This window comes from Kistimonas ophiarachnellae (assembly GCF_057552235.1).
This window is the reverse complement of the sequence record NZ_BAAJPA010000007.1, coordinates 1-115343: the sequence shown is the minus strand read 5'-3', so window position 1 is coordinate 115343 and position 115343 is coordinate 1. Positions and strand designations below refer to the sequence as shown.

Below are 115343 nucleotides of genomic sequence, written 5' to 3'. Positions count from 1 at the left end.
TTGTCATCATAGGTGTAAGAAACGCCTTCATATTTCTTGAAACCACTTTGGGTTTTGGTTGATGCTTTGTCTGAACTGAAGCCGTAAATCATGACGCCATCCATCATATTGATATCGGCATAAACGGCTTGTGTTGTTGAAGGCGTTACCCGGGAATCGCTGTCATTGAGTAGCGGGGTGTCCATGAACATCCGACCGGCCTTGATGTTGGCGTTCAGGTCGTCATCGCCAAACCGGGCTTTGAGGAAAGCCTGGCCGAGTTTATCGTAGCTTTTTTGTTTGCGTTCAATGTAGGTGTACTCACCTCTTTTTTTCGAATCGTGTTCCGAGGCGACCCTTAAGGCGTCTGAACCCCATTTGTCATCTTTGCCCTGTATTTTGAAAGAGCCGTACCATGCAGCGTCCAGACCAATCATGTCCATGAAGTAGCCGGATTCAAAATTGAGGCGAGCGCCCTGCGCCCAGGATTCACGGATGTCAGGATAGCGGCACGTCTCTCCCTTTTTGGGGCAGTCCTCTTCTGTCTGCTTATTCCGAAAATCCCGATTGAAATAAAAGTTGCGCAGTTCCAGTTCAATACCCGTGTTTTCCATCATGTCAGCGAAGTGATCGCCGACGCGCTCTTCTGCCCGGACGTCTGCTGGAATCATGAATCCTGAGGAAATCGCCATGGATATGGCGGCTGCCAGTGAAGATCTGTGTAATGCCATTACTCCGCTGCTCCAGTCAGTGTCTGGTCCGGTGCCCGTGTCAGTGCCTCTTGTTCAGGCTGGGGTGATGGGGCCGGGGGTCAAGCCTCCTTTCCTGAAATCACAGACCGGCCTCCGCCGGTTTTGCCACGATTGGCTGTCAGTACCAGTTACAAATCTGTGTAATGAATTAGTCAAGAAATCGTGATTATGCAAATTGGAGGCGGGGGATTTGCGATGAGTGGCGGGAATTACTGTGAGCAGTGAATAAAAAACGCCACCCGGAGGTGGCGTTTCGTGCGTTGACTGACCGCGAGGGTATTAGAATACGCTCAGGGTGTAGTCTACGTAGACACGCAGGTTGTTGGTGCGTTCGTCAGCTTTAGTCTCATAGCCATACTTTTTGTGATAGCCATTTTGAACTTTTACGCTCAGGCCTTTCAGGGCTTCCTGCTGGAATGCGTAGCCAACTTCAACGTCCAGTTCGGTTTCTTTGTCGAACTTATGTAAAACTGCATCGCTGTCGCCTACTGTACCACGAGTGTAGGTAACGGCAGTGTAGAAGCCTGGCATGTCTAAGCCAGTGAAGTCGTACTCAGCGCCAATCTGCCAAACTTTTTCACCATCGTAGAAGAAGTCAGATACTTGGCGAGAAGTCCAGAAGTTGCCGCCGCCGTAATCGTTGCCAGCCATCCAGTATTCAAATGAACCGCCTACACCGTCTTCGCCCTTGGCATCAACAGTTGTGTAAGACAGACTCAGAGTCAGGTGGTCAATGGTCAGCGCAGCGTTCAAGTTGGTCAGATTTGCATCGTCTTTGAATGCGCCATGTTGCTTAGGGTCAAGGTTAAGATCGTTGGAGCCGCCATCCCATGCATCACCATCTTTTTTGGCTTTGTAATACTGACCGTCAAGCAGCAGGCTCATGTTGTCTGCCAGTTCAAAGGTGTAGTTGGCGTTGTAGTATTGAATTTTGACGTAGTCTTCGCCGCGGGCGTATTCAGCGTTAAGATCCACACCCATTAGGTTGTAGGTTGCGCCAATGGAGTAAATGCTATCGACCTTGATGACATTTCCATCTTTGTCTTTTTTGCCTTCAAAATCGTCGTAGCTTTGAGAAGTACGATCAGAGATTTGGTCAGCATAAGCACCGTACAGGCCCAGACCATAGATGTTGGAGTCGAATCCATAACCACGGAATGAGCTGGGGGTCAAGCGAGAACCGGAGCTGGCAACCAGAATGGTGTTATGCTTCATGTAGCCAGCTTTCGCATTAATATTCAGGTCTTCGCCGCCGAACTTGGCTTTCAGGTAAGCCTGACCCAGCTTGCCCATGCCAGTGGTGTCACCATTGGTTTTTTCACGGAGAAGCTGGTCGCCAGCACCCTGGGAACCTTCTGCTTCGTTGGAGCTATCAAGCTTCATGGAGCCGTAGAAGGAAGCGTCGAAACCAATCATGTCAAATGCATAACCTGAGGTGTAGTTGACTTCTACACCCTGCGCCCATTCGTGCCAGTCGTTTTTGACTCCTTCACCACTTTCTTTGAAGTCGTTATCAAAGTATGCATTACGCAGTTTGATTTCCAGTGTGCTGTCATCAACAAACTGATCAAAGCTGGCCTGGGCCGCAGTAGCCGCGGTTGCAGCGATAACAGCCGCGCCCAGCGCGGACAGTTTAAATGCTCGCATGGTGTTACCTACTCCACATGGTGTTGTGTTGCTTAATTTCAAACCCGCCGGATATGCCCCTATCCGACGGAAAAAAAGCAGAATCTGCACAGGTCGCCTGTCGTTCGCCGGGTGATGTACGGCATCTGGCGGAGAATGCGTTCGCCAGCGCCATGACCCCCGGCGTTTATGTCGTCAAGACGGACCCGGATACAGGTTGGCCGCAGTATATCGGTACGGGTTGTCGGTAAACCTTGCCGTGTGTCAAGGTTTTGCCTGTCCCGGTAAGGGGATAGTGACATTTGTTAACCCGTTGATGCGTTTTTGCGCCAGACACTGTATGGAACGGAAGTCTATCAACGGTGCAGTTTTTACGTATGTAGGGGTAAGTACCTATCACGGGCATTTTCCTGCCGATGGCTGGCCCTGAACCTGTGGCGAGGCAGGCAGTCAAAGAATAGTGGTCCTGCGCATGGCTGTTTTGCCCGGCATTACGTTATAATCCCGCGTTTCGTTCCGTTTTGAGTTCGGAGTTCGCGCCGTATATGCCGATCTATGAATACCTTTGCCAATCCTGTGGCGATACCCATGAGGCTATTCAGAAATTCAGCGACAGCCCGCTGACCGATTGCCCCGCCTGCGGGGAGTCTGCCCTGAAGAAGCTGTTGTCCGCCCCGTCGTTCCGTCTGAAAGGCGGCGGCTGGTACGAGACGGACTTCAAGGGCAAAAAGGCAAAGAATGTCGCGACCAGCGACAACCATTGCCCGGGCAAGGACACCAGGAGCGGCTGCGGCGGTTGTTCTGCCACCAGCGACTGAGTGTTCGGGGGCAATGGTTTGTCCATTGTCGGTGAGAGCATTGCACACCTGTCCGCCACGGACAGGCCAGATAACGATTTGAAGACTGAGGTTAGAGTATGCGCAGCCATTATTGCGGCGATCTGAACGCCTCCCATGAGGGGCAGGAAGTCACACTGTGTGGATGGGTCCATCGCCGCCGTGACCATGGCGGTGTCATTTTCCTGGATCTGCGTGACCGGGAAGGGATTGCCCAGGTGGTGTTTGACCCCGATACCGTGGACGCCTTTGCCCTGGCAGACCGCGCCCGCAGCGAGTTTGTTCTGAAGGTGACCGGCAAGGTACGTTTGCGTCCGGAAGGCACTGTCAACCCGAACATGAAGACCGGTGAGATTGAAGTGCTGGGCAAGCAGCTGGAAATCCTGAACAGCGCGGTGACCCCGCCGTTCCAGCTGGACGAGTACACCGATGTGGGTGAAGACATCCGCCTGAAGTACCGTTATGTGGACCTGCGTCGTCCGGATATGCAGCAGAAGCTGATCTTCCGCTCCAGGGTGACCAGCGCTATCCGTAACTACCTGGACAGCAATGGTTTCCTGGATATCGAAACCCCGATCCTGACCCGTGCGACGCCTGAAGGCGCCCGTGACTACCTGGTACCCAGCCGTACCCACCAGGGTTCTTTCTTTGCCCTGCCGCAGTCGCCCCAGCTGTTCAAGCAGTTGCTGATGGTGTCTGGCTTTGACCGTTACTACCAGGTAGCGAAGTGCTTCCGTGACGAAGACCTGCGCGCCGACCGCCAGCCGGAATTTACCCAGATCGATATCGAAACCTCCTTCCTGGAAGAAGAACAGATCATGGGCCTGACCGAAGGCATGGTACGCAAGCTGTTCAGCGACCTGATGAATGTGGAATTCGATGCCTTCCCGCGCATGACCTATGCCGACGCTATGCGTCGCTTTGGTTCTGACAAGCCTGACCTGCGTATTCCGCTGGAGCTTGTCGATATCGCTGACCTGATGGAAACCATTGACTTCAAGGTCTTCAAGGGACCTGCCAGCGATCCGAAAGGCCGTGTGACCGCGCTGAAAGTGCCGGGTGGCGCCACCCTGAGCCGTAAGCAGATTGACGAATACACCAAGTATGTGGGCATCTATGGTGCGAAGGGTCTGGCCTGGATCAAGGTCAATGCCATTGAGAAAGGTGTCGAGGAAGGCCTGCAGTCACCGATCATCAAGTTCCTGGGTGATGACGTGACCATGAAGATCATGGAGCGTCTGGATGCGCAGAATGGCGATATCGTCTTCTTCGGCGCGGACAAGGCGACCGTGGTCAGCGAAGCACTGGGCGCGCTGCGCTGCAAGCTGGGTGAAGACCTGAACCTGTATACCAGTGAATGGGCGCCCCTGTGGATCGTGGACTTCCCGATGTTCGAGGAAGATGGCAAGGGCGGCCTGACCGCGCTGCACCACCCCTTCACCGCGCCAAGCTGCACACCGGCAGAGCTGGAAACCGCGCCGGCTGACGCCCTGTCCCGCGCCTACGACATGGTGCTGAACGGTGTCGAGCTCGGTGGTGGTTCTGTCCGTATTCACAATGAAGCGATGCAGCAGGTGGTCTTCCGTGTGCTGGGTATCGGCGAAGAAGAACAGCGCGAGAAGTTTGGCTTCCTGCTGGACGCCCTGAAGTTCGGTGCGCCGCCTCACGGTGGTCTGGCCTTTGGTCTGGATCGCCTGGTGATGCTGATGACCGGTGCGGATTCTATCCGTGAAGTCATTGCCTTCCCGAAAACCCAGTCAGCAGCCTGTCAGATGACCCAGGCGCCGGGTACCGTGGAAGAGCAGCAGCTGCGTGACCTGAATATCCGTATCCGCAGGGATCCTGCTTCCGCCACCAGTCACTGATGTGGCTGGTTTCGGCTGCCTGCTTTCAGGCAGGCAGCCGGCCATCGATTGATACGACAAGTCGTTTTTAGTAATTCATTAAAGGGTGAGGTTTCGACCTATGGCAGGTCATAGTAAATGGGCCAACATCAAGCACCGCAAGGCGGCGCAGGATGCCAAGCGTGGCAAGATCTTTACCAAGCTGATCCGCGAACTGACCGTGGCCGCCAAGGCCGGCGGTCCCAACCCGGAAGATAACCCGCGTCTGCGTGCGGCGGTCGACAAGGCGCTGGGCGCCAACATGACCCGTGATACCGTTGACCGTGCGATCGCCCGTGGCGCCGGCAGTGCCGACAACGACAACATGGAAGAGATCACCTATGAGGGTTACGGCCCGGGTGGCGTTGCGATCCTGGTTGAATGTATGACGGATAACCGTAACCGGACCGTATCTGAAGTGCGGCATGCATTCTCCAAGCATGGCGGCAATCTCGGGACTGACGGTTCCGTTGCTTACCTGTTTGAGCGTAAAGGACAGATATTCTTCGAGCCAGGCGTGGATGAAGATGCGCTGATGGAAGCGGCGCTGGAAGCCGGTGCGGAAGATGTTATTGCCAATGATGACGGATCCGTGGAAGTCACCACCGAGTGGACGGAATTCATGCAGGTCAAGGATGCGCTGGAGGCTGCAGGCATGACGCCGGCCGATGGTGAAGTCGCCATGGTGCCGACGACCCAGTCGCCGCTGGATGCTGACGGTGCAGCAAAAATCATGAAGCTGATTGATCGCCTGGAAGATCTGGATGATGTCCAGAACGTCTACAGTAATGCCGATATTCCGGATGATGTGATGGAATCACTGGGCTAAGCATTGCGCCGTCTGGTGTGGGCGCTGGCTGAAAGGCCTGCGCCCTGAAGTTTGTTCAAAGATTGGCGCCAAGCGTTAACAGGAATAGAACGAAAACCACGGCTGTCACAGTCAGCAGTGGTGCGAGCAGCTCTTTCATTATTGATACTCGTTCGATGGCTTGTGGCAAGCATACCTGTCCTTTCGAGGCTTTCCCGTTGTATTTAGTAACTTAGATTAATGCTTTGTAAACTTGTACGGTCTGGTGGGCTTTTTAATTGGATGGTTGCAGGGGGATTTTGCAGCCTTATTAGGCGTGTGAGTATGCTATTGAATGTGTGTGTTTTAAGTTGTGTTGATTTTTCGGGTTGAATTGTAGCTCTCGTTGTCAGTTTTTGTTGGTTGTGTGTTTGTTCATGATATTAAAGTTTCGCTGATATTAGTGTCTGACCCATTCTCTTTTGAAATGTCAGGTGATGTCATGCAACTAGTGGGTATTGATGCTGTCTAACTGGTTATGGGTATGGACTTTCTGGTTCGAATAAAAAATGGATTTAATATAATTTGGAGTGATTTATGAGTTCTGAAAAGTTTTGTGTTGGAGCTGCCTGTTCTTATAGCTGGGACAGTAATGCACAAATTTGCCCATTGTTCAGGGTGTTAAATGTTATTGGTGCTTTCTTTGCCGGGCTTTTGGGGGGCTATAGTGTCAAGGTTGCTGATGTCAGAACTCTGTTGTCAGAGCATCCAGAATATTCAAATGCATTGTATGTGAAAGAATTAAGAAAACGTGGCATAGATGTTATGCCCGACGAAGAAGCGAATCCGATGATGCAGGGTTCAATGCCTGAAACTCCGGCAGCTACGGTGTCAGAAGTGTTAACGGGTAGGCAGGAGAATGGCTCCGCTATTGTTTCAGCAGGCGCGAGAACTACTGTATCAACAGGTGTTACTCCAGGCGTGGCAGTTGGCTCTTCTTGTGGTCTGGCTGAGACCATAACTACCACCAGTACGCATACAAGGCCTAGTGTTATACCTTTGGTGCCGGTGTCAGGCGGAACGGAAAGTAACACTGTACCTGTAATGGCGGGAGCTGGTGAAGCTGTCAGTAATCCAGCGGTGGTTGGTGCGGGTGAGGGGGTCATAACTGAAGTGGCACAAAGTTCCAGTCGTGATGATATATTTTTTGATCTGGTGATGGAGCGTTTGGGGCGGTATAAAAAAAATATGCGAGCTTTCAAAAGATCGCTAAAAATTGAAAATGCCAGAGATCCACGTGATGTAAGTGATAATTTTGATGATAGTGCTTTGAGTTATGTTACCAGTCATTTGTGGGATCATTTGGCTGAGCAGTTTGTCAGTGACTTTGGTGTAAGTAAGGAAGAGGTAAGTGCGATATTTAACACAGAAGTAGAGGTCGCGTATGCCGGTCGTCGGCAACATGATAGTTTGAGGCAGGCTACAATATCTGAATTTTCAGCGCTTCGATATGACACTACACTGGCTGATGACGCTAAAAATTTCATGGTGGTTTTGTATCATGTGGGAGCGCCGGACTGCGAAAATTCTCAGGATAATGTATATGCACGTCTTTATAGAGAGATTCAGAAGATTCCTGAGTTTAAGCTTAATATGCGTCAGCGTGATGAAAGGCTTGCAAGGTGGGGGGGGATTCTTGCGAGGTTTTCTGATCTGTTAAAGCTGTGAGAAAGGTAGATTGTTAGGAGCAGGCTAGGCTGTTTTCTTGTTTTTGATGTGGATGAAGTGCTTTTCTTATTTGTCCGGGGGGGGTGAGAAATGTGTTGGAGTGATTTTGCTGTGTATTTTTTTCTGTTGATTCTTGGGTTGTTTTTTTTGTAAGCGTAATGGTTTTTTTATGCTTTTAGTTGCAGGAGGTGTTTGATGCTTTTTAATGATCCAGCGCGTAGTGTTGTATACCCTTTTACAGTGTCATGACTTGGAAGTATTTTTACAGGTTGTTCTGTATTTCTTTCTTTCATAATTTCATCGTAAAGTAATGTGTATAAATTGATTGGCGTTTTCAGTATCTGATGTCCGATATAATAAATCAGAATGACGAAGTTTTTGATATCATTTTTTAGTGTTCCTCTAAAGCCTTCGCGCTCAATGATTGTTTTTATTCTGAATGGGTTGTTTTCGTCATCAAGCATTTTTTCAATTTTTTCTTTGTCTGTGTCGAAATCATCTGTAAGTTTTGTCACTAATGTTTTCCAGAGTGTTTTGGTGGTGGTGTCAATTGCTTCGCCAGAATGCTCTGGGGCAACAGTAGTATAAGGCGTGTCAGGATTTAATTCATATTCAGTATGTTGTGCGATTCTTTCTTTGTATTTCTGGATGTTTTCTTTCACCGTGTGAATAAAATTTTCATCCTCTGGACTGGGTGCCGGTTCAGAAACCCCGCTTATACTGGGTGTCTCTATGTCGGTAGCATTATTGCTGATGCGTACTCTGCCTTTCGGGTGGGAATTCGGTGATGCGTTTTCTGATTCTGAGGATTTTCTATTGGGTGGAGTGTTGTTTGTTAACATCGGTTGTGTCTCAACCGGTTTTGTATCGAATGACTGTAGTTTCTTAAAAGTGGCATAGTCTCTGGCAAAGTATCGGTCGTCACGCTGAATAGCATTTTCAAATCCTTCATTGGTATTGGTATTGCTTTTAAGTAATAACCGTTCGACATCGGCTGTTTTTACTTCGTAAATGCAAAAAAAACCGGCCACCATTGCGACAAATGCTGATAAAAATTTAAGTGGGCAGCATCTTTTACTGCTATGCCAGCTGTATGAAAAGGCACCTGTAGCTGATAATGGCATTTGACTCATTGATCTATTCCTGTCTGGAATGAAAGTAGCTGGCTTAAATGATTGGTGAATAGAATTTGCATTCTGCTTCAGTTAGATTGCAAATAAGGAAAAGAGTTCCATGGTTTGTTTGGTTTTTGGTGGCAAATGTTTTTTAAAAAGAGCTGTTTTTTTGGGGAGAGGGTATGGTTATGGAAACTTTTCTTTCAATAGCCTGCGATTCAATTCTCGACCGCCATGTCTTTTTTGAGCTGTAACGGCCTCTCCCGTTGATGTGCTTTCGTGAGCAGCTTTTGGTCGAGTGTCTCTGCCTGAGTTATCACTTCACAAAAAGGGTGTATAAAAGTACAGTATATTGAGTATGGTTAACGAGAGTATCCAGGTAGGGATATGGCAATTATTCTGGGAATTGATCCGGGTTCCCGCATTACCGGCTACGGTGTGATAAACCAGGTGGGTTCACGGATTGAGTACATTGACTCTGGTTGTATCCGAATCCAGCCGGGTGAGCTACCGGAAAGACTGCTGCAGGTATATGAAGGTATCTATCGCGTGATAGAAGTTCACCAGCCACAGGCGGTGGGCATTGAGCAGGTGTTTATGTCACGCAATGCCGACTCTGCCCTGAAACTGGGGCAAGCCAGGGGGGCGGCAATTGTTGCGGCGGTCAACCAGGGACTTCCTGTTGCAGAGTATTCTGCCCGCCAGGTGAAGCAGTCCGTTGTGGGTAAAGGCTCTGCAGATAAGGCGCAGGTCCAGCATATGGTGACGGCTTTGTTGAAGCTCAATAAAGTGCCCCAGGCCGATGCCGCTGATGCCCTGGCCGTAGCGTTGTGTCATGCGCACACCCAGCAAAGTCTGATTCGTATGGCGACCAGTAAAGGCTCCGTTCGCATGGGGAATGGTCGGCTACGTTAACCGATCGTCTGAATTGAAACATTGTACAGGTGGGATGTGACATGATTGGTCGTCTCAGGGGCGTTGTTGTAGAAAAGCGTCCGCCACAGTTATTGCTGGATGTGAATGGGGTCGGTTATGAGGTCGAAGCGCCCATGACGACTTTTTACCGACTGCCGGAAGAGGGGCAGGAAGCGACGTTGTATACGCACTTTGTCGTTCGTGAGGATGCGCAGTTGCTGTATGGCTTTGCTGACCGCAAGGAGCGACAGTTGTTTCGTACACTGATTCGTGTCAACGGTGTAGGGCCCAAGTTGGGGTTGGCGATTCTGTCGGGTATGGAATCCGATATGTTTGTGCGTTGTGTCCACGATGATGACAGTGCCACGCTGACGCGCCTGCCGGGTATCGGCAAGAAAACTGCTGAGCGACTGATCGTTGATATGCGTGACCGGCTGGATGACTGGGCGCCCGAATTGGGTGACGCTGGCGCAGCTTCACCGTCCCTGGTGGTATCAAATACGCCATCGGATCGTGTGGCGGTACAGGATGCTATCAGTGCCCTGGTGTCATTGGGATATCGCCAGCAGGATGCCAGCAAAGCCATTGGTGCAGTGAAAGAGGATGGTCTGGCCAGTGAAGAACTGATTCGTCGTGCCCTGAAGGCGATGGTGTAAGTGGTCACCAATACCGCTGTTAGCATTGCGGGCTCTCTGGATTTACAGTCAAAATCAGATAACACACAATCAACTGATCTATATCAGAGCCATTGAATTAGCAGGTGCTGGATGATTGAAAGTGACCGATTGATATCGGGCCATGGAACTCCCCAGGAAGAACGTCTGGATCGTGCCATACGGCCAACCCGGTTGACAGATTATACCGGGCAGCCAACAGTGCGTGAGCAGATGGAGATCTTTATCCGCGCCGCAAGGCAGCGCAATGAGGCGCTGGATCACACGTTGATTTTTGGTCCGCCAGGGTTGGGGAAAACGACGCTGGCTAATATTTTGGCCAATGAAATGGGTGTTCAGCTTCGTACGACTTCAGGTCCGGTTCTGGAAAAGGCCGGAGACCTGGCTGCCATGCTGACCAATCTCGAGCCTAACGACATCCTCTTTGTCGATGAGATTCATCGCCTGAGTCCGGTGGTGGAAGAGGTGCTTTATCCGGCCATGGAAGATTACCAGCTGGATATTATGATTGGTGAAGGGCCGGCCGCGCGCTCCATCAAGCTGGATCTGCCGCCATTTACTCTCGTGGGTGCCACGACACGTGCAGGCTTGCTGACATCGCCGTTGCGTGATCGCTTTGGAATTGTCCAGCGTCTTGAGTTCTATAGTGTTGAAGACCTGACCAAAATTGTGAGTCGCTCTGCCGCCATTCTTGGTATGACTATGGATGAGGACGGTGCACGTGAAGTGGCGGCGCGCTCACGTGGGACGCCTCGGATTGCCAACCGTCTATTGCGACGGGTAAGGGATTATGCCGAAGTACGTGGCAGCGGACACGTAGATCAGGCAGTGGCAGATGCTGCCCTGGTCATGTTGGATGTGGATGGCGCTGGCTTTGATCATATGGATCGCCGTCTTCTCCAGGCCATGGTTGAAAAGTTTGATGGTGGGCCGGTAGGTGTTGATAGTCTGGCGGCGGCGATCAGTGAAGAGCGGGACACCATTGAAGATGTACTGGAGCCCTACCTGATCCAGCAGGGCTATATCATGCGAACGCCGCGGGGGCGTGTGCTGACCCGTCGGGCGTATGAACATTTTGGTCTTTCCGTCAATCCGTCGGAATAATAGTGGTTAAGTTCCTGTTCAGGTTTGAGGCGGCACAATAGCTGATACTTTGAATGCAGGAAGCTGGTTAAGGTTACAGGTGGTGCAAATGTGCGACAAAGTTAAGTTGGTTATGGCTGGAATCATGGCGCTGTTGCTCGTCGGTTGTGCCAGCGACTTGACCTCTACCACGTATTCCCGTGGTGAAGCCCGGCAGATGCAGACGGTTCAGTTTGGTACGATCGTCGGTATTGAGAATGTGAAGCTTGAAGGGACTGATACCGGAATTGGTGCCATTGCCGGTGGTGCCGTGGGTGGTATCGCTGCGTCTGATATCGGTGGTGGCAAGGGTAGTGCGATAGCCAGTATTGGAGGTGCTCTGCTTGGTGGTTACCTGGGCGGAAAGGCTGAAGATGAGCTGACCAAGGCAGCGGGTGTGAATCTGACTATCCGGTTAGCAAATGGCAACTACGTCGCTGTGGTTCAGCAAGTTGATCCTGCCATGGTGTTCCGGGTAGGTGACAAGGTCACCATTTATGGCCAGGGAAGCACCACTCGTGTAGTGAAAGATACTAGCCAGTATCAATAACGTGTAACGTTAAAAAAGAAAACGACTCACTGGAGTCGTTTTCTTTTTTTTGTGTTTGATCACTGTACCGCTTGTCGTAGCGTGATAGCAGGGATCATGATGTCGTGATATAAACATCGCTTGCAGACAGGTTGTTTTGGTAAGCGCGATGTCCGGTAATGAATCCGAATTTTCCCTACCTGTTCGTATCTTTTATGAAGATACGGATGCCGGTGGCATTGTTTATTATGTCAATTACCTGAAGTTTATGGAGCGGGCCCGCACGGAGCGGCTTCGAAGCCTGGGTTTTGGTCAACGGGCGCTGCTGGAGCAGGGGTTCATGTTTGTTGTGCGGGATGCCCAGGTCAATTACCGGCGCTCTGCAAGACTGGATGATCTTGTTGAGGTGACGGCTAATGTCATCAAGGCGGGGCGAGCCAGCCTGGTGTTCCAGCAGTCGGTGCGGCTGGAGGGTGTCGAGTTGTGTTCGGGGCGTTTTACCATCGCCTGTGTTGATTCCGCAAGTATGAAGCCAATGGCACTGCCGGATACCTGCAGGCAGTATCTGGATGGCCGTGTTGTCCCTGAGGATTGATTGTGACAGAAAGTATTTCGATGTGGTCCCTGATATGGAATGCCAGCTGGGTTGTACAGTTGGTGATGGTGATCCTGATTGGGGCTTCTATTTTAAGCTGGGTGTTTATTATCCAGCGTGCCATCTTACTGCGTAATACCCGCCAGGCCGTACGCCAGTTCGAGGACCGCTTCTGGTCTGGCATGGATCTGAGCCAGCTGTACCGGGAAGTGCATGATAATCCGGATCCGGATAATGGAGCAGAGCGCATCTTTCGCAGTGGTTTCCGCGAATTCACCCGCCTGCGTGGGCAGACCAGTGATCCGGATGCGGTGATGGAAGGTGTGCAGCGCGCCATGCGGGTGGCGCTGTCGAAAGAGCAGGAACGCCTTGAGACGAATTTGCCGTTTCTGGCCACAGTGGGTTCAACCGGCCCTTACGTAGGTTTGTTTGGTACGGTTGTCGGTGTTATGAATTCGTTCCGTGGTCTGGCGAATGTGCATCAGACTACATTAGCGGCAGTAGCGCCTGGCATTGCGGAAGCCTTGGTAACTACGGCGGTTGGTCTGGTGGCTGCTATTCCAGCTGTAGTGGCTTATAACCGTTTCTCGGCCAAAGTTGATCATCTGTTGGCTGGGTATGAAACCTTTGCTGACGAGTTTTCCAGCATTCTGCACCGTAAAGTGCATGCGCATCAGCAGGATGCTGCATCATGAGGATCCGTGCCCGGCGCAAGCCGATGTCCGAGATCAATATGGTGCCGTTTATCGATATCATGATGGTGATGCTGGTGGCTTTTATGGTGGCTGCGCCCATGATGTCGCAGGGCATCAAGGTGCAATTGCCAAAGACAGACAGCGCGCCAATGGAAGTCCCCAAGGACAAGGAACCTCTGATTGTTTCGGTTAAGGCGGATGGCAGTTATTACCTGAATCTGGAGTCTACCGGCAAAAAAGCCTTATCGCTTAAGGTGATCAGTGAACGGGTCGCCAAGATCAAGCGGGCTCGCCCTGATACGCTGGTGCTGATTGAAGGTGATGAGCGGGTAAGTTACGGCAAGGTGGTGGCGGCCATGGCCAGTCTTCAGGACGCCGGTGTCAGTGATGTGGGATTGATGACCGATCCCCGGGAGCTGAAGTGACGCCGTGAATGTTTTATCAAGACTTCGTAGTCGTGGCGCCAGTGATGGTTATACAATCCCGGTTCTGACATCGCTGGTGCTTCATGGATTGGCGGTTATAGCGATGGTGGTCGTCTGGCCGGGCAAGACGGATGAGCGGGCAAGGCCGGTACCGGCGCATATCATGGCGAAGGTATATGTGCCAACGCCAGAGCCAGTCGCCCCGAAGCCTAAACCAGCGAAGAAACCTGCCACAAAACCCAAGCAAAAGCCCGTTAAAAAGCCGGGAAAGAAAAAGCCGGTGAAAGTGCCAGAGAAGAAAGTGCCGGTGAAGCCGGTCAAGACGGAGGCTGAACGTCAAAGAGCGCTGGCGGAACAGCAGCGGCGTGAGCGCGAGGTGGAGCAGCAACGCAAGGCTGAGGCGGACCGAAGGGCGGAAGCGGTTCGGCGCCTGCAGGAGCAGGAGATGCTGGCGGCACTGGAGCGGGACCAGGCAGAGCAGCAGCGGATTGCCGAACAGCTGAAAACTGATGCCAATGTTGTTAATGGTTATGTGGTGCTGATTGAACAGCTGGTGCGTCAGAACTGGAGTCGTCCCCCCAGCGCGCGCAAAGGGATGACGACCAAACTCCGGGTCAGGCTGACACCGACCGGAGAAATTGTCAGTATTGAGACATTAAAGGGTAGCGGCAACGCGGCTTTCGATGATTCAGCCATTCGGGCTGTCCAGAAGGCGGCGCCGTTCCGGGAGCTGGGTCAGCTGGAAAGCCGGCTGTTTGAGAGTCACTTCCGGGAATTTAATTTCTATTTCGATCCGCAGGATTTGCTGGAATGAAAATGGCTCAAGTTGTGATGGACAGGTTGCGTTCGGGTGTGATTCAGGTGGTGCTGTTGCTGGTCTTGTGCCTGCAGCAGGCGCAGGCGGATCTCACCATTGAGATTACCCGTGGGAATGATCAGGCGGTGCCGGTTGCGGTCGTCCCTTTTGCCTGGAACGGCAAGGGCATATTGCCGGAAGATATTTCCGGCATTATCACGAATGACCTCAAGCTCAGCGGCCAGTTCATGCCGGTGGATCGCAATAATTTCCTGAGTTTTCCCGCCACGGCAGACGAAGTCTATTTCCGCGACTGGAATATGCTCGGGGTAACCTACCTGGTGATCGGGCGGGTGTCGGAGCTTCCGGCTGACCGCTACCGGGTGAATTACCAGCTTTTTGATATCGTGCGCCAGATGCCGGTATTGAAGGGTGAGGTTGAAGGTTCGAAAACACAGCTGCGTTCGGTAGCGCACAATATCAGCGATGCGGTGTATGAAAAGATCGCCGGTATTCCCGGGGTGTTCTCTACCAAGATCCTTTATGTGATCGCCAACCGTTTTTCGACTGAACGTACCGATTATCAGCTGGTCTATGCCGATATGGATGGTCGCCGTGCGGTGACGGTGTTGCGTTCCGGTGAGCCGATCCTGGCGCCCAGCTGGTCGCCGGATGGCAAAAAAATTGCCTATGTTTCCTTTGAAACCGGACGTCCGGCGATTTATATCCAGGAACTTGCTACCGGTGAGCGGAAGAAGATGACCAGCTTCAAAGGCCTGAACAGTGCACCGGTCTGGTCGCCGGATGGCACGAAGTTGGCGTTGGTGTTGTCCCGCTCAGGCAATCCGGATATCTACACGCTGGATGTGGCAACGAAAAAGCTGGTCCAGGTAACTCGTCACTTTGCCATAGACAACGAGCCTGCCTGGATGCCGGATGGTAAAAGTCTGGTATTCACCTCGAATCGCGGTGGTTCCGCCCAGATTTACCAGATCCCTGCAACTGGTGGTGATGCGCGCAGGCTGACATTTGAGGGGCGTTTCAATGCCCGGGCCAAGGTGTTCCCGGATGGTCAGTCCATCGCGATGGTGCATAAAGGCAAAGGACAGTCGGATTACAACATCGCGGTGCTTGATCTGGAAACCGGCAGAACGCGTACGCTGACCTCCATGCCGTTTGAGGATTCGCCTGCTGTTGCACCGAATGGCAAGATGCTGATTTATTCAGCACAGGACGGGCAGCAGGGTGTGTTGGGCATTATTTCTGCGGATGGGCAGGTAAGCTACCGACTTCCATCCAAAGAAGGGGATGTCAGGGAGCCGGCCTGGTCTCCCTACATGCGCTAGTGTGATACCCGTTTCGGGCGCTGTGAGTGAAGTGTTCGTCAGTGGTTTGAAAAGGTTTCGTGCTCTGGCCTGAAGTTACGTAGCAATACGGGTTTACGGAATGCTGCGCTGACTGGTCTGTGCAGGCTAACTCTGTTACCTTAGTTCAACTTTTTTATTCATTGCATATCGAAAATACGATCAGGAGTTCAGGATGGAATTAGCCAAAATCGGCAAAGGGCTTGTTGCGGCTCTGATGGCAACCTACCTCGTTGGCTGTGCTTCTACAGGTGGCAGTACTTCCGGCCAGGAAATGGCGGGTGAGACCGATCAGTCTGTGACTGAAGTGGTGACCACGCCTATCGTTGATCCTGCTGTTCAGGCTGTTATCGACAGTGGCAAGGTGCAGGCTACCCCTGAGCAGATCACCGAGATGCTCAGCCGTGACGTGTACAATTTCGGTTTTGACAGCGATCGCCTGAGCCCGGAAGATTACCTGGCGCTGGACGTGCAGGCGGCTTACCTGACTTCCGAAGCAGGCAAGAACGTTAACCTGATCATCCGTGGCCATACCGATGAGCGTGGCACTCGCACTTACAACCTGGCGCTGGGTGAGCGTCGTGCCAATGCGGTCAAGAACTACCTGATGCTGAAGGGTATCACCTCTGACCGTATTGAAGTGATCAGCTACGGTTTCGAAAAGCCGCTGGATCCTGCGCACACTGATACAGCCTGGTCCAAGAATCGTCGTGCTGAAATCGATTCAGCCAACGGCACACTCTGATAGTTGCCATGTCATTGGTCAAATTGCGTCTTGCAGTGATCATGACCGGTCTGTGCAGCTTGCCCGTGCTGGCTGCACCCGTACCGGTTGTTGAATCGAATCCTTCATCGTTGACGCTGCCTGCGGCGAATGCGCAAAGCAATATGCTCGGGGCCAGTGCCCCTGTGGGGCAGGCCGGTGCGTTGCTCGAGCAGATCAGTTCGCTTCAGCAGGAAGTGCTGCAGCTGCGCGGTCTGGTTGAAGAGCAGGCGAATGCGCTTCAGCGTCTCAGTCAGGAAAATCGGGATCGTTACCTGGATCTGGATCGCCGTATTGGGATGCTGTCGAAATCCGGCTCAGCCGCTGAAGCGCCAGTTGCCTCACGCACGTCGGATACAGGCAACACCTCCGGTGCTGTCAGTACGGGTGGTGGTGTGACGGAATCCGTGTCAGAACAGGCTGTTTATCAGGACGCCTTTCAGCTGATCCGTACACGCAAATTCGATGAAGCGATCGTTGCATTGAATGATTATATTCGGCGATTCCCTACGGGAACCTACGCGGATAATGCCCAGTACTGGCTCGGTGAGGTGTACCTGGCGCAAGGTAAGTTGGAGCAGTCCAAAGGTGCGTTTGAAACGGTGCTGAAGGATTACCCCAAAAGCGGCAAGTCGCCGGATGCCATGTACAAACTGGGTCGTGTATTTGACCAGTTGGGTGACAAGGCGCAGTCCGAGAAGTACCTTAAGTCTGTGATCAGTCAGTATTCACAGAGTTCGGCAGCCAAGCTGGCAGATGTGTATCTGCGTAGTCTGCAAAGCAGGCCGATGTGAGTCAGTAAAAACGCATCATGCATCTATGCTGATGCGTTTTTATCCAAAAAAACGGCATATGGTGGAAATTAACACTTGTAGTCGTCGATGTAATCCGTAAGATTGCGTCCTGTTCCGGGTCGTTAGCTCAGTTGGTAGAGCAGTTGGCTTTTAACCAATTGGTCGTAGGTTCGAATCCTACACGACCCACCATTTTCTTATCAGGGTAATGTTTATTACTCGCCTCCCTGTTGGGTCGTTAGCTCAGTCGGTAGAGCAGTTGGCTTTTAACCAATTGGTCGTAGGTTCGAATCCTACACGACCCACCATATCCCTCTCATGACAGTTCTGTCAGCATGAAATTTCCGCTCTCTCTGTGCTAACATGCGTTCCCCAATGCTGCCTGTTTTTCGGCGTTCGTATCCCTGACAGTATGCAGGAATAGGATCGTTTGTCGGGTCAGCGATGACAGATATGAAAGTGCCACAGGCCATATAAGCGGATGACACAAACAAGAGACAGACTATTTGTGAGCCAGTACCTGTCAGAAGCGCCTGCTTCGGGTCAGGGTGCGGTTGATGGGGGAGCGTTGAAAGCGCGAATCAAGGCCTTACTGAAGCAGAAAGACGCTGTTCTGGTTGCGCACTATTACACTGATGACCTTGTGCAGGAGCTGGCGGAAGAAACCGGTGGCTGCATCGCGGATTCCCTGGAAATGGCCCGCTTTGGCACCCGGCATTCGGCATCGACGCTGGTGGTTGCCGGTGTTCGCTTCATGGGGGAAACCGCAAAAATTCTGAATCCTGAGAAACGGGTACTGATGCCGACGTTGGAAGCGACGTGTTCACTCGATCTGGGGTGTCCGGCGGATGAATTTACCCGTTTTTGTGATCAGCACCCTGACCGAAAGGTTGTGGTTTACGCTAATACTTCAGCGGCGGTAAAGGCCCGTGCTGATTGGGTGGTCACTTCGAGCTGTGCCATTGATATTGTTGAACATCTTGCTGGTGAGGGTGAGAAGCTGATCTGGGCGCCTGATCGTTATCTTGGTCGTTATGTCGAAAAGGCAACAGGTGCGGATATGTTGCTGTGGGATGGTGCCTGCATTGTACACGAGGAGTTCAAGGCGAAGGGGATTCTTGATCTCAAGCAGGTCTACCCCGATGCCGCGGTGTTGGTGCATCCGGAATCGCCTGAATCGGTCGTTGAGTTGGCTGATGCTGTGGGTTCGACCACGCAATTGATCAAGGCGGCGCAAGCCATGAATAACCCGGTTTTCATCGTGGCGACTGATCGCGGCATTTTCTACAAAATGAAGCAGTTGGCCGGTGAAGGGAAAGAATTTATAGAGGCGCCCACTGCGGGTAATGGGGCTACCTGTCGCAGTTGCGCGCACTGTCCGTGGATGGCGATGAACAGTCTTGAGCTGATTGCGGATGCACTGGAGCATGGCGGCAGTGAGATCCATGTTGATCCGCTTATCAGGGAAAAAGCGTTGCTGCCTCTTGATCGAATGTTGGCCTTTACAACATCGTGATGGCTTTATCCTATTGAACAAAAAAACCGGCAAGCATTGCCGGTTTTTTTAATGTTCTGTTATTCCCTGTCTAGAGTTTCATCCGCTTTTTGTATTCCTGAATTTCTGTGACGCGCTCTTTCAGGGCAGTTTTGGTACTGAATGGTGTGCCGGGTAGTTCTGCGGCATATTCCAGGTGTTTGATGGCATCATCAAAGTTGCCTGTCAGGAAAAAGAACTCAGCCCTTGCCTTGTGAACTTCCTCAATATCGCCGGCTTTACCCGCAGCTTCAGCAAGCTGATACCAGACTTCCGGATCATCTGGACGTGTGCGGGAAAACGTTTTAAGAACCCGCGTGGCTGCTGTGTACTGTTCATCCTGAAACAGCATGTCCGCATAGGTCATGGTGAGTGGCAGATTGTCGGGTGTGAAGCTCAGCATATCCTTAATGTTGGCAAGGGCTTCCTTTTGCTGGCCTTGGGCAAAGCGAATGCGGTTGTTCAGGATGCGGTAATAGACGTTGTCTGGTGTGCTGGTTAACAGCGGTTTGAGCGTGTTGGCGGCTTTTGATGTGTCGCCACTTTCCAGTTGTGCCAGTGCTAACCCGTAGCGCGTTGCGAAGGGATAGCTGGTATGGCCTGTTTCAAGATCGGTGGCAAGGCGTCGCGCTGTGTTTTCCGGCGAACTGGATGATTCGACAATCACGCGCATACGCATCAGGTGGTAAGACGGGTTGTCCTGGTAATTGCGAACCGGGTATTGCTCTGCGCGACCAAGGGAGTCGGCGACACGATTTCTGGAGACCGGGTGGGTACGCAGGAATTCCATCTGTGGGCCGCTGCCTTCCATGCGGCTCATCCGTTCAAACAGCCTGGGCATGGCGCGGGGATCGAAACCGGCGCGGGCCATGTTGCGGATACCGACCCGGTCAGCTTCCTGTTCATTGTATCGGCTGAATCGCAGTTGTTCGCTTTGCATGCCGGCGATGGTCGAACTCAATGCCGCGGCGCCAAGGTCGCCGCCACCGGCAGCGGCCAGAATAATGCTGCCCAGCAGGGCAGCCATGGAAGGTATGCGCTGGCGTTGTGCCGCTTCGACCTGGCGGGCGTAGTGCCGCTGGCTCAAGTGGGCAAGTTCGTGTGCGACAACCGAGGCAAATTCCTGTTCAGTTTCTGCATACAGGAACAGGCCGGCATTAATGCCGATAATGCCGCCCGGTGCGGCGAATGCGTTTAGCTGTGGGCTGTCTATGATGACCAGCGAGATACGCCGGTCCTGCAGTTCGCTGGTTTCCGCCAGGCGATAGATCAGTGCTTCGGTATAGCTGGTGAGCTCCGGATCATTCAGGGTCTTGACCTGGCTGTTGATCATCTTCAGGAAAACCTGGCCCAACTCATGCTCTTGCTGGGTTGAGACAACGCCGGAAGTCGCATCTCCCAGGGTTGGCAATTCTGAAGCGCCCTGTGCGGTTTGAGTCAGCATCATCAGCAGGCTGATGGTGGAGAGAAAATGGGCGATTTTTCGCATTAGCAAACAGCTTATTGGTTTGTGGTGAATGGCGAGGGCATTTTCTTTGCCCATAAGATACTATGATGAATTGGGTCTTTCATTAATAATTCCGTGATTTTTACCGTTCATGGCGGGTTTGCCGAAATGTATCAGTAACCGGTGATGTTCGGGCATGGAGTTTGCCGTTGTTTTCAGGGTTGTGCGGGTGGTATGTCAGACATAGATGTTGAATTGGATGTCAGGGGGATGGCCTGTCCGATGCCGTTGCTAAAAGCCAAGCAGGCATTGAACCGGATGGCCTCAGGTCAGGTGCTCAGGGTGTTGGCAACAGACCCGGGTTCAGTCAGGGATTTTCGCAGTTATGCTGAACTGGCAGGGCATAGCCTTCTTGCGAGCGATGAGTGTGAGGGTGTGTTTGTCCACACACTGAAAAAACATGGATAAAACGGCAATGTTCAGACTTTTTCGCGGCTGGATGCAGCGTTATTTTTCCGATGATGAAGCAGTGATGCTGTTTGTGCTGCTGCTCTTGGCCATGGGCATTATCATGGCCTTCGGCAGTATGCTGGCTCCCGTGTTTGCCGGTATGGTGCTGGCGTTTGTGTTGCAGGGTATGGTCGCCTGGCTGGAGCGGCGTAGCGTGCCTCATATGGTGTCGGTGTCGCTGGTGTTTGCCCTGTTTGTGGCCATGCTGATGGTTGTGCTGTTGCTGATGTTGCCACTGGTCTGGGATCAGGGGGCCAATCTACTCAATGAATTGCCGCGCATGGTGACGCGGGGGCATTTGTTGTTGAGTGAGTTGCCGGAACAATTCCCGGGCTTTATCTCGGAGGCCCAGGTCAATGCCTGGATGGAAACGGCCAGCAGTCAGGTGGCCAACCTGGGGCAGTGGATTGTTTCGTTTTCCCTGTCACGGATATCCGGGGTAGTGGGTCTGTTGATTTACCTGGTGCTGGTGCCGATCCTGGTCTTTTTCTTCCTTAAGGATCGCAAAGAGCTGCTGGCGTGGTGCTCATCCATGCTGCCGAAAGAGCGCAGGATGCTCAAGCAGGTGTCAGAGGAGATGAGTCAGCAGATTGCCAATTATATCCGGGGCAAGGTAATTGAAATCGTCATTGTTGGCCTGGTGACCTTTGTCTCGTTTATTTTCCTTGGTCTTAACTATGCGGCTTTGCTGGGGTTGCTGGTGGGGCTCTCCGTACTTATTCCTTACATAGGTGCAGCGATTGTCACTATACCTGTCGCTGCTGTTGGGCTTTTCCAGTGGGGTATGGGGCATGATTTTATTATCCTGATGGTCGTCTATGGTGTGATTCAGGCGCTGGATGGGAATGTGCTGGTGCCTTTGTTGTTCAGTGAGGCAGTCAATCTGCATCCCATTGCGATTATTGTGGCGGTGTTATTATTTGGCGGGCTCTGGGGTTTCTGGGGAGTGTTCTTTGCGATTCCGCTGGCAACCTTGGTCAAGGCGGTGATCAATGCCTGGCCGGGGGGGGAAGAGACAGCCGCTGTGGATGTTTGAGAGCACCGGGAAGCGAGGTGATCTTGCTTCCCGGAATTCGGTAGGACTTTTGTTTATTCCTCTTTAGTGTCCGGTCTGACGACAGGTTGAATCATATCGGACAATGCCTGTGCGGCCTGCAGTACGTCTTCAACATGTTGCTTGATATGTACGCGACGCCATTCGTGCTGAAGGATGCCTTCCCGATCGATCAAAAAAGTGCTGCGTTCAATCAGAGGTTTCTCCTGTTCCGCTCTGCGTGCACGTAGCACGTCGAACAATTCGCATAGCTGGCCTTCGGTATCGGCAATAAGGTCGAACGGCAGCTGATACTGGTTTTTAAAGAGTTCGTGGGATTCGAGGCTGTCCCTGGAAATCCCAAACACCTGTGTATTCGCTGCCTCAAACTGGGCGTGGAGCGCCTTGAAAGATTGGCCTTCGCTGGTGCAGCCCGGAGTGTTATCTTTGGGGTAAAAATAGAGAACGATGTTCTGGCCCTTGAGTGCGGAAAGATCGACCTGGATGCCACTGGTGGCCTGGGCGGTGAAATCGGGAGTGGGTTTGCCGATGTTCGCCTTCATGCTATGTCCTTACCTGCGTTAATCTGATTCTGGTTTATGGGGCCAGAAGTATGGACCACGGTTTCAGGGTTGGCCTCCCGGTTTTGGCCTGATGTCCGTGTCCTGATCTATGCTTTTTATCGGCAGGGGCGCGCAGCAGTGAATATCGTTGCGGATTTCTGTCTGTAAGAGTGGTTACGCAGCTTGTGATATACCGGCATGGCCGGTAACATTTGCGCTTATTTTTTATGGCTACTGGAGTGTATCGATGATAACCGGCAGTCTTGTTGCGCTGGTCACCCCCATGTTGTCCGGTGGGGAAGTGGACTGGCAGCGCCTGCACGATCTGGTCGACTTCCATCTGGAAAATGGCACCGATGCCATTGTGGCCGTAGGCACCACTGGCGAGTCGGCGACGCTGACGGTGGAAGAGCACTGTCAGGTCATTCGTGATGTTGTTGCGCAGGTAAAGGGACGTATTCCCGTGATTGCCGGTACCGGCGCGAACTCAACCCAGGAAGCGGTACACCTGACCGCGGAAGCCAAGGCGCTGGGCGCCGATGCCTGCCTGCTGGTGACGCCTTACTACAACAAGCCCACCCAGGAAGGCCTCTACCGACATTTCCGTACCGTGGCGGAGTCGGTTGCGATTCCCCAGATTCTCTATAACGTACCAGGCCGTACCGCTGTGGATATGCTGCCTGATACCGTTGAACGTCTGTCTGATCTAACCAGTATTGTTGCCATCAAGGAAGCCACCGGTGACCTGGAGCGGGCGCGTGAAGTGATTACCCGTTGCGGTGATCGTATCGCGGTCTACTCCGGGGATGATGGCACCGCCGTGGAGCTCATGCTGCTGGGCGGCAAGGGCAATATTTCTGTTACAGCGAATGTCGTACCGGCAGACATGCATGAATTGTGTGCCCTGGCCATTGCCGGTAAAGCCGATGAAGCACGCGCTATTCACCAGCGTCTGTTACCGCTGCACAAGGCACTGTTTCTGGAGTCAAACCCGATTCCGGTCAAATGGGCATTGCAGGCAATGGGGCTAATGGAGGGAGGCATCCGCCTGCCGCTAACGCCATTATCAGAACAGCACCATGAAGCCGTTGTCCGGGCCATGCAGGCAGCGGGTGTTAATGTTGTATCCAAGGAGAGTGCATGCACAGTGTAAGGATGTTGCCTATGGTGGCAGCAGTCTCTCTCGTGTTGGGTGGCTGCAGCTACCTGACCGGTAAGGATGGCTATTTCCGTGATAAATCCGAAGATTACGCGGCTGAGCAAACCTATGGCCGCCTGACGCTTCCGGAAGGTTTGAATCCCCGTGATATGCCGGAATATCTGCGCGTGCCCGAGCAGGCTGAGACATCAGGAGAAATCGGGGGTGAGGTTCCGCGTCCCGACCAGCGCATTATGCGGACTGCGGATGAAGGGTATTCTGTGCAGCGCAGTGGTGATCAACGCTGGCTGCTGGCTGAGAAGAGTCCTGAAAAAATCTGGCCGCAACTGTTACGTTTCTGGAGTGTGAGTAATATTCCGCTTTCCGCGTCTGATGCAAAACAGGGCGTTATGGAAACCCAGTGGGTTGTGATGCGTGATGAAACCAGCAAGGACCTGGTTCGTCGCCTGTTCGGACGTGTCGTCGGCATGGACAGCACCGAACCCCGGGAAGACCGTTTCCGTTTGACGGTTCAGCAGGGCGTGCGTGCGGGTACCAGCGAGATAAAACTGGAGCATGCCAGCCGTGCACTGGATAGTGAAGAAAAAGCTGTTTGGCGAGACGGAGAATCCGGCACGAGCACCAGTCTTGAGGCGGGCCTGCTGAATGAAATGCTGGTCTTCCTGGTGCAAAATGCCGATGACCAATCCGTTTCACTGGTGGCGCAGACGCTCAGTATTGGTGACCAGAGTGCGTTGATCTATGACGGTAACGGAAATCCTGTGCTGAAAATCAGTCAGCCATTTGCCCGTAGTTGGCAGGCGGTTTCTGTTGCGTTGAGTGAAGCGAAAATTCAGGTGGTTGACCAGAACCGCTCTGCCGGCGTTTTCTATATTGAGCTGGGCGATGAGAAAACGGATAAGGACGACGAGAAAGGCTTCTTTAGCGGCCTCTTTGGCAGCAGTGCTGATGACCGTGAACAAGCGCCCAAAACCGCTTATCGCGTCAGGGTTTCTCCGCTCGGGGAAGAAGTCCAGGTCACCCTGGAGAAAGATATCAACACCCTGCCACCTGCCGATGTTTCTGAGAAAGTGCTGCAGTCCATCAAGTCGCATCTGAGTTAATCGTGGGTTCGACACGCTGTCAGCGTTAATGGTTGTGCTTATATTACCGGTTCAGTCTGTTTGATGAACCGGTTCATTGTCTCCTTGTTCCCTGAATCTGCTGATTTTATTCACCTGTGTGGAGATTATGATGGAAAAGCGTGAGGAGCTTTACTCCGGCAAGGCCAAGTCTGTTTACACGACAGATGATCCCAATCGGATGGTGCTGCTGTTCAGAAATGACACGTCTGCGTTTGACGGCGTCAAGGTCGAGCAGCTGGAACGCAAGGGTATGGTCAACAACCTCTTTAATGCATTCATTATGCAGAAGCTGGAAGATGCCGGTATAGCCACCCATTTTGAGAAGGTGTTGTCTTCTCAGGAATCACTGGTCAAGCGCCTGGAGATGATTCCGGTTGAGTGTGTCGTGCGTAACATTGCCGCGGGCAGTATCTGCAGGCGCCTGGGTGTGGAAGAAGGTATTGACCTGAATCCCCCGACCTTTGAGTTCTTCCTGAAAAACGATGCACTGCATGACCCCATGGTCAATGAGTTCCATATCCGTTCTTTCGGCTGGGCGGAACCGCAGCATGTGGAAACCATGAAGGAGCTGACATTCAAGGTTAATGATATCCTGAAGCAGCTGTTCCTGGATGCGGGTATGCTGCTGGTTGACTACAAGCTGGAGTTTGGCCTGTTTGATGGCCAGGTGGTGCTGGGAGATGAATTCAGTCCGGATGGCTGCCGTATCTGGGATAAGGAAACCCGCAATAAGCTGGATAAGGATCGTTTCCGTCAGGGACTGGGCGGCGTGGTTGAAGCTTATGAAGAAGTCGGCCACCGTCTCGGAATAACCTTCGATTAAGATCTTCTCATTGAGCTGCTTTTGTGGCAGCTCAATGGCTTCATTTTTTCATCAATTTTCTCAAATTTTTGCTTGCATTTTCTAAAGCGCCTCTGAGTCGAGGTCTCGGACGGGCTTTCTCTCTTGTCAATAATTATGCACAAATTTTGATCGCCGTTTGCAAAGGTCAATGATTTGGCGCTAAGTCTTTGATTTTCCGTAAAACAAATCATAACCTATTGAAAAATAAAGAAAAAATAATTGATCAAAAAATGATCAATTTAACGGTTCGTAAGGTTCAATGGGGGATTTCGGCGCTTTTCTCCAGCTCATCCACAAAGATATCCACAGAAAATGTGGGTAACCTGGATGCACACATTCGGGGCATTTTCGGGTGAATTTTTTTAGGGTTGTCATGGTGCTTCGATGGTCTGCTGATCCACGCAATTTGCGTGCATGTTGACCCTTGAATTCACCCTCACGTGACGCCATTGTGTGAGTATCGCTAAATCACAATCACACGGGTCTGTCATGAATCCAACAGCCAATGTCATCGAGGTCACTGCTGACAACTTACACAGTGAAGTACTGGAACGCTCCAAATCGGTTCCGGTGTTGCTGGATATCTGGGCAGACTGGTGCCAGCCCTGCAAAATGCTGATGCCTGTCCTGATGAAACTGGTTGAGTCGTATCAGGGGAAGTTTGTCCTGGCCAAGCTGAATGCTGAGGATCCTGATCCGCAGGTGCAGCAGATTGCCCAGAGCCTGATGATGCAGTTAGGCGTTCGCAGTATTCCCGCACTGATTTTTTTGCATGAAGGAAAGCCTGTCCAGGTACTAACCGGTATGCAGCAGGAAGGCGACTTGCGCGCCATTCTTGATCAGTTGACCATGAGTCCGGCGGAACGGGTACAGGCGCAGGTTGAAGCGCTGGTTGCGGATGGGCAGCCTGAGCAGGCGTTGCAGTTATTGCAGCAATTGCTGCAGGAAGAACCGGAAAATATGGGTTTGCAGGTGTTGCAGGCCAACCTGTTGCTGCAGCTCGGGCGTGTGGCTGATGCTTCACAGCTCCTGGATGCACTGCCTGATGATGCGCCGGGCATTGCGCAACCTAAAGCACGCCTTGCTCTGCTGGGGCTGGCCGGGGATATTGCGGATCGCGCTTCGGTGGACGCTCAGATTGCGGCCAATGAAAAAGACCATGAAGCCCGTTATCAGCTGGCGATTCATCAGTTGTTGGCCGATGAAGCGGAACTGGCGTTGGAAAACCTGCTGTTCATTATTCGTCATGACCGGGAATTCCGCGAAGACGGCGCCCGTACCCTGATGTTGAAGTTCTTTGAACAGCAGGGGAGTGCGGATCCCCTGGTGCGTCGTTTCCGCAGCCGTTTGTTTGCCCTGATGCATTAATCTTCATGACGGTGGCGCCTTCACCAAAGGCGCCCGACTCTTCCCGCTAAGCGTTATTTCAGCGTCTGTAAGGCCAAAACCCTGGTGAAAAGTGGTTTTATGTCGTTGTATTGCCAGCGATGCTTGTCGGATAATAGCGCTCCCTTTTAGTCTTTGTCCTGCTTCCTCTCGCTGTCTTTTTTGTTCAGGTTGTCCTGTCCGGAGTCTCTCCCTCAAGGTGATCCTGTCTCATCCTCCTTTCAGCATATGGTCTGCCGGGATAACGGTTTTTCTGTTCATTGAATGTGAGAGAGTGGCATGATCCAGACCGAGTCGATACAGGTCGCCCAGGCTGTCGCCCATTACGGTAGTTTCACGGTGGCTGCCCAGCACCTGCACAAGGTGCCGTCAGCCATCAGTTATACCGTGCGAAAACTGGAGGAACAGCTGGATGTTCAGCTCTTTGTCCGCGACAGCAAGCGGGTGGCGCTGACGCCGGCCGGTGAGCATTTTCTCAAGCATGCCGGTCGTCTGCTGGATAAGGTTCGGCAGCTGGAAGACAGTACCCGCCAGGTTGCCCAGGGCTATGAACGTGAGTTGCGCATTGCCATCGACAATGTCGTAAACCAGGGGGTGATGTACGACCTGATTCGTGATTTCAATGCCGCTTTTCCCACCACGCGGCTTGTGGTGAATGGGGAAATTTATATCGGCTGCTGGGATGCCCTGTTTCACCAGCGTTGCCAGCTGGCAATCGGTGCGCCTCAGACAGTACCCGAAATCATACCGGGTCAGAGTCGGTTTGATTTCCGTTCCATGGGCTTGCTGGAGTGGGAGCTGGTCATGTCGCCAGATCACCCGTTAACCCAGGCAGAAGCGCCTTTGACCGCCGAGCAGCTGCGGGATTATCTGACCATCACGATAGAAGACAGTGCCCGTTATTTCAGGCCGGGAGAAAACTGGCTGGATGATAATCCTTCCGTACTGGTTGTCCCCAATTTCCGTAATGCCATTGAGTGCGTTATGCAGGGCATTGGTGTGACAACACTGCCTAGACATTTTGCCAGGTATTATCTGGACAATGGTCTTTTGGTGGGACGAGCCATTCACGGCGTGCCCTGGAACACAACTTGCCATGTTGCCTGGAATGATGAAGTGCGTGGGCCTGCGCTGGAATGGTGTCTTGACTGGTTGGGCGACAGTGAAAGGCTGAATCAGTGTTGGTTGACTCATGATTGTGATGCAAAACCGGAGTTTCATATTCCCTGAATGCCACGTGCAAAGCTGATACTGCATGTACCAGTCAGAGAGATACAAGCGGCACATGCCGCTTGAGGATATAGGTCAGTTCGGTCAGGCGTAATCCGGTTTTTTCATGCTGACAGAACGCCATTGCTGAAGGCGATCAATTTCTGCCAGCAGTCGTTTAATGGCCTGGTTGAGGGATTCTTCCGTTAAATCATTGCTGCTTTGCTTGAGCAGGGATTCGGCTTCCAGACAGGTTTCCTGCAGCAGGGGCACACCGCAGTAACGGGTCGCACCATGCAGCTTGTGAATAATTTCCAGTAGTTGATCAAGGTTGTGATCCTGCCAGAGATCAATAATGGCGTTTCGATCATCGGGCAGTTCATCCAGCAGCATGGTCAACAACTCATCTGCCAGTTCTTTTTTGCCGCCGGCAAGGTGTAATCCTTGCGAGTGATCCACCACCGGAATGCCATTTTTGCTGCTGAAAGCGGGGTGGGCGGTTTCGCCGGTTTCCTGCTGGGAGGCGAGTAGCCTCAAGCCGGTCCACTTTTGAATGACATGGCGTAGCTGGGATTCACTGATCGGTTTGCTGAGGTAGTCATCCATGCCTGCCAGCAGCAACTGCTTTTTCTCTTCGGCCAGGGCGTGGGCGGTCAGGGCGATAATCGGCATGCGACTTTCCGAGACTTCCTGTTCCCGAAGGCGACGGGTGGTTTCCATACCGTCCATGACGGGCATCTGAACATCCATAAATACCAGGTCAAAGTGGCGGTTGCGTGCAATATCAATCGCTGCCTGTCCGTTATTGACGGCGGTGGTCTCTACGCCCAGATCGTCCAGCAAGGCGCAGAGGAGCTTCAGGTTGGCCTCGTTGTCATCAACCGCCAGGATGTGGGGCTGTCTTGGCAGGCTCTGCTTGATCTGGATTTGTTCCTCTGAGGGTAAGTGCGTTTCCAGTCGGCTACTTAAAGCATGCATGATGGTGCGGGATAGGCGGTTACGGCACGGTGGTTTGGCCAATGTCAGTACCGTATGGGATGCTTTTGCTGCCATAGTGCTGATGCTATCCAGGTAGCCGGTCATGGCGGTGACCAGGAAGAGAGTGTCATCGGGCGTCTGGTCAATTAACTGGAATATCCGGTCACTGTCCAGGCTGGCGGGATCATGACCGATTACGACGAGGTCAAATATTTCCCGATTCTGCTCAGTCAGGGCTTCTTCAAAATGGGCCAGCTGGTCACAGCCGCGGACCATCATGTCAAACTCTTCCAGTAGCTGCTCGAACGCATAGCGTGTGTAACGGCGTGGTTCAAACAGCAAAACCTTCTTGCCCGGCAGTCGGCAATTGAGTTGGCTGAGCTGGCCTTCGGCGGCGAAGGGCGCCTTGAAAGTAAACCAGAACGTACTGCCTTCCCCGATATGGCTTTCCAGGCCAATATCACCTTGCATTTGTTCGACCAGGTTTTTGCAGATCACCAGTCCAAGACCGGTACCACCGATCTTTCGGGTACGGGAGTTATCTACCTGTGAAAAGGCCTGGAACAGGTGTTTTTGCTGGGTTTCCGAAATGCCGACACCCGTATCAGTGACACTGATTTTCAGGATGGCATGCCCGTCTTCCTGGTGATCCAGCATGACGCGGACGACGACAGAGCCGTCACTGGTAAATTTGATGGCGTTATTGACCAGGTTGGTCAAGACCTGTCGGAGTCGGAGTCGGAGTGGGTCGCCGATGATGTCCAGCGGAACATCCCGGTAGATCAGGCAGGCGATTTCCAGTGATTTGTCGTGGGCTGTGGGCGCCGCGATAGCGAGGACTTCATCTACCAGTTCCCGCAGGTTCAAGGGCGTGCTTTCCAGTACCAGCTTACCCGCTTCTATCTTGGAAAAATCGAGGATGTCATTGATCATCGCCAGCAGACCCTCTGCAGAGTTCTGCAGGGTGGTCAGGTATTCGCGCTGGGTTTCGTTCAGGTTGGATTTCAGTAGCAGGTTGGTGAAACCAATAATACCGTTGAGGGGCGTTCGGATTTCGTGGCTCATGTTAGCCAGGAATTCGGATTTAACCCGGCTGCCTTCCTGGGCCCGTTTTCTGGCCATATCCAATTCAGCATTTTTGACTTCCAGGGTTTCCATGGTTTCGTGTAGGTCTTCGGTTGCCTGGTCAATGGTCTGCTGCATTTCCTGGTAAGCATCCTGCAGCGAGGTCACCATCTGGTTGATGCCATTTTCCAGTTGCGCGAGCTCTGCCCCTGCACCGGTATGAATACGGGTATCCAGTTTACCGCGGCTGATGGCTGAGACAGCATCGCTGATGTGTTGGATAGGACGGGTAATACTGCCAGCCAGTCGCAGGCCCGCAATGATGGTGAGTAACAGGGAGCTCAGTAAAAGCAGGCTGCTGAGCAGAATTAATTGGTATTGGTGAATGTCTGTGCTGTCGCGGGAAAAACGAATTTTGATCCATCCCGTGGGTTTTACGGATGGTGTCAGGTTGATGGCTGATAGATTGCCCCCGGCATAGATGGGCGTGATGACGCATAACCCAGTGTCCAAACGGGTCAACTGACTGGTTTCAGGCAGGGATTTCAGTGTTTGTTGTCGTGCAAAACGGGAGCCGGAATGAATGATTTCCTGACCTGCGCCGTCGTAAACACTGACGGCCCGGATGTCCTGACGGCTCAGAGAGGTGTCAGCAAGGCTCTGCAATAAATCGCTGTCGTTCGCCTGAAGTGCATGCCCGTTGAGCAGGCTTAACTGTTCCGCCGTACGTATTGCCTGTTGTTCCAGACGCTGGTTGATGTCATTCAGATAGAGCCATGTCAGACCGAACCCCAGCAGTATAGCGGCGGCCAGACCGGGGAGAAGGGCAAGCAGCAAAACACGATGCTTGATGCTGGTCAGTTTCTTTTTCATGTTCTTATCAAACTGGCTGAGTCGTGTTGTTATTGATTTTTTCTGGCTGTGTGTTGCAGCCATGCTCGAGCATTGTCGCATAAAATAGCGAGCATTTTGTGTGTTTCTGTTACCGGTCGATACCGTTTTCTTGTGCTGGAGGAAAAGCTTTAAATACGGGGATCAAAACCGTTAAGATGCAGCCCGGTTCATCGTGTCAATGGCAGCAGTAAGCAATAAAAAGGGTTGCTGTTGTCGAACGTTGCAGGAGCGTTTATGGCCGTCGCTGAAGTGGGTTCCAAACAGGCATTCTTCGACAGGAAACGTTTAACCTTTCTTGCTGACTGCATACTGTTTGCCGTGTTGCTCAATACCCTGCCTTTTGAGCAGGAGGTGGTGACCGGCCTGAGCATCCTCGCATTTATCGCCATCCTCTGGCTGACGGAAGCGGTACATGTCAGTATCACGGCCATACTGGTGCCGGTACTGGCGGTCGCGTTTGATGTCTTTGAAACACCTCAGGCGCTGAGTAGTTTTGCCAATCCCATCATCTTTCTGTTCCTGGGTGGTTTTGCCCTGGCGGCGGCGCTGCATAAACAGAAACTGGATCAATTGATTGCCGATAAGGTGCTGGTGCTGGCCCGTGGTCGTATGTCGGTAGCAGTCATCATGCTGTTTGCGGTGACGGCAGGGCTCTCGATGTGGATCAGTAATACTGCGACTGCTGCAATGATGCTTCCGCTGGTCATGGGCGTTTTGGCCAAAGTGGATACCGAGAACGAGCGCAATACTTTAGTTTTTGTTTTGCTCGGGATTGCCTACTGCGCCAGCATCGGCGGTATTGCCACGATTGTTGGCAGCCCACCCAATGCCATTGCGGCGGCTGAAGTCGGCATTGGCTTTACAGAGTGGATGGCGTTTGGCTTGCCGGTGACACTAGTGCTCCTGCCAGTGGCTGTGGGTGTTCTTTATCTGCTGCTCAAGCCAAACCTGAATCATACCTTTGAATTGGATCACAAGGTGATCGAGTGGAATCGTCAACGGCTGATGACACTGGCCATATTCGCCCTGACGGTCACCCTGTGGATATTCAGTAAACCGATCAACGTCTGGCTCGGTGGTTTCAGCAAGTTTGACACGCTGGTGGCTTTGCTGGCGATTGTATTGCTGGGTGTGTCGCGAGTTGTCGAATGGAAAGATATTGATAAATCCACCGAGTGGGGCGTATTAATTCTTTTTGGTGGTGGCATCTGCCTGAGTAATGTCCTGAAGGCGACCGGTACCAGTGTCTTCCTGGCCCATGAAATTGGTGGATTTCTGGAGCAGGCGGGACTGCTGGTGACGTTGCTGACCGTAGCGGTTTTCGTGGTATTTCTTACTGAGTTTGCCAGCAATACCGCTAGCGCTGCCTTGCTGGTGCCGGTGTTTGCGACCATCGCGGAAGCATTAGGCATTTCTCCGTTAATTCTGTCGGTGTTGATTGCCATAGCAGCATCCTGCGCCTTTATGCTGCCGGTGGCGACACCGCCCAATGCCATTGTGTTCAGTTCAGGCCATATCAAGCAGCGGGAGATGATGCGGGCGGGTGTTTATCTCAACCTGGTGTGCATTGTTATACTGACCGCCTTTGCCTGGCTGGTCTGGTAAGCGATAAAACGGACAGACAATCTGCCTGACAAAGGTGGGGACGTGGCAGTGTGATGTCATGGTTTTGGAGTGAGAGTGAAACGGACGCGTATGGATTATCCAACAATTGAAGACCTTGTCGGTGAGACGCCGCTGATCAGGTTACAGCGACTGCCTGCGTCAGGGCGCAATACCGTATTGGTCAAGCTGGAAGGTAATAATCCGGCGGGTTCTGTGAAAGACCGTCCGGCACTCTCCATGATTCAGGAAGCTGAACGGCGTGGCGACATTCGCCCCGGTGATACCCTGATCGAAGCCACCAGTGGTAATACCGGTATAGCGCTCGCAATGGTAGCGGCCATGAAAGGTTACCGGATGGTACTGATCATGCCCGACCATATGAGCGAAGAGCGCAAGGCCGCCATGACGGCCTATGGGGCTGAACTGATTGAAGTTTCTAAGCAGGAGGGTATGGAAGGCGCCCGTGATCTCGCGCTGAAAATGCAACAGGAAGGCCGTGGGCGGGTACTGGATCAATTTAATAATGCTGACAACCCACTGGCCCATTACCGGGGAACGGGGCCGGAGCTCTGGCGGCAGACGGATGGGGAAATCACCCATTTCATCAGCTCCATGGGAACTACTGGAACCATCATGGGGACTTCGGCCTATCTCAAGGAAGTCAATCCCGATATTCAGATCATCGGTCTGCAGCCAGCGGAAAATGCCTCAATCCCCGGTATACGTCGTTGGCCGGAAGCTTACCGTCCTGGCATCTTCAACGCTGCTCAAGTGGATCAGGTCATGGATATTGGTCAGAAAGAGGCGGAAGACACCATGCGTCGACTGGCCCGGGAAGAAGGTATTTTCTGCGGCGTATCGTCCGGTGGGGCTGTTGCAGCGGCGTTGAAAGTGGATCGCGAGGTATCTGGAGCGACCATTGTTGCCATCATCTGCGACCGTGGCGACCGTTACCTGTCAACCGGCGTTTTTACTGACACGACCGGTGTATGTTCCCCGTAAAGGCGCTGGCGGTTCCTGTCAGCAGGCGTACAATACGCCCTTGTTTTACTGACAGGAATTCTGCCGATGCAACCGCGCACGCGTCACGCGCGAGCGACTGCTCCCTTCGATCTTTCCATTGACTCCCTGACTCACGACGGCCGCGGTGTCGGCAGGTATAAGGGGAGAGCTGTATTTGTTAACCAGGCGGTACCCGGCGATACGGTCACTGCACGGGTGGTCAAGCAAAAGACATCGCTGTGGGAAGCTGAAATTGATCGTATTCTGGTGCCATCTCCTCAGCGCCAGCAACCGGAGTGTCCCAGGTATGGGACATGTGGCGGTTGTAGCCTCCAGCATCTCGACCATGACGGTCAGCTTGCCGCGCATACCGATGTCGTTCTTGGACAGTTAAAGCGCTTTGCGGGCCTTGAGCCTGATCTTCTGGCTGACCCGTTACGCAGCCCGGCCTGGGGATACCGCCACCGTGCCCGACTGGCCGTAAGGTGGGTGGACCGCAAGGTGTTAATGGGTTTTCGGGCAATGGGTAGCAATACCATTATTCCGATTGATGCCTGCCCTGTGCTGGCGCCTGAGCTTGATGCTCTGTTGCCCGCGCTGGAAGCCACACTGAAGGCGGCAACTGACCCCAGGGCTATTTCCCATATCGAGCTGGCTGCAGGCGATAACTGCCGGGGCATTCTGCTGCGCCATATTCATCCGCTATCGACGCAGGACCAGGCGCGATGGGAGGCGATGGCCCGTGAATTCAGCGCCCATCTCTGGTATCAGCCCAATGAGCCGCAGCCACTTGAGTGTGCCTATTCACCGGACGGCCAAGAATCACTAACATACCGGTTACCTGAATTTGCTTTAAAACTCCGTTTTTTGCCGGTAGATTTTATTCAGGTGAATCCGTTTATTAACCGTCAGATGGTCAGTCAGGCGGTTGACTGGTTGGCGCTCTCCCCGACAGACACCGTATTGGATCTATTCTGTGGATTGGGTAACTTTACCCTGCCGCTGGCAAGCCGGGCAGGTCAGGTTGTCGGAGTGGAGGTGGTGGAGTCGCTGGTGGCCAAGGGGCGTGATAATGCGAGCCTCAATGGTATAAATAATGCCATCTTCAGTCGGGCCGACCTGAGTGAAGATATCGCACATCAGGCATGGAGTCAGACCGCTTATGACGCCTGTTTGCTGGATCCGCCCAGGACCGGTGCCCGGGAAGTGCTGGAAAGGCTGGTAGATCGGTTGCCTGGACGTGTGCTGTATGTGTCCTGTAATCCGGCCACCCTGGCGCGGGATGCCGGTATTCTGAAACAGTCTGGCTATCGTCTGGCCCGTTTGTCGGTCATGGATATGTTCCCCCAGACGGTGCATGTGGAGACCATGGCGTTATTCCTGCGGGATTAAGAGCATCCACAGAGATGCCGAAGCATGCGATGTTGTGTGGCTGCCGTCAGGCAGCCTCTGTTAATAAAAAGTGAGATGACAAGTAGATGGTTAAGGTCCGAGAAGATCACCCGGTGGGTTCCGATGGAAGTGTCGATCTTCAGTCCTGGCTCGGACGACTGAAGCGTGATGTGAATCTTGCGGATGAGCAGATGCTGCTGGCAGCCTGTGATATGGCGGCGGGGGCAGAGGTCAATCCGGGCAAGCCCAGCAGCTGGTCGCAGATGAGCGGCAGCAGCACGCTGAAGATCGGCATGGAGATGACGGATATCCTTGCTGAACTGAAACTGGATCAGGCCTCGCTGATCGCGGCGCTGCTGTATCGCTCGGTGAGGGAGCACAAGCTGGCGCTCAGTGATGTCCGCGAGCGTTTCGGGAGTGAAGTCGCCCGTTTGATCAAAGGCGTTCTGGGCATGGCGGTTATCAGTGCTATCCAGAATCCGGCCCGGGCCCAGGTGCTGGGGCAGCAGCAGGATCAGCTGGAAAAAGTCCGGAAGATGCTGGTCTCTATTGTGGATGATGTTCGCGTTGCCCTGATCAAGCTGGCGGAGCGGACCTGTGCGATTCGGGCAGTCAAGAATGCGGATCGGGAGCGGCGTCAGCGGGTGGCCCGGGAAGTCTTCGAGATTTATGCGCCACTGGCCCACCGCCTGGGAATCGGTTACATCAAGTGGGAGCTGGAAGACCTCGCATTCCGCTATCTCAAGCCCCAGGACTACAAGAAAATCGCCAAGCTGCTGGACGAAAAGCGGCTGGATCGTGAGCAGTATATCCATGATGCCATTGAACACCTGCAGAGCGAGTTGAAAGCCAGCGGTATCGAGGCGGATGTCAACGGCCGGGTCAAGCATATCTACAGCATCTGGCGGAAGATGCGTCGCAAGGGGCTGGAATTCCGGGATCTCTATGATATTCGTGCCCTGCGTATTCTTGTGCATGAGGTGCGTGATTGTTACGCAGCGCTGGGTGTCGTGCATTCCATCTGGAACCATATCCCCAAAGAATTCGATGATTACATTGCCACTCCCAAGGAGAATGGTTACCAGTCCCTGCATACCGCAGTTATAGGGCCAGCGGGTAAGACGCTGGAAGTCCAGATCCGTACCCATGCCATGCATGATGAAGCGGAGCTGGGTGTCTGTGCGCACTGGAAATACAAGGGGACCGATACCAAGAACAGCGCTGACAGTTATGAGGAAAAACTCAACTGGCTGCGTCAGGTGCTCGAATGGCAGGAAGAGATTGGTGACGGTGTGGAAGGTCTGGCAGACCAGTGGAGGCTGGACGTTGAGCCGGACCGGGTTTATGTCTTCACCAAGGATGGCCATGTGGTTGACCTGCCGGTGGGCGCCACCCCGGTTGACTTTGCCTATCGCGTTCACACAGAAGTGGGTAATCGCTGCCGTGGTGCCAAAGTGGGCGGCCGGATTGTTCCCTTGAACTACACCCTGCATACCGGTGATCAGGTAGAAATCCTGACGGCGTCCAATGCCGTGCCAAGCCGTGACTGGCTTAACCAAAATCTGGGTTACGTCAAGACCAGCCGTGCCCGCGCCAAGATCGTCAACTGGTTCCGCAAACAGAATCGGGATTCCAACATTGAAGCGGGCCGTCACTTTATTGAGGCCGAACTCAAGCGTCTGGATATCAAGGGCGTGGACTTCCGTGCGTTGGCGGAAGCCATGAATTTCAACGCCGAGGATGATCTGTTTGCCGCTTGCGGCGCCGGTGATGTGCGCACCATGCAGGTGGTGAATGCCGCACAGCGGCAGGTGGAGCCGGAAGAAGAATCGGTCTTTGAGTTGCGGACCCGGCCAAAATCCACTCGCAACGACGGCGATATTACCATTCACGGTGTCGGCAACCTGCTGACGCAGATGGCGGGTTGCTGTCATCCGCTGCCAGGGGATCCGATCATTGGTTATATTACTTTGGGGCGCGGTGTCACTATTCACCGGTCCGACTGCGCCAATGCGTTACAGCTCCAGGAGCAGGAATCGGATCGTCTCATTGAAGTGAACTGGGGTGATGGCAAGGAGCAGACGTATCCGGTTGAAATTCAGATCGTGGCCTATGACCGTTCTGGTCTGCTGCGAGATGTCACCGTGGTGCTGGCCAATGAGAAGGTCAACGTGCTTGACCTGAACACGCATACGTCGAAGGAAGACAATATTGCCACTATGCTGTTGACCATCGAGATTGCGACACTGGATGACCTTGGTCGTATATTGGCCAAAATCAGTCAGCTGTCCAATGTCATTGAGGCACGCAGGCACCGCAAGGGACGATAAATGACCCGGTACACCCTGGAAGATCTTCTGAATCTGATGGCCCGGCTCCGTGATCCGGAGGCGGGTTGTCCCTGGGATATCCGGCAGGATTTCGCCAGCATTGCCCCCTATACCGTGGAAGAAGCCCACGAGGTGGCGGATGCGATTGCCAGTGAAGATTATCCCCATCTTGAAGAAGAGCTGGGGGATCTGCTGTTCCAGGTGGTCTATCACGCCAGGATGGCTGAAGAGCAATCGTTGTTTGATTTTTCTTCGGTGCTTAACAGATTGGTTGAAAAATTAATTCGTCGCCATCCGCATGTGTTTCCTGACGGTACGCTGGCTTCTAGCCGATCTGATGGTGAGTTGGTCGACGAAGCGGATGTCAAGCGACGTTGGCAGGAAATCAAGCAGGCTGAAAAGCAGGCATCATCCGGCAAGAAACCATCGGGTTTGCTGGATGATTTGCCTGCATCACTTCCGGCCCTGAAAAGTGCGCAGGCCATTCAGGCTAAAGCAGCTGGGCAGGGATTTGACTGGTCTGATTCCGGCCCGGTATTTGACAAGCTGCGTGAAGAAATTGATGAGCTTGAGCAGGCCTGGCGCAGCAATAATAGTGCGTCCGTACGTGATGAAACTGGCGACTTGCTGTTCAGCTGCGTCAACCTGGCGCGGCATGTTGGGGCGGACGCCGAACAATCCCTGTTGGGCTGTAACCACAAATTCAGACGTCGATTTTCGTATATAGAACAACGCCTTCAGGAGCAGGATAAAAGCTTACAGGATTGCTCTCTGGAAGAGCTGGATGCGCTATGGGATGACGCCAAAGCATCCGGTTTATAAATACCCTGAACCTTAACTTTTCTAAAACTACTGCCTTATAAAAACTTTTTCCCGGCAGATGCCATGGTTTTTCATGGTGTCTGATTCAGCTCGCTGAGCGTTGATTTTCGTCAAAATATCCCCTCGTCGATCGTATACACTGCGAACCTTAAGCACAACATATAGTGCTTTTGCTATCCAGTAATAACAATATATAAGTGAAGCGAAATGGTTCTGGCAACGTCTGACAGTAATTGTGAAATTCCGGCCATGATTATCAAGCGCGATGGGCAGCGTGTGTCGTTTGATAATGACAAGGTGTTCCGTGCCATTCTCCATGCGGGTCAGGTAACGGGTGAATATGATCAGGATGAAGCCCGGGTATTAACAGAGAAAGTCTTACGGCTGGTCAGTTACCGTTTCTGGGGCAACAAGGCACCTGACGTTGAACAGATCCAGGATATGGTAGAGCAGTGCCTGGCTGCCAGTGGCTACTTTGATACTGCCAAGGCTTACATTCTTTACCGGGAACGTCACAAGAATCTGCGTGATACGCGGAAAACCCTTCTGGATGTGGAAGCCTCCGTGGACGAATATCTGGAGAAACTGGACTGGCGGGTACGCGCCAATGCCAACCAGGGGTATTCGCTGGGGGGGATGATTCTGAATGTTTCCGGTAAGGTCACGGCCAATTACTGGTTGAACCATGTCTATGATGCTGCGATTGGTGATGCGCATCGGCAGGGCGATCTTCACATCCATGATCTGGACATGTTGTCCGGTTACTGCGCCGGCTGGTCGCTGAGAACGCTGCTTCATGAAGGGTTCAATGGAGTACCCGGCAAGATAGAATCTGCGCCACCCAAACACCTGTCCAGTGCCGTCGGTCAGATGGTGAATTTCCTGGGTACCCTGCAAAACGAGTGGGCAGGCGCCCAGGCTTTCAGTTCTTTTGATACCTATCTTGCGCCGTTTGTGCGCAAAGATAATCTTGCCTATGCAGACGTAAAACAGTGCATTCAGGAGTTTATTTACAATCTGAACGTACCCTCTCGCTGGGGTACCCAGACGCCGTTTACCAATGTGACGTTTGACTGGGTTTGTCCGGATGATCTTAAAGAGCAGATCCCCATCATTGCCGGTGAAGAGATGCCATTCAGCTATGGCGAACTCCAGCCTGAAATGGCCATGATCAACCGCGCCTATATCGAGGTAATGATGGCTGGGGATGCGATGGGGCGGGTTTTCACGTTTCCTATCCCTACCTACAACATCACGCCGGATTTTGACTGGGATTGCGAAAATGCCGATCTGTTGTTCGGTATGACAGCAAAATACGGGCTGCCTTATTTCCAGAACTTCCTGAATTCCGAACTGACGCCAAATATGGTGCGCTCCATGTGCTGCCGGTTACAGCTGGATTTACGGGAGTTGCTTAAGCGAGGTAATGGCCTGTTTGGTTCGGCAGAACAGACCGGTTCCATTGGTGTCGTTACGCTTAATTGCGCCAGACTGGGCTATCTGGCTAAAGGGAACCGGGAAGACTTGTATCGTCGTACAGATGAACTGATGCGTTTGGCAAAAGACAGTCTGGAAGTGAAGCGGAAAGTCATCCAGCACTATATGAATAGCGGTCTCTTCCCGTATACCAAGCGTTACCTTGGCACATTGCGCAACCATTTTGCCACGATCGGGGTTAATGGCATTAACGAGATGATCCGGAACTATTCGGATGATGCCCATGATCTTACGACAGAAGAAGGGCAGGCATTTGCGCAGGCATTCCTGGATCATATCCGTGCGCAGATGCAGGATTTTCAGGAAGAGACAGGCCACCTCTATAACCTTGAGGCAACGCCTGCGGAAGGGACGACTTATCGCTTTGCCAGGGAAGATCGAAAACGTTATCCGGATATTTTCCAGGCAGGGACGATCGAACGGCCCTATTACACGAACTCATCGCAATTGCCGGTGGGGTATACCGATGATCCGTTCCATGCTCTCGAGATGCAGGACGACCTGCAATGCAAATATACCGGTGGCACGGTGCTGCATCTGTATATGGGAGAACAGGTATCTTCTGTTGCTGCCTGCAAGAAGTTGGTGCGTCGAACACTGACACATTTCAGGCTGCCCTATATCACGGTGACACCGACGTTCTCCATTTGCCCAACCCATGGTTACCTTGCGGGTGAGCACGAGTTTTGCCCACGCTGTGATGAAGAGCGGCTTGCGGCAAAACAGGCAAGGTTACAGCTCGTGAGTTAAGCCGATCACACGGGTACAGAAGATCTATAGCAGGAAAGAAATTATGAAAACAAATGAAACTGTGAAACTGGAAGAACATGAGCGTCAACGCTGTGAAATCTGGACCCGGGTTATGGGCTACCACCGACCTGTCTCAGCGTTTAATCCCGGTAAACAACAGGAGCAGCAGGAGCGTCTGCACTTTCGGGAAAATCGTAGCGAATGATGAAGGCTGTCTCGGGAAAGGCGTTGCGACCGGGGTATCGGTTGAACATAGCGGGTATTACACCGCTATCGACAGTGGATTACCCCGAGAACCTGTCTGCTGTCGTTTTTACCCGTGGCTGTAATCTGCGCTGTCAGTATTGCCATAACCCGGCATTAATGAGCATCACGCCAGACGCTAATGACCCGCAATGGGAGGATGTGCTGGCATTGTTGGACCACCGATCCGGGTTACTGGATGCTGTCGTATTCAGCGGTGGTGAACCGATACTCCAGCAAGCCTTGTTGCCCGCCGTTCAAGCCGTTAAGCAACGAGGCTTCAAAGTCGGACTGCATACGGCAGGGCATTCGCCATCCCGATTGGAATCCTTGATTCCCTGGCTGGATTGGGTTGGTCTTGATATCAAGGGATTGCCGGAGGATTACCCCCTGATTACGGGGGCGACAGCGGGTGATAAAGCCTGGTGTAGTCTGAAGATGCTTCAGGAGCAGAATGTTAATTTTGAGGTCAGAACGACTGTGAACTGGAGTCTCTTGTCGCCAGAGCGATTGCTGCAACTGGCGAAGCGGTTATCGGAAGCAGGCGTCACTGATTTTGTCGTCCAGCGTTGTCGAGATCAGCAATGCTTCAATGGCGCGCTACCTCATCCGGCTTTACCCTCATCCGTTACCCGTCGTTTATGGGATGAACTCTCCGGCTGGTTTCCACGTTTCACTGTCCGATAGCACCTTATGACAGTCGATTGTTGACCTGTTCCCGGGCCAGCAGGCCGATGATAATGCTGGCAGAGAAGGCAAACAGGTCGGACATATGCTCTTTCAGCGCTTCATTGATAATACCAATCTGGCGCTCATCCAGGTTGACATCCGCCGGAATTTCCATCGGTGATTCGAACTTCTCTGTTAGTGAGGGATGGACAGAACGGTAACTGCTGGTGACAGCGGCGATCTCTTCTTCCGAGAGACCGATTTTTTCGCCGACCTTTCGGATAAAGTTATCAATAACATCATCTTCCCTGGCTTTGTCTGGATGCGGAAAATCAAGAATCACGCCCATGCAGCTCCTCCTCCATTTTGATGCTGGCTTTCAGTATGTGTGCAAGCACATGGCTCTGGCAAGTGACGTGTTTTTTAGGTGATGTTACCGGAAAGCAGGGCGGGGATTATCCATCCGCCCTGTGTTTGGGGTCAGGCTGCTGTTTGTGCTGAAGCCGGGGTGGGTTGTGGGTTCTTCAATGTCCGGAGATCCATCCAGAGTACCCAGGCAACCGGAATCGCAAGAATAACATTGGATACCGGCAGGGCTATTAAGACACCGGTGATGCCAAACAGGGGCGGCAGGGCTATCAGCAGGGGAATCTGAACCAGCATATTGCCTGCCGTGATCCAGCTGGCCACGCGGGATTTGGCCATGGACTGGAACCAGGCCGCGGTTAGCACAATAAAGCCATCCAGAAACATGGAGAACAGATGCAAATGTAGTGCCGTTACGGTCATCTCTTGCAGGGCGATATCGTCCTTATTGAAGATGAAGGCAATCGCTTCCGGAAACAGGTTGATCAACAGTACGCTGCCAATGCCTATGCTGAGAACGGTGCCCAAACCGATCCGCAGGGTAGTGAGCAATCGCTGGTGACTGCCGGCGCCATGGTTATAACTGACCAGTGGCTGAATACCTGTCGCTACACCTTCAGAGAACATGTAGTAGACCCCCTGCACATAGCCAACGATGGTGAATGCGCCGACTGCCAGCACGCCACCGTAATCCATCAGTAGTCGATTATGGATTGCCAGTACAAAGCCGTAGTAGAAAAACATGAACAGGCTCGGTAGTCCCGCGCTCAATGTTCTGACGGTATAAACCCAGGAAAAACAGATGTCAGTGAGGGCGATACGGGTATTCGCCTTGCGGCTGAGGAAGTAGGCAATACCCCATAGTCCAACCGCAGCCTGAGCCATAACGGTGGCTATGGCGGCGCCAGCAGCTTCGAGCCCCATGACCACAATAAAGAGCCAGTCCAGCACAATGTTCAGGACAGCGCCGGTTGCCATGATGATCGTGGTCAGGTGTGGTCGTTCATCATTCCGGATCATCAAGGGTAATGCAGCGCCCGCCAGTGCTGCGATACTGCCGGTGATGAGGATGGTAAGGTAATCCCCGGCCAGTTCATACGCATGACCCGTAGCGCCAAGCAATGTCAGCATCTGGTTTTCCAGCGGCAGGAATACCAGTGGGAAAAGGAGGCCAAAGACAGCCAGTAACAGCAATGCGTTACCAATATAAAGGCGCGGCTTACGATGGTCGTTTTGTCCCCGGCTGATGGACATCCAGGTACCGGTACCCATACCGATCATAATGCCAACACCGATGATGATGCCGGCAACCGGCCAGGCAAAATTCAGGGCGGCAAGACCTTCTGCACCGACAACCCGACCGATGAATATGCCATCAATCAGGACATAAATGCCGTTAACGATCATGGCGGCAACGGCCGGGATGGCGTAGCGCCAGAACAGCCGGAGAATAGGTTGTGTCCCCAAATCTGAAGAAGGGGTATTTGTCTGTGTTGGTTCCATATTTTGTTAGGCTAACTAATTATTAATTGAATCGTGGCATGAATATGTCGGCAGTTTTCCTTTAATCTGGTGTCGATTTCACCCGTGTATTGTCTTGCAGACAGCGACAGGCTTTGTCCAGCAGGGTTTCCAGTATCTGGTACTCTTCCTCACTCATGGCCGTGCAGATTTTGCGGGTCATATCACCGAACAGTTTGTCCTCCAGCGCCATGAGCGCTTCCCCCTGGCGTGTAAGGCTGACTCGCGTTGATCGTCTGTCATCCGCGCATGGTGTCCGTGTGAGCAGATCACGGCGTTCCAGTTTGGCGACCATTGTGCTGGCAGATGATTTCTGAACCCGCATTTCGGCGGCAAGGTCAGACAGTCGAGGTTGCACAAGGTGCTGTACGGCTTTCAGATAGTCGTACTCATTGAACGTGACGTGTTCGTACTGTCTGCCCACTTCATCGCTGCGCCAGAGTTTGGCCAGGTAGCGTTCTATGTAATCAAAGGATTGAGAAAGATGCATTGTGATAAATGGTTAGGGTGGCTAACTAATGGGAGTCTACCACCGGGCCATTGATAAAGGAATTGGGTGAATTTCAGTGGTGATTAGAGCGTATCAGGCAGGGAAAGTCGAAACAGAGACTGTACGAATGTTCGTTGGTAGCGGGTTATGGCCCGCTACCTTCAGGGGCACACTTAGTTATGTGCGTGCAATTCTTCGTTAAGGGCAATGGCGGACTTGTTAGTCAGGCACTCAATGGCACCGTTAATGGAGTTCCGGCGAAACAGCAGGTCAGACTTGCCGGCCAGGCTAGCTGCTTTGACAGTCTCTACTACCTGGCGATTTTCATCCAGCAGCTGAACTTTGGAGCCTCCTGTCAGGTAAAGACCCGCTTCCACGGTGCAGCGGTCACCCAACGGAATGCCGATACCGGCATTGGCGCCGATCAGGCAGTTTTCACCAACTGAGATGACCACATTATTGCCGCCGGACAAGGTGCCCATGGTGCTGCAACCACCACCCAGGTCAGAACCTTTGCCGACAAACACGCCAGCGGAAATACGGCCTTCAATCATGCCCGGCCCTTCGGTGCCGGCATTAAAGTTGATGAAGCCTTCATGCATGACGGTTGTGCCTTCACCCACGTAGGCGCCAAGGCGGACGCGGGCGGTATGCGCAATACGGACACCGGCAGGTACAACGTAGTTGGTCATCTTGGGGAATTTATCGACACAAGAGACTTCCAGAGTCCGGCCGGCGGCACGAGCCTGCAGCTGACGGCGGGGGAGTTCTTCCAGATCGATGGCGCCTTCGTTGGTCCAGGCGACATTGGGCAGCAGCGGGAAAATGCCCGTGAGATTGATGCCGTGTGGTTTGACGCAGCGATGAGAAATCAGGTGAAGCTTGAGATAGGCTTCCGGTGTGGTGATTGGCGCCAGGTCATTTTCCAGCAGTGTCAGGATTTTCGGGCTTTCTGAATCCTCCAGGGTGGCCATAATGGCGGCCTGCTCGGTCAACCCGTGCTGAGAGAAGATGCTTTCCAGCGCGTGGCAGGTGGGATTGTCCAGTTCAACCACGACATTGCCGCCTACATAGCCCACCACCGGGCCAATTTTTTCAATCAGCTTGAAAGACGGCTGGAACAGAGGGGCAGGGTAGTAAACATCCAGCCACTCACCTTTGCTGTTCTTGGTGCCAATGCCGGCAGCGAGGGAAAAAAACGTGCTCATGTGCTCTTCTCTTTGATCCTTGTGCGGGTGAGATGGGGGCGTGTTGCCTTATTATCAAGCTTGCTGGTGATAATTGTCAGTCTGCCAGGAGCGTTTGCCATTGGGCTGGTTGAAACCCCAGCTGGTAGTGGTCGCCGGCCACCAGTAAGGGTCGCTTAATAATGGCCGGGTTTTCCAGCATGATGGCAATGGCTGAGGCCTGATTGATCGTGTCACGGGTGGCTTCAGGGAGCTTGCGCCAGGTCGTGCCTCGCCGATTCAGCAGAGCCTCCCATCCCAGTTGTTCAGCCCATTGGGTCAATTGGGCTTCTGTCAGGCCGTCCTTGCGATAATCGTGAAAGTGATAGTCAATATTATTCTCATCCAGCCAGCGACGGGCTTTTTTGATGGTGTCACAGTTGCTGATGCCATACATCGTAATCATGGGTGTTCCTGTGTATGTCCCTGTTGCTCCGGGCATTTATCATACGCGTATTGTTCCGGCTTTTCCCCTGGTGTTATCGATATTTCCTATTAAACGATAATGGTTTTATTGGTATGTGCTTGCAGTGTTATCAAAGCGGACTAGACTGCCATGAATTCTTATTTCATGGACATGGTGATATTGATCACTGTTATGTTTCATGGCAGGAAGTGGTTTTTTGGTCAACGTTATTTCTTCGGCAGGTTGGCAAATATGTATGTATCCTCCTGTTTGCGTTTTTATTTTATGTGTTTATTGGCTCCAATAACTTTATATATACCCTCAATAAGTTATTGTAGTGATTATTATTTGAAGGGTGGGGTGGGCTATTCTCATGTTGAGTCCAAGCTTAAAAAAGATCTGAATGTCATTAATGATAAAAAAATGGTTATGGTTGATTCTTACGAGAATCATGATAAATCAGATAACGCTGTTTTAGTGGGGCTTGGTGCTGGTGTTAATTTTAATCGTAGCTCTTATCGTTTGTCTGTAGGCGCTGGCTGGTACTGGCAAAATGAGATTGAAAATAAAGGCTACATTGATCTTCATGGTGAGGGGCAATTTCGAGATTATAGTTACAAATATAAAACTCAGCACCAGAGGTTAATGATTGAGGGGAGTGTTTATTGGGTTATGGCTGAGCCAGATTTACAGCCATATATTTCGGCTGGATTGGGGTATGCGCACAATCGTTTTACTGGATACAGTGAAAAAGATATATATCCGGATAATGATACCAAAAAAGAAAGTCCCGGTCCTATTACACCATTCAAAAGTGCAACACGTAATGAGCCGGCCTGGCAGATGGGTATTGGCATTCTGATTCCCTTATCGGATGAGCTGTTGCTGGATATGGGATATCAGTACGCGAATCTCGGGAAAGTGGAATCAGGGCGAGACAAGCCGGGGCGTTACAGTGGTAAGTTGAAAACAGATGATCTGACGAGTCAGCAATTACTGCTGGGACTGATCTGGCATTTCTGAGAAGCGTATTATGAAAGCGTTGTTTATCGGAGTCTTCCTGTTGTTGAGCGGTTTCTCCTGCGCGGTCTTAGCTGAGGCAATGTTTCATATTCAGGTCGAAACGGAAGGAGATCTGGTTAAAGGTGATAAAGGTTTGTTGAAACTGGCAATCACCAATCGTTCGGTAGAAGCGGCTGATATCGTATTGCGCATTACTCAGACGGATGGCCAGATTTTGCTGGACAAGCAATCATGTCCGTTGGTACGCCCAAGGGAGACATGTCGGGCAACGATTGCTGTCACGCCAGCCAAAGCCGGTGATCAACGCTTTGTTGTCGAAGCGCTGGGATTTGATGCCAAATATCTGTGTGGCAAAACGGTGCAGTTGTTTACGGTCTATGAGACTGATCGTTATAAATCCGTTTATCTCTCTGATCAGAAGAGTGAGTTTGCTCAGGCTTGGGCACTGGTACATGGTTTAGGTAATACAGAAGACGCCACTTTGTATATTAATCGGCATTCCGGAGACCCGCTGATAGATGATCGGGGTGGTCGCACGGTGATGTTGTCACAGGCCATTGATCAATCTGTGGATCTTAGTCAGCAAATTAATACACTTCTGGCGCGTGAGCTGGAAGGGTTTAGTGGAAAAATACACTTATATATCCAGTCGTCCATGATTGTTGATGCTAGTCAGGTGGTGATTGATCCCGATTTGGCAATACGCCTGGCTTCAGTGACAGTCTTCCCGGTTGATGCTGCAATACTGCATTATGATGCTGCTAAAATTCAAAAGCTGGCCGCATTTGCCAGTGATTTGCATGGGAAAGGTACAGAAACAATAAAAATCATGCTGTGGGATACGATTGATCAAAACACATTGGTCAATGGCTCATTATCAAGTCTTGGACGTTTGCGTGAGCAAGGTGTCGTATTTGATAGCTTTAGTTTTATCAATAAAGGGTACAATATTGCTGCGTTGGGCGTGAAGGATTTATTGCTGGCGGGAGGGCTTTACGCGCAGCTGATTCCGGAGTTATCAATAATTAACGATGGCGCATTCGTACCTTCAGCCGATTTCAAGGCAGATAATACGAATCTCCTTTATTTGGGTTATCACGGGTATACTGATCCTCATAGTAAAGCCTGGTTTGAAGTACTCACCGATCATCACATTGATGCACTGACAGCAATCCAGAATAAATATAGTGACAGTCACTTTAACCCCCTCTATCAAAGCGATTCAAATGATGCAGAAACCCAACAGTGGGTAAGTATAAATGGATCAATCAGCTATTTTAAACCGACGTTTCCATTGCTGTTGTGGCTTGCGCTTAATGAGGGTGCTGTGACCTATCAGCACAATGATCAACAGCAGACAGCCTATTTTCCGGCACTGCCTGCAAGCGTTCTTTCAGCGGATAATGACCTGTTGTATAGCATGGAACTTGATCGTATTGAGGGGATTCTGAGCTATAGCCCTGTAAACTCTCAGGATTATGAACAGGATTATCAGGCATACACTGATTTTCTTCAGCTTGTAGGGCGAACGCCGAAACAGATTCCTTTCATTAGCTTATCGCAATGGCTTTCTGATCTGTCAGGTGACATTAAGGGCGAGGTCCGGGAGGAAAGCCCTGACGATGTTTTACCCGTTACCGAACAACAGGATTCTGAATCTGCTGGCGACAAAGAAAGTAATATTGCCGTCAGTGAAAGTGATGTCGATGTGGAAGGAGAGACTGTTATAGAAGATGGTCAACACCAGGCAGGGGATAAAGAGCAGCCTGTTGAAGAAGATTCTGAGGCAGTGGCGCTAAATTCCAGTGAGAGTGGTTCTGCTGAATCGGCTGAGAGTATTGCTACTCAGGAAGAAAATGGTGACCTTCTTTCAGGGGCAGAGAGTATTCAGGATCAGGTAGTCATCGAGCAGGGCAGTGAAGCTGGAAATGGTGCTGCTGATTCAGCAGTCGGTAGTGAAGATGATTCTACAGGTAGACCTGGGCATGAATCCTTGGATGTTCCGGAAAATGCGTCTGCAGGCGAAGATGATTCTGTCAGTGATGACACGCCTTTGTACTATGTGGAAAACCTCGTTGCTGGTTTTACCCAGGAAGGGTTGGCTGCAGTTCAGGCGTCAGGAGGGAAGGTTATTCTGTGTGTGAAAGGAAAGCCTGATTGTATTGGTGGGGCGGAGCAGGGATGTCAACTGATTTTGCTGTTTGCCTGCTGTAATGGTGTTTGTCTCTGTCCAGATGATGTGTCACAAAAGGATGGCAATCAAAACCCTTGTATTTTGTCCATGCCACTGACGCTCAAGGCTGCTGATAATCAAGGTTAATGCGCCTGTTTGCAGTGCTGACTTCTGTTTCAATGTCAGCACTGCATGACGATTCAAGGTTTTAATGCATCTTGATTGGCGTAATCTTGCAGACGCATGCAGAGTGTTTGTTTCAGCTGGTCGCACAAGTGCTGATCACTGATCGCATTGCCTGAGTGGTCGGTGATGAAGAAGACATCCTCCACTTTCTCGCCAAGTGTAGCGATTTTGGCGTTTTGTATCCGAATCTCCAGCTCTGTGAACGTTTTCCCCATCATGGCAAGCAGCCCGGGGCGATCCGTTGCATAGACTTCAACGACGGTACGATTGTTCAGCAGGTCATTGCTGATGATGACCTCTGGCGCTTTGGCAAAATGTTTCAACTGTCTGGGGGTGCGTCGATGAATGATGTCCTGAAAAGAGTCGGGATTGCTCAAAATTTTGCTCAATCGATTGCACAGGCGTTCGATGCGTCCGGGGTTGTCGCCAATGGGTGAGCCGTTGCTTTCCAGGACAATAAAAGTGTCCAGGCTAAAGCCACCGGTTGATGTGATAATCCGTGCATCGTGGATACTGAGGTTTTGTTGATCCAGAGCTGCCGCTGTGGCTGCAAACAGGTTGGAGCTGTCTTTGGCATAAATAAAGACAGCCGTACCGCCTTCAAAATGGCGTTCGGTCGTTTCCCTGATCAGTACCAGCGGACTGTCACTGTCTGCGTGGTGCAGAATGCCTGAGGTGTGCCAGGCGATTTCTTCGGGAGTGTGGCGAAGGAAATAGTCATCGCCCAATGTATCCCAAAGGGTTTGCACCGACGTATCGTTAACGCTGTTTTCACGGAGAAATTCACGGGCAATATGCTGGGTTTCTGCGATCAGTTCTTTTTTGTCGATGGGGTTTTCCAGACCGCGCAGCAGTGCCCTGCTGGTTTCCCGGTAGAGTTGGCGTAGAAGACTGGCGCGCCAGCCATTCCAGAGGGTCGGGTTAGTGGCGTTGATGTCAGCGACGGTTAGACAGTAAAGATAATCGAGATGGCGGCGATCACCGACCAGTCGCGCGAAGTTGTTGATGGTTTCCGGATCAGAGAGATCCTTCCGTTGGGCGGTGGTCGACATGATTAGGTGGTATTTTACCAGCCAGGCAATCAGGGCGCTGTCTGCTTCGCTGAGTCCATGGCGTCGACCAAATGCCAGGGCATCTTCGGCGCCCAGTTCAGAATGGTCGCCGCCCCGGCCTTTCGCGATGTCATGGTAAAGGCCGGCGATATACAGTAATTCGGGCCGGTTGATGCGGCGCTTCGCTTCGCAAGCTACCGGGAAAGGCTCTTCGCTTTCCTGATAATTGAAACGGCGCAGGTGCTTGATCAGCAATAATGTGTGGGCATCGACGGTATAGATGTGAAACAGGTCATGCTGCATCTGACCGATAATTCGCCTGAACTCCGGCAGGTAACTGCCCAGAATGCCGTAGCGGATCATTCGTCGCAGATTGGCGGTCAGGGCATAAGGGGCGCGCATCAGTTCAATAAAGAGCTGATTCACTTCAGGATTATTCCGGAAATTCTCGTTGATCAGGTTTCTGTGGGTTCGCAGCAGGCGAATGGTTGAGGCGCGCGGACCCAGGATAAACGGGTTGCGTGTCATTAACACGAACAGTTCCAGCATGGCTGGCGGATGCTCGGAAAACACCTGGTCGCTGGTGACCTCTATATAATTGTTGCGTACCTGGAAGTGTTCATTCAGCGGGATGATTTCTTCCTTCTGGCCGGAGGTGAGAATTTCATCATCAAAATGCTGGAGCAGAAGGTCCTTAAGTTCCCCCAGAATCATGACTGCGCGGAAGTATTTCTGCATGAACTGCTCAATGGCAAGCGTGCCATTGGTGTCCCTGTAACCAAAATGTGCCGCTAATCCGCGTTGGTAATCAAACAGCAGACGATCTTCCGCCCGGCCGCTTAGCCGATGCAATCCCCAGCGCACCTGCCAGAGAAAATCACGTGAGCGAAGCAGCATGTCATATTCGGTGTTGGTGAGAAAACCGACCTTGACCAGGTCTTCGGGCTGATCTGTGCCGTAATGGCGTCGGGTGATCCAGCCCAGCATGTGAAGATCCCGCAGACCGCCCGGTGAGCTCTTGATATTGGGTTCCAGGTTGTATTCGGTCTGGTTGAACTTCCGGTGGCGGGTGCGCTGTTCCTCGTACTTGGCCTGCAGATAGGTTTTGCTGGGCCACATTTTGTCGGTGTTGATCAGGGACATCATCCGGCTACGGAGATTTTCAGGGCCGGTGATGGTGCGGGATTCCATCAGGTTGGTAATGATGGTCAGATCGCTACCGGCCTGTCGGGCGCACTCTTCAACCGAGCGGACACTGGAGCCGACCTGCAGATTGATATCCCACAGCAGGGTCAGGAATTGTTCAATGTTTTCGCGGTGGGGTTCCGGGTCATCCCGGGAGAGCAGGATCAGGATATCGATATCAGAAAACGGGTGCAGTTCACCGCGACCGTAACCACCAACAGCCAGCAACGCAATATCGTCACGACCGCCAAACAGGTGTTCCCATGCCAGCGACAAGACCTGATCGATCAGCCAGGCTCGCCCACGAACCAGTGCCTGAATGGCGACGCCCTCGTCGAACCATTGGTTCATGGTCGTCTCGGCTTGTTTGAGGCACTTTTTGTAGGCCGGAATGGCGGTGCTGGAGAGAGTGAGTTCGGCCCGGAACTGGCCGCGGTCAAAGAGTTCTGACTGCTGTTGATCGGTGAGTACAGCGTTCATTCTGGTTATCCTGGTCACCGTTGGATCTGATATCAGGCAGCGATGCTGCCAGCAGCAGGGCCTCTTTGATGAGACCCTGTATGTGTTATTGCATTATTGTGGTGAAGATTAAGCGGTAAAGGTGCTGGTGGTAAAGGGGATCTGCTCATCATTGCGCAGTGTGAGGATTTCCACGCCATCCCGGGTGACCAGTATGGTGTGTTCCCACTGGGCGGAGAGGCGGCGATCTTTGGTGACCGCAGTCCAGCCGTCGGGCTTGAGCTTGGTTTGCTTTTTGCCGGCATTGATCATGGGTTCGATGGTGAACGTCATGCCTGCCACCAGTTCAAGACCTGTACCCTGCTGACCATAGTGCAGAACTTGAGGCTCTTCGTGGAAGCCCTTGCCAATCCCGTGGCCACAATACTCTTCAACCACTGAATAATGATTGCCATGGGCGTGACGGGCGATGGCAAACCCGATATCGCCAAGGCGGGTGCCGGGGCGAACCAGCTCAATGCCCTTGTACATGCATTCCTGGGTAACAGTCACCAGGCGCTGTGCATGCTCGGCCACATCGCCAACCAGGAACATCTTGCTGGTATCGCCATGGTAGCCATCCTTGATGACAGTGACATCAATGTTGATGATATCGCCGCTTTTCAGGGGTTTCTTGTCGGTAGGGATGCCATGGCAGACAACTTCGTTGACAGAAGTGCAGATGGATTTCGGGAAACCCTTGTAGTTCAGTGGTGCAGGAATCGCGCCCTGCTTGTTGACGATATGATCGTGACAGATGCGATCCAGTTCCTCGGTAGTGACGCCGGGAACAACATATTCACCGATCATTTCCAGCACTTCGGCGGCCAGACGGCCGGCAATGCGCATTTTCTCGATGTCTTCCAGGGTTTTGATGATGACAGTCATGATTACCGTGTGATTACTTATCGTTCGCCTTTCTGTGCAGGCCTGTTGCGCAATTCTAGCAAAGGGCTGCCAGCGAGCGATAGTCTGAAGCGCTACCAGTCTGTCGCACGGTGGCGGGATTCTGGTATTATTCCCGCCTTTGCAATCCTGTGGTGTGGGCAGAGGTTTCCTCTGGCGCAGAGACCCTGGAGTGCGTAACAGGACTGTTTTCAGGATACCAGCCGGTTATATATGTCAGATAACAAGATTCAACAGGCGCCGGTTCCCATGCGGCTCGTGGGACCGGTGACGATTATTGGTGATGTTGTCAATGACAGCGTCATGCTGCCCCTGGCTACCTATGAGACGCCGCTGTGGCCTTCCGTGGGTCGTGGCGCGCGGGTGGCCAGTTTGGCCGGTGGTATCCGGGCGACTGTGATTGATGAACGGATGACCCGTTCGATCCTGCTTGAAGCTGAGGATGCATCGAAGGCTCTGGCAGCCTGGCACAGTCTTCAGGGTCGCAAGGACGAGATGAACATGGTGGTGCGTGAATCCAGCCGTTATGCGCGGTTGATCGATATGCACAGCCAGATCGTCGGCAACCTGCTGTATATCCGCCTTGAGTACCTGACCGGTGATGCATCGGGTCATAACATGGTGACGCTGGCTTCTGAAAAACTGCAGGACTGGATTCTGGGTGAATACCCGGAACTACGGTATTGCTCAATTTCCGCCAACTATTGCACGGATAAAAAAGCAACCGCCATCAACGGTATCCTGGGCCGGGGCAAGAATGTGGTGGCGGAACTGTTGATTCCCCGGGAGCTTTGCGAGCGTCGGTTAAAGACGACACCCGAAAAAATTGTCGATCTGAATATCAAGAAAAACCTGCTGGGCACCATGCTGGCCGGTGGTATTCGCAGCGCCAATGCGCACTTTGCCAATATGTTGCTGGCGTTTTACCTGGCGACTGGCCAGGATGCAGCCAACATCGTAGAAGGCTCCCAGGGTATTGTGCATGCCGAAGTGCGAGAGGGTGACCTCTATTTCTCCGTCAACCTGCCAAACCTGATTGTTGGTACCGTCGGAAATGGCAAGGGACTGGACTTTGTTGAGCGCAATCTCGAATTACTGGGTTGCCGTGAAAATCGTGAGCCCGGCGCAAACGCCCGTAGATTGGCGGTTATCTGTGCGGCATCGGTACTCTGCGGTGAGCTGTCCCTGCTGGCGGCCCAGACCAACCCCGGTGAGCTGATGGCATCCCATTTGAAGCTGGAGCGCTGATGTCAGATAGCAAAGCGTCAGGTGCCGGTGAGCAGACTAACAGCCGGAAAGTCGAACATATCCGGGTGATTGAACAGGATAGCGGCACTGACCGGGAAGGCGGGTACTTTGATCGTATCCGTCTCAGTCATCGGGGGTTGCCGGAAATTGCCCTGGCAGATGTCGATACCCGGGTGGAATTCCTCGGCAAAACCCTGTCGTTCCCTATGCTGATTTCCTCAATGACCGGGGGAGATCATGAACTTGTACGAAAAATCAACCGGAATCTTGCCATTGCGGCACAGGCGACAGGTGTCGCCATGGGCGTGGGTTCCCAGCGCGTAATGCTGGAGCAGCCCGCTGCACGTGCTAGCTTCGAATTGCGCCAGTTTGCGCCGGATGTGCTGTTTTTTGCCAACCTGGGCGCTGTGCAGCTCAATTATGGGTGTGGCCTGGCAGAATGTCGTGAAGTGGTTGATGCGCTGGATGCGGATGCGCTGTATCTTCACCTCAATCCGCTTCAGGAAGCGGTTCAGCCGGAAGGCGACACGAACTTTTCGGGCCTGCTGGACAAAATTGCCAGTATTAATGAACAGCTGGGTTGCCCTGTCGTCTTGAAAGAGGTTGGGTGCGGAATGTCGCCGGAAGATATCGCCGCGGCAGCTGTTCGAGGTATTTCCTGTATTGATGTGGCCGGGCAGGGCGGCACCTCCTGGAGTCGCATTGAGCATCATCGTGCGGGAGAATCCGGTGATTCGCTCGGGCTTCGTTTCCAGGATTGGGGTATACCAACGCCGCAAGCTTTGAAGCTGGCGGCGCCATTTCGGGATCGTGTCGAATTAATCGCCAGTGGTGGTTTAAGAAACGGTGTCGATATGGTCAAGTCTGTTATACTCGGCGCCCGATTGTGCGGCCTGGCGGCTCCGCTGCTGAAACCGGCCATGGAATCAGCAGATCATGTGATAGCTGCAATTGAAACACTGAAGCGGGAATTTGCCACGGCCATGTTCCTGCTGGGTATGCCGGATGTGAAGACACTGTACGGCAATGAACAACTGATTCTGGATGAAAGTTTCTGACACGTCTCGTGCAGAAAACCAGAAGTCAGGTGAGTGAAAGAATGCTGTCGTCCCCGGACCGTGCAGGGTGATGGCAGGAAAACCTCAGGATTTCCAAGAGGCATCATGTCTGTCGGTATTGATGACATCAGTTTTTATTCGTCCAGTCTTTATATTCCTCTGACTGAGCTGGCTACGCGCTACGGGACTGATCCCGACAAGTATCGCGTCGGGCTGGGGCAGGAGGAGATGGCGATCCCTGCGGTCGATGAAGACATCGTGACGATGGGCGCCAGTGCGGCCTGGCCTATTATTGACGACGATAACCGCGACAGTGTCGGCACCCTGCTGTTTGCGACAGAGACCGGTATTGACCAGTCCAAGTCGGCCGGTGTCTATGTGCACCGTTTGCTGGGGTTGGGTACTAACTGTCGTGTCGTGGAATTGAAGCAGGCCTGCTACAGCGCCACTGCGGCTGTTCAGATGGCCTGTGCGCTGGTGGCCAGGCAGCCGGAAAAGTCTGTGCTGGTGATTGCGTCAGACATCGCGCGTTATGGGCTGGGCACGCCGGGTGAAGCGACCCAGGGGTGTGGTGCGGTCGCCCTGTTGGTCAAGGCGAATCCTCGGCTCGTTGAGGTGCATCCGGAGACGGGCTGTTACAGCGAAGATGTCATGGATTTCTGGCGTCCCAACTACATGGATACGGCGCTGGTGGATGGTAAATATTCCACCATTGTTTATCTCAAGGCGTTGCGTCAGGCCTGGAAGCATTACCAGCAGGCGGGCGGCAAGGGCTTTTCTGATTTTTCCCGATTCTGTTATCACCTGCCTTTCGCCAAGATGGGCGAGAAAGCTCACCGTAAGCTGGCGGTAACCTGTGGTGAAAGCATGTCGGATGAGCTGTTTGCCGAGCAGACCGGCTCCGGGCTGATTTATAACCGCAAGATTGGCAACAGCTATTCAGCCTCCCTGTATATCGGCCTGCTGTCCATGTTGGAGAATGATCCTGAAGATCTGTCCGGTCGGCATATTGGTCTGTTCAGTTACGGCTCCGGTTGTGTCGGTGAGTTCTTTGCCGTAACGGTTCAGCCGGGGTATCGGGCCTATAGTCGTCGGAAGGCACATGTGGACAGGCTGGAATCCCGGCAGGCGCTCAGTTATGACGAATACGCCCTGCTGTTTGAGCATCAATATCCCCGTGTGGATGGCGAGCATGATTTCCCGGAAATGACCGATGGCCGCTTCCGACTGGCAGGTCTGCATGATCACAAGCGTATCTATACAGAGACAGGTGCGCGCTGAATGCGTTATGATGCGGACGCTTTGTTGTTACAGTGTTTTGCTGCCAGGTAAAGCCACTGTAAATGGCGTGAATAAAGGCTCCTGTGTGGGGCGTGGCGCTGTGGGTTGAAACTGTTTTCGGGATTGTCTGCGGATGAGGTCTGTTGCTCCGGGCAAAATTATCATTTCGGGTGAGCACTCGGTGGTGTATGGCTCGCCGGCGCTGGCAGTGGCTGTGAATATTCATGCCAATGCAGTGGTTGAGCGTATTGAAGAGCCGGGGATTCATCTGCATCTCGACAACTATGGCAAGCTGGCGTCGCTGCCGTTGTCAGAGCTTGAGCAGGTTCGTCTGACCATTGATGAAGCTTATCAGCATTATCTGCTGGGGCGCTGCAGCGTCGATAAGGTGTTGCCCCATGCCGGTGAGCTCTATCTGTATGCCATTGCCAGTCTGTATAACAGCTATGCATTACCGCTTGATCATGGGTTGGATATCTCCCTGAAATCGGCCATACCGGTGCGTTCAGGGATGGGTTCTTCTGCTGCGACGGTTGCATCGGTGCTGGTGGCTGTGGCCGGTTATTTCGGTGTTCAGCTGGATAAAGACTCCCTGTTCCGTTTTACCAGTCATACCGAGCGGCTTCAGCATGGCTGTGCCAGTACTATTGATCCCATGGTGACAGTTCACGGCGGGTTGGTGCGGGTGGAAAACAGCCAGCTGTCCCGAAGCAGTGAATTGCCGGAATTGAACTGGTACCTGGTGAATACCGGTGAGCCTGAAGTGAGTACCGGGCAGTGTGTTGCCGAGGTGCGGCGTCGGTTTGGTACCAGTACCATCTGGAATGAATTTGCTGCCATTATCCAGGGGTTAGAGCAGGCATTTCTCTGTCGTGATACGCGAGCGTTGCGTGAGTACGTCAAGCGTAATCACCAATTGCTGGTGGATATCGGTGTGGTGCCTGACACGGTGCAGCGATTCATCAGTGATCTGAAATCCCACTATGGCGCTGCCGGTAAAATCAGTGGCGCCGGTGCCGTGCATGGTGAAAAGGCGGGCTTTGTGCTGGTTCAGAGTGATGAGCCGGTGGAAAGTCTCTGTGATGAATACGGTTTCTCTGTTGCCAGGCTGCAGGCGGATCCTCTCGGTGCCAGACTCTGTCATTAATCCCGGTCAGGTTGTTCATGTCTCGGTGCCCGGCAGTATTATGCTGCTGGGCGAGCATTCCGTTTTGTATTCCCAGCCGGCTGTCGCCTGTGCGGTTGATCGCTATATGCGTGTTCAGGTGGAGCCGCTGGCAAGTCGAGACGTTATTGTTGAGTCTGCACTTGGTCCTTATTGTTCGCATCTTGATAGTCTTCAGGATTCTGTTCCTCATCGTTTTCTGGTTGAGATTCTTCGGCGCTGGCAGTCGACATTGGCCTGTGGCCTGAAGATCAGTATTACCTCTGAGTTTTCCCATACCGTTGGCTTGGGTTCCTCTGCTGCTGTGGCGGTTGCGCTGGTTTCTGCCCTGCGAGCCGTTTGTGGTTTGCCGCTTGATCTGCAGGCAATTCTTCAGTCAAGTGTTGAGGTTGTTCGCGCGGTTCAGGGGCGAGGGTCTGGCACTGATCTGGCGGCCAGTGTCTATGGCGGTGTGATTGCCTTTGATGCTGATACTTTACAGGTTCAGCGCTTATCGTCTGAATTGCCTATCGATCTTTATTATGCAGGCTATAAAACGCCAACGACTGATGTGTTGGCGAGAGTCGCAGAAGAAAGTGTGCAAGTGCCGGGTGTAGTGGATACGCTTTACCGGTTAATGGGTGACGTGAGTCGAGAGGCGATAGCGGCGATCGAGGCTGATGATTTATCGCAATTCGGTCGTTGCATGAATGTCTATCAAGGGTTGATGGATGCCCTGAATGTGAATGATGCAACGCTCTCTGCCATTGTCTATGGATTGCGTGCCTTGCCGGGTGTGATGGGCGCCAAAATTTCCGGTTCGGGCCTGGGTGATTGTGTCTGTGCGCTGGGTGATACCGGTGTCGGGTTGCCCGGGTTTGAACGTATTCCTGTTTCTGTTTCCCCTGTTGGAGTGTCCGTTGACGTTTTCCCGCGTTGATGTTGCCCGAAGTCTTCTGGGTGATTGTGAATACCGTCCTGTCGATGTTTTCGAGGCGTGGGCGCCGGTCAATATTGCGCTGTGCAAGTATTGGGGTAAGCGCGATGCTGCCCTGAATTTGCCCGTCAATGACAGCTTGTCAGTCGCTTTGCCGGATAAGGGGACACGTACCCGAGTGACCCGGCTGCAGCGCGAGTCAAAGGATATTGTCTTTTTAAATGATCAGCCGGTGTCTGAAGCAGATAGCTTTTATCAGAAAGTGGTTGCTCATCTGAATCTATTTCGGCTGCATCGGGATGATCGTTTTCGAATTGATACGGTTAATAATATCGCGACGGCGGCAGGTCTTGCTTCATCGGCGTCCGGCTTTGCAGCGTTGACCCGTGCAATGGCGGGTGTGCAGGGCTTTGATCTTGATGGAGCGGCGCTATCCATTCTGGCGAGGCTGGGAAGTGGTAGTGCCTGCCGGTCTGTTTTTGATGGATTTGTACGCTGGCATAAAGGCGAGGCTGCTGATGGTATGGATTCCTGTGCGGCGCCATTATCTCAGGATTGGCCGGGTTTGCGCCTTGGGGTGCTGACCTTGACGGGGGCGGCGAAAAAAGTCGGGTCCCGGGAGGGTATGGCGCGGACAGTGAAGACGACGCCACTCTATTCTGCCTGGCCTGCCCAGGCTGAGGCGGATATTGCGACGCTGGAACAGGCCATTGTCAACCGCGACTTTGAGTGCTTGGGTGCCACCGCAGAACATAACGCCATGACCATGCATGCCACGATGATTGCCTCCTGGCCGCCGCTGCTGTACTGGGAGCCTGAATCTGTCGCTGTTATGCAGAAGGTCTGGCAGTTGCGCGAGGATGGGGTGCCTGTCTATCTCACCATGGATGCCGGGCCCAATGTGAAACTTTTATTTGAGTCGCCGGTCGAAGAGAACATCAGGCAGGTGTTTCCTGATGTTGAAGTGGTAAAACTCTTCCCGTAAAGGGATTCTTTTCGCAGGGAATCCGTTTTCCGGGGCTGGTGCATGCCTGTGTGGTTGTGGTATAAATGCGCGCTTGTGGCGACCGCCGCAAGTATTCTTATGACTTAAAACCACACATGCACCGACACATGGTTCCTGGGTGCCCGCTTAAAAAGGGTCGAATCATGGGGTGTATGGAGGCATAACCCTTTTAAGGAGTTTTACATGGCTCAAGTGTCCATGCGTGACATGCTGAAGGCCGGTGTCCATTTCGGTCACCAGACCCGTTACTGGAATCCCAAGATGCGCAAGTTCATCTTCGGCGCCCGTAACCGCATTCACATCATCAACCTGGAACACACCCTGCCGGCGTTCAATCAGGCGCTGGGTCTGATCAAGAAGCTGGCTGAAGGCAAGAACAAGGTTCTGTTCGTCGGCACCAAGCGTGCAGCGAGCAAGATCGTCCGTGAAAACGCGCAGCGTTGCGGCATGCCTTATGTTGATCACCGCTGGCTGGGCGGCATGCTGACCAACTACAAGACTATTCGTCAGTCTGTACGCCGTCTGCGTGAACTGGAAGTCCAGGCTGAAGACGGCACTTTCGAGAAGCTGACCAAGAAAGAAGCCCTGATGCGTACCCGTGATCTGGAAAAACTGGATCGCAGCCTGGGTGGTATCAAGGACATGGGCGGCCTGCCTGACGCGATCTTCGTCATCGACGTGGATCACGAAAAGATTGCCATCCAGGAAGCCAACAAGCTGGGTATCCCTGTTATCGGTATCGTTGATACCAACAGCAACCCGGACGGCGTAGACATCGTTATCCCCGGTAACGATGACGCGATCCGCGCAATTCAGCTGTACGTTGAATCTGCTGCTGACGCGATCCTGGAAGGTCGTGCTGCTGCCGGTGCAGTCGTTGAAGAAGCGGCTGCTGAAAAGGCAGAAGCGGCTGAAGAGAGTGAAGAGAGCAGCGAAGACTCCGCGGAGTAATCGTCCTGTTCAGAAAAAGGGGGCCTTGCCCCCTTTTTTGCCATAGGGGTCAGGCTATTATTGCTGTCGTTGCAGCGGCGGTTCCTGACTCCGGGCGCAAAAATTCTTTCGTGATTGTTGCTGTCTTTCTGTGAGAAGACGCTGGAAAGACAGCAGCAAAACCAAGGTTTAGAGGATACGAAAATGGCAATTACTGCTGCACTGGTAAAAGAGCTGCGTGAGCGTACCGGTCTGGGCATGATGGAATGCAAGAAGGCGCTGGTTGAGGTTGACGGCGACATCGAAAAAGCGATCGAAGAGCTGCGCAAGTCTGGTCAGGCCAAGGCTGCCAAGAAAGCCGGTCGTACCGCTGCTGAAGGTGTGGTTGCCGTTAAAGTGGCTGACGATGCCAAGTTCGGCATGCTGGTGGAAGTCAACAGTGAAACTGACTTCGTTGCCCGTGACGACAACTTTCTGGGTTACGTTAACACTGTCGTTGAGCGTGCCTTTGAAACCAAGCAGACCGATATCCCTGCCCTGATGGACGGTGATCTGGAAACTGCACGTCTGGCGCTGGTTCAGAAAATCGGTGAGAACATCAGTGTTCGTCGTGCCGCCGCCCTGGAAGGCGATGTGGTTGGTAGCTACGTTCACGGTAACAGCCGTATCGCGGTTCTGGTTAGCCTGGAAGGCGGTAACGCTGAGCTGGCCAAGGACATCGCCATGCACGTGGCGGCTGTGAATCCTCAGGTTGTCAGCAAGGACGACATGCCGGCTGATCTGGTTGAGAAAGAGAAGGACATCTTCCGTGCCCAGGCGCTGGATAGCGGCAAGCCTGCTGAGATCGTTGAAAAGATGATCGTTGGCCGTGTGAACAAGTTCCTGGCTGAAAACAGCCTGGTTGAGCAGCCTTTCGTCAAGAACCCTGACGTGACTGTTGGCAAGCTGGCTGCAGAAGCCGGTGCCACCGTCAAGAACTTCATCCGCTTTGAAGTGGGTGAAGGCATCGAGAAGGAAGTGGTTGACTTCGCTGCCGAGGTTCGCGCCCAGGCAGGCCTGTAAGGCATACTGATGCAGGGGCGGCAGAGGATTCTGTCGCCCCTGTTATTATTCGATGGCGAATACCAGTGACCAATCGCTGGTTGATTGCAGATAATGGCAGTCGTTGGTCAGTGGTATTGGTATCATCAGAAAACAGCCATGGGCATGGCAGGATGGGTATCACTGTTCATCCTGTTCATGGCCAAGCCCGTTGACGGAGAGCAGACATGCCCGGAACAGATCGCCAGCCTAAATATCACCGAATCCTCCTCAAGCTCAGCGGTGAAGCGCTGATGGGGAGTGAAGAGTTCGGTATTGATCCCAAGGTGCTGGATCGGATGGCGCTTGAAATCGGTCAGTTGGTCGGTATCGGTGTTCAGGTGGGTCTGGTGATCGGTGGCGGTAACCTGTTTCGTGGGGCGGCGTTGAGTGCGGCCGGTATGGAGCGTGTCACCGGTGACCATATGGGGATGCTGGCCACGGTCATGAATGCACTGGCCATGCGCGATGCGCTGGAGCGTTCAAATATCAATACCCGTGTGATGTCTGCTATTCCGATGAGTGGCGTAGTGGAACATTATGATCGCCGCCGTGCGCTGCGTTATCTGAATTCGGGTGATGTGGTAATTTTCTCCGCAGGTACCGGGAATCCTTTCTTCACCACGGATTCCGCCGCCTGCCTGCGCGGTATTGAAGTAGATGCTGACCTGGTGCTGAAGGCCACCAAGGTGGATGGTGTTTACGATCAGGATCCGGTCAAGAATCCGGATGCGATTAAGTTTGATCGTCTGACCTATGACGATGTACTGGATCGTAAACTCGGGGTGATGGACCTGACCGCTATCTGCCTGGTGCGCGACCACCAGATGCCGGTACGTGTGTTTAACATGAACAAGACCGGTGCCCTGTTGAATGTTGTCGTCGGTGGCGACGAAGGAACCCTGGTTTGCGGGAGTGACGCATGATTGACGAACTGAAGAGTGATGCAGAATCCAGAATGCAGAAAAGCGTAGAAGCGCTGACCCATGCATTTGCCAAAATCCGTACTGGTCGGGCGCATCCGAGCCTGCTGGAAGGTGTTCGGGTGTCCTACTATGGCTCTGAATCCCCGTTGAGCCAGGTGGCCAACGTCACAGCTGAAGATGGTCGTACCCTGGCGATTCGTGTCTGGGAAAAGAGCATGGTACCGGAAATCGAGAAAGCCATCCTCAAGTCTGATCTGGGTCTGAATCCTTCCACTGCCGGTGAGGTGATTCGTGTACCGCTGCCGCCGCTGACGGAAGAAACCCGTAAAGGTTACACCAAGCAGGCGCGTCATGAAGCAGAGCAGGCCCGTGTAGCGATCCGTAATATTCGCCGTGACGTGCTGTCTGACTTCAAAGAGCTGGAAAAGGAAAAAGAGATCAGCGAAGACGAAGAGCGTCGTGCGCAGGACGATGTGCAGAAGATTACTGACAAGTACATCGCTGCCGTTGACGAGGCGCTGGCGGTCAAAGAAAAGGATCTGATGGCAATCTGATCAGACGAAACCCGGGCTTGGCCCGGGTTGTTGTTTGCCGGGCGGTTTGCCCGGATAGTGTGAGGTAACCCTGAAACAAGTCATGGCTGAACCACCTGCTTCCCCTTCCGCCACGGTATCTGGCAACGACATTCCTGCCGACCGTATTCCCCGTCATGTCGCGATTATCATGGATGGCAATAACCGCTGGGCCAAGAAACGGCATTTGCCGGGTATTGCCGGGCATCGCGCGGGCGTTGAGGCGGTGCGTAAGGTGATTGAAGCCTGTGGTGACTATGGTATTCGTGTATTGACCCTGTTTGCCTTTTCCAGCGAGAACTGGAAGCGACCGGCAGACGAGGTCAGTGCTCTGATGGATCTGTTCCTTCGTGCGCTTCAGCGAGAAGTGCGCAAGTTGCACCGGCATCATATCCGGTTGAAAGTGATCGGAGATGTCAGTTCCTTCAGTCCGGCTATCCAACAGCGTATTCGTGAAGCAGAAGCGCTGACGGCTGAAAATGCGCGTGTTACGTTGGTGATTGCCGCCAGTTATGGTGGGCAGTGGGATATTATCCAGGCTGCGCAGAAACTGGCGTCAGAGGTGCAGCGGGGAGAGCTTGATCCGGAAGCGATTACAGCGGATCGTTTTGAAGCAGCCCTGTCGACGGGTGAGCTGCCGCCGCCAGACCTGCTGATCAGAACCAGTGGTGAACACCGAATCAGTAATTTCCTGCTGTGGCAGTGCGCTTATTCTGAACTCTATTTCTCCGATCTGCTATGGCCTGATTTTGGGCCTGAAGAGTTCCATAGGGCGATAATGGATTACAGTCAGCGGCAGCGTCGTTATGGCAAAACCAGTCAGCAGCTAGAGGCAGAGTCAACGTGCTGAAACAACGAATAATAACAGCGCTGGCTTTATTGCCGGTGGCATTGGGTGGGGTTTTTCTTTTGCCGTTGACGCCGTTCTCGGTGTTTGTTGCGGTCGTTATCGCATTGGCGGCCTGGGAGTGGGCAGGACTGTCCGGATTTACTCACCAGTTGGTGCGCGTGGGATATGCTGCGCTGACAGGCGGCATGATTTTTCTCCTTTCTCTGGCGTCTTCCGGATTTTTGCTGGGAGCCGGTCTCACCTGGTGGCTGATGGCGTTGATGCTGGTGATCAGTTATCCCGATTCAAGGCCTGTGTGGCAGAACCGGATGGTTCGGTTGCTGATGGGTTGGCTGGTTCTTCTGCCTGCGTGGGGCGGCCTTGTGTATCTCAAGGGGCAACCGCAGGGAAATCTGCTGATTCTGTATGTGTTTGTGCTGGTCTGGGCCGCGGATGTGGGCGCCTATTTTTCCGGTAGAACCTTTGGGCAGCGTAAACTGGCGCCGAGTCTCAGTCCGGGTAAAACCTGGGAAGGTGTCTTCGGTGGTTTGTTTATGACGTCACTGATTGCCCTTCTGGTTGGCTGGTACCGACAGCTGAGTTTATTTGAATGCCTTGGGCTGGTTGCCATTACGCTGGTGGTCACCATGGTGTCTGTACTGGGTGATTTGCTTGAAAGTATGTTCAAGCGTGAAGCCGGTTTGAAGGACAGTAGCCAGTTGTTGCCGGGACATGGTGGTGTCATGGATCGCATTGATAGTCTGACGGCTGCCATACCAGTCTTTGCTGTTTTCTGGTTCCTGACAATGGCAACCTGAAGCGTTGTTTTTTCGGATGTTAATAAAGGTGTCAACAGGTGTTGGCACCTTTTTGTTTCAGGGGTAAGCATTGCTTCGCGACAGGGTGACTTGTACTTGCACGTGACGCATCGTGATAATTGCCACTGGTGATTTTGTTTGATCAGGCTAGCATGTCTGCTTTTCTATTAGGTTGCTGGTTCAGTCTGCCCGGAGTGACAGCTGCTATTTCAGCACAGCAAATTCCTGAATACGCATGAATAATCTACTCGATCGTATTTATGCAGAACCCCATGCTGAGTTGTCGGGTTTTGCGTTTGATGATGCCGTGGCGCGGGTTTTTCCCGACATGATCCGCCGGTCTGTGCCCGGGTATACCACGATCATTCCCATGATTGGTATTATCACGTCCCAGTATGCGCAGCCGCATACAATGCTTTATGACCTGGGGTGCTCTCTTGGGGCTTCGACGCTGGCAATGCGGCATGGTGTTGATCAGCCCGGGTGTCGAATTGTTGGTGTTGATAATTCCGACGCCATGCTGGAGCGTTGTCGTAAATATATTGAAGCTGATGGCAGCAGTGTGCCGGTTGAATTATTGCTGGATGATATCCGCAGCGTACCTGTGACCAATGCATCTGTTGTTACGCTTAACTTCACCCTGCAGTTTATTCCGCTTGAGGATCGGTTGGCGCTGTTAACTCAGATTGCTGATGGTCTGAATCCCGGTGGTGGATTGATTCTTTCTGAAAAGCTGGTGTTTGAGGAAGGTGAGCAGTCCGTTCTGGAAGAACTGCATTATGACTTTAAGCGAGCCAATGGTTATTCAGACCTTGAGATCAGTCAGAAGCGTACGGCGTTAGAAGACTATCTGATTCCGGAAACCCTGGCGCAGCATCGCGAGCGTTTGTTAGCTGCAGGGTTTAGTCGAGTCGTGCTCTGGTACCAGTGCTTTAATTTCTGCTCACTGCTGGCCATCAAATAATTATGCCTGTAAGCGATAATCGTAGTTTGCCGAATCCTCTGGATTTTTTTAGTGATTTGTATCCGTTAATGGATAACCACTCGCTAAGGCGCTGGCTGGATGTATTGCCACAACAATTGCAGCATGTTCTTGTTGAGAATCTTCACGGTGATCTGGATCGCTGGTTGGCTGCCTTGAACCGGTTGCCAGATATTCCTGTTAAAGCGGTGAATCTGGATGTGCCCACGGTCAGTGTCGTGTCACAGGAGTCCTTGTCTGATGAAGTCAGGCATGATCTCCACCGCGAGTTAAAAGCGCTGAGCCCCTGGCGCAAAGGGCCGTTTGATTTCTTTGGCGAACATATTGATACCGAATGGCGTTCCGACTGGAAATGGGAGCGTGTCGCGCCTCACCTGTCGTCGCTGAAAGGGCGGCTGGTGCTGGATGTCGGATGTGGTTCTGGTTATCACTGCTGGCGCATGTTGGGTGCGGGTGCCCGACAGGTGATCGGTGTGGATCCGTCACGGCTTTTTCTGGTGCAGTTTGAAGCGTTCAAGCGTTATGCTGGCAAAACGCTGCCCGTACATCTTCTGCCGCTAAAGATGGAAGATGTCCCTGAAAACCTGAAAGCCTTTGATACGGTTTTCTCTATGGGGGTGTTATACCACCGTCGTTCACCGATTGATCATCTGCTTGAGTTGAAGGGCGCCTTGCGAGCGGGTGGCGAGCTTGTGCTTGAAACACTGGTTGTTGATGGTGCGTTAGGGCAGGTTCTGATGCCGGAAGATCGATACGCCATGATGCGTAATGTCTGGTTCCTGCCGTCATCGGATACGCTGCTGTTGTGGCTGCGTCGCGCGGGTTTCCGTAATGCCCGGGTGGTTGATATGGCGCGTACCACGACAGAGGAGCAGCGTCAGACGGAGTGGATGCGCTTTAATTCCCTCTCGGATTTTCTTGATCCTGAAAATCCTGAAAAAACCGTCGAGGGTTATCCGGCGCCGCTGCGTGCTGTGGTTATTGCTGAAGCCTGATGAGTCCAAGTGAAAGCCGGCATGTTGCCGGCTTTTGTTTTAGGCAGGCTTTTGGCAAAGCATGTGCACATAGCGAGCCAGATCCCGGTATGGCGGTTTGCGTCCGAAGTGTTTTTCGACACGTAACATGTCATCGGCAGGTGTCATATCGCGGACGGGTTTTGGCATGTGGTCGTGTATGGCGCGAATGCCGGACCATGCCTTGATATCAAGGTCCAGCAGGCTCAACCATTCGTGTACGTCGGCAGGGTCCAGTGGCCAGGCGGGCGTCAGGGGATTTTTCCGATTTTCAAAGTTGTCGTGGTAGGCCAGCTTGAAATTCCGGTTCATCAGGTGGCGCCAGACCAGAGCGTTTTTGTTGTAGAACAGGATGGAAAGCCAGCCGCCCGGGCGTGTCAGTGTGGGCAGGCTGTTCAGTACCTCGCGGGGATCTTTCAGCCACTCAAGCACGGCATGGAGCAGGACAAGATCGACAGGCTCGTCCAGGTGTTCCTGCAGTGACTGGATAGGGCAGTGAATAAACCGGATATCGGCATCGGGCGCGATTCTGGCATATTCTTCCCTGGCCAGCGCCAGCATGTCGGCTGAAATATCGCACAGGATGATCCGGTGTCCCTGTGCGGCGAGCATGGCGGAATACTGGCCGATGCCGCCGCCCGCATCCAGAATGGTTAGCTTGCGGTCACTGTTAAGCAGGGAAGGGATGTGAGTGACGAGGTCTTCCTGAAGGATTTCCAGTCGGAGTTGCCCTTTCAGGGTGCCGTAGATCTGCTGGCGGAAGCGATCCGCGATGCCGTCGAAATTTCTGTCCATACGGTACTGAAAATGGTGGTTCCTGTTGCGGAGTGCTTTATTAAGGTAAATGCGCCAATAAAACCGATTGATGGCACGACAGATAGCTAAGCCTGACGTTAGTGAGCGCTTTTGTATTTGCGAATCCCTCAGACACTATGCGAGGATTGCGCAAAATGTTGTAAAATCAGTCACTTTATCGTTTCAGCCTCTTAGGGTAAATGCAGGAAAGCCGACGGGACTATGGGAACATTGCAGACAATTCTGGCGTTTATCGTCACCCTTGGCCTGCTGGTCAGTATCCATGAGTATGGGCATTTCTGGGTTGCTCGTCGTTGTGGTGTCAAGGTACTTCGTTTTTGTATTGGGTTTGGTAAGCCTCTCTTCACCTGGTATGACCGGCATGGCACAGAATTCGCCATCGCCATGATTCCGCTTGGCGGCTACGTGAAAATGCTGGATGAGCGTGAAGGGCCGGTGGCGGATGAGGAAAAAGATCAGGCGTTTAATAACAAGTCGGTGTATGCCCGTATCGCGGTTGTCGCGGCCGGACCGATTGCCAACTTTCTGCTTGCGATTGTCGCACTTTGGATCATGTATCTGGTGGGCGTCAAAACGGTCATTCCAGTGATCGGTGATGTTGTGCCGGAATCACCGGCTGCGGTTGCGGGTGTGAATGCCGGGTCTGAAGTAGTCAGTGTGGATGGTCGGAATACGCCATCCTGGCATGCCATCAATATGGCACTGTTGGCACCGTTAGGGGAAACCGCCACGGTTGTGCTGGGCACCAAACCTTTTGATGGGAAAGGTGCCGATACTCAATATTCAGATATTCATCTCAATGACTGGCTTACGGGTGAAGAGAATCCGGATCCGCTGCGATCTCTGGGTGTGCAGCCATGGCGTCCGGAAGTGCCGGCGGCGATTGGACAGGTTCTGGAAGGCGGAGCGGCTGAAAAGGCCGGGTTGTTGAGCGGGGATGTTGTGTTGTCCGCCAATGGTGAGCGGGTTTCAAGCTGGCAGGGCTGGGTGGATATTATTCGGGAAAATCCCGGTACAGCAATACAGGTAGAGATTGATAGAGACGGCAGTAGTCGTACATTAACCCTGGTGCCGGGTGAGAAAACGTTAGCCGATGGCCAGAAAATTGGGTACATTGGTGCCGGCGCAAAACCCTTCGAATGGCCGGCTGATCGTCTGCGTGACATCAGCTATGGTCCAGTCATGGCTTTAGGGGTTGCGCTGCAGGACACCTGGTCGTTGACAACACTGACGCTGGACTCCATCCGCAAGATGGTTATTGGGCTGGTGTCGGTTGAACATCTCAGTGGCCCCATTACCATAGCGAAGGTGGCCGGTGCCTCGTTTAAATCCGGTCTTGAAAGTTTTCTGAACTTCCTTGCTATGCTGAGTATTAGTTTAGGTGTTTTGAACCTGTTGCCCATCCCTGTGCTGGACGGGGGGCACTTGCTGTATTATCTGGTGGAGCTGGTGAAAGGCCGGCCGGTGTCGGAGAAAATACAGATGATCGGGGTGCGTATTGGCATGACGTTGATTCTCGGACTCATGTTTGTCGCCCTGTATAATGATTTGAGCCGACTGTAACCGAAGGGGGAGTCCCGGTGCGGTATCAGTTTATCTTTTGGCTTTACGACCAATTTCTGGAAGAACGGATTCCATGAATCGATTATTGCTGCCTTTTGTTGCCGGTGCGCTCGTGGCCGGACAGGCGAACGCCTTTGTCATCAATGACATCCGCCTGGACGGGTTGCAGCGTATTTCGGCGGGAACGGTGTTCAATGCATTGCCTGTGGCTATTGGTGATGACGTTGATAATCCGGAACTGGCTGACGCTGCACGCGCCCTGTTTAAAACCGGGTACTTTCAGGATATCCAGATGGGGCGTGACGGCAATGTGCTGGTCGTCACCGTGGTGGAACGACCCTCCATCAGCGAGATCAAGATTGAAGGCAACAAGGCCATCAAGACCGAAGACCTGAAGAAAGGTCTGAAGCAGGCCGGTCTGGCGGATGGCGAGATTTTCCAGCAGGCCACGCTGGAAGCGATTCGGATGGAGCTGGAGCGCCAGTACGTTGCCCAGGGTCGTTACGGTGCCAGTATCAAGGCCAATGTTGAGCCGCAGCCGAGAAACCGGGTGGCCATTACCATCGATATCAAGGAAGGTAAGGTTTCCACCATCAAGCACGTCAACATTGTTGGCAACAAGGTGTTCAACAGCGAAGAGCTGTTAGAGCTGTTTGAGCTGAAGCCTTCCGGCTGGCTCTCCTTCTACTCCAACGATGACAAGTATTCCCGCGAAAAACTTTCTGGTGACCTTGAGCGGTTACGTTCCTGGTATCTGGACCGTGGTTATATCAATTTCAATATCAACTCGACCCAGGTTTCCATCACGCCAGACAAGGAAAGTGTCTACATCACCGTGAATGTGGATGAAGGCAAGAAGTACAGCGTGAAGGATGTCAAGCTGGCCGGTGATCTGGTCGTGCCGGAAGAGCAGGTCAAAGCGCTGCTGCTCGTAAAAGATGGGCAGACGTTCTCCCGTAAGCGGATCACGACAACGGAAGATTTGATTACCCGTCGTCTGGGTAGTGAAGGTTATGCCTTTGCCAACGTGACAGGTATTCCTCAAACCAACGAAGAAGACCATACCGTTGATATTACCTTCTTTGTTGAACCGGGCCGTCGTACTTACGTGCGCCGCATTAACTTCCAGGGCAATACCAAGACAGAAGATGAAGTGCTGCGTCGTGAAATGCGTCAAATGGAAGGTGCGGCAGCTTCTACCTACAAGATTGAACAGTCCAAGGTTCGTCTGAACCGGCTGGGTTACTTCAAGGAAGTCACCAGCGAAACGGTTCCGGTGCCGGGTACCAGTGACCAGGTGGACGTCAACTATACCGTTGAGGAGCAACCGTCTGGCGCAATTACCGCCAGTATCGGTTTCTCTCAGGGCGATGGTTTGATCCTGGGTGGTTCTATCAGTCAGAGCAACTTCCTGGGTACCGGTAACCGTGTGTCACTTTCGGCCAATACCAGTAAATACCGTAAGCTCTATAGCTTCGGCTTCACCGATCCCTTCTACACCGTCGACGGTGTGAGTCGTGGTTACAATGTCTACTACAGTGAGACTGATTACGACGAGACGGATGTCACCAACTATAACGTCGATACCATGGGTGCGGATATGACCTTTGGTTATCCGATATCCGAAACCTCCAGTCTCAACTTTGGTGTGGGGATTGAAAGTTCCACGCTCAAGGAGGGCAGTGATCCGGCGTGGATTGTCTCTGACTTCCTGGAGAAAGAAGGCGATAATTTCACGAACTTCAAGGGTACGATTGGCTGGTCTGAATCGACCTTGAACCATGGTTTGCTCCCAACCCGAGGTTACTCTCAGGGCTTGTCCATGGAAGTGGCGCTGCCGGGCAGTGACCTGTATTTCTACAAGCTGCATTACCGTGGTCAGTACTTCTTCCCTCTGGCGTCAGATTATTCCATACGCTTCCATACGCGCATGGGCTATGCCGGCGCCTATGGCTCTACCAGTCAGCTGCCGTTCTATGAGAACTTCTATGGTGGTGGCTTCGGCTCAATCCGCGGCTACAAAGATAATACGCTGGGTCCACGGGCCCGGCAGGAAGATGGCGATTATGATCCGATCGGTGGTAACGTCATGGTGGAAGGGGGTGTTGAACTGCTGTTCCCGCTTCCATTTGTCAAGGATCAGCGCTCCATGCGCACCGTGTTGTTTCTGGATGCCGGTAATGTCTTTGATACCGATTGCAGCAATGCCAAAGATGAAGATAACAATAACCAGGTCTCAATGTGTACCAAGCCAGCCTTCGGCGATTTGCGCTACAGCGCCGGTGTTGGTCTGACCTGGATCACACCGCTGGGTCCGCTGACGTTCAGCCTGGCGAAAGCGCTGAATAACAAGGACGACGACGAGACCCAGGTCTTCCAGTTCTCTCTGGGGGCGCCGTTCTAACAGAGTGCTGAGGTGAACTGATCGTTCAGTTCCTGATGACTTTTTCGAGGCAAGGCAGTAGCCTTGCCTTTTGCTTGTTTGTTTCACCCCGTTTGCTGAAGCACTGAGGTTGTCTGTCGGCAGGGATGAATCGATCGAACCAGTTAATAACAGGAGTTTCAATGTTGCGCAGTATCAAATTTGCCCTGCTGGCCATGATTCTGGTTGCCCCATTGTCGCAGGCGGCAGCGCCTAACCGGGTAGCGGTGGTCAATTCCCAGATGGCACTGCTGGAATCTGCTGCAGCCAAGCAATATGCGAAGGTGTCCGAGCAGCAGTTTGGTGAGCAGATCAGTAAGCTGAAAGGGCTGGAAACGCAATACCAGACACTGATGGGTAAGTTGGAAAAAGACGGCCCAACCATGAGTGAGGCTGAGCGCACCAAGCTTCAACTGGAAATGCGCCGTAAGAAGGAAGACTGGGAATACCAGGCACGTCAGCTCCAGGCAGAAAAGACAGAAGCCGATCAGAAAGAGCTGGCCAAGTTGCAGCCCCAGTTGGAAGAAGCCATTCAGGCCGTTGCCAAAAGCGAAGGATATGATGTCGTCATTGAACGTGCCGCAGCACGTTTTGTTAAGCCGGAAAATGACGTCACCCGCAAGGTCATCGACAAGCTGAACCGGTTGACCGCTAATCAGAAGTAAGCAGACGGAAAGTAGTACTCCCTGTGATGAAAGCCGAAAAACACTTCACCCTGGCCGAACTGGCAGAATTTCTCTGCGCGGATGTCCAGGGAGATAGCACCATTGTGATCCATCGACTCGCAACGCTTCAGGAAGCGGGCAAGGGTGCACTCACTTTTCTGTCCAATCCGGCCTATGAGAAGTTTCTGGCAGGTACGGAAGCCTCCGCAGTCATCCTGGGCCCGGAAATGGCAGAGAAGTATGAAGGTAATGCACTGGTCGTCAAGAATCCCTACCTGGGGTATGCCCGTGTTTCCCGTCTGTTTGAGCCTGAGCCGGTCGAATACGTTGTTCATCCGACGGCCTGGATTGATGAAACAGCGGTAGTCAGCCCTGAAGCGAGTATTGGGCCGCAGGTGACCATTGAAGCAGGGGCATCCGTGGCAGCCGGTGCCAGGATTGGCGCCGGTTCTGTCATCGGTCGTAACAGTATTATCGGGAAGGATACGGTTCTAAATCCTAACGTTACCATTTGTCACGGTGTTGTCGTGGGTGACCGCTGTATACTGCACAGCGGTGCCGTGCTGGGCTCGGATGGCTTTGGATTTGCCCATGATGGACAGGGCTGGGTCAAGATTGCACAACTCGGTGGTGTTGTCGTCGGCGATGATGTCGAGATTGGCGCCAATTCAGCCATTGACCGTGGTGCGCTTGCGGATACGGTGATCGGCAATGGCGTGATTATCGATAACCATGTGCATGTTGCCCATAATGTGGTCATTGGGGATAAGACGGCGATTGCCGGTTGTACCGGTATCTCCGGCAGTACCAAAATCGGTCGCAATTGTGTTATTGCGGGCGGTTGTGGTATTGCGGGTCATCTGGAAATTACCGATGGCGTACATATTGCGGGAATGGCGATGGTCAGCAAATCCATCCTGAAGCCCGGACAGTATTCTTCAGGGTCTGTCGGTTGCATGCCGGTGCGTGAATGGCGCAAGAATACGGTTCGTTTCCGTCAACTGGATGATATGGCCAGACGTCTCAAGGAACTTGAGAAAAAGCTGGATTGAGGTGTATGAAGCCCGATGCTGACAAAGTATCGGGTTCTTTCCCGGTTCCTTCCCTGATCGACATCCGTTGCTGGCTGCAAGCCAAACGTTCTGCACGGTGATTATCTGCTTCTTCGGAGAAATGGTTCGCACATGATGCGTATAGATGAGATCAAGGCGCTCCTGCCCCAGCGTTACCCCTTTTTGCTGGTGGACAGGGTTGTCGACATCGATCTGGAAAAGAACACTATCGATTGCTACAAGAATGTCACGGCAAATGAAGAGTTTTTCAATGGTCATTTTCCCGGCCATCCCGTGATGCCCGGTGTACTGATTATTGAAGCCATGGCACAGGCGGCAGGTTTGCTGGGGTTCACCATGGCGGGCAAGACCGGCGGGGAAAACTCGGTTTATTACTTCGCTGCGGCCGATAAAGTCCGTTTCCGTCAGCCCGTCGTGCCCGGTGACCGGTTGCAACTGGTGGCCGAGTACCTGGGATGCAAAAGAGATATCTGGAAATTTTCCTGTAAAGCACTGGTTGATGGTAAAATGGCAAGTTCTGCTGTCATTACCTGTGCGAAAAAGGATATCTGAACTTGATCGACTCCCGTGCCATTATTCACCCGTCCGCGCAGCTGGACCGTGATGTTGAAGTAGGGCCGTTCACCGTTATCGGTCCTGATGTCGAAATCGGGGCTGGTACAAAGATTCACTCCCATGCAGTGATCAAGGGCCCGACACGCATCGGCAAAAACAATACGATTTTTCAGTTTGCATCTGTCGGCGAGGATTGCCAGGACAAGAAATATGCCGGTGAGCCCACCCGGCTTGAGATTGGTGATAACAACGTCATCCGTGAAGGTTGTACGATTCACCGTGGCACGGTGCAGGATCAAAGCCTGACGAAAATTGGCAGCAACAATTTGCTGATGGCTTATGTGCATGTCGCCCATGACTGCATGGTGGGTGATAACTGTATCTTTGCCAATAATACAGCCATTGCCGGTCATGTCATTGTTGGTGATGGCGTGATTCTCGGTGGCCTGACCACAGTGCATCAGTTCTGCCAGATTGGCGCCTACAGCATGAGTGCTGCCCATAGCGCCATTTTCAAAGATGTTCCCGCCTTTATCATGGTCAGTGGTAATCCGGCTGAAGCCCACGGTATGAACTTCGAGGGCATGCGCCGTCGGGGTTGGAGTGATGAGGTCATCCGCAGCCTGCGTCAGGCTTACAAGGTGATTTACCGTCAGGGGTTGAAAACCGCTCAGGCGGTTGAAGTCCTTCAGGGCATGGCGGCGGAAACCACCCAGGTACAACTGCTGGTGGAATCGCTGCAGTCATCCACCCGGGGGATTACCCGCTAAGGTTCTTTGACCTGCAGGGATATTCTGGATGACGAAACCCGTTACGATTGCCATTGTTGCCGGCGAAGCTTCCGGCGATATCCTGGGGGCTGGTCTGGTTCGCGCCCTCAAGCAACGCTTGCCGCACGCCCGATTTGTGGGAATCGGTGGTCCTGATATGCTGGCGGAAGGCTTTGAAAGCCTGTTTCCCATGGAGCGTTTGTCGGTCATGGGGCTGGTGGAAGTGCTTGGCCGCCTGAAGGAATTGCTTCATATCCGCAAGACACTGGTTGAATATTTCTGTGCCGGGAAGCCGGATGTGTTCATCGGTATTGATGCACCTGATTTTAATCTTCCGCTTGAACAGAAACTCCATGATGCTGGCATCGCGACGGTGCATTATGTGAGTCCTTCTGTCTGGGCATGGCGGCAGAAGCGCGTGCTCAAAATCAAGCAGTCGACGGACCATATGCTTACATTGTTGCCGTTTGAAGCGCGTTTCTATGAAGAGCATGCGATTCCTGTCACTTTTGTCGGCCATCCGTTAGCCGACAATATACCGCTGGATATTGATGTGGCCGGTGCCCGTGACGCGTTGGGTTATAACGCTCAGGATCAGGTTGTTGCATTGATGCCGGGCAGTCGTGGTGGTGAGGTTAAACGACTCGGGCCGCTGTTTCTCCAGGCTGCGCAGCGCATGTTGCAACAGCAGCCGCAGTTAAAGTTCGTTATTCCCTGCGCCAATGCTCAGCGTCGGGAGCAGCTCGAACAGTATCTGGCCGAAATGCCGGATATGCCGGTCAAACTGTTGGATGGGCAGTCGCACCAGGCCATGGCGGCGGCAGATGCTATCCTGATCGCGTCCGGCACGGCGACACTGGAGGCGATGCTGCACAAAAAGCCGATGGTGGTGAGCTATCGCGTAGCTTGGCTGACATACCAGATATTGCGGCGTATGGTGAAGTCTGAATGGGTATCCCTGCCCAACCTGCTGGCAGGTAAAACATTGGTGCCAGAAATCCTTCAGGATGACGCAACGCCAGAACGCCTCGCCCAGGAAACCCTGGATGCCATGGAAAACAATGCGCGTCACCGTGAACAGGCTGATCAATACATGGCGATACATCAAACGCTGCGCCGTAATGCCAGCGAGCAGGCGGCAGAGGCTGTGATGGGTCTATTAAAGAAACAGGGAGACATAGCCTGTGCAGCAGAGTGAACTGTCTTTTTTTGTTTCCGATGATGAAGCTGTTGTGGCCGGTGTAGATGAAGTCGGCCGTGGTCCGCTATGTGGTCCTGTGGTGACGGCTGCCGTGATTCTGGATCCTTCACGCCCCATAGAAGGCTTGAATGACTCCAAGAAGCTCTCGGAAAGTCGCCGTGAAGCGTTGTTCGATATTATCAAGGAACGGGCGTTAGCCTGGTCGCTGGGGCGTGCAGAGGTTGAAGAGATTGATCAGCTGAATATTCTGCACGCCACTATGCTGGCTATGCAGCGGGCTGTTGCAGGGTTGTCTGTAAAACCATCCCTGGCGCTTATAGACGGCAATCGTTGCCCGAAACTACCCTGTGCTGCGGAGTCTGTCGTCAAAGGCGATAGTCGAGTACCGGAGATTGCTGCGGCTTCCATCCTGGCCAAGGTCACCCGCGACCGGGAAATGCTGGAGATGGATCGACAGTACCCGGGCTACGGTATTGCCAGGCACAAGGGCTACCCGACCAAAGAGCATCTCGAAGCCCTGGTAAAACTGGGCGTGACGCCACACCACCGTCGCTCGTTTAAACCGGTGCGTGAGCTGGTGGGAAATCTGCCAGCGTGATCTTTCCTTTCATCAGTCGACGGCGGTGTCATTCACCCCGGTCGGCTGATAGACTAACCTGATTCTGTTCTTCATCCCCCGGGCCTGTGTTTCATGACAACCCAGTTTGTTCATCTTCGTCTGCACTCTGAATTTTCCCTGGTTGATGGCCTTATCCGGATTAAATCCCTGATTGGCGCCGTGGCTGAGCGAGGCATGGCGGCTGTAGCGGTGACGGATCAGTCCAACATGTGCTCACTGGTTCGTTTCTACCAGTCAGCCCAGGGCACTGGCATCAAACCGATTTGTGGCTGCGATGTCTGGCTGGAAAACGGCGATCCCACGGAACCGCCTACCCATCTGATCCTGCTATGCATGAACGAGCAGGGTTACCGTAACCTGATGGAGCTGGTAGCGATGAGCTTCCAGACCAACCAGCATCAGGGTAAGGCCCTGGTCAAACGGCAGTGGGTCTTTGAGAAATCCGAGGGGTTGATTGCGCTTTCCGGGGCAAGTCAGGGTGAAATTGGACAGAAGCTGCTGGCAGGGCATCCTGATGAGGCAGAAAACCTGCTTAAAGATTGGCAGGCTGCTTTTGGCGATCGCTTTTATCTTGAATTGCAGCGCACTGGGCGTCCCGGTGATGAGAGCTACCTGCATGCGGCGGTTGAACTGGCGTCCCGTTGCCAGTGCGCGGTGGTGGCTACCAATGATGTGATGTTTATGGACCGGGATGATTTTGATGCCCATGAAGCCCGGTTCTGCATTGGCGAGAGTCGGGTTCTGGATGATCCCCGACGTCCCCGCCCATACAGCGAAGAACAGTATTTCAAAACACCAGCGGAAATGATTGAGCTCTTTTCCGATATTCCTGAAGCTATTGCGAATACGGTTGAGATTGCCAAACGCTGCAGCGTCCATGTGCCGCTGGGAACTTACCATCTTCCGGAATACCCCATTCCGGAAGGGAAGACCATGGATGAGTTTTTCCGGGAATTTTCCGCCAAGGGCCTGGAAGAACGGCTGGAGATTATTCTCGACAAGAATGATCCGGAGTACGAAGCCAAACGGCAGGTTTACTACGATCGCCTGAACTTCGAGCTGGATATTATCCTGCAGATGGGATTCCCCGGTTATTTTCTGATCGTTATGGACTTTATCCAGTGGTCCAAGAATAACGGCATTCCGGTAGGGCCTGGCCGGGGTTCCGGTGCCGGTTCGCTGGTGGCTTATGCTCAAAAAATCACCGATCTGGATCCGCTCGAATACGATCTCCTGTTCGAACGATTCCTGAATCCTGAACGGGTTTCCATGCCTGACTTTGACGTCGATTTCTGCATGGATAACCGGGATAAGGTGATTGACTATGTGTCACGGACTTACGGTCGTGATGCGGTCTCCCAGATCATTACCTTCGGTACCATGGCGGCCAAGGCGGTGGTCAAGGATGTCGCCCGGGTGCAGGGCAAGTCCTACGGCATGGCCGATCGTCTGTCCAAGCTGATTCCCTTTGAAGTTGGCATGACGCTGAAAAAAGCGTATGACCAGGAAGAAGGGCTGCGTGAGTTCCTTGAGAATGATGAGGATGCCCAGGAAGTCTGGGAAATGGCGCTTAAGCTGGAAGGTATTACCCGAAATGTCGGTAAACATGCTGGTGGTGTTGTTATTGCGCCGACCAAGCTAACCGATTTTTCGCCCCTGTATTGTGATGAAAGTGGCCATGGTCTGGTTACGCAGTACGACAAAAATGATGTCGAAACAGCCGGATTGGTTAAATTCGACTTTCTTGGGTTGCGGACGCTGACGATTGTTGACTGGGCGTTGAAAATGATCAATCCGCGCCTGGAAAAGCAGGGGCAGCCTCCTATCGACATCATGCAGATCAATCTGGAAGACAGTGCCTCATACACTCTGCTGAAGAAGGCAGAGACGACGGCAGTCTTCCAGCTTGAATCCCGTGGCATGAAAGACCTCATCAAACGCCTGCAGCCAGACTGCTTCGAAGATATCATCGCATTGGTGGCATTGTTCCGTCCCGGACCCTTGCAGTCCGGCATGGTAGACAACTTTATTAACCGTAAGCACGGTCGTGAAGAGTTGTCCTACCCGGATGCCCAGTATCAGCATGAATGGCTCAAGCCGATCCTGCAACCGACCTACGGCATTATTCTCTACCAGGAACAGGTCATGCAGATTGCCCAGGAGCTGGCAGGCTACACCCTGGGTGGTGCGGATATGCTGCGTCGGGCCATGGGTAAGAAAAAGCCGGAGGAGATGGCCAAGCAGCGCTCGGTGTTTGAAGAGGGCGCCAAGGGCAAGGGCGTCGATCCCGAGCTGGCCATGAAGATCTTTGACCTGGTGGAAAAGTTTGCCGGTTACGGCTTTAACAAGTCGCACTCTGCCGCCTATGCCCTGGTCTCTTACCAGACGCTCTGGTTGAAAACCCATTACCCTGCGGAATTCATGGCGGCGGTCATGTCGTCGGATATGCAGAACACCGACAAGGTGGTCACCTTCATTGAAGAATGCCGGAATATGGACCTAAATGTCCTGCCGCCTAATGTGAACAGCGGCAGCTACATGTTTGGTGTTAACGACGACGGTCATATTGTTTACGGGCTTGGTGCCATCAAAGGTGTTGGTGAGGGGCCGATTGCGGCCATCGTGGAAGCAAGAAAGCAGGGTGGTCCGTTTAAAGATATTTTTGATTTCTGTCAGCGCATTGATAGCAAGAAAGTCAACAAGCGCTGCCTTGAGGCGTTAATCCGTTCCGGTGCGCTGGATATGCAGGGGCCGTATCCAGGCAAGAAAAAACAGCTCAACCTCAATCGTGCGGTGCTTGACGCCAGCATGGAAGAAGCGGTTAAGGCTGCAGAACAGTCGGCCCGAAGTCTGGATAGTGGCCTCGGTGATTTGTTCGGTGGACTGGTGCCCGAAGAAGATACGGACGCTTATGGCAACTACAGTCGTGTCAGGGAGTGGGCCGACAAAGAACGCTTGCGCGGTGAAAAGGATACCCTGGGCTTGTACCTGACGGGCCATCCGATTGATGAGTATGAGAAAGAAATACGTCACTTTGTCCGTAATCGGGTCGTGGATCTTCAGCCTGGCCGAGATAAGGTGAATATTGCCGGTCTTATCGTTGCGCTGCGTGTCATGAAGAACAAGCGCGGCGACAAGATGGGCTTTATTACCCTGGATGACCGCAGTGGGCGGATTGAGGTCTCAGTCTTTGCTGATACCTTCAACAAGTTCCAGCATTTGCTGACCAAGGACACCCTCATTGTCGTTGAGGCTGAGGTCAGTTTTGATGATTACTCGGGATCGTTGAAAGCGGTCGCGAGAAATGTGCTCAGCCTGGTAGATGCTCGCTCACACTATGCCAACGAGCTGGAGATTGTGCTGGATTACGCCAGTTGCACTGCTGGCTTCGAACGACGTCTCCAGCAGCTCTTTAGTGACCATTCCGGCCAGACACCCGTCAGTGTGCAATACGAGGGCTCAGATGCTCGTGCCCGTGTGCGGCTGGGTGACCAGTGGCAAGTGAGCCCAAGTGATGAACTGGTGCAAATGCTGAAAGATCAATTTGGCAAGGATCAGGTCAGCGTCCTTTATAACTGACAGCATGCCGGGCAATGTCGTCAGCATTGCCCGGTGTTTGACTAGCTTTCCTGTTGATTCAGAAGGATATCCAGGTGCTGGTCAGCGGTTTTCTGGTAGCTGGTGCCGGGAAACTCCCGTGAAACCTTCCTGAATGCCGCCAGTGTCTGCTCGCGCTTTTCTTCATTCTGGGGTTGGCTGTTGTAGATAAGGGCAATCTGAAGCAGGGCGTCGGCTCTGAGTGCTGTGGGCATGCCCCGTTCCCGGTAAACCAGTGTGTACAGCTCTATCACCTCCGTAGTTCTGTTTTTGACAACAGCCCGCTTTGACAGTGAATTCATGGCTTGATCAAGCTTCGCGTAGCGTGGATCCGGTACCCGTTTAATTTGCTCCCAATCCGCCAGTTTTTCGTCAGGGGTGAATTTCACCGGATTATCAATGAGGTGTTCCACTTCAATGATTTTCGATCGTGCGTAATCCGCAGCCCGTGTTTCCGGAAATTCGTTCACAATGCGGTAGAGGTAATTGAGTGAAACCGGGTAATTACGTTCCCGGTTATAACTGCTTTTATAGATGAGGGCGATCTGGTAAAGGGCAATGGCTTTTATTGGGTTGCTGAATCCAATATGCGTGTAACCATTGAGATAGGTTTTCTCTGCTTCTGCTGACTGGCCATTGATAATGGCGTCGACCGAATAGGTAAACAGGTCTCCCTCTTCATCAACGATCGCCTGGGCAACCTTTAATCGCTGGTCTTCATGGCGTGCCAGTTCCCGGGTGCCGACATTGGCAACAAAGAGCGGCGTGCTGGGAGCGCATCCGGGCAGGCTGGTAACAGTGAGTAAGATTAAAATGAGGCCAGACAGACTTCTCCCGTGATGCATTTTCGACGCTCCATGAACCATTGTCTTATTGTTGTTGTGCGGTTTTGTGCGTCGAAAGCATACCATGAAATGCCGGGTGATAAATCCCGCTGCAAAAGGGTGACAGAAAAACGACACTGCGTTTATCGCCTTAATGAATGAATTCTCTTTTATAGCCATTCATGATTGCTTGTCAGTTAAGGGAATTAAGTTGTCGTATATCTAGTAAAAAGCGGTTTAAACGCCGGTTGGTGACAGGGCTACGCTTTCTATGACGGCAATGGTTTTTACCCGTGTTTTTTTAAAGGTAATGAATCAGGCTGTTAACCGGTCTGACCGGTTGGTAAGAACGTCATGCTGCAGTCGATACTCTTTTCTTGTTTGAGCTACCGGGGGTAGTGGGGGACGAGAACAGGGATCACAGAAAACCTCGGTGCGCAGTGATGTCATTGAGGTGCAGTATTCTGCTGGCTCTTGATGGAAGTACAGGCATGGCAAGGAAGGCTATCAGTGAGAATAGTCACCGGATATGCAGTGAGCGTCTAGCCGAGTATCTGGTGGTGTATAACCGCTGTAATGACATGCAAATCGGGTATATCGGCAATATCAGCCGTAATGGCCTGATGTTGATTACGCCCTGGATGATGGAGCTGGGTGGCGTGTATTCCATGCGCATTCAGCTGCCGGAACCACTGGGAGGCTATACGGTCATCGACTTTGATGCCCGTTGCCAGTGGTGTCACAGGGATATCACCCCGGATTGTTATGATTCCGGTTACACGATCATTGAGCGTAGTGAAGGCTTTGAGCAGTTGGTCAAGGCATTGCAGTTCTACTTCTCCTTTCAGACCTGATGCAGGTAGTCTCGCATCGGGTTTTTTTCATCTTTCCCTGAAAGTGACTAACGAGAGGGCGCGTCAGCTGTTACTCTGTGAGCAGTTCTAGATTCAAAGGAAAGTTTCGGTGACGCAGACTTTTTACTGGTACGACTATGAGACGTATGGTACGGATCCGGCGCGCGACTGGCCTGCCCAATTTGCCGGTATTCGTACCGATGCTGATTTCAATGAAATCGGTGAGCCGCTGGAGTTGTTTGCCCGGCTGCCGGATGATCAGTTGCCTAATCCGGAGGCTTGCCTGGTCACTGGGCTGACCCCGCAGAGGGTTAATGAACGGGGGATCTGTGAAGCCGACTTCATCGCCCGTATCAACCAGGAATTCAGCCAGCCAAACACCTGTGTTCTGGGATATAACACGCTGCGTTTTGATGATGAGGTGACACGCTACAGTCTGTACCGTAATTTCATGGATCCTTATGCGCGGGAGTGGCAGAACGGTTGCAGCCGCTGGGATCTGATTGATGTGGTCAGGTTGTGCGCAGCCTTGCGTCCCGAAGGTATTCAGTGGCCAAGGCGTGAAGATGGCGCTGTCAGTTTTCGGCTTGAAGAGTTGACGGTGGCTAATGGGATCAGTCATGCGGATGCCCATGATGCGGTGTCCGATGTGCGGGCGACAATCGCCATGGCTCGCCTGCTGCGGGAAAAGCAGGAAAAGCTGTTTAATTACGCGCTGTTTAACCGTCAGAAATACCAGGTGGCAAAGCTGCTGGATATTCATGGGCGAAAACCGGTTGTCCATATTTCCGGACGCTACTCATCAGCACGACAATGCCTGGGTATTGTTGTGCCGATTGCTGCGCATCCGACCAATAAGAATGGTGTCGTGGTTTATGATTTAAGCGTTGATCCTGCGCCTTTCCTGGATCTGACGGTTGATGACATCAGGCATCGTCTCTATACGGCGACGGATCAACTGGATGAAGAGGGACTCACTCGTATTCCTCTGAAGACGGTGCACCTGAACAAGGCGCCGGTCGTGGTGCCATGGAATGTATTGCGTGACGAGGACAAGCAGCGTCTTGCTATTGATCAGGCTGGCTGTGAGTTGCATCATCAGCGGCTGTTTTCAGATCAGGGCCGGTTTAATGCCTTTGTGACAACGGTGGGTCAGGTGTTATCCGGGCATTCCTTTGAACCGCATACCGATCCGGATCACATGCTCTATAGTGGCGGCTTCTTTAGTCCGGCTGACCGTGAGCGGATTCAACAGGTGCGGATGACGCCGCCGGATCAGTTGGGCGCATTGCAATTGTCGTTTTCTGATGCGCGGCTTGACGACATGCTGTTTCGTTACCGGGCCCGGAACTGGCCTGAGACGCTGGTTGATGATGAAGCATCCGAGTGGCAGGCATTTCGCCGTTTGCGACTGTTGGATAGCAAGGGTGGTGGAAGTCTCACGCTTGAAGCGTTCTATACGCGAATTGATGCGTTGATGGCTGAAGTCGATGAGGGGAAAAAAGCGGTACTTTCCGAACTGAAAACCTATGCTGAGCTGCTTCAGTCCGGACTTTAGCGTGTTGGGTTGGATGCAATTATTCTGCGTATGCGCCGTCAGCGACAAGCATGTTGAAATGCTCGACCAGTCGGCCCGAATACACCGGCTTCTCAATGTAGTCCAGGGCGCCTGCACGAATGGATTCCACGGCGCTGCTGACATTGCTGTGTTCGCCGAGCACGATAACGGGCAGTGAAAGCGCCCGTTGCTGAATCTCGGCCAGCAGGTCGGTCACGAGCATATCACTCACCTGGTAGGCGGTGATCAGGAAGGCAGGTTGATTCTCATCCAGCTGCGCAATCAGTTGTTGTGCGCAGGTGAAATGCTGCATCTGGAGTTGTCGAGATGTGCACAGGCTGTTCACCGTATCCCTGACAGCGGTGTCTTCATCCAGAAGGTAAACAGTGTTCCGTTTCGCATTACGCATAGCTGACCCTGTCTTATCAGATACAGAGGCCGCCTTCGTCCATCAGGCATCTTATGCTGGTATGGAGCGATCGGGGGCAGCCAGGTGGTTCTTGATCTCGTTGGCTGTACGCTGGTTCAGTTGATCTTTGCCAGCCTGATAATCATAGGATTGAGGTGTCAGGGCAGCCATTGTTGCTTTTACCCAGCACCCTGTGAGTAACACTTACGGTCGCGTGTACAGGTGACGAATTCTGTGGTAGCGGCTGAAATATACGACAGTAAACAGGTTGTTTTTGTCGGGCGAATAGGCTTATGACGAACGTCGGTTTCGTTGTCAGGCATCGATAGAATGCGGAAATAACAACGGGGCATCAATACCATTGATGCCCCGTTGTTTATTATTCAATTCAGTGACGGATCACTTGAATTTGAATTCATCCTTGAGGTGTTCTTTCACCTGCATCACCTGGCGTACCAGGTGGGCGAGGGATTTGGTGCCCATCTTTTCCATGACGCGGGAGCGGTGGATTTCGACGGTACGCTGGCTCAGGTTGATGTCAGCGGCAATGACCTTGTTCGCCTTGCCTTCAACAACGTGGTGCAGTACTTCACGCTCTCTTTCTGTCAGGGTGGACAGGCGGCGCAGGATTTCCTTGTGCTCCAGCAGTTCGGCGCGCTGCTGGGCATCCAGCTTCAGGGCGTCGTTGATGTAGTCGAGCAGTTCCTGGTCGCGGAAAGGCTTCTGGATGAAGTTCATCGCGCCATCCTTGATCGCCTGTACCGCCATCGGTACATCACCGTGGCCGGTGATGAAGATGATTGGCAGGATGCAGTGCATGTCGTTCAGCTTGCTCTGCAGTTCCAGTCCGCTCATGCCCGGCATGCGAATATCCAGCACGATACAGCCGGGATGGTTTTCATCGTAGGCTTCCAGAAACTCGGCCGGTGACGCGAAAACCTGGACTTTCTGGCCAACGGAATTCATCAGCATCTTGAGGGAATCCCGAACCGCTTCATCATCGTCAATGATAAATACTGTGGGCTCTTGTTGTTGCTGTTGCATGATTACTCCACTATTGCTAACAGGCTTGAATGATATATCGAATAACTTGCAGGGAGCGTGACTTTGTTCAGCATGCACGTGTTTAACATCTTCGTGATACCGATAAACCAGACTGAAGCTTGCAGGCAACGTCCTGAGTGGAATTTCACGTCACCAGTAACTACATAATGATGTCAGTGGGAGAATGAATGCGGCTGAGTAATGGCTTGCATTGCCCTGTAACAGGCCGATGCTTCTCTGCGGAAGTGTAACGTACAGCGAAGGGTGCACATCGCAACCACCTTGATCCCGGAAACACTATGTATAGCTACTTATAGTCCCTACCTTTCGAATCAGCAAACAGACCCACCCTTTGGTGAACGGTTTGCAAAACGTGTTTTCATTACCAGGCCAGTGCGGCAGTGATGCTGGGATGATTCTTCCGGAATCAAAAGCCCTTGCCGGTCAACTGGTCAATGAGTATAGCTGTACATCCTATGGATATCAGCAGTGTGATACACAGCGTAATGATTTCACTCTGAGTCAGCCTGTTACGCATTGATATATCCCTTGCAGGTAATATTCTGCGGTAGAACACGCTAAAACTGTTCTGATTCCACTAACCGCCTAGGGTATTGCCTCAGGTCAATTTGAATTAGTCGTATAAGTACCTGAGCTTGTGCGGCTAGTGCTTACTTTGGTTTTTTTATTTCTCTCTGGTTGGCAATCAATCCTGATTCCGGAGGGGTGTTGTCATATCTGTGAAATGTGTGAAATACTGCACGGCCAGACAATAAAAACAATAAGCTGAAGGGCTAGATCATGCGAAACTCCTGTTCTGCAGTCCTGTTTTCTTTCCTGTTGTTTTCCACCAGCCTGAATGCTGTGCCCTTGTCTGTTGATCAGAAAGAAGAGGTTTATCGCGCGCAGCTGGATATTTACCGGGCTGCAACCCATTTCCATCTCTATACCCTGCTGGAAGGAGACCGGCAAACCAGGGAACAGTTGGAAACTGTTGTCAGTCAGCTGCAGGCTAATCCGTTATTTACGGATGAAGCCGAAGAGCAGGAAACGTCATTTAAGCCGGTGTTATCCAGTTACGTCTCATTGATTCAATCCAATGAAATTGCCTCAGAAGGATATACCTCGGTCTATACCGTCAATGATATGGAGTCTGCCCAGGCTGAACTTTTGGATATGCTGGAATCGCATGCTGCCGGTGATGAAGCGCATCAGGCACTCAATCTGGCGTTATTGAAGAGTGCAGTCCAGATGGAAAAGATCAGTACCCGTTATACACGACTGGCCGCACACTGGAACGGAAGAACAGGTATTCTGCCTTATCCGGAAGGCGACACTGTGGATGTCCACGCACAGCGGTTGACCGAACAACTGGATTCGTTACTGAGCCGGAAAGACCTTCCAGCCGAGTTGTCGGAAACATTAGCGAAAGTAGAGAAAAAGTGGCGTTTCATTGAGCCGAAGCTGATGGATTACCAGAACCAGACCATACCCTATCTGGTGAGTCGGTACAGTGAATCGATTGTTGGGCAGTTGATGCAGGCTGCGGGTGAGTAGAAAGACGTTTGTCGTGTTGATGGGTAAAAACCGGTTTCCATGGAAACCGGTTTTTTTGTGTTTATCGATTAGTTTGCTTTACGCAGTCTTGCGGTCATGTCGATGGGAGCGATCATGTTTTCAGGCTTGAGCAGCTCCATCAGTTCTTCATGGTCCATCAGGCCTTCTTCCAGCACCAGATCAACAACCCGCTTACCGGTCAGCAATGCAGTTTTGGCGATACGGGTGGAGTTCTCGTAGCCAAGGTAAGGGTTGAGCGCGGTCACAATGCCGATGCTGTTATCAATGTAGGCACGGCAGACATCAACATTGGCCGTGATGCCTTTAATGCACTTTTCAGACAGCATGGTCATGGCATGGGTCAGGTCCTGAATGGATTGCAGGATCTTGTAGACAATGACCGGTTCCATCACGTTCAGCTGCAGCTGGCCGGCTTCGGCAGCCATACTGACGGTCAGGTCGTTACCGATGACGTGGAATGCCACCTGGTTGACCGCTTCCGGAATGACCGGGTTAACCTTGCCCGGCATGATGGATGAACCGGGCTGCATTTCCGGCAGGTTGATTTCATTGAAACCGCACTTGGGACCGGACGACAGCAGACGCAGGTCGTTGCAAATTTTGGACAGTTTGATCGCCAGACGCTTCAGCGCGCCAGACAGGATGACAAAGGCGCCCATGTCAGAGGTGGCTTCCACCAGGTCGGTGGCCAGGATCATCTGGTGACCACTGATGTCAGACAGATGTTTAACGGCCAGCGGCGCATAGCGGCTGTCGGCTGTAATGCCGGTGCCGATGGCGGTACCGCCCAGGTTAATTTCCTTGAGCAGGTCGATCATGCTCTGGATCCGGTCGATATCTTCACCAATGGTAGTGGCGAAGGCACGGAACTCCTGGCCCAGGGACATGGGAACGGCATCCTGCAACTGGGTACGGCCCATCTTCAGGATATCTTTGAATTCTTCTGACTTGACGTCAAAGGCGGCTTTCAGCTGCTTGGCGGCTACCACCAGCTGCTTGTGCTTGAGCACCATGCCCAGGCGAACAGCGGTCGGGTAAACGTCGTTAGTCGACTGCGCCATGTTGACGTGGGTGTTCGGGTGCAGGTACTGGTATTCCGCCCGCTTGTGGCCCATCAGCTCCAGTGCACGGTTGGCAATCACCTCGTTGGCGTTCATGTTGGTGGAGGTGCCGGCGCCGCCCTGGATCATGTCTACCGGGAAGTGCTCATGGTGCTTGCCGTCGATGATTTCATCACAGGCCATGCAGATGGCGTCAGCCTGCTCGTCGGAGAGCTGGCCGAGGTCGTGGTTAGCCATGGCACAGGCTTTCTTGACCATGGCCAGGGCCTTGATCAGGTTGGGGTAATGGCTGATCGGCACGCCGGTGATGTTGAAGTTCTCGGTGGCGCGCTGGGTCTGCACGCCCCAGTAGGCTTCCAGGGGAACCTGCTTGTCGCCCAGCAGGTCGTGTTCAATACGGTATGCGCCGGAGAGGTGAATCTGTGTCATGCAATGGCTTCCTGCTACCAGGACTGTGAGAAATCAGCGGTTATGCACTATGGACTCAGACATCGTTGAGGGCCGAGGAGTTCCAGTCACTGCCCATACCGCTTTATGAAAGGGCGATAGTCTCTGGTCGGGTGGGGTTTACCACAATAGGCAGAACTACCTATGGGGTGGTGAGTGGCCGGTTGTTGGGGGCGCTGTGGTTATGATCTAGACGGTGCTCGTTGTCATTGGAAGTAGAGAAATAGGGGTGTTTGACTCACTGCTATAGTTAAAAAGTAAATGATTTCAAGGCTCTGCTGCATTTCTACGACGGATATCGGGACAGCCACAGGACGGCCAGCATGCGGTTACAGGACAACAAACCGGACGATAGAGTTCTGGATGAAGCATTGAATCAGCTGGCCACATTGCACCAGCAGCTTATGGCTGCGTTGCCGGCCCCCTACCTTGAAGCCATTGAGGCGTTACCTGCAGACCAGTTTACTCCCCAGGCACTATCCCAGATAGCCAGTACGTTTATGGCAGGTCTGAATGAAACAGAGCGCGACAATCTGGATACCTTGAATCAGGCGCTCGCTGAACAAGGGGAGCAGCTGATTGGAGCCCTGAAAGCCATGGCTCAGGAGCGTTCTCCCAAGCGTTCCACCGGACGTAACCGCAAGCGGTTTATCTGAGAGGATGAATGACAATGGATGGTATTAATTCCCCCCGGCGAATCCCTTCTCAGGCGCCCGTCCAGGAAAAGCCCCAATCTCCTCAACCGGAACCCCAGACAGGCGGTACGGAAAAACCGGCCAGTAAATCCGCCTGGGCGAACACCGAAAGCTGGTTTGAGGCGACGCTTGGACGTAAGAAAGGGGGCGTTCGACAAGCGGGCCAGTTACTGGAAATTATCAGGAGCGCCACGCTGGTGGCGGGCAGTTTGACGGGAAAGGTACCAGCTATCGCTGGAAAGGCGCTGGATGAAATCAGTCTTGGCAGTGTGTCACCCGATACTCGTCCGGAGGCATTATTACAATCAACGGCAACTAAAGCCGAGGCAGGCACTCCGCTGCCGCCTTCAACACCCAGAAAACCAGCAACCCCGACCACTGAAGCATTGGCCCAGTTACTGGATAATGCTGAAAAAACGCTGTCCACGCTAGACAAGAAAACAGCTACTTTAACCAAGGTAGTGAAGCAGCTACAGGGCGAGTATGACCGGCTGACAACCCCTAAGCCCCAGTGGCGGGATCCGTTCCAGGGGCAGCGCCTGGAAGCGGCAGATCGCTATCAGGCGGATTCGGTGGTCAAACCGAAACTGGAAAAGGCACAGCAATTACTGGCAGATCACAACCGGTCCGCCAGGGCTGAAAAAAAAGCCACCATTCGCCAGATTCAGCGGGACCTGACTCATGGGATGGAAGCAACGGCATTGAATCTCAATGCTGACACGTTCAGTCGGGAGCTGGCGGGTAAGTACAAGCAAACCACCCTAAATGTCTGGAACCGGGTTAGTGACCTGCTCAATGGATTGGGTGGGCAGGCCAACAAGCCCCTTGAGGCCGCTTTTGCCAATTTGTATGACAAATATGAAGCACTGGACGAGGCAGGCATCACCAGTGATGAGAGCAGCGGTGTTGCCGATGAGGACGGTGATAAGCGAGGCTGGATGCACCAGACCCGCAAAGAGGTCTTCGGCGAAAAGGGGCCGACACATGAAGCGGTACACCAGGGGATGATTGGCGATTGCTTCTTTCTCGGACAACTGGCGGGTGTAGCTCAGGAAGACCCGGATTTGATTCGCTCCGGAATTCGCGAGCGTACGCATCCTGTGACGGGCGATACCATTCCCAATCAGTTTGAAGTCCGTTTTTTTGAACAGGATGAAGCAGGCAAAGTGGTTGAGGTCTGGGTACCTGTGGATGCGCTGAATATCCTGGATAAAAACGGTGAACCCATGTTTGCCGATACTCCGGACATGGATCGGGATGGCCGCGAAGAAATCTGGGTGCAGCTGTATGAGAAAGCCTATGCAGCGTACCGTTCCGATACCAAAGAACTGGTTGATGGCCTGCTGGAAATCGATCAGGGCGGTGGAGGTCATGAAGCGTACTTTTCCCTGACGGGGAAAACGGCGACACCCAAGGATGTGACACGGCTGTCAGATGCCGAGCTGGTTGCAACATTGGCCAAGACGAACCCTAATCCTCCCCATGGCCAGCCGGTTATGATTGGCAGCAAGGGACGTAGTGACCGGCAGGAAATTGCGCAGGGGATTCCTGGCAACCACGCCTTTCAGGTGCTTCAGGTGAGGATGGAGCAGGACAGCGGTGAGTATAAGGTCATGATCCGCAACCCCTGGGGTCATACGGAGCCCGGCCAACCCGCCAACCAGGGCGATGGCATCTTTGAAATCAGCCTGGATGAATTCCGTGAGCTGTTCTTTGTGGTGATTGATCCGGACAAACCGATCCAGACCTGACCGGCTGTTTTATTGATCTGCATTAGGGAAATAAACCCTTACTGTTGATAGGGTTTGCCCATATTGCGACTATTGAACTCGCTAAAAGGAATACCCCTGTGTTGTTACCTGTCACAACAATCCGGCCCTGTGCGCTGGACGATGTTCTGTGCAACATCGCTTTCCCTGTATACGACATTTTCTGTCAGCCATCCCGTTTATCCATCAGGCCGCTGCTAACCGGTATTCCCGATCAGGCGTCCGGCTAATGATACGGACTGCCGTTGCTCACATGGCAAGACTGACCGGTTCATACCGGTAACCGACACAATACTCTGATCATACCTGTGACCTGACCGCGTCATGCTGTCGGGAGAGGATTGTTGTGCCTGTTATCTGCGTAAATCCGGATCTGGTTATTGCCGTCTTATATTGTGTTTTTGATGGACGACAGATCATGCACGCCATCGGTATTGATATTGGTTCAACCGCCGCCAAGGTTGCGGTATTACATCAGGATGCGCTCCAGCACCATTTTGTTATTCCCACCGGCTGGAGCAGTGCGGAAACGGCACAGACTATTCTCCGGAATCTATCGGAACAGGGGCTCAGTCCGGATAACGCTTACATCATCGCCACGGGGTATGGTCGTGTATCAGTGCCCTATGCCCAAAAGACCATCACAGAAATAACCTGTCACGGCCGGGGAGCCGCATTTTTTACCGATCGAAACTGCACCATTGTGGATATTGGCGGTCAGGACACCAAGGTCATTTCCATGGAAGGTGGCCGGGTGGTCAACTTCACCATGAACGACAAGTGTTCTGCCGGTACCGGCAAGTTCATTGAGGTGATGGCCAATACCCTTGGTGTCACGATTGACGATCTGACGACGCTGGCCGCAACCGGCTCCGGCATCACGATTACTTCCATGTGCACGGTCTTTGCCGAATCCGAAGTCACCAGTCTGATAGGACGAGGTGAAAAGAAAGAAAACATTGCCTTTGGGATTGTTGATTCGGTTGTTAACAAAGTCCGCTCTCTCTGCATCAAGCACGGACGTGATGAGCAATACCTGCTCACCGGCGGCTTGAGCAGTAACCCCTATCTACTCCGCTGCCTGGAAAACACGTTACAGGCAAGCGTGACGTCCAGCCCACTCGGCCGCTACGCCGGGGCGATTGGCGCCGCCATGCTGGCGCAGGAACGTATTCACTGAAACCAACGGATGATGACCATGGAAAAGATTGCTGTATCCACGTTGCCGGAAAAGTTTGATGAATTTGGTGAAGCCCGCAGAAACGGTTTTCTGGCCGTCAAGGAATTCAAGGATCGGGGGGAGAAGGTAGTCGGCACTTTCTGTACCTTTACCCCGAAAGAAGTGATTTATGCGGCGGGCGCCCATCCAGTGTCGCTTTGTTCCGTCAGCGAGGAAACCATACCGGATGCAGAAAAACACCTGCCCAGAAACCTCTGCCCACTGATAAAAGCCAGTTACGGCTTTGCGCTGACTGACCGTTGCCCCTACATGTATTTTGCGGACATGATCGTCGGCGAAACCACCTGCGACGGCAAAAAGAAAATGTACGAGTTGCTCGGTGAGATTAAGGATACCTGGGTTATGCAGCTGCCCCAGACCCAGGAAAAGACCGACGCCCAGACGCTCTGGAAAACAGAGGTCAGAAAACTGATCGAGAAGCTGGAGCAGAAGTTTGACACGGTGATCAAGCAGGAAGATCTGGCGGCGGCCATCCGGTCTTGTAATGAAGACCGCCGCGTACTGAAAGCTTTTCACAAGCTTGGGCGATACAAGCCTTCGGTGATCACCGGGTTCGATCTGTTTACGGTACTCAATGGCGCCAGTTACACCTTTGACCGAGAAACCATGAAGGCCAATGTCCGGCAGATGATTGCGGATGTTGAAGCACGTTATGCGGAGGGGGAATGGGTTGCTCCCGAGCATACGCCACGCATATTGATCACCGGCTGTCCGATTGGCGGTGTCGCCAACAAGGTGATCAAGGCCATCGAAGAGGCCGGTGCCGTCGTGGTGGCGCTGGAAAATTGTCAGGGGTATAAGGAACTTCATGAAGAAGTGGCGGAGGACATTGATCCGGTTGAAGCCATTGCCAACAAATACCTGAATATCCCCTGTTCCGTCATGACGCCGAATAAAGGCCGGGAAACATTACTGAAAGATATGATTGATGACTATCAGGTCGATGCTGTCGTTGATGTGGTGCTGCAGGCCTGCCATACCTATAACATCGAAAGCTACGCTATTCGGAAAATTGTTACCGGCGAAAAACAGATTCCGTTTATGACCCTGGAAACCAATTATTCTGAGTCTGACACAGGTCAGATCAAAACCCGCATGGAAGCCTTTGTAGAGATGTTATAAGGGCACTTATCTATGGCATAAGCCTGTGCATGGTTTCTGGGGAAACCATGCACGGGCTTTTTATTTTATCCCGCAATACTTGCCAGTTTTGCCGGTACCGTCAGGCTGGTGGGCACGCCGTCACTGTCATAATCGGTCAGCTCCAGACACATACCACACTCCGAAGAAATGGCCCGTGGAACGGGCATCACACGACAGGCTACCGCTGCAGATTTGAGCTGAGCCTCGGCCTGAATAACAGCGCGGGTATTTTCAAACAGAAGAAACTGACGCTTCATTGTCCTTTTGCCACTTTGGTTAATGCATCCAGCAGATAGTCAAAATCGCTGTTGGAATGGTACGGAGAAAGAGAGAACCGGCAGGTGCCATCCGGGGCTGTGCCCAGATGTCGATGTGCCAAAGGCGCACAATGCAGCCCCGCACGGGTTTCAATGCCAAAACCCTCATCCAGACGCCATGAGAGTTCTGAACTGGCCAGCGTTCTGTGCGTCAGAGAAAAGAGGCTGCCCTGATTGTTGAAGTCTTCAGCAGCGTGTAGCTGGAATCCTTCAATCGCTCGGATGGCTGCCAGCAATGCTTCAAGATCATCACGATGGTGTGATGCTTCCGGTGGATGAGCCAGCGCGGCCTCCAGACCAAAGATACCGGCTACATTCGGGGTGCCCGCTTCAAACCGGTCAGGCAGGAATTCCGGCATATCGAGATGTTCACTGTTGCTACCGGTTCCTCCCAGAAGAAGAGGCTCCAGGGTGTGGGGATGACGTGCCCAGAAACCGCCTGTCCCTGTAGGTCCGAGTAATCCCTTGTGACCGGTAAAGATCACATAATCCAGTCCCCAGGCCTCTACATTGAAGGGAATCTTGCCCAGAGACTGGGAAGCATCAACCAGTAGTGGCGCATCACCAATAGCCTGTCGTATGGCGGACAATGGTTGGGTGACACCGTTGACATTACTCTGGTGGTTGACCACGACCAGACGGGTGTCGTCAGGTATGTTGATATTTGCCACATCAATCAGGCCATCGGAGAAGGCCGGAAGGGTATCGATCTGGATGTTACCCGCAAGGCGTAGCGCCTCGAGCGGGCGTGCAATGGCATTGTGTTCCATCGGGGAAATCAACACCCGGCCACCAGTCAGATCCATGCCACGAATCACAGTATTGGCGGCTTGGGTGGCGTTGGCGGTAAAACAGAGATGACCGGCGTCTTTAATACCAATAATGCTGGCCAGCGTATCGCGACACTGTTCCACCACCCGTGCCACCGTACAACAACGCTGATTCGCAGAACGACCATAGCTGCCCCCGACTTCCGTCAGGTAGCGGGCGACGGCTTCGGCCACCTGGGGCGGCTTGGGAAAGCTGGTGGCACTGTTATCAAAATAGGTCAGGGGTTGGGTCACGTTCATGGATAGATCACATGGCCAGTGCTGGACAGGGTCTCGGAAATGGCATACATGTTCGAGATAGTGCCAGCCGCCAGCCGTTGCTTGAGATCAAAGAACTCGACACAGGTGCCGCACAACAGCAGCTCAACGCCCTGTTCTTCCAGTACCTGCAGGGCAGGTGCGGTGTCGCTGTCTTCTGCAGCGAGCAAAACGCCGGCATTGTAAAACACCAGGGCCGCAGGCTTGTTGTCGTTTTCAACCAGGGTATTGATATAGGCCTTGATCAGCAGGCCTCCTAGTTGATCGTCACCGGAACCCATCTTGTCGCTCTTGAAAGCGACAACAAAGTGCTGTTTGTCTGTGCTCATACTGTGATCCTCTCCAGAAAATCTGTCCGGGATAGGGCAGGTCGATGGTCAGTCATACCTGTCTGCCAGAGTATTCAGAAAAAGCCGCATTCCTTGTATCCGTGATACCCCGTTTGTTTGGTATTGAGGGTTAACAGATCAAGAAAAATGTCCTGTGAATGGCATCATTAGCGTGTTGATCCACTGGTCTATAATGCCGGAGGAGGTATACGACAATGCTTAATCATGTAATGGGCATGTTCTACCATCCGCATAAGGAATGGGATGCCATAGATCATGAAATTGATCGTCGTGAGCGTTTTTATCTCTCCCACCTGTTTGTTCTGGCGGCCATTCCCGGCTTTTGCTCTTACCTGGGGGCAACCTATGTAGGCTGGTCACCACTGGGGCTTGATTCTGTCAGGCTGACGCCGTTGAGTGCGCTGTTAATGAGCGCCTTGTCTTATGTGGCAATTGTCGGTGCGATTGTCTTCATGGGGTTGTTTATTCACTGGATGGCGCGAACCTATGGCTGTCATCCGTCCCGTGGGCGTTGCATTATTTTTGCGGCCTATACGGCGACTCCACTCTATCTGACGGGATTGTTGGCTCTGTTTCCTTCTATATCACTGAGCCTGTTCGGGATCCTGATGGGCGTTAGTTACGCTGTCTATCTGTTGTTTATCGGGATTCCCCATGTCATGCATATTCCGTTTGAGCGGGGGTTCCTGTTTGCCAGTGCGGTTGTCTGTGTCGGGTTGGTGGTGCTGGTGTCCATGAAAGTGATTTCAGCGCTGTTCTGGGAGGCGGGTTTTGGTCCGGTCTTTGTGGATGGCTAGGCGTCGCCGTTATCGCCCTGTTGCTGTTTCAATTGTTGGACCCAGCGGAAGACTTCGGCAACAGGGCCAATCAGGTCAGAAGGAATAAAGGCGCCAACTTCCGTCTGGCTGAACAGCGCGCGTGCCAGCGCCACATTCTCCATAACCGGGATGTTGTTCTGTTCCGCAACCTTGAGAATAAACTTGGCCTGTCCCCGTTTACCCAGAGAGGTCACTATAGGCAAAGGGGTTTTCTCCCGGTCGTAATACAGGCCAACAGCAATGTGAGTCGGGTTCTTGATCACGACATCTGACTTTTTGACATCTTCATCCGAGTTGATGATCTCCTGATGAATCTCTTTACGCTTTTGCTTGATTTCCGGGTTACCGTCCATCTCCTTATATTCTTTCTTAACCTCATCCTTGGTCATTCGCTGTTCTTTGGTGAAATTCCATTTTTCAAACATGAAGTCAGCAACCGAAATCACAAGAAACGCGATGATTGAAAAAATCATCAGTTTCTTCAGCAGCGCAGCCAGGACTGGCAGGATACAGCGTGAGCCACACCAGGGCATGTTGACCATGTCGGGCAAACTGGTCTTGATCACGTAATAAACGACGAATGACAGAAATACAATCTTGATGATGGATTTAAGCAGTTCTACCAGGTTTTTGATCGAAAAGATTTTCTTGGCGCCCTGTACCGGGTCGATTTTCTTGAAATCCGGTTTTATGGATTCAAAGGCGATCAGGAAGCCAAACTGCATGACATTACCGAGGATGGCAGAAAACGCGGCAACCGCCACCAGTGGCGCCAGCATGATAAGCATTTTATGCAGTAAGCCCTCAGCCACCAGTCGGAATGCTTCCTTGAACTCCAGGTTGTAAAACTCTGCCGGGTACAGCAGGATTTCCTGGAACATCACCAGGTACCAGTCGCTCAGGGCCCACAATGTAGCGACCACAAACAGGATAGTCGCGGTGGAGGCGACTTCCTTGCTTTTGGCCACCTGGCCTTTTTGTCGGGCATCGCGGAGTTTTTTGGGGGTGGGTTGTTCTGTCTTTTCGCTGCTGCTCTGGCCGCTCATACCATCAATTCTCCAAGCCGGGTGAACAGCCAGGGAATTTTGGCAGAATGCTCTTTGCCCAGGGTCATGATGGTGGTAATGCAGACCACCAGTATGGCCAGTGCCACGGCACTCTTGATCGGCATGGCCAGGATGAACACGTTAAGTTGTGGTGCTGAACGGCTAATCAGCGCTACTCCGAATTCGGCAATAAACATGCTGATAATCGCCGGCGCAGCCAGCCATACGGCCAGGGTAATAATCTGGTCAAACTGACCCAGGAAGAAAATGATCGCCGATTGATTGAGCGCCGGGTAAAAACTGAAAACAGGCCAGGCCTCATAACTGTGGAAAATGCTGTTGAGCAGAATCAAAAAGACGCCGCTGACCAGGTAAAGGGTAAAAAATGTCTGGCCGAACAGAATGCCCATTGGGGAGGATTCCGAGCCGGTCATGGCGTTCATGCTGCTGGCCATGGAGGCGCCGCGCTGGTTATCAATAAAAAAGCCGGCAGATTCCAGTGCCCAAAAGGGAATCGTAGCGATAAAGCCTATCAGCATGCCAATCAGTACTTCTTTCATGATCAGGGCGAGCAGCATCCACATGCCCGGTGAGGTGTCCGGCTGTTGTTGTGACACCAGGGGAAACAGGAAGATCGCCAGACCGCCGACGACGCCGTTACGAATCATTGCACTACCAAGAGATTTGGCATTCAACATGGGAACGACGGTAAAAATCGCCGTCATCCGGATCATCGTCATGGAATAGACATAGAGATATTCCTTGATCGTATCGATGAATTCCGGTGGCATCAGCGTATCTCGGGAATCTGGTTCATGACGGCCAGGGAAAAGTTGAAGATCTCAATCCCTACCCAGCGCGCGGTCAGGAAAATACTGATGACCACGGCCACTAACTTGAAGGCAAAGGGCAGCGTTTGCTCCTGAATCTGGGTCAGTGCTTGAATGAGACTGATCAGCAAACCGATCCCTGCCGCCGCAATGATGGGCGGCATGGACAGGATCAGCGTCAGCATCAGCGCTTCAGCGGTCAGGTTGAGTATGTCGGCATCGACCATGATGTGCTCCTGTCCCGGTCAGGCGTAACCCATGACCAACCCGTGAATCAGCTTGGTCCAGCCATCCAGTAGTACAAACAGCAGCAGCTTGAACGGCAGTGAAATGGTCATTGGCGAGACCATCATCATCCCCATGGCCAGCAGGATGTTGGAAACGATCAAGTCGATGACAATGAAAGGCAAATACAGCAGGAAGCCTATCTGGAATGCTTTGGTCAGTTCGCTGATGGCAAAGGAGGGCACCAGTACCATCAGGCTGTCAGTGGCAATCTCTTCCTGGTAATCGGGTGGCCAGAGCGCTTTGGCGCTTCTCAGGAAAAAAGCCCGTTCCCGTTCATTGGTGTTTTTGATCAGGAAGTTGCGGTAGGGCTCAATGCCGTCTTCAAAGGCGCCTCGCCAGCTGTCGTCTTTCAGGCTGACTTCCCGGTCCTTGAGAATCTCATAGGCTTCCATGCCCACCGGCGCCATGATGTAGATCGTCAGGATAATTGCCAGCGCATTCAGCGCCATGTTGGGCGGAATTTGCTGAAGACCGGTGGCGTTTCGCAGAATACCGAATACCACAACCAGCTTAAGGAACGAGGTGCCTAGAATCGCGATAAAAGGCACCAGCGACATCAGCGCCAGTGGCAGGATGAGGTAAAACGGCGTTGTAAGATTCAGGTCCATGCGTGCGAGTCCCCGGCGGTTGCTGTTTACAGCAGTCGAACGATCCGCGCGCCCAGCTGGTTATTGATCTGGACCAGCTCACATTCGGCGAAGGGCTTGCCGTTGGCTTTCACCGTGACCGGGCTGGACATATCCCGGTTCAGTTCAAATGTGAAACCGGGCTGTAGCTGGCGGGCTTCGCCGAGGGTCAGTTCCTGCTGGCCCACATCGAACACCAACCGGACAGGGATGCCGTCGATATCCCGGGCACTGGCAGACTGGCCCTGATGCGCCTGCTGGCCGTCATCGACCTGTTCCTCAATATCGTCTTCCAGGTCGTCATCGTATCCATCAAATTCATCACTCATGTGATTCTCCGCGGTCTCTTCCAGAAGGACTCGGGTTCCGTCGATACGACCGAGAAACCCGTTGTGCGATGAAAGCCGCACAAACAGGTGGGTTTTGTCCTGGTAATAGCAATGATCGAATAGCAGCACATCACCGGTGGCCAGCTGACGCAGCTGGGTATCGGCCAGCACGGTATAGCCCACTTCCAGGGACAGGGGACATACCAGCGTATCCGGCAGGTAACCGCCGGCCTGCTGCTGGAGCAGGGCAAGCCACTGTCGGGTTTGGTTGTTGACAGTCATCAGGGCGCTGCTGTTCTGGCTGTCGGTACTGATCATCAGCTCAATACCGGCAGGCAGTTCTTCGACCGGGTTGAAGCGACTGGCGTGAATCAGCTGGATGTCGGTTTGCAACAGGGAACGGAGATCACCCAACAGCCGGTCAATGACCATGGACAGCGTGCCCACCAGCAGTTCTTCCGGCAGACTCTCAGCGATATCGCCGAGTCTGCTGTTACCCAGTGACACCTCATTAAAAAGGGAGCTGTTGAGGAAAATAAAGGTATCCATGCCATCAATACTGGCTGTCAGCCGCAGGTTATAACGGCGGTTCAGCAAGAGAGGACGGACGGTCACCATGCAGTTTTCAGACGCCAGCTGTGAACGAAGCGCGGGCGGCTGACCACAGACCAGGTTGTTCAGCAGGGCCTGCTCATGGCTGATTTCCGTGCAGATCAGGGGCTTTATGGCCATGGTTCACGTTACCCGTTGTCCTCGGCATCATCCTCTTGCGATTCGTCCCCGGCATACTGGTTACGGGAGCGGCCATCGCCGGACTGATCCGAGTCACTGTCGTTCTGCATTTGGATATTGACGGACACATTGTCGCCAAACTTCCGGTTCAGGGTGTCGCTGAGTGCCTGCTCGCCCTTACTGAGGAAATTGAACGACTCGGAGGACGTCGTCATGAACTCGACCTTGATGTCTCCGCCTTCGCGGCGAAACATGACTTCGGTACCCGGCAGGATGTTATTGTTCAGCTTGATGTTGACGGTTTTGACATCACCGGCGGTCTGCACCTGAATCCGTTCAACAATCTTTTCAATCTTGTCGATGGCATCCCGGGTACTGGCGACCTGAACCTCAGCGGTTTTGGCGACGGAAACATCGGCGCCCCTGGCATGAACGGCCTGTGCGCCCTGTTCCTGTTCCCTGTCACTGTAGACAGCGCGAAACAGGTCTTCAGGGGAGTCGGTATCCGTATTTTTTGGGGATTCCGGTTGCTTCTCGTCGCGCAGTGTTTCTTTTTTATCTATGGGTTGCCTGGCGTCTTTATCCGTAGGTAGCCGGGCATCATCTGGCAGCTTTTCCTGTTTGGACTCTTTGGCGCCTTTGGGCTTGTCACTCACCAGGGCTTTGCTGAAATCATCGGCATCTTTCTGGTCGGCATTGCCCCGGGGTTGCTCTTCAGCACCGGTTGCGGATTGCGGGTTATGGGTTGGCCCTGTTGATGGCGTTGGTGTGCCACTGATGCTCATGTCTGCGTCCCTGCTGTGTCATCAGAACTGGTAACGCCATTAATACCGGTTTCTGGGGTTGAACTCTTCGAGTTCCTGTTCTTCCTGGTAGGCCTTCTTTTTGGCCTCTTCCTCGTCCAGAACCTGGGTGAACTCTTCGAACTTCTTCACCGCCTGCATAGCCACTTTCAGCGCAGCCTCGGCATGCTGGAGCTCTTCTCGGACTTCTTCAACGCGGGATTCGGCCTTCCTGATGGCTTCCTCAAGTACGAGGTCATGTTCCCGCATCCTGGCAATGCGTTGTTTCAGGAAGTCCAGGTCGTGCTGGTGGACCTGGGCATTAATGATGTTATCGTAGAGATTGCGTTCTTCTTGACCACGCCAGTCTACATAAGTCGTCAGCTCTTCCTTTTTCTGATCAACTTCGATCACCGCCTGCTCAAGACGATAACGAACCTTTTTGACCTCATCCTGGGCAGATTTTTCCCGGATGCGTTTAATCCTGAGCAGGTCGTGCAGCATCAGCGGACCAGTTGCATCATGTGTTGCAGGGTGGTTTCGTACTCGGTGAATTCATCGGTGCGCTGCCGGAGGAACTGGCGAATATAGTCAATCTTGGCGAGTGCTTCATCCGCGACCTGGTCGGTGCCCTGCCGGTATTCGCCGACTTTGACCAGCAGCTCGATTTCTTCATATTTGGCCATTAATTCACGGATGCGTCCGGCGGCCATCTGCTGTTCTTCCGAAACAATGTTGTTCATGACCCGGCTGGCACTGGCCAGTACATCAATGGCAGGGTAATGGTTGGCGGCCGCCAGCTTTCTGGACAGGATAATGTGACCGTCGAGGATCGAACGGGTTTCATCGGCCACCGGCTCGGTCATGTCATCACCTTCCACCAGGACGGTGTACAGTGCAGTGATTGAGCCTTTATCTGACATACCAGCCCGTTCCATCAGGCGGGGCAGGGTGGCGAAAACTGATGGCGGGAAGCCGCGCCGTGTCGGAGGCTCTCCAGCCGACAGGCCAATCTCACGTTGTGCCCGTGCGAAACGGGTGACTGAATCCATCAGTAACAGAACTTTCTTACCTTGATCCCTGAAATATTCAGCAACGGCGGTAGCGGTATAAGCGGCTTTGGCCCGTTCCATGGAAGATTTGTCAGAGGTGGCGACAACGGTAACGGACTTTTTAACGCCTTCCGGACCCAGGTCATGTTCCAGGAATTCCCGGAGTTCCCGCCCCCGTTCACCGATCAGCGCCAGAACGGTTACGTCAACCTCTGCTCCCTTGACCAGCATGGACAGCAACGTCGACTTACCACCACCGGCGGCCGCAAAAATACCCATCCGCTGGCCTTCCCCACAGGTCAGCATCCCGTCCAGTACCCGGATGCCCAGGGGAAGCGGGTGGTCAATGAGTTTCCGTGTCAGGGGATCAGGCGCATCCGCGTAAACCGGATACCAGGCCTCAGGCTTGGTGTTGTTATCAGGATCCTTATGGATCGGGTTACCCATGCCGTCCAGTACCTGGCCGAGAAGGTGAGGGCCTACGGCCACATGGTGGACCCGGCCGGTGGGAATGACTTCGGTATTGGATGATATACCCAGCATTTCACCGAGAGGCGTAAGAATGGCGTCATATCCCTGGAAACCGACCACTTCGGCGTAACCCACTTCCTCTTCACCGGGCGTTACCAGCTCACACAGTTCACCGATCTTGGCACCGGCAACGGCGGCCTTGATGATCATGCCCTGGACTTCGGTGACCCGGCCACGGATATCCACCAGCCGGCTGCCGTCAACGGCGGTTTGCAGGGCTTCAGTCAGGTATTCGAGTGCGTCATTATTGCTCACGAGACAGTTCCTTCTGTCTGATCAGCGGAATATTTGAAAAGTATATGTTTCCACTGTTGATGATGTCCGGACCGATCGGTAAAAGGTGCTGACAACCGTCAAAACAAAAGCGCCGGCAGGGCGGCGCTTTTGTTTTGGAACCTGCATCTGCCAGAAATCAGACCATGATGCCCATGTCCCCGCCGGGTTGCCCGGGTGGAGGTTTGGGAGCGTCGTTATTGGTTGGGCCGGTTTTACCGGACAGGTCAATCGGGGTATCACTCTCGTTGTCCACTTCAGCGATACACCATTCCAGCGTATTCACGAATTTCTCCAGATTGGATTCAAAGGAACCGTAATCAATGGAGCCAGGCATGGACTTGATCAGCAGGATTTCGGTCTTGTCATGGTTGAGCGCCAGGAACGCGCCCTGCATGCTGTGGTGCTGAAGGTTGATAAACAGCAGCTTTTCAAACAGCTTGGCTTTATCGGTACCGTGGGGATCAAGACGCTTGACGGAGGAGACAAACACCATGGCCTCGTCATCTTCGAGGTACTCGATGTTGACGATCATGGTATCGTCGAAGCAGAGACCGCAGGCGCCGTGTTCATTGAGCTTCAGTTCGCCCAGCCCAATCCCTTCGGCAAAGCGTTGCAGGTTTTCTTCGACATTCTGCCGGTGTGACATGGTGGTGAATCCTCCCTGGATCTAAAAATGTTGACAGGTCGCAGTGATTACAGGGTTAGACTCACATTCCCCCTGTAAAGTTCCGGCTATTTCAGTGACTTATAGCCAGAACTTCACACCAGGCAACGTTCAGTAGCATTTATGCATCCTGAAAACCTGCCATCAAATATACCCCTAAGTATATACAAGCTCAGGGCAGGGAAAGGGCAATTACCGTTCCACAATGGCGGTGACCCCTAATCCACCGGCAGCACAGATGGAAATCAGGCCTCGACCACCACCGTTTTCTGCCAGTGTCTTGGCCAGTGTTGCGATGATCCGGGCGCCGGTGGCGGCGAAGGGGTGGCCGGTGGCCAGTGAGCTGCCTTTGATATTGAGCTTGTTCCTGTCAATGGCGCCCAGCGGAGCAGAAAGTCCCAGTTTTTCCCGACAGAATGTCGGGTCTTCCCACGCCTTGAGCGTAGACAGTACCTGCGCGGCAAACGCCTCGTGAATCTCATAGAAATCAAAATCCTGCAGGGTCAGCCCGGCATTTTGCAGCATTCTGGGTACGGCATAGGTGGGAGCCATCAACAGGCCTTCCTTGTCATTGTCAGCCTTGCCAAAGAAGTCGACGGCAGCGGATTCACAGTATGTGAGATAAGCCTGTACCGGCAGGTTGCGCTCAGCTGCCCAGTGTTCACTGGCCAGCAGCACGCAGGACGCTCCGTCAGTCAGATTCGAGCTGTTGGCGGCAGTCAGGGTGCCCCCGTCACGGTCAAAGACCGGCTTAAGGCTGGCCAGCTTCTCCAGTGAGGTTTCCGGGCGCAGGGTGTTATCCCGCTCCAATCCCTGGAATGGGGAGACCAGGTCGTCAAAGAATCCTGAAAGATAGGCCTTGTTCAGGTTCTGGTGGCTGTTGAAGGCCATCTGGTCCTGGTCGTCCCGGGCAATCTCCCAGTGCCTGGCGGTGATTTCGGCATGTTCACCCATGGATTTGCCGGTACGGGGTTCGCCATTGACCGGAATGAGGGGAATCAGGTGACGTGGACGGATCTGGGCCACCAGCTTCAGGCGTTCTCCCAGGGATCGGGCACGGTTCAACGCCAGCAGAATGTGACGCAACTCTTCATTGACGCCGATTGGTGCATCGGAGGTGGTGTCTGAGCCGCCGGCGATCCCGGCATCTATCTGCCCGAGAGCAATCTTGTTGGCGACCAGAATGGCCGCTTCCAGGCCGGTGGCGCAGGCCTGCTGGATATCGTAGCAGGGCGTTTCCGGGCTCAGTGCCGTATTCAGTACGGCCTCCCGGGTGAGGTTGAAATCCCGGGAATGCTTGATGACGGCACCAGCCACTACTTCGCCCAGCCGTTCATTTTGCAGATGGTAGCGGTTGACCAGGCCATTGAGTGCAGCGGTCAGCATGTCCTTGTTGCTGGCGTTGGCGTAGGCCCCGTTCGAGCGGGCGAAGGGGATACGGTTGCCTCCGATGATGGCGACGCGTGTGAGGGTCTGGTTCATAATGTCCCCGCGATGCAGCTGTTATTGTGTGTGAGGGCAGTCTAAACATCATGCCCTGCTTCTCATTGGCCTGTCAGCCCCGTATTCTTCTGTGGCCAGTCAATTCCCTGGCGTGAAGGCTTTGCTGAAATAGCAGGCCGCCAGAGGGTGTCTGCCTGCAGACAATGATGTCGCCGATAACAAAAGAGGCCCGCCATGCCCGATAAATATCAGAAAGTTGCCAATTCCTCCCTGGGTAAAAGCCTGTTCAGTGCGCTTGGCTTGCCGACCCCGGTGCCGCTGGAGCGGCAGGGTAAGACATCGGATACCGTCATCCGGGGCAAGGTGCTGTTGGGAGCTGCCGACAAGGCTGAGTTGCTACCGGCCTTGGCCAAAGCCCTGTGCGATGGTGGGGTGGATTTATGCCGGATGACGACGTCAGAGACAGCAGACCCGATAGCGGATGCAGTAACAGCTGTCGGAGGACAGTCAGAAGCGGTCGATTTACAGGACGAAAGAGGGGCGAGCTTCAAAGGGCTGGTTTTCGATGCCAGCGGGATTGCCTCAACCGGAGAGCTACGCGCGCTGCATGCCTTTTTCAGCCCTTTGGTTCGACAGGTGCAGCCCTGCGGCAGAATTGTGATATTGGGACGCCCGGTGGATGCCGCAAAAACGCCTTCCCAGGCTGCCGCCATGCGGGCGCTGGAAGGGTTTGTCCGCAGTCTGGCCAAGGAAGTCGGGCGCAAGGGGATAACGGTACAACTGATTTATGTGGAAAAGGGGGCGGAAGCTCTGTTGGCATCGCCTCTGCGATTCTGCCTGTCTTCCCGTTCCGCTTATGTCTCTGCCCAGGTGATTACGGTTGGGAGTGCTCAGGATGAAGAGCCTCTTGATTGGCAGAAACCCCTGTCAGGCAAAGTGGCGCTGGTGACTGGCGCTTCCCGGGGCATCGGTGAAGCCATTGCCGGGATACTGGCACGGGATGGTGCAACGGTGGTGTGTCTGGATATTCCTGCGGCCTCCCAGGCGCTGGAAGTGGTTGCCGCATCGATTAATGGTAAGGCACTGGCAGTTGATATCACGGATGACAAAGCGGCGGAGACAATCGCCGATGCGCTGATGGAGATCGGCGGAGGTGCGGATATTGTGGTGCACAACGCCGGGATCACCCGTGACAAGACACTGGCCCGGATGAAACCGGAATGGTGGGACATGGTTATGGATATTAACCTTTGTTCTGAAGAGCGTATCAATGATGCCTTGCTGGCGAGAGACCTGTTGCGCTCCGGTGGACGGATTGTCTGTGTATCCTCCATGAGCGGTATTGCCGGAAATTTTGGTCAGACTAACTATGCGGCATCCAAGGCGGGTGTCATTGGTTATGTGGAGGCCATGGCAAAGCCGCTGGCGGAGAAACAGATCACTATTAATGCCGTTGCTCCGGGCTTTATTGAAACCCAGATGACCGCCGCCATCCCCCTGTTGACCCGGGAAGCAGGGCGGCGCATGAACTCGCTTTCCCAGGGCGGGTTACCCCAGGATGTTGCTGAGACTATCGCCTTTTTCGCCAGCCCGGCCTCAGCCGGTGTTAATGGCAATGTGATCCGGGTCTGCGGGCAATCCTTGTTAGGTGCCTGATCCCGGCGCAAGGCTGTCGGGACTTATCAGAAATCCCGACAGTCCGCCGTTTTTATATTCGTAATTGATCCAGAACTACTCACGAAAGCCGCCGATACATGCCTGTATACCTGATGTTTGTTGGGAGGTATGGACAGAATCATGCACCGGTGGTTTGCAGTCGTGCTGTTGTTGACAGTTACCCCTCATCTTCCTGCACAAGAGCGGCACTTGCTGGATTGGCTGGCCAGCCTGCCCAGTCATGGTTTGTCAGTGTCTCACCAGGATTGGCTGATTCTGTCGACGTCTCCTTCCCCGGCACAATTACAGGCTATTACCACGAAATATGCCCGTTACCTCGATACGGGTGGGGTTGACCGACATCTTTATCAGCCAGGATGGCAGATACCGGACGTACCTTTATTGTCGCCTGAACAGCAAAGGGTAGATATCAATCAGCTCTACCTGATCCAATCCGCGATTCCCCAGTATGAAGCCCTCCGGGAGGCGATGGCCCGCTTACAGTACTGGTTGAAGGACGCGCGGCGACTGTTTCCTGATGACCTGGTGATTTATGGGGGAGATCAGCATATTGCCATCCCCCTGCTCAATGCCTGGCTGCGTGATCTGGATCTTGCCCACGGCCTGCCGGATGATCATTACAGTGAAGACCATCTTGAGGCCCTGACCAGGGTTCAGGAGCGTTACAACCTGGGGCCGGACGGACGCCTTGGTCCAATGACACGCCAGGCGCTCGTCGCGATTACCCATGATCGCATTCGTACCCTCAGAGTGAATCTTGAGCGATTGCGCTGGTTGCCCCGGGCGTTGCCGGAGCAGCATGTCTGGGTGGATATCGCCGGCTATGAGGTCATATGGATGAATGACGGCCGTGAAGCCGGACGCTACCGGGCCATCAGCGGTATGCCTGATCGCCAGACCCCTGTTTTTCAGGAAAACATTGAAAGTGTGACAGTGAATCCTGTCTGGAAGGTGCCCCATTCTCTGGCGGCGTATGACCTGCTGCGTAAAGAGAAAAAAACACCCGGTTTTTTGAAGCAGGAAGGGTTCAGGGTCTATGAAAGCTGGGATGACCGCGCGCCGGAAGTGCCGATTGACCGGATCGATTTCCAGCGCCTGGTGGAGACAGAGTTCCGCTACCGGCTGGAACAGAAACCCGGGCCGGAAAACCGGCTGGGCCGTTACAAGATAAATCTGCCCAACAAGCTGGGTATTTATCTCCATGATACCCACAAACCGGAACTGTTTGATGAGGATGACCGTTCACTGAGCTCCGGTTGCACCCGGGTTGAGGGCATAGTTCAACTGGTCAGGCAGATGGTGACTCCCCAGGGTATGCAGGCCGAATGGCGGACGCTGGCAGGCGCCAGCCATACTGGAAAACTGGTATTACAGCAGGAGATACCGGTTTTCTTCGTCTATTTTACCGCCTGGCCCGATGCAAACGGCAGGGTGCGGTTCAGGGACGATATTTATCAATTGGATAATGCCCTGGACAGTCGCTTCTAAGGTATTTGCCGTGTCCGGCCGATACATCTGATATTCGCCTCATATATGAATGAAAAAGGCTGTACTGCATGGATGCTTTTGACTCGCCTGATAAGGCATCAGAGACGACAATTCCTGCCACGTCCCTGCTGACTTGCATGGTCACCATGACCAAAATGCTGGGCAAGCCGCTCAGCGCCGAATCCCTGACAGCAGGTCTGCCGATCAAGGAACACAGCCTGACCCCCGACCTGTTTATCCGCGCTGCTGAACGCGCCGGTTTTTCCTCACGGATGCTCGATCGCAAGCCGGATGAACTGAGCAGCCTGATCTGCCCCGCGGTTTTTCTATTCAGTGAAGACTCCGGGTGCATTCTCACGGACGTCAATAAGGCGAACAAGGAAGCCACGGTAACCCTGCTCCATGGTGACGAACCTGAAAGCCGGGTAGTGTCGTTTGAAGAGCTGGAAGCGGCTGGCAATGGCTCTATCCTGCTGGTCAAGCGTCGGCTGGAACATGACAGCAGAACACCGGAAGTTCTGAAGCAGAAGCAGTCCCACTGGTTCTGGGGGACGATTCTCCGGTCGGCACCCATTTACCGGGATGTGCTGGTGGCCTCATTCGTGATTAACATGCTGGCGCTGGTCAGTCCGTTCTTTGTCATGAATGTCTATGACCGGGTCGTGCCCAATAATGCGATAGAAACCCTGTGGATGTTGTCCATCGGGGGGCTGATTGCCTTCACCTTCGATTTTATCCTGAAATGGCTCCGCTCTTACTGTATTGATGTGGCGGGCAAGAAATCCGACATCCTGCTCTCGGCCAGTATCATGGAACACGTGCTGGGACTGGAGATGGCGTCCAAGCCGGCATCGGTAGGCAGTTTTGCCAAGAGTATGCAGGAATTTGAAAGTATCCGGGAGTTCATTACATCATCGACCACCACCACATTGATTGATATTCCATTTACTGTTCTGCTGCTGTTGGCCATTTTCATGGTCGGTGGCCCTATCGCCCTGGTGCCGCTGGTTGGGATCATTGCCATCCTGATTTACAGCTTCTTGATCCAGAAGCCTCTGAAAGAATCCATTGAAAAAACTTATCGCGCCTCGGCCCAGAAAAATGCCAGCCTGATCGAGAATCTCACGGCGCTGGAATCTCTGCGCCTTTACGGGGCAGAGTCCCAGATGCAGCATACCTGGGAAAGTTCGGTTGGCCATATCTCCCGCTGGAGCATGAAAGGGAAGCAACTGAGTAATTCCGCCAGCCTGTTTGCCGGTTTTGTCCAGAGCAGTGCCACCATCCTGATAGTTCTGGTCGGCGTCTACCTGATCAGTGCCGGCGAAGCCAGTATGGGTGCGCTGATTGCCAGTGTGATGCTGTCCGGGCGCGCCATGGGGCCGATGGTTCAGGTGGCCAGTCTCTCGACCCGTTACAACCAGGCCAAGGCCGCCCTGGAAGGCTTGCAGAAAGTTATGGAGATGCCCAGGGAGCGTAATCCCGAGAAAGCCTATTTACATCTGGACAATTGCCGGGGTGAACTTCAGATCAACAACCTTTCGTTCACCTATGCAGATCAACCGGTACCGGCGATCAGGGATTTAACGATCAAGATTGAATCGGGCGAAAAGGTCGGACTGCTCGGCCGGATCGGATCCGGGAAATCCACGTTGGCGAAACTGCTGCCGGGACTCTACAAGCCTTCGGAAGGATTAATTCGGCTGGATGGCATTGATATCAACCAGGTGGACCCGGCTGAGCGCCAGCGCCTGATTGGTTGTGTCCCGCAGGATATGAACCTGTTCTTCGGGACGGTCAAGCACAACATTACCCTGGGTGCGGAAGATGTTGACATGGGGCGGGTCGCGGAAGTGGCCAAAATTGCCTGTGTCACGGATTTTGTGAACCTGCACCCCGAAGGTATGGATATGCCGGTGGCTGAGCGGGGGGCAAACCTGTCCGGTGGACAGCGACAGGCCGTCATCCTGGCCCGGGCGCTACTGCTGGATCCGCCGATCCTGATCCTGGATGAGCCAACCAGTGCCATGGACCAGGTGACCGAAGCCAGGGTCATTGCCAATATTCAGGAACATTGCAAGGACAAGACAATTATTCTCATCACACACCGTACATCATTGCTGGGGCTGGTGGATAAGCTGGCGGTACTGGACCACGGTGCGTTAGTTGCGTATGGAGCCAAGGATGGCGTTATCGAAGCAATTAAGAGCGGTAAAATACCGTTTCATTAAAACCCGGCGGCAGTTCTGGAGCAGTCCGGTCGGTCGCGCGCTTCGCCCTTACTTTCCCCGGTTCCGGAAGAAAGGGGCGGAGCAGCGCTATTGGCTGCGTACACCGCCGGAGTTGCAGTTCATGTCCGAGTCCAGCGCGGCCATGATGATGAATACTGCCTACCTGACCCGGTTGCTGATACTGGGTCTGACGGCTTTCCTGGTGTCGGCAACTATCTGGGCTGCATTGACGGAACTGGATGAAATCACTCGGGGACAGGGCAAGGTCATACCGTCTTCCCGATTGCAGGTGGTTCAGAACCTGGAAGGGGGGATTGTTGAGACTATCTTTGTCGGGGAAGGTGATGAGGTCAAACTCCACCAGCCCTTGATGGAGCTCGATGACACCCAGTTTGCCTCCAACTACCGCGAAAAGGAACTGGATTATTACAGCAACCTGGCGCGTGCGGTGCGCTTGAATGCGGATCTGGCTGACAGTGAATCACTGACGTTCCCCGAAGAGCTGGATGAATACGAAAATTACCGTATCCGGGAACAGCAGTTATTCAAGAACCGTCGTAATGCCCATGAAGCTGAACGGAGCGTCATACGCCAACAAGAGCGGCAGGCGGTACAGGAACTGACGACCATCCGTGCACAGTTGAAAATACTGGAGAAGAATTACCTGCTGTCCAGGCAGGAGTTTGAGATGACCGAGCCGCTGACGGAAAAAGGGATTGTGTCTAAAGTCCAGCTGTTACGACTGGAACAGGAAGTCAACGACCTTGCCTCTCAGAAAGAGAATGCCGAGTTATCTATTCCCAGGCTGGAGGCTGCCCGTGATGAAATTCAGGACAGGCTGGCTGAGGTCGAGCTGAAATACCGTACGGAAACCCTTGAGTCCCTCAAGGAAGTGGACGTAGTGCTGGATCAGCTGGAAGAGGCGCGGAAATCACTGGGTGACAGAGTATCCCGAACCATTATCCGTTCACCGGTCAACGGTATTATCCAGAAGCTGCATATCAATACCCTGGGTGGCGTGGTAGACCCGGGCATGGACCTGGTGGACATCATTCCAATCGGGGATTCGCTGGAAGTGGAAATGATGGTCAGCCCACGGGATATTGCCTTTATCCGGGTTGGGCTCAAGGCGGTTGTCAAACTGACTGCCTATGACTTCACCATTTACGGTGGGCTCGATGGTGAAGTCGTCCATATAAGTGCCGATACTATACAGAATGAAAAGGACGAAGCCTTTTATATCGTCAAAATAAAAACCGATGAGTCTCATTTGGGTGGAATTGATAAGCCGCTGCCAATTATGTCTGGCATGCAGGCTGAAGTGGATATTATTACCGGACAGAAAAGTCTGTTGGCGTATCTGATGAAACCGATTCTCAGGGCGAAGAACCGAGCGTTTACAGAACGCTGAAAGTGGAATGTTTCAGTTTTTGCGAAAGATTGGTTGTTATTTCATGGAATGCTGAAGGGATGTACAAACGTCATTGCATGGAAAAAAATCGGGCAGGAATGCTGTGATGATACGATACACAACAATACTGCAGGTTGCGTCGTTTTTACTGCTGTTAGCAGGCAGCCATACCGCACAGGCAGATGAAGCTCTTTCATTGAAAGGATTGATTAGGCAAATCCTTGATGAGCACCCGGATGTCATGGCTGCCTATAACCGCATGCAGGCTGAAAAAGCCGGATTAAAGCAGGCCAAGGCCGGGAAACTGCCCACCATCGACCTGCAAAGTGGCTGGGGTAAACAACGTCGTAACAGTTCAACGACCCGTTCCAGTGGTAATGAAGATACCCACATGACCCGTCAGGAGTTGTCGCTTAGCCTGCGGCAGCCGTTATTCGAAGGTTACGCTACCGACAACCGTATTGAACAGGCAGGCCATAGCTACCTGGCTCGTCGGCAGGATTGGCTGAATGCTGCGCAGGAGACAACCTTATCCATCGCTGAAGTCTATTTTACCTTGCAGGAAAAGCGCGGGCAGCTGGAGCTGGCCGAAGAAAACTATGGTATCCATGAAAAAACCCATGGCCAGATTCGCCAGCGGGTTGAGCAGGGGCTGGCCAGCAAGGCCGACCTGTCCCAGATAGAAGGTCGGATGGCCCGGGCGGCTGCCAACCTGATGGTCGCGCGCAATAACCTGGATGATGCTGAAAGCCAGTTCCTCTCGGTGACTGATCGTTCACCGGGATCACTGCTGCCGCCAATGATGGGTAAAGCGTTACCTTACCACGCGTTGGGGGCTGCCAGGCAGAAGCTTATGATGCATCCCCTGATGCAGGTTGCCAGTCTCGAGGTTGAAGTCACGGAAAATGCCTATAAAGCCAGCCAGGCGAATTACTTTCCCTCTCTGAAGCTGGAAGTCGATCGGAGCTGGAGTCATGATGCTGACGGAGTCAAAGCCAGTGACGATAACCTCCAGGTCATGCTCAGGATGAGTTACAACCTTTATCGCGGGGGGGCTGACAAAGCGGCGATAACGGAGGCGGCCTACCGTATGGCTGAGCGTGAAGAGATGCGTGAAAAGAGCCGTCGTCAGCTTAACGAATCCCTGGAGCTGGCCTGGTCGTCCTATCGTTACCTTGAAAAGCGGATGCCCTTCCTTGAGACCCATGTGGTGGCCAGTCGGAAGACCCAGTCAGCCTACGAAGAACAGTTTTCCCTTGGTCAGCGGGGGCTGCTTGATCTGCTCGACAGCGCTAATGAGCTGTTTCAGGCCCAGCAGGCTTATACCTCAGCCCACTATGAACTCCTGTATGCGCGACTCAAACTGCTGAGTGCAACCGGGGATCTGCTCTCGTGGCTCGATATTTTGCTTAAGGATGACTGAACCTGTTGTTGCCATAATCTGAAATAATCTACAGCCGTCGTTATGGCATATCAGTATTAGTCATATCTCTCCATTTATCGGTTAATGTATCGGCATTAATCGCACTGTTGCGCAGGATTTAATTACAATCCTTTCTAAAAACCGCCTGCCTGGTTGTATTGTTGATCATTTTTCCCGTTCTAAAGCGTTTATCATTAAATAAATAGGCTACCTCTAAGTTAATAGAAGGTTTTTAGCTGTTTTTTTGATAAGGGTATTTTTTCAATTCAGGAAGGGGATGCGCTGTTTTGTACGCCTGTCGATGATGACGTATCAGGATAGCGACTCTGGGTGGCTGAATAACTTTAATCCGTACAAGCGACTAAATAGCCCGGATAATTTTTCTGGAGGAAATCAACCAGCCGGGACAGCGAGACACTGCGACCTTTTTGGATTGACGGTTGAGTGATTCAAGGATGAATCGTGGTGATTACATGCCATTGATAGGGAGGTTCTATGGCAGACCAGGATAATCAGCAAGCGGGTCCGGAGCCGGAAGAGGCGCCGACGCCAGAAGGCGCATCGACAGAGGGGGCACAGGTACCGGCTGAAGAAGCACAGGTATCGCAGGAGTATTCTGAAGAGGGAACGTCTGAAACGTTATCGGACGAACAGGCGGTTGTAGCAGACGATGATCAGGAGGAGACTGGCGAGTCGGCTGACGGTGGCAGCGCCAATGAGCCTGTTATCGTTGTGGACGGCGTGACCTATGACCGGTTCGGTAATCCACAGGCGGACGGTGAGTCCGGGAATCCTCCTGGGCAGGAAGACGTTGAAGAGACTGACAGCGGCCAGGCTGATTATACGGTTCTCTCCCAGACACCCGGCGAACCTTCTACACAACAAAAGTCGTCTTCAGGCGAATCGGATAATCCTGTCGATCCTGAAGATGTTGACGACACTGACAGCGGTCAGGCCGATTATACGGTTATCTCCCAGACCGTTGATGGAACGCCCGCACGCCAGCAGTCGTTTTCAGGCGAATCGGATAATCCTGTCGATCCTGAAGATGTTGACGGCACTGACAGAGGCCAGTCTGATTATACGGTTATCTCCCAGAGTGTTGATGGAACTTCTACACGCCAGCAGTCGCCAGCCAGTGAGCGCTCTTCCAGCTACAACGAACAGGGTGGCTTGAATATCGATGAAGAGAAGCTGGATACCTCTGTCACGGTAAGCAGAACCAGTTCCAGTTTTTTGAACATTGATTCCTCCGAAAGTAGGCAACCCGTCGACACAGCTCCGGGTACCAGGAATAAAAAGGAAGAGGCGTCGTCAGACGAACCGGTATTCTCAACCGTGATGCGCGTCAATGAGATTCCGGTTGCCCAGGCGGATCGTGGTACCGGGGAAGAGAATACGTCATTTGTCGTAGATGTACTGGCCAATGACAAAGATGCCAATACGGATGACGGCCCGGCTAACTTCAGCCTCGACACCGTGACGATTGTGCGTGTTGAGGGTATGGCCGACACGGGAACGGGGCAGGTCAGCATAGTCAACAATCAGCTGGCGTTTATTCCGGGCAGGGATTTTGAGGCGCTGGCGGCGGGGGAAGACGCGACGGTTGTTGTGCGTTACACGATGTCTGACCGTTTTGGCGCCGCGTCTGAATCGACGGTGACGCTGACGATAACGGGGAGCAATGACGCGCCGTTTGTCAGTCGGGCGGTGACATCGGAGAGTGAGGATGCAGATAACCGCTATACCCTGGATCTGCTGACTCATGCCGGTGACCTTGATGCCAGTGATACCCTGTCGGTCCGGGCGGACAGTGTCCGGCTGGTCAGTGGTGATGACGGAGGTATCCATATCAGCGGTAACCAGATGACGGTTGACCCTTCCGCTTATTCATACCTGGAAGATCGGGAGCAGGTGGTTGTCCGTTACCGGTATACGATTACGGATAACCATGGCAGTACCGTTGAGCAGGTTGTCGCGGTAACCGTGACGGGCACCAATGATATTCCGGTTGCGCGGGCTGATGTGGGCAGCGGTCTGGAAAATGAGACGTTGCTGCTGGATGTTTTGGTCAATGATACCGATTTTGATCATGGCGATACCTACGAGTCACTGAACCTGGACAGTGCCGTCATTGTTGATGGTAATGGAGAGCCGTTAAACGGCCATGGCAGTGTGGTTGTCACAGACAGGCAGATAGCATTTACGCCGGGAACGGATTTTGATTACCTGGCGAGTGGTGAAATGGCCACGGTGACCGTGCGGTACGGGATTTCAGACCGGGCGGGCGCTACAGCCACGGCCGATGTGACGATTACCGTGACCGGCACCAACGATGCGCCGGTGGCGACGGCCAATACCGGCTCAGGCCATGAGAACGAAATCCTGACCATCGACGTGCTGGCTGACGACACGGACGTGGACCACAATGATAATCCGGCCAACTTCAGGCTCGACGATGTTGAGATTGTCGATGGCGACGGCCAACCACTGTCCGGCCAGGGGACTGTCAGCATAGACAACAACCGTCTTGAATTTGTCCCTGGCGGTGATTTTGATTACCTGGCAGAGGGCGAAACAGCCACGGTAACTGTGCGCTACGTGATGTCCGATGACGAAGGGGCTACATCGGAGTCAACGGCCACCATTACGGTCACCGGCACCAATGACACGCCGGTGGCGACGGCCAATACCGCCACGGGGCATGAGAATGAGACCCTGATCATTGACGTGCTGGCAGACGACACGGACGTGGACAACAACGATACTCCGGCCAACTTCAGGCTCGACAATGTTGAGATTGTCGATGGCGACGGCCGACCACTGTCCGGCCAGGGGACTGTCAGCATAAACAACAACCGTCTTGAATTTGTGCCCGGCGGTGATTTTGATTATCTGGCTGACGGTGAGACCGCCACGGTGACTGTGCGCTACGTGATGTCTGATGACGAAGGGGCAACATCGGAGTCAACGGCCACCATCACGGTCACCGGCACCCATGACACGCCGGTGGCGATGGCTGACACAGCCGGGGGGCATGAAAACGAAATCCTGACCATTGATGTGCTGGCGGACGATACGGATGCGGATCACGACGATATCCTGGCTAACTTCAGGCTCGAAAATGTTGAGATTGTTGATAGTGACGGTCGCCCACTGGCAGGCCATGGCAACGTCAGCATAGACAACAACCGTCTTGAATTTGTGCCCGGTAGTGACTTTGATTACCTGGCCAGTGGCGAGACCGCCACGGTGACCGTGCGCTATGAAATGTCCGATGACGAAGGGCTTACGTCTGAATCAACGGCCACCATCACGGTGACCGGCACCAACGACGCGCCGGTGGCGACAGCCAATACCGCCACAGGCCATGAGAATGAAACCCTGACCATTGACGTACTGGCCGACGACACGGATCTGGATCACAACGACAACCCCGCCAACTTCAGTCTGGACAGTGTGCAGATCGTGGATGGTGACGGGAATCCGTTAAGTGGCCAGGGCACGGTCAGCATCGTCAACAACCAGCTGCAGTTTGTGCCGGGCACGGATTTCGACAGCCTGGCCAGTGGTGACACGGCTACTGTCACTGTCCGCTATGTGATGTCCGATGACGAAGGGGCTACCTCTGAGTCAACAGCGACCATTACGGTGACCGGCACCAACGACGCGCCGGTGGCGACGCTCGATACCGCCACAGGGCCATGAGAACGAAACCCTGACCATTGACGTACTGGCCGACGACACGGAT

102 protein-coding genes and 2 tRNA genes (1 of these 104 running past the window's edge) are annotated in these 115343 nt (G+C 53.0%); 73 read left to right on the top strand and 31 right to left on the bottom strand.

Annotated features, from left to right (window positions below; all coding sequences use genetic code 11):
* Both AC27K1_RS10655 and AC27K1_RS10650 read right to left on the bottom strand, forming a co-directional pair.
* Positions 1-710, bottom strand: partial view of an OprD family outer membrane porin gene (locus AC27K1_RS10655; RefSeq protein WP_487150445.1) — the 5' end (the start) only. It extends 721 nt beyond the left edge of the window; only the first 710 of its 1431 coding nucleotides appear in the window; it begins with the start codon at positions 708-710; the stop codon falls past the left edge of the window.
* Between the two features lie 300 nt (positions 711-1010).
* Positions 1011-2378: an OprD family outer membrane porin gene (locus AC27K1_RS10650; RefSeq protein ID WP_487150444.1), complete on the bottom strand. Its 1368-nt coding sequence runs from the start codon at positions 2376-2378 to the stop codon at positions 1011-1013.
* Positions 2379-2431: 53 nt separating this feature from the next.
* Here AC27K1_RS10650 and AC27K1_RS10645 point away from each other — a divergent pair, with 53 nt between their 5' ends.
* The 5 genes from AC27K1_RS10645 (at position 2432) to AC27K1_RS10625 (ending at position 7591) form a co-directional block, all read left to right on the top strand.
* The gene (locus tag AC27K1_RS10645; protein ID WP_487150442.1) at positions 2432-2608 is read left to right on the top strand and encodes a hypothetical protein; all 177 of its coding nucleotides are present in this window, start codon (positions 2432-2434) and stop codon (positions 2606-2608) included.
* Positions 2609-2902: 294 nt separating this feature from the next.
* Positions 2903-3175, top strand: coding sequence for an FmdB family zinc ribbon protein (locus AC27K1_RS10640; RefSeq protein ID WP_487150440.1), 273 nt, complete (start codon positions 2903-2905; stop codon positions 3173-3175).
* A 98-nt stretch (positions 3176-3273) separates the two neighbouring features.
* The gene (gene aspS, locus AC27K1_RS10635) at positions 3274-5058 is read left to right on the top strand and encodes an aspartate--tRNA ligase (protein WP_487150438.1); all 1785 of its coding nucleotides are present in this window, start codon (positions 3274-3276) and stop codon (positions 5056-5058) included.
* Between the two features lie 100 nt (positions 5059-5158).
* Positions 5159-5905 carry a YebC/PmpR family DNA-binding transcriptional regulator gene (locus AC27K1_RS10630; RefSeq protein ID WP_345194887.1) on the top strand — a complete coding sequence of 249 codons (747 nt, stop codon included), beginning with the start codon at positions 5159-5161 and terminating at the stop codon, positions 5903-5905.
* 555 nt (positions 5906-6460) lie between these two features.
* Positions 6461-7591 (top strand): hypothetical protein, encoded by a 1131-nt coding sequence (locus AC27K1_RS10625; RefSeq protein ID WP_487150436.1) that lies wholly within the window; start codon positions 6461-6463, stop codon positions 7589-7591.
* Positions 7592-7758: 167 nt separating this feature from the next.
* On the opposite strand, the gene AC27K1_RS10620 is transcribed toward AC27K1_RS10625, so the two are convergent.
* The gene (locus AC27K1_RS10620; RefSeq protein ID WP_487150434.1) at positions 7759-8724 is read right to left on the bottom strand and encodes a hypothetical protein; all 966 of its coding nucleotides are present in this window, start codon (positions 8722-8724) and stop codon (positions 7759-7761) included.
* A 369-nt stretch (positions 8725-9093) separates the two neighbouring features.
* On the opposite strand from AC27K1_RS10620, the gene ruvC reads away from it, so the two are divergent.
* The 14 genes from ruvC (at position 9094) to nadA (ending at position 18894) form a co-directional block, all read left to right on the top strand.
* Positions 9094-9621 (top strand): crossover junction endodeoxyribonuclease RuvC, encoded by a 528-nt coding sequence (gene ruvC / locus AC27K1_RS10615; protein WP_487150432.1) that lies wholly within the window; start codon positions 9094-9096, stop codon positions 9619-9621.
* A 41-nt stretch (positions 9622-9662) separates the two neighbouring features.
* On the top strand, positions 9663-10277 hold the full coding sequence (ruvA, locus tag AC27K1_RS10610) for a Holliday junction branch migration protein RuvA (protein WP_487150430.1): 615 nt from the start codon (positions 9663-9665) through the stop codon (positions 10275-10277).
* Between the two features lie 111 nt (positions 10278-10388).
* Positions 10389-11399 carry a Holliday junction branch migration DNA helicase RuvB gene (gene ruvB, locus AC27K1_RS10605; protein WP_487150428.1) on the top strand — a complete coding sequence of 337 codons (1011 nt, stop codon included), beginning with the start codon at positions 10389-10391 and terminating at the stop codon, positions 11397-11399.
* Between the two features lie 88 nt (positions 11400-11487).
* Positions 11488-11967: an outer membrane lipoprotein gene (locus tag AC27K1_RS10600; RefSeq protein WP_487150426.1), complete on the top strand. Its 480-nt coding sequence runs from the start codon at positions 11488-11490 to the stop codon at positions 11965-11967.
* Positions 11968-12115: 148 nt separating this feature from the next.
* Complete coding sequence (gene ybgC / locus AC27K1_RS10595) at positions 12116-12541, top strand: tol-pal system-associated acyl-CoA thioesterase (RefSeq protein WP_487150424.1); 426 nt, start codon at positions 12116-12118, stop codon at positions 12539-12541.
* A gap of 2 nt (positions 12542-12543) precedes the next feature.
* Positions 12544-13236, top strand: coding sequence for a protein TolQ (tolQ, locus tag AC27K1_RS10590; protein WP_487150422.1), 693 nt, complete (start codon positions 12544-12546; stop codon positions 13234-13236).
* A complete protein-coding gene (gene tolR / locus AC27K1_RS10585) occupies positions 13233-13661 on the top strand; it encodes a protein TolR (RefSeq protein WP_487150420.1) in 429 nt (142 codons plus the stop codon). Before tolQ ends, tolR begins: the two co-directional genes overlap by 4 nt.
* Positions 13662-13665: 4 nt before the next feature.
* A complete protein-coding gene (tolA, locus tag AC27K1_RS10580; RefSeq protein ID WP_487150418.1) occupies positions 13666-14475 on the top strand; it encodes a cell envelope integrity protein TolA in 810 nt (269 codons plus the stop codon).
* A complete protein-coding gene (gene tolB / locus AC27K1_RS10575; protein WP_487150416.1) occupies positions 14472-15803 on the top strand; it encodes a Tol-Pal system beta propeller repeat protein TolB in 1332 nt (443 codons plus the stop codon). The genes tolA and tolB overlap by 4 nt, the downstream gene beginning before the upstream one ends.
* Before the next feature lie 193 nt (positions 15804-15996).
* The gene (locus tag AC27K1_RS10570) at positions 15997-16566 is read left to right on the top strand and encodes an OmpA family protein (RefSeq protein ID WP_395182923.1); all 570 of its coding nucleotides are present in this window, start codon (positions 15997-15999) and stop codon (positions 16564-16566) included.
* 8 nt (positions 16567-16574) lie between these two features.
* Positions 16575-17378, top strand: coding sequence for a tol-pal system protein YbgF (ybgF, locus tag AC27K1_RS10565; RefSeq protein ID WP_487150414.1), 804 nt, complete (start codon positions 16575-16577; stop codon positions 17376-17378).
* Positions 17379-17494: 116 nt separating this feature from the next.
* Positions 17495-17570: transfer RNA gene (locus AC27K1_RS10560), tRNA-Lys, on the top strand.
* A 40-nt stretch (positions 17571-17610) separates the two neighbouring features.
* A tRNA-Lys gene (locus AC27K1_RS10555) sits at positions 17611-17686 on the top strand.
* Positions 17687-17859: 173 nt separating this feature from the next.
* The gene (gene nadA / locus AC27K1_RS10550; protein ID WP_487150412.1) at positions 17860-18894 is read left to right on the top strand and encodes a quinolinate synthase NadA; all 1035 of its coding nucleotides are present in this window, start codon (positions 17860-17862) and stop codon (positions 18892-18894) included.
* A gap of 70 nt (positions 18895-18964) precedes the next feature.
* On the opposite strand, the gene AC27K1_RS10545 is transcribed toward nadA, so the two are convergent.
* On the bottom strand, positions 18965-20401 hold the full coding sequence (locus tag AC27K1_RS10545) for a M48 family metalloprotease (protein WP_487150410.1): 1437 nt from the start codon (positions 20399-20401) through the stop codon (positions 18965-18967).
* 192 nt (positions 20402-20593) lie between these two features.
* Here AC27K1_RS10545 and AC27K1_RS10540 point away from each other — a divergent pair, with 192 nt between their 5' ends.
* Both AC27K1_RS10540 and AC27K1_RS10535 read left to right on the top strand, forming a co-directional pair.
* The gene (locus AC27K1_RS10540; protein WP_487150408.1) at positions 20594-20827 is read left to right on the top strand and encodes a sulfurtransferase TusA family protein; all 234 of its coding nucleotides are present in this window, start codon (positions 20594-20596) and stop codon (positions 20825-20827) included.
* 7 nt (positions 20828-20834) lie between these two features.
* Positions 20835-21905: an AI-2E family transporter gene (locus tag AC27K1_RS10535; RefSeq protein ID WP_487150406.1), complete on the top strand. Its 1071-nt coding sequence runs from the start codon at positions 20835-20837 to the stop codon at positions 21903-21905.
* A gap of 53 nt (positions 21906-21958) precedes the next feature.
* Here the strand turns inward: AC27K1_RS10535 and AC27K1_RS10530 are convergent, their stop codons facing one another.
* Positions 21959-22465 carry a peroxiredoxin gene (locus AC27K1_RS10530; protein WP_487150404.1) on the bottom strand — a complete coding sequence of 169 codons (507 nt, stop codon included), beginning with the start codon at positions 22463-22465 and terminating at the stop codon, positions 21959-21961.
* Between the two features lie 247 nt (positions 22466-22712).
* Here AC27K1_RS10530 and dapA point away from each other — a divergent pair, with 247 nt between their 5' ends.
* From dapA to AC27K1_RS10505, 5 genes are all read left to right on the top strand, one after another.
* The gene (dapA, locus tag AC27K1_RS10525) at positions 22713-23618 is read left to right on the top strand and encodes a 4-hydroxy-tetrahydrodipicolinate synthase (RefSeq protein ID WP_487150402.1); all 906 of its coding nucleotides are present in this window, start codon (positions 22713-22715) and stop codon (positions 23616-23618) included.
* Entirely contained in the window at positions 23606-24727 is a 1122-nt protein-coding gene (bamC, locus tag AC27K1_RS10520; protein WP_487150400.1) for an NlpB/DapX family lipoprotein, read from the top strand. Before dapA ends, bamC begins: the two co-directional genes overlap by 13 nt.
* Positions 24728-24857: 130 nt before the next feature.
* Entirely contained in the window at positions 24858-25571 is a 714-nt protein-coding gene (purC, locus tag AC27K1_RS10515; RefSeq protein ID WP_487150630.1) for a phosphoribosylaminoimidazolesuccinocarboxamide synthase, read from the top strand.
* Positions 25572-26081: 510 nt separating this feature from the next.
* The gene (locus AC27K1_RS10510; RefSeq protein ID WP_487150398.1) at positions 26082-26960 is read left to right on the top strand and encodes a tetratricopeptide repeat protein; all 879 of its coding nucleotides are present in this window, start codon (positions 26082-26084) and stop codon (positions 26958-26960) included.
* Between the two features lie 297 nt (positions 26961-27257).
* Positions 27258-28208: a LysR substrate-binding domain-containing protein gene (locus AC27K1_RS10505; protein ID WP_395182934.1), complete on the top strand. Its 951-nt coding sequence runs from the start codon at positions 27258-27260 to the stop codon at positions 28206-28208.
* 84 nt (positions 28209-28292) lie between these two features.
* Here AC27K1_RS10505 and AC27K1_RS10500 read toward each other — a convergent pair whose 3' ends face one another.
* Positions 28293-31166, bottom strand: a complete 2874-nt coding sequence (locus AC27K1_RS10500) for a response regulator (protein ID WP_487150395.1) — start codon at positions 31164-31166, stop codon at positions 28293-28295.
* A gap of 192 nt (positions 31167-31358) precedes the next feature.
* Here AC27K1_RS10500 and AC27K1_RS10495 point away from each other — a divergent pair, with 192 nt between their 5' ends.
* The 8 genes from AC27K1_RS10495 (at position 31359) to AC27K1_RS10460 (ending at position 41452) form a co-directional block, all read left to right on the top strand.
* On the top strand, positions 31359-32729 hold the full coding sequence (locus tag AC27K1_RS10495; protein ID WP_487150393.1) for an SLC13 family permease: 1371 nt from the start codon (positions 31359-31361) through the stop codon (positions 32727-32729).
* Between the two features lie 90 nt (positions 32730-32819).
* A complete protein-coding gene (gene cysM / locus AC27K1_RS10490) occupies positions 32820-33731 on the top strand; it encodes a cysteine synthase CysM (RefSeq protein WP_487150391.1) in 912 nt (303 codons plus the stop codon).
* A gap of 66 nt (positions 33732-33797) precedes the next feature.
* Positions 33798-35123, top strand: a complete 1326-nt coding sequence (gene rlmD / locus AC27K1_RS10485) for a 23S rRNA (uracil(1939)-C(5))-methyltransferase RlmD (RefSeq protein ID WP_487150389.1) — start codon at positions 33798-33800, stop codon at positions 35121-35123.
* Positions 35124-35209: 86 nt separating this feature from the next.
* On the top strand, positions 35210-37453 hold the full coding sequence (gene relA / locus AC27K1_RS10480) for a GTP diphosphokinase (RefSeq protein ID WP_487150387.1): 2244 nt from the start codon (positions 35210-35212) through the stop codon (positions 37451-37453).
* Positions 37454-38275, top strand: a complete 822-nt coding sequence (gene mazG, locus AC27K1_RS10475; RefSeq protein ID WP_487150385.1) for a nucleoside triphosphate pyrophosphohydrolase — start codon at positions 37454-37456, stop codon at positions 38273-38275.
* Positions 38276-38482: 207 nt separating this feature from the next.
* Positions 38483-40522, top strand: coding sequence for a ribonucleoside triphosphate reductase (locus tag AC27K1_RS10470; protein ID WP_487150383.1), 2040 nt, complete (start codon positions 38483-38485; stop codon positions 40520-40522).
* A 43-nt stretch (positions 40523-40565) separates the two neighbouring features.
* On the top strand, positions 40566-40727 hold the full coding sequence (gene nrdD / locus AC27K1_RS10465; protein WP_487150381.1) for an anaerobic ribonucleoside-triphosphate reductase: 162 nt from the start codon (positions 40566-40568) through the stop codon (positions 40725-40727).
* Positions 40724-41452 (top strand): anaerobic ribonucleoside-triphosphate reductase activating protein, encoded by a 729-nt coding sequence (locus tag AC27K1_RS10460; RefSeq protein ID WP_487150379.1) that lies wholly within the window; start codon positions 40724-40726, stop codon positions 41450-41452. The genes nrdD and AC27K1_RS10460 overlap by 4 nt, the downstream gene beginning before the upstream one ends.
* Positions 41453-41456: 4 nt before the next feature.
* Here the strand turns inward: AC27K1_RS10460 and AC27K1_RS10455 are convergent, their stop codons facing one another.
* From AC27K1_RS10455 to AC27K1_RS10435, 5 genes are all read right to left on the bottom strand, one after another.
* A complete protein-coding gene (locus tag AC27K1_RS10455; protein ID WP_487150377.1) occupies positions 41457-41783 on the bottom strand; it encodes a hypothetical protein in 327 nt (108 codons plus the stop codon).
* 131 nt (positions 41784-41914) lie between these two features.
* On the bottom strand, positions 41915-43303 hold the full coding sequence (locus AC27K1_RS10450) for an MATE family efflux transporter (protein WP_487150375.1): 1389 nt from the start codon (positions 43301-43303) through the stop codon (positions 41915-41917).
* Between the two features lie 61 nt (positions 43304-43364).
* Positions 43365-43811: a MarR family winged helix-turn-helix transcriptional regulator gene (locus tag AC27K1_RS10445; RefSeq protein ID WP_487150373.1), complete on the bottom strand. Its 447-nt coding sequence runs from the start codon at positions 43809-43811 to the stop codon at positions 43365-43367.
* A 173-nt stretch (positions 43812-43984) separates the two neighbouring features.
* The gene (dapD, locus tag AC27K1_RS10440) at positions 43985-45019 is read right to left on the bottom strand and encodes a 2,3,4,5-tetrahydropyridine-2,6-dicarboxylate N-succinyltransferase (protein ID WP_487150371.1); all 1035 of its coding nucleotides are present in this window, start codon (positions 45017-45019) and stop codon (positions 43985-43987) included.
* Positions 45020-45095: 76 nt separating this feature from the next.
* Positions 45096-45443 (bottom strand): ArsC family reductase, encoded by a 348-nt coding sequence (locus AC27K1_RS10435; protein ID WP_487150369.1) that lies wholly within the window; start codon positions 45441-45443, stop codon positions 45096-45098.
* Positions 45444-45593: 150 nt separating this feature from the next.
* Here AC27K1_RS10435 and AC27K1_RS10430 point away from each other — a divergent pair, with 150 nt between their 5' ends.
* Together AC27K1_RS10430 and AC27K1_RS10425 are read left to right on the top strand one after the other, a co-directional pair.
* Positions 45594-46466: an outer membrane protein gene (locus AC27K1_RS10430; protein WP_487150367.1), complete on the top strand. Its 873-nt coding sequence runs from the start codon at positions 45594-45596 to the stop codon at positions 46464-46466.
* Positions 46467-46476: 10 nt separating this feature from the next.
* A complete protein-coding gene (locus tag AC27K1_RS10425; protein WP_487150365.1) occupies positions 46477-48786 on the top strand; it encodes a hypothetical protein in 2310 nt (769 codons plus the stop codon).
* 53 nt (positions 48787-48839) lie between these two features.
* On the opposite strand, the gene AC27K1_RS10420 is transcribed toward AC27K1_RS10425, so the two are convergent.
* A complete protein-coding gene (locus AC27K1_RS10420; protein WP_487150363.1) occupies positions 48840-51542 on the bottom strand; it encodes a [protein-PII] uridylyltransferase in 2703 nt (900 codons plus the stop codon).
* Between the two features lie 108 nt (positions 51543-51650).
* Positions 51651-52448: a type I methionyl aminopeptidase gene (gene map, locus AC27K1_RS10415; RefSeq protein WP_487150361.1), complete on the bottom strand. Its 798-nt coding sequence runs from the start codon at positions 52446-52448 to the stop codon at positions 51651-51653.
* 231 nt (positions 52449-52679) lie between these two features.
* Between map and AC27K1_RS10410 the strand changes: the two genes are divergently transcribed.
* From AC27K1_RS10410 to cmoB, 14 genes are all read left to right on the top strand, one after another.
* A complete protein-coding gene (locus AC27K1_RS10410; RefSeq protein ID WP_487150359.1) occupies positions 52680-53714 on the top strand; it encodes a hydroxymethylglutaryl-CoA reductase in 1035 nt (344 codons plus the stop codon).
* The gene (gene fni, locus AC27K1_RS10405; protein WP_487150357.1) at positions 53714-54772 is read left to right on the top strand and encodes a type 2 isopentenyl-diphosphate Delta-isomerase; all 1059 of its coding nucleotides are present in this window, start codon (positions 53714-53716) and stop codon (positions 54770-54772) included. Before AC27K1_RS10410 ends, fni begins: the two co-directional genes overlap by 1 nt.
* Positions 54773-54877: 105 nt before the next feature.
* Complete coding sequence (locus AC27K1_RS10400; RefSeq protein WP_487150355.1) at positions 54878-56053, top strand: hydroxymethylglutaryl-CoA synthase; 1176 nt, start codon at positions 54878-54880, stop codon at positions 56051-56053.
* Between the two features lie 133 nt (positions 56054-56186).
* On the top strand, positions 56187-57200 hold the full coding sequence (locus tag AC27K1_RS10395; RefSeq protein ID WP_487150353.1) for a mevalonate kinase family protein: 1014 nt from the start codon (positions 56187-56189) through the stop codon (positions 57198-57200).
* Positions 57181-58137, top strand: a complete 957-nt coding sequence (gene mvk / locus AC27K1_RS10390; protein ID WP_487150351.1) for a mevalonate kinase — start codon at positions 57181-57183, stop codon at positions 58135-58137. Before AC27K1_RS10395 ends, mvk begins: the two co-directional genes overlap by 20 nt.
* On the top strand, positions 58076-59119 hold the full coding sequence (mvaD, locus tag AC27K1_RS10385) for a diphosphomevalonate decarboxylase (protein ID WP_487150349.1): 1044 nt from the start codon (positions 58076-58078) through the stop codon (positions 59117-59119). Before mvk ends, mvaD begins: the two co-directional genes overlap by 62 nt.
* 204 nt (positions 59120-59323) lie before the next feature.
* Positions 59324-60091 carry a 30S ribosomal protein S2 gene (rpsB, locus tag AC27K1_RS10380; RefSeq protein ID WP_395182962.1) on the top strand — a complete coding sequence of 256 codons (768 nt, stop codon included), beginning with the start codon at positions 59324-59326 and terminating at the stop codon, positions 60089-60091.
* A 183-nt stretch (positions 60092-60274) separates the two neighbouring features.
* Complete coding sequence (gene tsf / locus AC27K1_RS10375) at positions 60275-61132, top strand: translation elongation factor Ts (RefSeq protein WP_487150346.1); 858 nt, start codon at positions 60275-60277, stop codon at positions 61130-61132.
* A 206-nt stretch (positions 61133-61338) separates the two neighbouring features.
* A complete protein-coding gene (gene pyrH / locus AC27K1_RS10370; protein WP_345199425.1) occupies positions 61339-62076 on the top strand; it encodes a UMP kinase in 738 nt (245 codons plus the stop codon).
* A complete protein-coding gene (gene frr, locus AC27K1_RS10365; RefSeq protein WP_487150344.1) occupies positions 62073-62630 on the top strand; it encodes a ribosome recycling factor in 558 nt (185 codons plus the stop codon). The genes pyrH and frr overlap by 4 nt, the downstream gene beginning before the upstream one ends.
* Positions 62631-62712: 82 nt before the next feature.
* On the top strand, positions 62713-63498 hold the full coding sequence (uppS, locus tag AC27K1_RS10360; RefSeq protein ID WP_487150341.1) for a polyprenyl diphosphate synthase: 786 nt from the start codon (positions 62713-62715) through the stop codon (positions 63496-63498).
* Positions 63492-64295, top strand: coding sequence for a phosphatidate cytidylyltransferase (locus AC27K1_RS10355; RefSeq protein WP_487150340.1), 804 nt, complete (start codon positions 63492-63494; stop codon positions 64293-64295). Before uppS ends, AC27K1_RS10355 begins: the two co-directional genes overlap by 7 nt.
* A gap of 235 nt (positions 64296-64530) precedes the next feature.
* On the top strand, positions 64531-65259 hold the full coding sequence (cmoA, locus tag AC27K1_RS10350) for a carboxy-S-adenosyl-L-methionine synthase CmoA (protein WP_487150338.1): 729 nt from the start codon (positions 64531-64533) through the stop codon (positions 65257-65259).
* Between the two features lie 68 nt (positions 65260-65327).
* Positions 65328-66272, top strand: coding sequence for a tRNA 5-methoxyuridine(34)/uridine 5-oxyacetic acid(34) synthase CmoB (gene cmoB, locus AC27K1_RS10345; protein ID WP_487150336.1), 945 nt, complete (start codon positions 65328-65330; stop codon positions 66270-66272).
* 39 nt (positions 66273-66311) lie between these two features.
* On the opposite strand, the gene AC27K1_RS10340 is transcribed toward cmoB, so the two are convergent.
* Positions 66312-67085 carry a methyltransferase domain-containing protein gene (locus AC27K1_RS10340; RefSeq protein ID WP_487150334.1) on the bottom strand — a complete coding sequence of 258 codons (774 nt, stop codon included), beginning with the start codon at positions 67083-67085 and terminating at the stop codon, positions 66312-66314.
* A gap of 222 nt (positions 67086-67307) precedes the next feature.
* Here AC27K1_RS10340 and rseP point away from each other — a divergent pair, with 222 nt between their 5' ends.
* The 9 genes from rseP (at position 67308) to dnaE (ending at position 79553) form a co-directional block, all read left to right on the top strand.
* Positions 67308-68669 (top strand): sigma E protease regulator RseP, encoded by a 1362-nt coding sequence (gene rseP / locus AC27K1_RS10335; RefSeq protein ID WP_487150332.1) that lies wholly within the window; start codon positions 67308-67310, stop codon positions 68667-68669.
* Positions 68670-68742: 73 nt separating this feature from the next.
* Positions 68743-71073: an outer membrane protein assembly factor BamA gene (bamA, locus tag AC27K1_RS10330; RefSeq protein ID WP_487150330.1), complete on the top strand. Its 2331-nt coding sequence runs from the start codon at positions 68743-68745 to the stop codon at positions 71071-71073.
* Positions 71074-71234: 161 nt separating this feature from the next.
* The gene (locus tag AC27K1_RS10325) at positions 71235-71756 is read left to right on the top strand and encodes an OmpH/Skp family outer membrane protein (RefSeq protein ID WP_487150328.1); all 522 of its coding nucleotides are present in this window, start codon (positions 71235-71237) and stop codon (positions 71754-71756) included.
* A 26-nt stretch (positions 71757-71782) separates the two neighbouring features.
* Positions 71783-72808 carry a UDP-3-O-(3-hydroxymyristoyl)glucosamine N-acyltransferase gene (gene lpxD, locus AC27K1_RS10320; RefSeq protein ID WP_487150326.1) on the top strand — a complete coding sequence of 342 codons (1026 nt, stop codon included), beginning with the start codon at positions 71783-71785 and terminating at the stop codon, positions 72806-72808.
* Between the two features lie 132 nt (positions 72809-72940).
* A complete protein-coding gene (gene fabZ, locus AC27K1_RS10315; RefSeq protein WP_487150324.1) occupies positions 72941-73381 on the top strand; it encodes a 3-hydroxyacyl-ACP dehydratase FabZ in 441 nt (146 codons plus the stop codon).
* Positions 73382-73383: 2 nt separating this feature from the next.
* Positions 73384-74154 carry an acyl-ACP--UDP-N-acetylglucosamine O-acyltransferase gene (gene lpxA / locus AC27K1_RS10310; RefSeq protein ID WP_487150322.1) on the top strand — a complete coding sequence of 257 codons (771 nt, stop codon included), beginning with the start codon at positions 73384-73386 and terminating at the stop codon, positions 74152-74154.
* 28 nt (positions 74155-74182) lie between these two features.
* Entirely contained in the window at positions 74183-75352 is a 1170-nt protein-coding gene (lpxB, locus tag AC27K1_RS10305) for a lipid-A-disaccharide synthase (protein ID WP_487150321.1), read from the top strand.
* Positions 75339-75953: a ribonuclease HII gene (rnhB, locus tag AC27K1_RS10300; protein ID WP_487150319.1), complete on the top strand. Its 615-nt coding sequence runs from the start codon at positions 75339-75341 to the stop codon at positions 75951-75953. Before lpxB ends, rnhB begins: the two co-directional genes overlap by 14 nt.
* A gap of 93 nt (positions 75954-76046) precedes the next feature.
* Positions 76047-79553, top strand: coding sequence for a DNA polymerase III subunit alpha (gene dnaE, locus AC27K1_RS10295; protein ID WP_487150317.1), 3507 nt, complete (start codon positions 76047-76049; stop codon positions 79551-79553).
* A gap of 41 nt (positions 79554-79594) precedes the next feature.
* Here dnaE and AC27K1_RS10290 read toward each other — a convergent pair whose 3' ends face one another.
* Positions 79595-80416, bottom strand: coding sequence for a tetratricopeptide repeat protein (locus tag AC27K1_RS10290; RefSeq protein ID WP_487150316.1), 822 nt, complete (start codon positions 80414-80416; stop codon positions 79595-79597).
* Positions 80417-80886: 470 nt separating this feature from the next.
* On the opposite strand from AC27K1_RS10290, the gene AC27K1_RS10285 reads away from it, so the two are divergent.
* On the top strand, positions 80887-81249 hold the full coding sequence (locus AC27K1_RS10285) for a PilZ domain-containing protein (RefSeq protein ID WP_211825604.1): 363 nt from the start codon (positions 80887-80889) through the stop codon (positions 81247-81249).
* A gap of 109 nt (positions 81250-81358) precedes the next feature.
* Positions 81359-82807, top strand: a complete 1449-nt coding sequence (gene sbcB / locus AC27K1_RS10280; RefSeq protein WP_487150314.1) for an exodeoxyribonuclease I — start codon at positions 81359-81361, stop codon at positions 82805-82807.
* A gap of 19 nt (positions 82808-82826) precedes the next feature.
* On the opposite strand, the gene AC27K1_RS10275 is transcribed toward sbcB, so the two are convergent.
* Positions 82827-83216 carry a response regulator transcription factor gene (locus tag AC27K1_RS10275; protein ID WP_487150313.1) on the bottom strand — a complete coding sequence of 130 codons (390 nt, stop codon included), beginning with the start codon at positions 83214-83216 and terminating at the stop codon, positions 82827-82829.
* A 399-nt stretch (positions 83217-83615) separates the two neighbouring features.
* Complete coding sequence (locus AC27K1_RS10270) at positions 83616-84260, bottom strand: response regulator transcription factor (protein ID WP_211825598.1); 645 nt, start codon at positions 84258-84260, stop codon at positions 83616-83618.
* Between the two features lie 801 nt (positions 84261-85061).
* Between AC27K1_RS10270 and AC27K1_RS10265 the strand changes: the two genes are divergently transcribed.
* On the top strand, positions 85062-85817 hold the full coding sequence (locus AC27K1_RS10265) for a hypothetical protein (protein WP_487150311.1): 756 nt from the start codon (positions 85062-85064) through the stop codon (positions 85815-85817).
* 68 nt (positions 85818-85885) lie between these two features.
* Here AC27K1_RS10265 and aspA read toward each other — a convergent pair whose 3' ends face one another.
* The gene (gene aspA / locus AC27K1_RS10260; protein WP_487150309.1) at positions 85886-87328 is read right to left on the bottom strand and encodes an aspartate ammonia-lyase; all 1443 of its coding nucleotides are present in this window, start codon (positions 87326-87328) and stop codon (positions 85886-85888) included.
* Between the two features lie 341 nt (positions 87329-87669).
* Between aspA and AC27K1_RS10255 the strand changes: the two genes are divergently transcribed.
* The 4 genes from AC27K1_RS10255 to AC27K1_RS10240 all read left to right on the top strand — a co-directional run bounded on the left by AC27K1_RS10255 (position 87670) and on the right by AC27K1_RS10240 (position 92172).
* Positions 87670-88002: a hypothetical protein gene (locus tag AC27K1_RS10255; RefSeq protein ID WP_487150307.1), complete on the top strand. Its 333-nt coding sequence runs from the start codon at positions 87670-87672 to the stop codon at positions 88000-88002.
* Between the two features lie 14 nt (positions 88003-88016).
* Positions 88017-89792, top strand: a complete 1776-nt coding sequence (locus tag AC27K1_RS10250) for a C2 family cysteine protease (protein ID WP_487150306.1) — start codon at positions 88017-88019, stop codon at positions 89790-89792.
* A 364-nt stretch (positions 89793-90156) separates the two neighbouring features.
* Entirely contained in the window at positions 90157-90990 is an 834-nt protein-coding gene (locus AC27K1_RS10245; RefSeq protein WP_487150305.1) for an acyl-CoA dehydratase activase, read from the top strand.
* An 18-nt stretch (positions 90991-91008) separates the two neighbouring features.
* A complete protein-coding gene (locus AC27K1_RS10240) occupies positions 91009-92172 on the top strand; it encodes a double-cubane-cluster-containing anaerobic reductase (RefSeq protein WP_487150304.1) in 1164 nt (387 codons plus the stop codon).
* 65 nt (positions 92173-92237) lie between these two features.
* Here the strand turns inward: AC27K1_RS10240 and AC27K1_RS10235 are convergent, their stop codons facing one another.
* Genes AC27K1_RS10235 through yedF form a run of 3 tightly spaced genes read right to left on the bottom strand, consistent with a single transcriptional unit; the run spans position 92238 to position 93927 of the window.
* Positions 92238-92450: a putative Se/S carrier protein gene (locus AC27K1_RS10235; RefSeq protein WP_487150303.1), complete on the bottom strand. Its 213-nt coding sequence runs from the start codon at positions 92448-92450 to the stop codon at positions 92238-92240.
* A complete protein-coding gene (locus AC27K1_RS10230) occupies positions 92447-93580 on the bottom strand; it encodes an aminotransferase class V-fold PLP-dependent enzyme (RefSeq protein WP_487150302.1) in 1134 nt (377 codons plus the stop codon). The genes AC27K1_RS10235 and AC27K1_RS10230 overlap by 4 nt, the downstream gene beginning before the upstream one ends.
* Entirely contained in the window at positions 93577-93927 is a 351-nt protein-coding gene (gene yedF, locus AC27K1_RS10225; protein WP_487150301.1) for a sulfurtransferase-like selenium metabolism protein YedF, read from the bottom strand. The genes AC27K1_RS10230 and yedF overlap by 4 nt, the downstream gene beginning before the upstream one ends.
* A gap of 215 nt (positions 93928-94142) precedes the next feature.
* Between yedF and AC27K1_RS10220 the strand changes: the two genes are divergently transcribed.
* Positions 94143-94745, top strand: a complete 603-nt coding sequence (locus AC27K1_RS10220; RefSeq protein ID WP_487150300.1) for a Yip1 family protein — start codon at positions 94143-94145, stop codon at positions 94743-94745.
* On the opposite strand, the gene sctU is transcribed toward AC27K1_RS10220, so the two are convergent.
* The 10 genes from sctU to AC27K1_RS10170 form a co-directional block, all read right to left on the bottom strand.
* Entirely contained in the window at positions 94742-95812 is a 1071-nt protein-coding gene (gene sctU, locus AC27K1_RS10215) for a type III secretion system export apparatus subunit SctU (protein WP_487150299.1), read from the bottom strand. The genes AC27K1_RS10220 and sctU overlap by 4 nt on opposite strands.
* Positions 95809-96603, bottom strand: a complete 795-nt coding sequence (gene sctT / locus AC27K1_RS10210) for a type III secretion system export apparatus subunit SctT (protein WP_487150298.1) — start codon at positions 96601-96603, stop codon at positions 95809-95811. Before sctT ends, sctU begins: the two co-directional genes overlap by 4 nt.
* Entirely contained in the window at positions 96603-96869 is a 267-nt protein-coding gene (gene sctS / locus AC27K1_RS10205) for a type III secretion system export apparatus subunit SctS (RefSeq protein ID WP_487150297.1), read from the bottom strand. Before sctS ends, sctT begins: the two co-directional genes overlap by 1 nt.
* 18 nt (positions 96870-96887) lie before the next feature.
* A complete protein-coding gene (gene sctR, locus AC27K1_RS10200; RefSeq protein ID WP_395177852.1) occupies positions 96888-97538 on the bottom strand; it encodes a type III secretion system export apparatus subunit SctR in 651 nt (216 codons plus the stop codon).
* A gap of 26 nt (positions 97539-97564) precedes the next feature.
* The gene (gene sctQ / locus AC27K1_RS10195) at positions 97565-98617 is read right to left on the bottom strand and encodes a type III secretion system cytoplasmic ring protein SctQ (protein WP_487150296.1); all 1053 of its coding nucleotides are present in this window, start codon (positions 98615-98617) and stop codon (positions 97565-97567) included.
* A gap of 8 nt (positions 98618-98625) precedes the next feature.
* Positions 98626-99402 (bottom strand): type III secretion HpaP family protein, encoded by a 777-nt coding sequence (locus AC27K1_RS10190; protein ID WP_487150295.1) that lies wholly within the window; start codon positions 99400-99402, stop codon positions 98626-98628.
* 39 nt (positions 99403-99441) lie between these two features.
* Positions 99442-99903: a type III secretion system stalk subunit SctO gene (gene sctO / locus AC27K1_RS10185; RefSeq protein WP_487150294.1), complete on the bottom strand. Its 462-nt coding sequence runs from the start codon at positions 99901-99903 to the stop codon at positions 99442-99444.
* Positions 99903-101237 (bottom strand): type III secretion system ATPase SctN, encoded by a 1335-nt coding sequence (gene sctN, locus AC27K1_RS10180; protein WP_487150293.1) that lies wholly within the window; start codon positions 101235-101237, stop codon positions 99903-99905. The genes sctO and sctN overlap by 1 nt, the downstream gene beginning before the upstream one ends.
* Before the next feature lie 157 nt (positions 101238-101394).
* Complete coding sequence (locus AC27K1_RS10175) at positions 101395-101904, bottom strand: type III secretion system chaperone (RefSeq protein WP_487150291.1); 510 nt, start codon at positions 101902-101904, stop codon at positions 101395-101397.
* A gap of 210 nt (positions 101905-102114) precedes the next feature.
* Entirely contained in the window at positions 102115-103404 is a 1290-nt protein-coding gene (locus tag AC27K1_RS10170; protein ID WP_487150290.1) for an acetyl-CoA C-acetyltransferase, read from the bottom strand.
* 195 nt (positions 103405-103599) lie between these two features.
* Between AC27K1_RS10170 and AC27K1_RS10165 the strand changes: the two genes are divergently transcribed.
* The 6 genes from AC27K1_RS10165 (at position 103600) to AC27K1_RS10140 (ending at position 115300) form a co-directional block, all read left to right on the top strand.
* A complete protein-coding gene (locus AC27K1_RS10165; protein ID WP_487150288.1) occupies positions 103600-105021 on the top strand; it encodes a 3-oxoacyl-ACP reductase in 1422 nt (473 codons plus the stop codon).
* A gap of 141 nt (positions 105022-105162) precedes the next feature.
* Positions 105163-106530 carry a L,D-transpeptidase family protein gene (locus AC27K1_RS10160; RefSeq protein WP_487150287.1) on the top strand — a complete coding sequence of 456 codons (1368 nt, stop codon included), beginning with the start codon at positions 105163-105165 and terminating at the stop codon, positions 106528-106530.
* A 68-nt stretch (positions 106531-106598) separates the two neighbouring features.
* Complete coding sequence (locus tag AC27K1_RS10155) at positions 106599-108758, top strand: type I secretion system permease/ATPase (RefSeq protein ID WP_487150286.1); 2160 nt, start codon at positions 106599-106601, stop codon at positions 108756-108758.
* On the top strand, positions 108712-110169 hold the full coding sequence (locus AC27K1_RS10150; RefSeq protein WP_487150284.1) for an HlyD family type I secretion periplasmic adaptor subunit: 1458 nt from the start codon (positions 108712-108714) through the stop codon (positions 110167-110169). The genes AC27K1_RS10155 and AC27K1_RS10150 overlap by 47 nt, the downstream gene beginning before the upstream one ends.
* 106 nt (positions 110170-110275) lie before the next feature.
* Entirely contained in the window at positions 110276-111592 is a 1317-nt protein-coding gene (locus tag AC27K1_RS10145) for a TolC family outer membrane protein (protein WP_487150282.1), read from the top strand.
* 495 nt (positions 111593-112087) lie between these two features.
* Positions 112088-115300, top strand: coding sequence for an Ig-like domain-containing protein (locus AC27K1_RS10140; RefSeq protein ID WP_487150281.1), 3213 nt, complete (start codon positions 112088-112090; stop codon positions 115298-115300).
* The last annotated feature ends 43 nt before the right edge of the window (positions 115301-115343 follow it).

Coding starts and splice junctions, on each gene's coding strand:
- AC27K1_RS10650 (WP_487150444.1), bottom strand. CDS start 2,378: ATGCGAGCATTTAAACTGTCCGCGCTGGGCGCGGCTGTTATCGCTGCA.
- AC27K1_RS10645 (WP_487150442.1), top strand. CDS start 2,432: ATGCCCCTATCCGACGGAAAAAAAGCAGAATCTGCACAGGTCGCCTGT.
- AC27K1_RS10640 (WP_487150440.1), top strand. CDS start 2,903: ATGCCGATCTATGAATACCTTTGCCAATCCTGTGGCGATACCCATGAG.
- aspS (WP_487150438.1), top strand. CDS start 3,274: ATGCGCAGCCATTATTGCGGCGATCTGAACGCCTCCCATGAGGGGCAG.
- AC27K1_RS10630 (WP_345194887.1), top strand. CDS start 5,159: ATGGCAGGTCATAGTAAATGGGCCAACATCAAGCACCGCAAGGCGGCG.
- AC27K1_RS10625 (WP_487150436.1), top strand. CDS start 6,461: ATGAGTTCTGAAAAGTTTTGTGTTGGAGCTGCCTGTTCTTATAGCTGG.
- AC27K1_RS10620 (WP_487150434.1), bottom strand. CDS start 8,724: ATGAGTCAAATGCCATTATCAGCTACAGGTGCCTTTTCATACAGCTGG.
- ruvC (WP_487150432.1), top strand. CDS start 9,094: ATGGCAATTATTCTGGGAATTGATCCGGGTTCCCGCATTACCGGCTAC.
- ruvA (WP_487150430.1), top strand. CDS start 9,663: ATGATTGGTCGTCTCAGGGGCGTTGTTGTAGAAAAGCGTCCGCCACAG.
- ruvB (WP_487150428.1), top strand. CDS start 10,389: ATGATTGAAAGTGACCGATTGATATCGGGCCATGGAACTCCCCAGGAA.
- AC27K1_RS10600 (WP_487150426.1), top strand. CDS start 11,488: ATGTGCGACAAAGTTAAGTTGGTTATGGCTGGAATCATGGCGCTGTTG.
- ybgC (WP_487150424.1), top strand. CDS start 12,116: ATGTCCGGTAATGAATCCGAATTTTCCCTACCTGTTCGTATCTTTTAT.
- tolR (WP_487150420.1), top strand. CDS start 13,233: ATGAGGATCCGTGCCCGGCGCAAGCCGATGTCCGAGATCAATATGGTG.
- tolB (WP_487150416.1), top strand. CDS start 14,472: ATGAAAATGGCTCAAGTTGTGATGGACAGGTTGCGTTCGGGTGTGATT.
- AC27K1_RS10570 (WP_395182923.1), top strand. CDS start 15,997: ATGGAATTAGCCAAAATCGGCAAAGGGCTTGTTGCGGCTCTGATGGCA.
- ybgF (WP_487150414.1), top strand. CDS start 16,575: ATGTCATTGGTCAAATTGCGTCTTGCAGTGATCATGACCGGTCTGTGC.
- nadA (WP_487150412.1), top strand. CDS start 17,860: ATGACACAAACAAGAGACAGACTATTTGTGAGCCAGTACCTGTCAGAA.
- AC27K1_RS10545 (WP_487150410.1), bottom strand. CDS start 20,401: ATGCGAAAAATCGCCCATTTTCTCTCCACCATCAGCCTGCTGATGATG.
- AC27K1_RS10540 (WP_487150408.1), top strand. CDS start 20,594: ATGTCAGACATAGATGTTGAATTGGATGTCAGGGGGATGGCCTGTCCG.
- AC27K1_RS10535 (WP_487150406.1), top strand. CDS start 20,835: ATGTTCAGACTTTTTCGCGGCTGGATGCAGCGTTATTTTTCCGATGAT.
- AC27K1_RS10530 (WP_487150404.1), bottom strand. CDS start 22,465: ATGAAGGCGAACATCGGCAAACCCACTCCCGATTTCACCGCCCAGGCC.
- dapA (WP_487150402.1), top strand. CDS start 22,713: ATGATAACCGGCAGTCTTGTTGCGCTGGTCACCCCCATGTTGTCCGGT.
- bamC (WP_487150400.1), top strand. CDS start 23,606: ATGCACAGTGTAAGGATGTTGCCTATGGTGGCAGCAGTCTCTCTCGTG.
- purC (WP_487150630.1), top strand. CDS start 24,858: ATGGAAAAGCGTGAGGAGCTTTACTCCGGCAAGGCCAAGTCTGTTTAC.
- AC27K1_RS10510 (WP_487150398.1), top strand. CDS start 26,082: ATGAATCCAACAGCCAATGTCATCGAGGTCACTGCTGACAACTTACAC.
- AC27K1_RS10505 (WP_395182934.1), top strand. CDS start 27,258: ATGATCCAGACCGAGTCGATACAGGTCGCCCAGGCTGTCGCCCATTAC.
- AC27K1_RS10500 (WP_487150395.1), bottom strand. CDS start 31,166: ATGGCTGCAACACACAGCCAGAAAAAATCAATAACAACACGACTCAGC.
- AC27K1_RS10495 (WP_487150393.1), top strand. CDS start 31,359: ATGGCCGTCGCTGAAGTGGGTTCCAAACAGGCATTCTTCGACAGGAAA.
- cysM (WP_487150391.1), top strand. CDS start 32,820: ATGGATTATCCAACAATTGAAGACCTTGTCGGTGAGACGCCGCTGATC.
- rlmD (WP_487150389.1), top strand. CDS start 33,798: ATGCAACCGCGCACGCGTCACGCGCGAGCGACTGCTCCCTTCGATCTT.
- relA (WP_487150387.1), top strand. CDS start 35,210: ATGGTTAAGGTCCGAGAAGATCACCCGGTGGGTTCCGATGGAAGTGTC.
- mazG (WP_487150385.1), top strand. CDS start 37,454: ATGACCCGGTACACCCTGGAAGATCTTCTGAATCTGATGGCCCGGCTC.
- AC27K1_RS10470 (WP_487150383.1), top strand. CDS start 38,483: ATGGTTCTGGCAACGTCTGACAGTAATTGTGAAATTCCGGCCATGATT.
- nrdD (WP_487150381.1), top strand. CDS start 40,566: ATGAAAACAAATGAAACTGTGAAACTGGAAGAACATGAGCGTCAACGC.
- AC27K1_RS10460 (WP_487150379.1), top strand. CDS start 40,724: ATGATGAAGGCTGTCTCGGGAAAGGCGTTGCGACCGGGGTATCGGTTG.
- AC27K1_RS10455 (WP_487150377.1), bottom strand. CDS start 41,783: ATGGGCGTGATTCTTGATTTTCCGCATCCAGACAAAGCCAGGGAAGAT.
- AC27K1_RS10450 (WP_487150375.1), bottom strand. CDS start 43,303: ATGGAACCAACACAGACAAATACCCCTTCTTCAGATTTGGGGACACAA.
- AC27K1_RS10445 (WP_487150373.1), bottom strand. CDS start 43,811: ATGCATCTTTCTCAATCCTTTGATTACATAGAACGCTACCTGGCCAAA.
- dapD (WP_487150371.1), bottom strand. CDS start 45,019: ATGAGCACGTTTTTTTCCCTCGCTGCCGGCATTGGCACCAAGAACAGC.
- AC27K1_RS10435 (WP_487150369.1), bottom strand. CDS start 45,443: ATGATTACGATGTATGGCATCAGCAACTGTGACACCATCAAAAAAGCC.
- AC27K1_RS10430 (WP_487150367.1), top strand. CDS start 45,594: ATGAATTCTTATTTCATGGACATGGTGATATTGATCACTGTTATGTTT.
- AC27K1_RS10425 (WP_487150365.1), top strand. CDS start 46,477: ATGAAAGCGTTGTTTATCGGAGTCTTCCTGTTGTTGAGCGGTTTCTCC.
- AC27K1_RS10420 (WP_487150363.1), bottom strand. CDS start 51,542: ATGAACGCTGTACTCACCGATCAACAGCAGTCAGAACTCTTTGACCGC.
- map (WP_487150361.1), bottom strand. CDS start 52,448: ATGACTGTCATCATCAAAACCCTGGAAGACATCGAGAAAATGCGCATT.
- AC27K1_RS10410 (WP_487150359.1), top strand. CDS start 52,680: ATGTCAGATAACAAGATTCAACAGGCGCCGGTTCCCATGCGGCTCGTG.
- fni (WP_487150357.1), top strand. CDS start 53,714: ATGTCAGATAGCAAAGCGTCAGGTGCCGGTGAGCAGACTAACAGCCGG.
- AC27K1_RS10400 (WP_487150355.1), top strand. CDS start 54,878: ATGTCTGTCGGTATTGATGACATCAGTTTTTATTCGTCCAGTCTTTAT.
- AC27K1_RS10395 (WP_487150353.1), top strand. CDS start 56,187: ATGAGGTCTGTTGCTCCGGGCAAAATTATCATTTCGGGTGAGCACTCG.
- rpsB (WP_395182962.1), top strand. CDS start 59,324: ATGGCTCAAGTGTCCATGCGTGACATGCTGAAGGCCGGTGTCCATTTC.
- tsf (WP_487150346.1), top strand. CDS start 60,275: ATGGCAATTACTGCTGCACTGGTAAAAGAGCTGCGTGAGCGTACCGGT.
- pyrH (WP_345199425.1), top strand. CDS start 61,339: ATGCCCGGAACAGATCGCCAGCCTAAATATCACCGAATCCTCCTCAAG.
- frr (WP_487150344.1), top strand. CDS start 62,073: ATGATTGACGAACTGAAGAGTGATGCAGAATCCAGAATGCAGAAAAGC.
- uppS (WP_487150341.1), top strand. CDS start 62,713: ATGGCTGAACCACCTGCTTCCCCTTCCGCCACGGTATCTGGCAACGAC.
- cmoA (WP_487150338.1), top strand. CDS start 64,531: ATGAATAATCTACTCGATCGTATTTATGCAGAACCCCATGCTGAGTTG.
- cmoB (WP_487150336.1), top strand. CDS start 65,328: ATGGATAACCACTCGCTAAGGCGCTGGCTGGATGTATTGCCACAACAA.
- AC27K1_RS10340 (WP_487150334.1), bottom strand. CDS start 67,085: ATGGACAGAAATTTCGACGGCATCGCGGATCGCTTCCGCCAGCAGATC.
- rseP (WP_487150332.1), top strand. CDS start 67,308: ATGGGAACATTGCAGACAATTCTGGCGTTTATCGTCACCCTTGGCCTG.
- bamA (WP_487150330.1), top strand. CDS start 68,743: ATGAATCGATTATTGCTGCCTTTTGTTGCCGGTGCGCTCGTGGCCGGA.
- AC27K1_RS10325 (WP_487150328.1), top strand. CDS start 71,235: ATGTTGCGCAGTATCAAATTTGCCCTGCTGGCCATGATTCTGGTTGCC.
- lpxD (WP_487150326.1), top strand. CDS start 71,783: ATGAAAGCCGAAAAACACTTCACCCTGGCCGAACTGGCAGAATTTCTC.
- fabZ (WP_487150324.1), top strand. CDS start 72,941: ATGATGCGTATAGATGAGATCAAGGCGCTCCTGCCCCAGCGTTACCCC.
- lpxB (WP_487150321.1), top strand. CDS start 74,183: ATGACGAAACCCGTTACGATTGCCATTGTTGCCGGCGAAGCTTCCGGC.
- dnaE (WP_487150317.1), top strand. CDS start 76,047: ATGACAACCCAGTTTGTTCATCTTCGTCTGCACTCTGAATTTTCCCTG.
- AC27K1_RS10290 (WP_487150316.1), bottom strand. CDS start 80,416: ATGCATCACGGGAGAAGTCTGTCTGGCCTCATTTTAATCTTACTCACT.
- AC27K1_RS10285 (WP_211825604.1), top strand. CDS start 80,887: ATGGCAAGGAAGGCTATCAGTGAGAATAGTCACCGGATATGCAGTGAG.
- AC27K1_RS10275 (WP_487150313.1), bottom strand. CDS start 83,216: ATGCGTAATGCGAAACGGAACACTGTTTACCTTCTGGATGAAGACACC.
- AC27K1_RS10270 (WP_211825598.1), bottom strand. CDS start 84,260: ATGCAACAGCAACAACAAGAGCCCACAGTATTTATCATTGACGATGAT.
- AC27K1_RS10265 (WP_487150311.1), top strand. CDS start 85,062: ATGCGAAACTCCTGTTCTGCAGTCCTGTTTTCTTTCCTGTTGTTTTCC.
- aspA (WP_487150309.1), bottom strand. CDS start 87,328: ATGACACAGATTCACCTCTCCGGCGCATACCGTATTGAACACGACCTG.
- AC27K1_RS10255 (WP_487150307.1), top strand. CDS start 87,670: ATGCGGTTACAGGACAACAAACCGGACGATAGAGTTCTGGATGAAGCA.
- AC27K1_RS10250 (WP_487150306.1), top strand. CDS start 88,017: ATGGATGGTATTAATTCCCCCCGGCGAATCCCTTCTCAGGCGCCCGTC.
- AC27K1_RS10240 (WP_487150304.1), top strand. CDS start 91,009: ATGGAAAAGATTGCTGTATCCACGTTGCCGGAAAAGTTTGATGAATTT.
- AC27K1_RS10235 (WP_487150303.1), bottom strand. CDS start 92,450: ATGAAGCGTCAGTTTCTTCTGTTTGAAAATACCCGCGCTGTTATTCAG.
- AC27K1_RS10230 (WP_487150302.1), bottom strand. CDS start 93,580: ATGAACGTGACCCAACCCCTGACCTATTTTGATAACAGTGCCACCAGC.
- yedF (WP_487150301.1), bottom strand. CDS start 93,927: ATGAGCACAGACAAACAGCACTTTGTTGTCGCTTTCAAGAGCGACAAG.
- AC27K1_RS10220 (WP_487150300.1), top strand. CDS start 94,143: ATGCTTAATCATGTAATGGGCATGTTCTACCATCCGCATAAGGAATGG.
- sctU (WP_487150299.1), bottom strand. CDS start 95,812: ATGAGCGGCCAGAGCAGCAGCGAAAAGACAGAACAACCCACCCCCAAA.
- sctT (WP_487150298.1), bottom strand. CDS start 96,603: ATGCCACCGGAATTCATCGATACGATCAAGGAATATCTCTATGTCTAT.
- sctS (WP_487150297.1), bottom strand. CDS start 96,869: ATGGTCGATGCCGACATACTCAACCTGACCGCTGAAGCGCTGATGCTG.
- sctR (WP_395177852.1), bottom strand. CDS start 97,538: ATGGACCTGAATCTTACAACGCCGTTTTACCTCATCCTGCCACTGGCG.
- sctQ (WP_487150296.1), bottom strand. CDS start 98,617: ATGGCCATAAAGCCCCTGATCTGCACGGAAATCAGCCATGAGCAGGCC.
- AC27K1_RS10190 (WP_487150295.1), bottom strand. CDS start 99,402: ATGAGCATCAGTGGCACACCAACGCCATCAACAGGGCCAACCCATAAC.
- sctO (WP_487150294.1), bottom strand. CDS start 99,903: ATGCTGCACGACCTGCTCAGGATTAAACGCATCCGGGAAAAATCTGCC.
- AC27K1_RS10175 (WP_487150291.1), bottom strand. CDS start 101,904: ATGTCACACCGGCAGAATGTCGAAGAAAACCTGCAACGCTTTGCCGAA.
- AC27K1_RS10170 (WP_487150290.1), bottom strand. CDS start 103,404: ATGAACCAGACCCTCACACGCGTCGCCATCATCGGAGGCAACCGTATC.
- AC27K1_RS10165 (WP_487150288.1), top strand. CDS start 103,600: ATGCCCGATAAATATCAGAAAGTTGCCAATTCCTCCCTGGGTAAAAGC.
- AC27K1_RS10160 (WP_487150287.1), top strand. CDS start 105,163: ATGCACCGGTGGTTTGCAGTCGTGCTGTTGTTGACAGTTACCCCTCAT.
- AC27K1_RS10155 (WP_487150286.1), top strand. CDS start 106,599: ATGGATGCTTTTGACTCGCCTGATAAGGCATCAGAGACGACAATTCCT.
- AC27K1_RS10150 (WP_487150284.1), top strand. CDS start 108,712: ATGGCGTTATCGAAGCAATTAAGAGCGGTAAAATACCGTTTCATTAAA.
- AC27K1_RS10145 (WP_487150282.1), top strand. CDS start 110,276: ATGATACGATACACAACAATACTGCAGGTTGCGTCGTTTTTACTGCTG.
- AC27K1_RS10140 (WP_487150281.1), top strand. CDS start 112,088: ATGGCAGACCAGGATAATCAGCAAGCGGGTCCGGAGCCGGAAGAGGCG.